Here is a 115,343-nt window from a genome sequence, read left to right as displayed (position 1 = left end):
GACCGCGCTGGCCATCCGCCTGGGCATCGAGTCAGCAGCGCGCAACGGCATCCTGGTCCGCGACGGCTCCACCTTCCGCACCCTGGAGGCCACCGACGTGGCCGTGTTCAACCGGGTGGGCACCCTGGTGGAGCCGAAGATGAAGGTGGAGACGGTCACCGCGGAGATCGGCGAGGACCCGGCTTTGGTGCTGGGGATCGCGGGCGCGCTGTCGGTGGAGTCGGATCACCCGGCGTCGCGTGCGATTGTGAAGGCGGCGCGCGAGGCCCGCGACAAGCGCGACAAGGACGCGGGCGGGCCGACCTGGTTCGAGCTGGCCAACGAGGACACGACCCCGGACGGCTCGGTGCGCGGCCGCGTCACGCTCACCTACGAGGACCAGCGGACCGAAAACCTGGACGCCATCCTGTGGCGGCCCACGAACCTGTCGCAGCTGCAAGGCCGGCTCTCCCTGGCCGCCACGGCCGGCGGCACCCCCGTCGTCGTGCGCTGGAAGGGCCGCGACCGCGGCGTCATCACCCTGTACGACCCGCCGAAGGCAGACGCCACCAGCGCGATTGACCGGCTGGAATCCATCGGCGTGGAGACCATCATGCTCACGCGCGATACGTACCCGGTGGCGCGCCGCTTCGCCGACTTCCTCGGCATGTCCCGCGTGCTCGCGGGCATCACCGCCCCCGACAAACCGCACGCGGTGCGCGCGCTGCACACCAAGGGCGCGACCGTCGCCATGGTGGGCGACCACAGTGCGGTGCGCACCCTGCGCGTCGCGGACGTGAGCATCCTGTACGCCGACGATGCCCTGCTGGGCGCGAACACGGGCAAGGTGGAGGAGAAGTGCAACGTGCTCCTCCTGCGCCGGGACGTCACGGCGGTGCCACAGCTGGTGGAGCTCGCGCGCCGGGTGTGCCGGACCATCGACTCGAACATGGTGATCGCCTGGACCTATAACGCGGCCGCGATCCTGCTGGCCATCGCCGGTGTGCTGCCCCCGGTCGGGGCCACGCTGCTCATGCTGGGCAGCTCCCTGGTCATCGAGTTGCGCTCGGTGCGCGTGCGCCATTTCCCGGCCTGATTTCTACCGCGTAGGCTGGGAAACCATGACCAGACGCGACCTTTCCTCCGCCCCGCTCATCGAGGCCGCCAATGGCCGCACCCCGTCGCGCACCCCGGTGTGGTTCATGCGCCAGGCGGGCCGTTCACTGCCCGAGTACCGGAAGGTGCGCGAGGGTATCCCGATGCTGGACTCTTGCTTCATGCCGGAGCTGCTCGCTGAGATCACGCTGCAGCCGGTGCGCCGCCACGACGTGGACGCGGCGATCCTCTTTTCCGACATTGTCGTCCCGCTCAAGGCGGCGGGCGTGGGCGTGGAGATCGTCCCGGGCCGCGGCCCGGTGATGGACGCGCCGGTGCGCTCGCTGGCGGACGTGCAGCACCTGCCGATCCTGGACCACACGGTGGACGAGGTCGCCGAGGGCATCCGCATCATCCTGGACGAGCTCACCGATACCCAGGCGCTCATCGGCTTCGTCGGCGCACCGTTCACCCTGGCCAGCTACCTCATCGAGGGCGGACCGAGCAAGAACCACGAGACCACGAAGGCGATGATGCACGCCGAGCCGGAGACGTGGCACGCGCTCATGCGCCGCCTGGTGCCCACCATCATCACGTTCCTGCGCACCCAGGTCGAGGCGGGGATCGACGCCATGCAGCTGTTCGACTCGTGGGCCGGCTTCCTCACGGAGCGCGACTACCGCAAGTTCGTCCTGCCGTACTCCACGGAGATCCTGGAATCAGTCGCGGGGGAGATCCCGCGCATCCACTTCGGCGTGTCCACCGGCGAGCTCCTCGGCGCGATGAGCGAGGCCGGCAGCGAGGTCATGGGCGTGGATTGGCGCGTCCCCCTCGACCGCGCCGCCACGCGCTTCGCCTCCCCCCGCGTCCTGCAGGGCAATTTGGACCCGGCGATGCTCTTCGCCGGCGAGGAGGTCGTCGCCCGCGAGGTCGCCCGCATTAAGGGCGAGGCGGAGCAGGCGCTTATCGACGGCCACGCCACCGGCCACATCTTCAACCTCGGCCACGGCGTCCTGCCCACCACGGACCCGGACGCCATCACCAACGCCGTACGGCTTATTCACGACACTCACAGCACGGAGGCTTAAATGCACATCGCCATCATCGGCGCCGGACTCGCCGGCCTGACCTGCGCCTACGAACTGCGCGGCAGCGGGCACGAGGTGGACGTCTACGAGGCCACCGACCGCATCGGCGGCAAGCTCTACACCGTCGCGTTTGAGGGCGGCCCCACCGACATGGGCGCTGAGGCGTTCCTGTCGCGCCGGGTCGACGCGGTCGAGTTCTTCACCGAGCTGGGGGTGGGGGACTCGCTCGTCGCGCCGTCCGGCCTCGGTTCGCTGGTGTACGTGGACGGCGAGGCGCGCCCGCTGCCGCGGGGCGGTGTGATGGGGATCCCGGCGGCGTCGGCAAGCGTTGCTCATCTTGTGAGCGAGGAGACCGCCGCGCGTATCGACGCCGAAGGCGACGCCCCCGGCTTCGACTGGGAGATCGGCGGCGACGTGAGCGTGGGCGCGCTGGTGCGCGAGCGCTATGGCGACGAGGTGGTGGACCACATCGTGACGTCGCTGCTCGGCGGGGTGTACTCGTGCAGCGCCGACGACCTGGGTGTGCGCGCGACCATCCCGCAGCTGGCCGAGGAGCTGGACCGCCTGGCCGAGGCGGGCCCGGTGCACCTGTCGGAGGCCGTGCGCAACCTGGAGCAGGCGCGCAAGGAGCTGCCGACCGGCCAGGGCCCCGTCTTCAGCGCGTTCCGCGAGGGCTACCAGGAGGCGTACGAGGCGCTGGCGGAGCAGTCCGGCGCGAAGATATACATCGACGCGTTCATCTCCGCGATCACGCGCGAGGGCGAGGGCTACCGCCTCAAGGGCGGCGAGGACGCGGTGTACGACCGCGTGGTGCTCGCCGTGCCCGCGCCGACGGCCGCGATGCTGCTGAAGCAGGTGGAGCCGGAGGTGGCGGCCACGCTCGCGCCGATCAAGCTGGCCAACTCGGCGGTGGTGGGCATGCGCTTTGCTACCGACGACGGCCTGCCCCAAAATTCGGGCGTGCTGGTTGCCGCGGGCGCGGAGGATGTGCACGCGAAGGCGTTCACGCTCTCCTCGCGCAAATGGCCGCACCTGGCCGAGCGCGGCGGGGCGCTCGTGCGTGCCAGCTTTGGTCGCTTCGGCGACGATGTGGCGATCCGGGCCTCCGAGGACGACCTGGTGGACTGGGCGCTCGACGATTTGCAGACCGTCACCGGCTTCGACGGCCGCGAGGCCGGCTTGGAGGAGATCTTTGTCCAGCGCTGGTTCGGCGGGCTGCCGTGCTTTGATGAGCACCACCTCGCCACCGTGGACAAGGCGCTGGCGCAGCTGCGCGAGTCCGGCTCCGGCATTGCCGTCACCGGCGCGTGGGTCGGCGGCGTGGGCGTGCCCGCCGTGATCGCGAACGCGCGCGAAACTGCGCGGGGTCTGGGGAAAAACTGCTAACCTGCTGGGTATGCAGAAAACTCTTGGACTTGTGCTGGCCGCGAGCTGTTCGGCGGCGTTGGTTGTTGCGCCTCCGGCGCTGGCTGAGGACGCGGCTTCGGTGTCGCAGGAGCGCTGTGTCGCGCTGCGCACCGCTGTACACGACGCGACCGACGCGCTGCGCTCCGCCGAGGCGCGCGACCGCGAGGCGCAGCAGGCGCTGGACGCGGCGCAGCGCGATGTCGACGCTGCGGAGCAGGAGCGCACGGCGAGCGCGAACCTGGTCAAGGATGCGCAGCGTGCCCTCGACAGCGCGACCCAGGACCGCGACGCCGCGCAGACCGCGGTGCCGGGAGGCGTGACGGTCGACTCCGCCGAGGCGGCACTCACGCAGGCAAAGGCGCGCGCCGAGGAGGCCCGCGCTGCGCTGGAGGCGAGCAAGGCCGAGGCGCGGGCCCAGTTCGACCGGGGCTCGCTCGGATTCTTCGAAGCGATGGGGGCCGACGACGCCGTCGCGGAGCTGCACACGGACTACCGCTACGACGACGAAGATGAGGTCACCGGGCAGACCGGGTACCGCATCGCGGACGATACGAACATCGGCGCCAAAGGTGACGCGACGCACCTGGACAACATGAAGGCGGCAATCGAGTGGCTGCCGGAGGCGAACGAGCTCCGCGAAAGCGAGGGCCGGGATGCCTTGCCCGTGTCGGATTTCTTGATGGCGCAGGCGCAGGTGAACATCAACTGGTCGCAGCAGCTGCCGCGCGGCCACTCTCACAACGGGTGGGATAACTTGTCGTGGAACGCGGAGAACCCGTTCGACGGGTGGTTCCACGAGGAGCGCCCTAAGTACTTCGAGGCGAAGGAGCAGGGGCGCGACCCCTTCGCCGCGGGCGCCGGCCACTACATGGCCTTGGTGAACCCGCAGATGCGCGCGACCGGTTTCGCGGTGAACACGGAGGAGTTCCTCTACCACGGCTTTACGTGGCGCGTCGCGCACGCGCAGACGTTCGCTCACCTCACAGTGGAGGGGCCGACGTATTCGGTAGAGGAGTACACCGAGCGCTTCAACACCTACTACGACGAGCTCGTCCGCGCCGTGAACGAGGGCGATGCGCAGAAGCAGGAGGCACTCGAGCAGCGCGAGGCTGCCGTGGCCCAAGCGGAGGACACGCTTACGGCGGCGCGGGCGCTGCGTGCCGCCGAACAGGCCGTGGCGAAGCGCGCGCAGGAACTCGAGGCAGCGAAGCAGGAGCAGTCGGCGCGCCAGGCCGCGGCCGACGAGGCCCTGGCGGCTGCGAAGCGCTCGCTGGGCGAGGCGACGCAGGCCGCCGAGGCCGCACAGGTGGCCGTGAAGGAGGCCCGGGCGAACGCCGCGGAGGCCACGGCCGAGTACGAGCCCGTGAAGGGGGAGTGCGCGCCGGTGGCCGGTGAGCCGAAGGAAGGCTCGTCGACGGGTGGCATCATCGCCGCCGTGGTGCTCGGCCTGCTGGCAGTCGTGGGAATTGCGGTGGCGTCGAACCCTGCGCTGCTGAATATGTTCTAACTCGGTAGACTTCACGTCTATGTCGAGTGAGGACGCGGACGGCGAGGGCAAAGTCCAACAGCACACCCCGGAATCGGAACCGGAGTGGTGGGATCAGCCAGGCATGCCCTGGAACGAAAAGCCCACCAAGGCGGACTACTGGTGCCTGGGCTGGTTCGGCTTCATCGGTATTTTCGGCCTCGCGCTCATTCCGTTCCGCGCCTGGCTGCTGGGCCTGGACCCGCCGATCATGCTGGCGTTGACGGGCTCGAGGATTGGCGCGGCGTCGACAGGCGCCCTGGCCTCGGTGGGCGAGGCGCAGCACTGGCTGCTGTACCTGCTCATCGGCTCGATCGTGGCGATCAAGTTCGACTGGGTGTACTGGTGGGCCGGCAAGCTGTGGGGGCGCGGCATCCTGGACGTGCAGGCGCAGAACTCCAAGCGCGCGGCGAAGAACATCGCGCGCGTGGAGCGGTGGGGGATGAAGCTGGGCTGGCTGGGCATTTTCCTGGCGTACGTGCCCATCCCGCTGCCGATCGCGTTCGTGGTTTTCGTGCTTATGGGCATGACTGAGATGCCGCTGTGGAAGTTCATGCTCCTGGACTTCGTGTCCAAGACGCTCTGGTCGCTGGGCTACGTCGCGCTCGGCTGGTGGATCGGCGAGCCCGTGGTGTACGTGCTGGAGCAGTACGCGCGCGTGGCCAATTGGATCGCGATTGGTCTGCTCGTGGTCATCTTCTTCGGGGCGATGCGCAGGAAGAGGAAGTAGGCGTGTGCCCCCATCGCCTAGGATGGGCAACTATGACAACTTCGGCCAAGTATCCAACGTCCGCACACACGTCCCGCTCCGCCGAGCTGTGGCAGCGCGCGCAGCAGGCCACGCCCGGCGGCGTGAACTCGCCGGTGCGCGCCTTCGGCTCGGTCGGCGGCCAGACGCGCTTCATCGAGAGCGCGCACGGGAGCACGCTTATCGACGTCGACGGGAACGCCTACGTCGACCTCATCAATTCCTGGGGCCCGATGATCCACGGCAACGCACACCCGGAGATCCTCGAGGCAGTGCAGAAGGCGATGCGTGACGGCCTGAGCTTCGGCGCGCCCACCGAGGCGGAGGTGCAGATCGCGGAGATGATCGTGGGCCGTACCTCGGTGGAGGAGGTGCGCATGGTCAACTCCGGCACCGAGGCGACGATGTCCGCGGTCCGCTTGGCGCGCGGCTACACCGGCCGCCCCAAGATCATCAAGTTTGACGGCTGCTACCACGGCCACGTCGACGCGCTCCTCGCCGCAGCAGGCTCCGGGCTGGCCACGTTCTCCCTGCCGGACTCGCCGGGTGTGACGGGCGCGCAGGCGGCGGACACCATCGTGGTGGCCTACAACGACATCGAGGCCGTGAAGGCCGCGTTCGCGGAAAACGAGGGCGAGATCGCCGCCGTGATCGCCGAGGCAGCCTCCGGCAACATGGGCACGGTCGCGCCGCAGGACAACTTCAACGCCAAGCTCAAGGAGGTCGCGCACGCCAACGGCGCGCTGCTGATCCTGGACGAGGTGATGACGGGCTTCCGCACCTCGTATGCGGGCTGGTACGGCGTGGACCACGTGGCGGGAGACCTGACCACTTTTGGCAAGGTCATCTCCGGCGGCCTCCCGGCCGCGGCCTTCGGTGGGCGCAAGGAGATTATGGAGCGTCTCGCGCCGACTGGGCCGGTGTACCAGGCGGGTACCCTTTCGGGCAATCCGGTCGCGATGGCGGCGGGCATGGCGTCGTTAAGCTTGGCCTCGGAGGACATCTACCCGGTGCTGGAGCGCAACGCCAGCACCCTGGCCAAGCTGGTGTCCGACGCGCTGAAGCGCGAGGGCGTGGCGCACAACGTGCAGCGCGCCGCGACGATGCTGTCGTTCCGCTTCGCCGAGGGCGAGGGCCACAACTTTGCTGACATGAAGGCGGCGGACACCTTCCGCTACGCGCCGTTCTTCCACGCGCTGCTGGACAACGGCGTGTTCGCCCCGCCGAGCCCGTTCGAGACCTGGTTCGTCTCCACCGCGCTCACCGACGAGGACTTCGGCCGGATCGAGGAGGCCCTGGTGCCCGCGGCGAAGGCTGCGGCGCAGGCGGTGGCGCCCGAGTGACGCGCACGACTGTGCACCTCGTGCGGCACGGCGAGGTCTACAACCCGAAGAAGGTGCTCTACGGGCGCATGCCCGGCTACCACCTGAGCTCCCGCGGCCGGTCGATGGCGGCGGTGACCTCGCAGTTCTTCGAGGGGCGCGACGTGACGTACCTGGCGGCGAGCCCGCTCGAGCGCGCGCAGGAAACGGCGGAGCCGATCGCGGAGGTGACCGGCTGCGAGGTGCACACCCGCACCGACATCATCGAGGCCGGCAACACCTTCGAGGGGCTGCGCACCAAGGGCTGGCGCAGCCAGCTGCTCAACCCGATCCGGTGGCGGCACATGACAAACCCGCTGGAGCCGAGCTGGGGCGAGTCCTACGAGGCGATCCGCGTGCGGATGTGCGACGCCGTGGACAGCGCCCGCGCCGAGGCGGAGGGCCACGAGGCGGTGCTGGTGAGCCACCAGCTGCCCATCGTCATGGTGCAGCGCTACGTGCAGGGCAAACGCCTCGCGCACGCGAGCCGCGAGTGCGACCTGGCCAGCGTGACGTCACTTGTGTTTGACGGCGACGTTGTTGTTGACTGGTCCTACGACACTCCGGCCGAACGCATCTAGCCCGCTCTGCTGGGCCAGCGTGCCGGAGTTTTTGAACAGATGAATTGAGAGGTGCCCATGTCCCGACGGACCGCGCTGAGCGCGATCGCAGCGCCGATGGCCGCGTTGCTCCTGCTCACCGGCTGCGCCAGCTCTGGTGAGGGAGACAACTTTGCGTTCCATTCCCCGGGCGGGCAGACCGAGATCTTCTACGAGGAATCCGAGCGCAAGCCGGTGGAGCACTTCAGCGGCGAATCGCTCACCGAGCCGGGCACCACGGTGGACCTGCACGACTTTGACGGCAAGATCGTCGTCCTCAACGCCTGGGGCCAGTGGTGCGCGCCCTGCCGTGCGGAGGTGGATGACTTGCAGGAGGTGCAGGAGCACCTGAACGCGGACGGCACCGGCACGGTCCTGGGCATCAACGTGCGCGACCCGCAGCCGGAAATCGCCCGCGACTTCGTCGCCGACAACGGCGTGACCTACCCGTCGATATACGACCCGCCGTTCAAGACCGCTTCCTTCCTCGGCGGCGTGCCCAGCTCCGTGATCCCCACGACGATCGTGCTGGATAAGCAGCACCGCCCGGCCGCGGTGTTCCTGCGCGAGGTGACCGCCCAGGACGTGCTTGAGGTGACCGACAAGCTGGCGCAGGAGGGGCAGAGCTAGCGTGGGCGAGGCGTTCTCAGAGGTTGTGGCCACCGGACCGCTCCTGCTCGGCATGTTGGCCGCCGCGCTGGCCGGCCTGGTGTCCTTCGCGTCCCCCTGTGTGGTCCCGCTCGTGCCCGGCTACATGTCGTACCTGACCAGCGTGGTCGGCGGCGAGATGACCGTGGACCAGGACGGCGTGCGCGTGAAGTCGCGCCGCTGGGCCGTCGCCGGTGCCGCCGGCCTGTTCGTGGCCGGCTTCACCGTGGTGTTCCTGCTGGCCACCGTCTCCGTGTTCGGCGCGATCAGCCTGATCACCCTCAACGCCGAGGTGCTCATGCGCGTCGGCGGCGTGATCACCATCGCGATGGGCGTGGTGTTCCTGGGCGCGGTGCCGGCGCTGCAGCAGGACCGGCGCTTGCAGCCGCGGCGCTGGGCCAACGTGCTCGGCGCCCCGCTGCTCGGCGGCGTGTTCGCGCTGGGGTGGACGCCCTGCCTCGGGCCGACGCTGGCGGCGATCATGTCGGTCTCCGTCGGCACCGAGGGGATGACCGCGGCGCGCGGCGTCCTGCTGGTAGTGGCGTACTGCCTGGGCCTCGGCCTGCCGTTTGTGGTGGTGGCGCTGGGGTCCGCACAGGCGGTGCGCAGCGTCGAGTTCCTGCGCCGCCACTCCCACACCATCAAGGTGATCGGCGGCGTGCTGATGATCCTCGTCGGCGTGCTCCTTGTCACCGGCGCGTGGAACGTGTTCGTCGGCTGGATCCGACAGTGGACCTTGCAATATGGAGCGACGGTGATCTGAGATGCAACTCGTATCGGCGGCAACGACCTGGCTGCGCAAGACGTGGCACTGGCTGACCAGTATGCGCACCGCGCTCGTCCTGCTCTTCCTCCTCTCGCTCGCCTCCATTCCGGGCGCCCTGCTCCCGCAGCGCAACGTGAGCGAGTCGCTCGTGCAGGACTACCTGGACGCCAACCCGACGATGGGTCCGATTTATGACAGGTTGCAGCTTTTCGACGTCTTCAGCTCCTCCTGGTTCGTCGCCATCGTCACCCTGCTGATGATCTCCCTGGTCGGCTGCATCATCCCGCGCTCCATCGACCACTGGCGCGCCTACCGCGCCACCCCGACGCGCGCGCCGCGCTACCTCTCGCGCATGCCCATGCACGCGCAAGCCACGGTGGACGCCGGCCAGGACGAGGTGGAGGCGAAGGTCCGCCGCCTGCTCAAGCGCTGGCACGTGGCCGCCTACTCGCCGGAGGAGGACCGCGCCGGGACATTCTCCCTGGCCGCCGAGCGCGGCTACACCCGCGAGCTGATGAACCTGCTCTTCCACGTGGGCATCGTCGGCATGATCGTCGCCTTCGCCGCCGGCCGCATGGTCTTCTACGAGGGCCAGGTCATCGTGGTGACCAACTCCGAGTCCCAGTACGCCGTGCCGGTGGAGCAGTCCACCGAGTTCTGCAATACGTCCCCCGCCAACTTTGACGTGTTCCGCGCGGGGCCGCTTTTCGACGGCACCGGGCTCACCCCCTTCTGCATCGATGCACACAACTTCCGCGCCGAATACTTAAACAGCGGCCAGGCGAACGGCTTCTGGTCCGACGTGTCCTACACCGACGACCTGACCGCGCCGAAGGACAGCTGGCAGGAGACCACCCTGGCGGTCAACCACCCGCTGCGCATCCACGGCGACCGCGTCTACCTGCAAGGCCACGGGTTCGCCCCGCAGGTCACGGTGACGTGGCCCAACGGCGAGACTCGCACCCAGATGATGCAGTTCCGCCCCACGGACACGCAGACGTTCCTGTCCTCGGGCGTGATGCGCTTCGACCCGCCCGCCGGCATGTTCCCGGACCTGGCGGACCGCCGCCAGAACCAGATCGCCCTGGAGGGAAACTTCGCGCCGACGGCCCAGTGGGGCGGCCAGGACGGGGAGACGCTGCAGTCGTCGTTCCCGTCGATGGATGACCCGGCGCTGTCCATGGACATCTACCGCGGCGACGCTGGCTTGGACTCGGGCCGCCCGCAGAACATCTTCGTGCTCGACCAGATGCTCATCGCGGAAGGCCAGCTGCAGAAGCTGGAGCGCGTCAACCTCACCCCGGGCGAGGAGATCACCGTGGACGGCGGGATCAAGGTGCGCTTCGACGGCGCGGCCGAGTACGCCAACTACCAGATCTCCCGCGACCCGACGCAGGTGTGGGCACTGGTCACCACAGTGATCATGCTCGCCGCGCTCGCCGGCTCGCTGACCATCAAGCGCCGCCGCGTCTGGGTCCGCCTCGCCCCGGTCGCCGGCGGCGGGACCGCGGTGGAGATCGCGGGCCTGGCGCGCACCGACCGCGCCGGGTGGGGCCCGGAGTTTTCCGAGCTCGTCGAGGAGATCCTGGGGGAGCACCCGGATGATGACGGGGACGATGACGAGCTGGATGACCTTGGATAATGGCCCGCTGATGGAGTAGATTGAGCACCATGCTTGTCAACACCACCATGGCGGAGCTGTCCGATCTGACCTTCCGCACCGCGTTCATCATCTACATCGTGGCGCTGCTCATGGCGTGCGTGTACTACGGCCGCGTCCTCGCGGTCGTGGACGTGCGGCGCGAGCGCCGCGCGGCGCAGCAGGAGCGCGCCGCGGAGAAGGTAGCGGTTGGGGCTGGGGGGCCGGTGGTCGTCGAAAAGCAACTGCCCCCGGAACCCGAGCTTGACGGCGTCTACGAGAAGCGGGTGGCCGCCGCCCGCAAGTGGGCGGGCATGACGCAGGCCCTGGTGTGGGTCGGCGTGGCGCTGCACATCGTCGCGTTTGTCACGCGCGGCATCGCGGCGCGGCGCTTCCCGCTGGGCAACCTGTACGAGTACATCCTGTTCATGACCGCGGTGATCATGGTGGCCGCCGCGATCGTGATCGGGCGGAAGGGCTGGCACACGGTGTGGCCGTGGCTGCTGTTCCCCATGGTCATCGCGATGTTCCTCAACTCCACGGTGTTCCACATGCAAGCCGCCCCGGTGGTGCCGGCGCTGCAGTCCTACTGGCTGCCGGTGCACGTGTCCTCGGTGTCGGTCGGCGCGTCGATTGGCATGGTTTCCGGCATCTTCGCGCTGCTGTACCTGCTGCGCATGTGGCAGCCGAAGGGCAAGGAGCACGGCTTCTTTGGCAAGATTGCCCGCCCGCTCCCGGCGGCGAAGACGCTGGACCAGATCACCTACAAGACGGCGATCATTACGCTGCCGCTGTTTGGCATCGGCATTGTGTTCGGCGCGATCTGGGCCGAGGTGGCGTGGGGCCGACCGTGGAACTGGGACGCGAAGGAAACCGTGTCCATGATCACCTGGATCCTGTACGCCGCCTACCTGCACGCCCGCGCCACCGCCGGCTGGAAGAACGCGAAGGCCGCGTGGATTAACGTGCTGGCGCTGTGCATGACCATCTTCAACATGACGTACGTGAACACGGTGATTGCGGGTCTGCACTCGTACGCGGGCCTGAACTAGCTGCGTTAGACTCACAGGTTATGAAGGTTCTTATCACTGGCGGGGCCGGCTTTATCGGCTCTACGATCGCTTCCTGCTGCGCCGACAACGGAATTACCCCGGTGATTCTGGACGATTACTCTACCGGCCTGCGCGCCTTCGCCGAGCGTTTCGACCACTACGAGGGCGACATCGCCGACGTGGCGCTGCTGCACCGCATCCTGGACGAGCACCCGGACATCGAGGCGGTCGTCCACTGCGCCGCGAAGATCGTCGTGCCGGAGTCCGTCTCGCGCCCGCTGTACTACTACGAGAACAACGTGGGCAAGGCCACGACCTGCGTGCGCACCCTGTCCGAGCGCGGCGTGAAGCGCGTCCTGCTCAGCTCCACCGCCGCCATGTACGTCCCCGGTGAGGACCTGATGGTCACCGAGCAGAGCACGGCAGACTCGTCGAGCCCCTACGCCGCCTCGAAGTGGATGCTGGAGCGAGTGCTTGCCGACGCCGCCTCGGCCGGCCTCATCCGCGCCATCTCACTGCGCTACTTCAACCCCATCGGGGCGGACCCGCAGCTGCGCACCGGCCTGCAGAACCCGGCCCCGTCCCACGCGCTGGGCAAGATGATCTCCGCCTACCAGGCCGACGAGCCGTTCACCGTCACCGGCGTGGACTGGCCCACCCGCGACGGCTCGGGCCTGCGCGACTACGTCCACGTGTGGGACCTGGCCCGCGCGCACGTCGCCGCGCTGAAGGCCGAGGCGTCAGCGCTGGCGGACTACGAGGTGATCAACCTGGGCACCGGCCAGGGCACCACCGTCTTCGAGCTGGCCGACGCCGTCGGCGAGGCCACCGGCAAGCCGCTCGAGGTGCGCACCGCCCCGCCGCGCGACGGCGATGTGGTCGGCTGCGCCACCCGCACCGAGAAGGCCGAGCAGTTGCTCGGCTGGCGCGCGGAGTACACCGTGGCGGACGGCGTGCGCCACTCGCTCGCCTGGGCGGAGAAGCTGCCCGAGGTGCTGGCGCAACGCTAGGCGCTGCTAGCTGCCCTCCCCGTCGCGGCGCTTGCGGCGCTCCGCCTCCTCGCGGGCGCGCCGCTCCTTGAAGCGGTTCTTCTCAATGTTCCAGAGGAACTCCTCATCATCGTCGGGCCCCTTGATCTGCGGCCGCTCCGGCGCCTGCTCGACCTGCTTGTTCGAGCCGGGCCCGAAGGCGCGCCACATCAGGTACACGGCGAGGACGATGAGTACGAGGAGTAGTAGCCTTCCCATGACTTCCAACATACTTGGTGGCCGTCTAGGGTTAGGCATATGCAACAACAACCGCCGGAAGTTGATCCCGCCGCCCGCTCGCGCGCCAATAAGGCCGCCGCGATCTACGGGCTGTGCAGGCTCGTGCTGTTCATCGCACTCACCGTGGTGATCCAGGGCGCGGCCATGCTCATCGGCGCCCCAGTGCCGCTGATCATCTCCGCGCTCCTCGCCCTGATCGTGGCGTTCCCGCTGTCCATGCTGGTGTTCAAACGCCAGCGGATTGAGGCCACCGAGGCCGTGGCGCACTGGCGCGAGCAGCGCAAGCTGCGCAAGGAGTGGATCTCCAGCGAGCTGAGCGAGCGCTAGCGCCTACCCGAACAGGGCGGCGATGGCGAGCATGGCGGGCAGCGAGAGGAACGTGGTGAGGAATACGGTGTCGCGCGAGACCGTCTGGCCGACCTGGTAGGTGGCGGCGTAGTTGTACACGTTTTGCGCGGTGGGCAGCGCCGCGAGGATGAGCGCCGCGTAGAGCTCGGTGCCGTCGAGGCCCAGGGCGTACCCGACGCCGAGGGCGATGGCGGGCATGCCGACGAGCTTGAGGAGGGTGGCGGTGAGCGTCGGTAAGCGATCATGCGTGAGCACGGAATCCCCTTTCAACGAGGCGCCGAAGCTCATAAGGATGAGCGGGATGGACGCGCCGCCGAGGATCTCCAGCGGCGCGAGCACGGGCTCGGGGACCTCCCAGCCGGAGGCGGAGACGGCGAAACCAGCGAAGGCGGCGAGCACGACCGGCGCCGTTATGCCCGCGACGATGGAGCCGCCGATCGAGCGCAGGCTCGCCCCGCCCGCGTTGAGGCCGGCGATGATGACGGGGGAGAGCACCGCCATTTGCAGCACGAGCGCGGGCACGACGTAGGTGGCGTCGCCGATCACGTAGGTGGCGATGGGCAGCCCGATATTGACCGAGTTGTAGTAGCTTGACGCGGCCGCGCCCGCCATCGTCTCGGCGAAGCTGCGGCGGAACAGCAGGGCGCTGAGCAGCCAGTACAGGAGCATGGTGGCTACCGACGCCGCTGCGATCACCCCCACCACCGGCGACAGGAACGCGGACGTGTCCGAGGCGGACACGCTGGAGAAGATGAGCGCCGGGGTGCACGCCCAGAACGCGATGCGGTTGAGCTGCAGGCGCGCCTCGCCCTGCCCGATCACGCCTCTGTGCGCCAGCAGGAACCCCACCGCGATGACGGTGAAGATGATGGCGAAACCAGTCAGGACGTCGAGCATCAGCGGTTCCCTCCTTCTGTAATCTTGATCCAGGTAGTGGCACCAAGTATGACACCTGGGAGGAATCGTGATGGGACTGCGGTGGCGGATGTTGGTTGGCTACGTGGTGGCGTCGACAGGCTTGCTCCTCGTCTCGTCGATCTTCGGGCCGATGGGCTGGGCTGTTCCGCTCGTGGTGCTCAACCCGCTGCTCGTCGCGGTGCTGGCGTGGCGCGACACCGCCCGCCGTGGCGTGACCTGGTGGTGGTTCGCCGTCCCCGCTCTGGCGGGAGCCCTGCAGGCGCTCGTCCTCATGAACGCATCCGCGCTCCCGTTCGTCGCGCTCCTGCTGGTTGGCGCGGGCATCGGCACCCTGGGTGGCCGCGCGCGGAATTGACGGACTTTCCCAGGCGGGCGGCCAGCGCTACGTAATAGTTGCCGCCTACGTTGGTTCGGGCAATTGCAGCCTATCGACGAAAGGCCCAACGTGAGCAGGACCGCATCCGTCATCGCAGTGGTGTGCGCTTCCGCAGTGGCGCTGACTGCCTGCGGCAACTACGTCAACGTGGACGTCATCGGCGCCGCCGGGTTTTCCCACGACGAGGAGGGCCACATCATCGCGCACGTGAACACCTGCGGCGAGGAGATGAGCGAGCTCGAGGTCGCCTCCGACCGCATCGGTCTCGCCGAAGACGAGGAAAACCGGGTGCTGGCCAAGTTCACCGCCGCCGAACCACAGACCGGCCACGTGCAGGTGCCGCTTGATGGACCGAGCTCTGGCACGTGGGCCGCGGACGCACCGCTCGACGCCTCCTATCCCGAGGATCGCACCCTCCTGCTTAACCCGGCGCCGGACGACAGGGGCGGGCAGGGGCCCTTCAGTAAGGAGACGTCCTTCACTCCCGCCAGCGCCGCCAAGCAGCAGATCCTGGAACAGCCCGCCGGCACGATTGTGTCCGTGAACCCCTACGACGGCTCGACAGACACGTGGAGCCCCGCGGATTTCGACGCCGCGTGCGGAGAGTAGCTGCCGTCTACTCTGCGGCCGCAGAGTAGAAATCGCTTCGCTCGCTGTCACAGGAGTACTGTTTTGCCTCAGTGCAAACGAAATAGACACATCCCTTACGGTAGAACAATAGTGTGGGTATAGCTGATGGCAATGAACTACTTTACTGCTCACTAGCTCCGCCCCGGCTTCGTCTGGGGTGGGATGAACCCGAACTTGAGCCAGGGCAAGCGCGCGACGGACCTCGCCGGAAATACCCGCGACCACCATAGGCAGTCCACGAGGATTCGGGCGCGCATGCTCGACGCGGTCGGCGAGTTTGATGAGGGGGGGCTGCGCCGAGTAGCTTGGCGCGAAGCATACGGCGAGCTGGTTGGAGCGGGAGTTGCGGGTGAGCGAGGCGACCGCATTCGAGTATGTATTTGTTTCCAGGGGAATTCGTAAGTATCGGTCCCTCTACGATGCATTCGAGTGCGGGGCGGTGAGCTATACGACGGTTCGCTTTCTCCTCCGCTATGCCCGGCTGTACTCATTCACGTTTTCTGCAGATGCACCATCTCAGAGACTGGGTTCGAGGCGGGAAACGAACGTGGATAACCTCTTGCCGCTGTGCTCGTCCTGCCACTTCCTTGTCCGCCATGGCTCTGCGAAGATCTGGGAACGCAACGGGCATATCCACTACCGTTTTGCTGACGGTTTCCGATATACCGCCTACAACCGCGCCCACCCCGTCCGCGAGCCGGATCCGCACCCGATTCAGCGCCACCAGGGCGCAGCACGCAATAGCGCAGACATGAAAACCGCCCCGGCCTCCCTGTAAAGCAAGGAGTTGTCGGGGCAGGTCGAGACATGGAACTGGCAAATGCAGTGCAGCTCACTCAGCAGGCGACTACTGCACTGCCGTGTACGGTACCGCTTCACCTCCACCCCAAATTGGGAACCCGAGGGCAGTAAACGCAACGGCGGTGAGCACGGACCAGATCAGCATGGCCCGACCATTGATACCCAGCACAGGGATGAGGTCTTTGCCCTTTGCCTGGTCGCGCTGCACTTTCAGAATGGAGGAAACGGCAAACGGCAAAGCAGCGAAACCGACGAGCGTGAGCGAGTTACCAAGCAGCAGGGAGACGACAAATGGCGTCAACGTCAGCACAGTAAACAGGCGACGGGCCCTCACCTCGCCGATGCGCACAGCAAGGGTGTGTTTGCCGGCCGCGGCGTCGGTGTCAATATCGCGGATATTGTTTGCCAGGTTCACGGACGCGGAAATCGCGCCCACGCCGATGGCCACCAACCACCCCTCGGCAGTCAGCCATCCTGACTGTGTGTACTGCGTACCTAGCACAGCGACCAGCCCGAAGAAGATGAACACGGCCAGCTCGCCGAATCCGTAGTAGCCGTACGGCTTCGTCCCGCCGGTGTAAAACCACGCTGCCGCGATGCAGGCCGCGCCGATCAGGATGAGCCACCACGCACTCATGACCGCCAGGATCACGCCAAGGACAGCGGCGACGAAGAAGGACGCGAACGCCGCGAGCTTCACATCCTCGGGCCGCGCCAGCCCGGAAGCGGTGATGCGGGTCGGCCCCGTCCTTTCGTCGTCAGTGCCGCGCACACCGTCGGAGTAGTCGTTGGCGAAATTCACGCCGATAATCAGGGCCCACGCAACGCCGAGTGCGAGCAGCGCCTTGCCGAGGTGCATGCCGCCGGTGTGCGCGGCGAGGCCGGTGCCGGCGATCACTGGGGCGAACGCGTTCGGCCACGTGTGGGGGCGTGCCGCCTGCCACCAGTCGTGAAACGTTGCCGAACTGCCAGTGTCGGCCCGTTCTGTAGTGTTCGCTGTCTGCTGGTTGTCAGTTCCATTATCGCTCGTGTCAGTCATGTCTCCCATCATGCCCCGATTTGGTCAAGTCGGCTAAAGTTTTGGCTCATGTGGATTGACTACGCGCTTCGGCAAGCACTCGGCGGGGTTGGTGCACTTTTGCGCGCGCCCCAGCTGCGGGTGGTGGCGCGGAAGTCTCCAGCCAGGTTTCCGCAGGAGGGCGACACCGTTATTTCGCTGACCTCACATGGACCCCGGCTGAAGTCGGCGGTGGTGGCGATTTCCTCGCTGCTCGTCGGTACGAAGCGCCTGCCGGTGTATCTGTGGCTGGATAAAGAGGATTACGAGGGGGAGTGGCCGAAAGGTCTGCACACGCTCGTGGAGCGCGGCCTGCAGGTGTGCTGTTCGGACGGCCACTATGGTCCGCACACCAAGTATTACGGCACGTTCCAACAGTGCGCAGGTACAGGCACCCGCGTCATTACCGTCGACGATGACATGATGTACCCCAAGTGGTTCGCTAAAAAACTCCTCAACGCCTCGGACGCCGATCCGAACAACGTTGTGGCGTACCGTGCCCATGAGATTGTGCTGCAGGACGGCCGCCTCGCGCCGTACAAGCAGTGGAAGTCGGTGCAGGATACCGACCCGGACCCGCGCCACTTTGCTACTGGTGTTTCCGGTGTGGCCTACCCGCCGGCGATGGTCGATGCAGTCGCGGCGCAGGGCAAGGCGTTCCAGGACTGTGCCCCGCACGCCGACGACATCTGGCTGAACCGTTGTGCGCTTCGCGCAGGCCACTTCGTGCGCCAGGTATTCCCGCACCCGCGCGAGTTCTCGATGGTGCCGGCCTCCCAAGGCGTAGCGCTTGTGCGGGGCAATTTGCGCGGCGGTAACGACGCCCAGCTTCGCGCCACCTATACGCAAGAGGACTTGGGCCTGCTTATCGACGCCGCGTTGTCCCTCAACGAACCAGCCCACTAACCCCCGGCGTGCCGGGAGTGATACACGGCCGTAGCTACCCGCCGATCTGTTTGGAACTTAAACTCAGCTGTCGGCGGGGGGATTTTGGCTTGCGCGGCAAAATATCAAGCTAGACATGCGTTTTAAGCTTCTCTAAAATGTTTGTAATGCAAGACCTTGCCATGTGGGCGAGGTGAAGTGCACATAACCAAAACTGGTAACGAGCCGCGCTTGCCAGCCCCTATTCAGCGACTTTATTGAGGAGTGCCCATGGCCGGAACATCTCGGCGTTTTCGTAAATCAACATCTACAGGCATCGCAGCCTCATCCATTATCGCGCTCGCACTCGGCGGCATCAGTGTCGTGGGACCGGGGCCGTTGGTGTCCCAGGCCACTGCCGCTGAATTCACCGGCGGCCTGTACGGCAACAACGGCAAGGGTGTCATCGCCAAAGACGAACAGCGAGCGTCCGACCTGTCGGCTGGGTCGTGCGTCGTCGAGAGTGGCGAGAGAAGTGGCAGCCAGGCTGGTGTGAGCTGGGACGTTGTAGAGCCAAGCATTAGCTCTCCTGATAAAACCCTGTGGGGCTATACCATCGCCTTTGATAATTCCCAAGACCGCACAGTGTCTGATTGGCTATTTCGCAGCCCTAATAATAATGCCGGAGACTTCGTTAACCTAGGTGAAATCCCTGCAGTAGACGCAGGAGAAAAATTTTTTGACTGGAATGTTACAGACAAAGCTGGAGAAATTGCCAGTCTAGGTAGATCAGGAAGAAGAGCACCAATCACATTCACCGTTGCGCAAGAACTCACCAAAGATAAAGTCGCACAATTCGCTCAGGCTACCGCTGATAACCCTGTGCGCTACGCATGGCAAGACCGCTACAAACAAGACAACCCACAACGAAGTAATCAAATTCTCAACAGCCCCGACACTCAATTCTCCGTCAACCCGTGGCCGAGCGAGAACAACGATTGTAAGCCCATCACGGTTTCTTGGGAAGATTTTGAAAAGCATGTGATCGTTCCTGGAGAGGAAACGAAGGTCGGTCGCATCAACGTCCCCGAGGTGCTTGAGCGCACCTGGGACGGCGAGAACTACACGGACGACTCGTTGTCCCGCATGGTCGTGCAGGCCCACGATGGCAACGGCCAGTACATCGGCGATGCTAGTGTTAAAGATAACGGCGACATCTCCTTCACCTGGCCCGAGTACCGTGGCACCGATCTGGCGACCGACAAGAACGTGAAATTCTCTGTCGTCGCTCAGCCGCGTACCACCGAGCAACTCAAGAGCGCAGCCAAGCACAACAGCGAATTTGGTGAGGCATTCGAAACCTCCAATTCTTTGGACCGCTACAGCAAGCCGAATGTCATCGATTCGAAGTCGTTCTCTCTCGATGACACGGAGTACCACGACCCGAAGTACGACAAGACCGATGCTTCGATCATCTCTGGTGTCGATAGCGCGACGGGTCCGCTCGCTACCGAGCCGCAGAAGGTCGAGTTCAAGCAGGTTCCGGACCTGATCAAGGACCTGGAGAAGAAGAAGGGCGACGGCGGCTTTGAAGCCAAGGTTTCCCTCGACGAGAAGTACGTTTACGAGGGCTGGTCCGTGGAGATGGACGAGGACTACAACGTCACCGTCACCGCTCCGGATACTCCGCTCCCAGGCACCTTCGCCCGCCCTGTCGTAACAGTGGAGTACTCCAACGGCTCGACCGATGAGCTCGAGCTGCTCGTGGTTGTTGACCCGAACAACACCCAGGTCACCGACCTTGTTCGCCCGGGCCTGGCTAAGGGTAAGGCCAATGATGAGATCACCTCTCAGATCACCACCAAGTCCATCATGAAGGGCCACAAACCGGTTCACCCGGCCAAGTTTGAGATCGACGAGTCCACGGTGCCTGAAGGATGGACCGTCTCCGTCGATGAGACCGGTAAGGTTACCGCGAAGGCAGACGACACCGTCGCTCCGGGCACCGTCATCACCCCGAAAGTGACTGCCACCTACCCGGATGGCACCGACGACGTGGTCGAGCCCCAGTTCCAGGCCATCGTGGACATCAAGGTTCCCGATTACGACACGGTGACCGACAAGCCGAACGCCAAGGTTTCTCTGAAGCCTGAGGTTCCGGAGCGTGGCCTGAGCGGCAACACGGCCGATGAAGCTCCGAAGCGCTACACCTTCAAGGACGGTAAGACCGAGTACACCCACACGGATGACAGCGGCACGTGGACCGTCAAGATTGACGAGAACACTGGCGAGATCACCACGACGATTCCGAAGAATGCCCCCGAGGGCTACGTCTTGAATGTGCCGGTGCTCGCGCACTACGACAACGTCGACAAGCCACAGGAGGTCAAGGGCACCGTCGTTGTCTTGAAGAGCGACATTGCGCCGACTTACGACGTCAAGGTCACCGGCCCGAATCAGGCAGTCGAACACCAGATCAACGATGCCCCGGAAGGGTCGAAGTACTCTCTGAACTTGGAGCCCAACGAAGAGGGCGAGTTTATTACCGAGGATGGTTGGAAGTACACCATCGATCCGGACACCGGCGTTGTGTCTTCCACCCCGCCGGCAGGCGCTAAGCCGGGAGACAAGAAGACCGTCACCGTCACTGTGACGACCCCGGACGGTTCTACCCCCGAGGTCCCCGTGACCACCGTGGTGAAGCTGACCAACAATTGGGAGGCGGAGCCGTCCGTTCCTACGGAGACGGTGTACCCGGGTGGCACGGCGACCTCGCCGATCAGTGTTGAGAAGCCGAAAGGTATCAACCTCGACAAGGACAAGCCGTACGCCATCAATCCGGAGGGCCTCGAACCCACCGACGAGAACAACGAGTTCGGCAACCCGACCTACAAGGTCAAGACCGCTAACGGTGACTGGATCGTGGGCCTGGATGACAAGGGCAACGTCATCTCCACCGCTCCGGAGACCGCGGAGCCGGGCGACAAGATCGAGGTCCCCGTCATCGTGACTTACGAAGACAAATCCACCGACACCACCACTGCTGTGGTCAACGTCGTGGACGTTCCAGAGCGCGAAGTCCCGTTCGACGTTGAGTACAAGTACGACGACACCGTCCCGGCCGGCACTTATAAGGTTGAAGCCGAGGGCGTGCCTGGCAAGGAGAAGCAGAAGGCTGACGGCACCTGGGAGCGCACCGAGGAGCCGAAGAATGAGGTCGTCGTTGTCGGCACCAAACCGGCAGAGAGCGCCAAGGATGTGACCTGGAAGGTCCCAATCCCGTACCCGACCGAGGTCCGTGAGAACCCGGAGCTGAAGCCGGGTGAGACCCGAGTTGTTCAGGAAGGTGAAAACGGCGAGAAGACCTACACCGCCAAGTTCACCGCCAAGGGCTCTGAGGCACAGGTCGCTGAGGAAGAGACCACCAAGGAACCGGTCAAGCGCATCGTCGAATACGGTCCGGGTCTGGCTCCGAGCGAGCTGGTGACCAAGACCGAGAAGCCGATTCCGTTCCCGACCAAGGTTGTATTCGACGACACGCTGGCCGCAGGCGAGCAGAAGATCGATCAGAAGGGCGAGCTCGGCACCGAGCTTGAGACCTCCACGCAGAAGCTTGTCGACGGCAAGCCCTCCGGCGACCCGACCGTCACCACGGAGCGCACCAAGGAGCCGACTGAGCAGATCATCCGCGTGGGCACCAAGACGACCGGTGAGAACACTGAACCGGTTGAATCCGAGATCCCGTTCGGTGTGAAGGTTGAGTTCGACCCGAACATGCCTGCCGGTACATCTGAGACTGTCACCGAGGGCAAGCCGGGTAAGAAGACGGTGACGATCGAACGTGACGTCACCAACTCCATGCCGGGCGAGCCGAACATCACTGAGAAGGTCGTCGAGGAGCCTGTCGATCAGGTGATCAAGGTCGGCACGAAGCCGTCCGAGGCTTCTGAGAAGGTTTCCTGGACTGCGCAGGTTCCGTTCGAGGTTGAGACCCGTCCGAACCCGGAGCTGAAGCCAGGCGAGATCAAGGTTGCCCAGAAGGGCGTGCCAGGAGAGAAGACCTACTCGGCTGACTTCTCCGCTAAGGGGGACCAGGCAACGGTGACCCCTGAGGAAAAGCAGACCAAGGACCCGGTCAAGGAGATCATCGAGTACGGTCCTGCGGCTGAGGACACCTCTGTGGTGACCAAGACTGAGAAGCCGGTTCCGTTCGAGACCGAGATTGTCTTTGATGACACCCTCGCAGAGGGCGAGCAGGTTGTCGATCAGCAGGGCGCTACTGGTACTGAGGTCGTAACCTCTACGCAGAAGATCGTGGACGGCAAGCCTTCGGGTGACCCGGAAGTGACGACTGAGCGTACCAAGGAGCCGGTCAAGCAGATCATCCGTGTGGGCACCAAGACCACCGGTCAGACCGTGAACTCTGTTGAGGCCGAGATCCCGTTCCCGACCAAGATCGTCTACGACCCGACCTTGGCGCCGGGCGAGACGAAGGTCACCCAGGAAGGCAAGCCGGGCACGAAGAAGGTCACCGTCACGCAGCCGGTTGAGAACAGCCAGCCGAACGGCGAGGCGACCTCCACCGAGGAGATCCTGGAAGAGCCGACTGAGCAGATCATCGCCGTCGGCACGAAGCCGGATGAGGCTACCGAGCAGGTGACCTGGACGGCACCGGTGCCGTTCGACACCGACGTTCGCCCGAACCCTGCGCTGAAGCCGGGCGAGATCAAGGTCGTCCAGAAGGGCGAGCCGGGTGAGAAGGCCTACACCGCTGACTTCTCTTCCAAGGGCAGCGATGCAACGGTGACCCCGAAGGAAGAGCAGACCAAGGCCCCGGTCAACGAGATCATCGAGTACGGCCCAACCTCTCCGGATCAGACGCTGACGTCGACAACGACCCGCGAGGTTGCGTTTGAGACCGAGATTATCGAGGACCCGAACCTCGAAGAGGGCAATCAGGTCATCGAGCAGGGTGAGTTCGGCGAGGAGATCGTGACCTCTACGCAGAAGCTTGTCGACGGCAAGCCTTCCGGAGAGCCTGAGGTAACGACCGAGCGCACGAAGGAACCGAAGAAGGCGATAATCCGCGTTGGCACCAAGAAGCCTGCGACCCCGACGCCGCCGACTGACCCGACCGACGAGCCGGAACAGCCGGAGGAGCCGACGCCGACACCGTCGCTGCCGCCGAAGGAAGTCGAGCTGCCGTTCACCACGAAGATCATCTACGACGAGACGCTTGAACCAGGCGAGGAGGTCGTGGACCAGGAGGGCGAAAACGGCAGGATCGAGGTGACCGTCGAAAACGGTCAACCTTCCGTGAAGACGACCAAGGAGCCGGTCCAGCGGATCGTCCGCGTCGGCACCAAGCCGGCGGAGGGCGTCGAGTGGAACGAGCGGATCCCGTTCGAGGTGAAGGTCGAACTTGATCCGACGCTTGAGGCTGGCCAGCACAAGGTTGAGCAGGAGGGTAAGCCGGGCCTGGTGCACCACAAGTCCGATGGCTCGGAAGAGACCCTGATTGAGAAGCAGGACCACGTCATCCTCATCGGCACGAAGACGCCGGCTGGTGAGCCGGAGGATCCGACGCCGGTCCCTGAGGGCGACCTCGAGATCGATGTCCGCTACACCACCAAGGTCGTTTTCGATCCGAACCTGGAGCCGGGCGAAGAGGTCGAGGACGTTGCAGGTAAGGACGGCAAGTACGTCATCAAGATTGTCGACGGCAAGCCTGTCGCCGAACTGGTGGAGCAGCCGGTCGAGCGCGTTGTCCGCGTTGGCAGCAAGCCGTCGAAGGGCACCAACTGGTCCGAAGAGCTTGCCTACGACTACGAGATCGTGGAGGATCCGAACCTGGAGTCGGGTAAGCACGAAATCGTGCAGCCCGGCAAGCCTGGTGAGCGGATTCACCGGGAGGATGGCAGCGTCGTAGAGGTTCCCGCGCAGAAGCTCATCATCAAAGTCGGCACGAAGAAGACTGAGCCGACTGAGCCGAGCGTTCCGGCTGATCCGCAGGACCCGGCCAACAGCTCATCGGAGAAGGCGAAGCGCTGTGTGGCCAACGCCTTCGCGGCAAACAGCCCGATCCTGTGGCTGCTGCCGATCGGCCTGCTGGCCGGCGTTGGCTACGGCGTGAACGAGGCATTCGGACCGCAGATCCAGCAGGCGGTTGGCCAGCTTAACCGCCGCGTGCAGGATTCCCTGCCGGATACCGACTTCGGTCGGGGCGGGTACGGCCACAACTTCGAGCAGCCCGAGTGGATGCGCGAGCTGCAGGCACAAGCCGACGCCGTCAACCGCCAGTTTGCGGGCTACAGCCAGCAGTTGCAGCCGCTAGGCATCGCGCTCGGTTCCATCGCCGCGCTCAGCCTCACCGGCGTGCTGATCGCACAGGCCTGCCGCGAGGAAGGGTTCGACAACGGGCTGACCGTGCTGGGCTCTTCGGCAGAGGGCAAGACCTCTTCTGAAAAGGAAGGCTCTTCCGAGCAGAAGTAATCCGCGCTAAGCACAAGTAAAGGGCGCTACCCGGCTACACGGGTAGCGCCCTTAACTGCATTTTTGTAGTCACCTAAAGTTCATCTGGGTTTTCCGTATTGGAAATTTGCTGAATTTATGATGTGTGGCGGTTGAACAACCACCCACTTTTCTTGGCTTTTCATGTGAAGGAACCCCACATGCGTATTCCGTTTAGAACACTGACCGCCGTGGTCAGCGCTTCCGCGCTGGCCCTGGCGAGTCTCCCCACAGCCTCCGCCGCACCGGCGGAGCAGAACTTTAACGGCAAAGAGTCCTGTGTGACCCTTGACGCCGAAGGCAACTTGGTGCAGGTCCCACAGCCGGGGGATTGTACCCAGTTTGGCAAGGGCGGGCAGGGCAACACCGACGCCCAGGCGCGCAACGTGATTTTCATCCTGGGCGATGGCATGGGCCACCAGGAGATCACCGCAGCGCGTAACTACCTCAAGGGCGCGAACGGTCGCTTCGAGGGCCTGGACGAGCTGACGGCTTCAGGTGCGTACACCACCTTCGCCGTCTCCCAGGAGGGCAAGCGCCAGTACGTGACCGACTCGGCGGCTTCTGCCACCGGCTGGTCCACCGGCACGAAGACCTACAACGGTGCGCTCTCTGTCGACGTGGCGGGCACACCGCACGAGAACCTGATCGAGATGGCGAAGAACGCCGGCATGCGCACCGGCAACGTCTCCACCGCCGAGATCCAGGACGCCACCCCGGGCGCGCTGCACTCGCACATTTCTCAGCGCGGCTACTACGCGCCGTCGGGCGACAAGAAGGTCGTGCAGGGCAAGGAGGCGCGTGAGAACGGCGGCCTGGGCTCGATCTCCGAGCAGATCATCGACACCCGCGCGGACCTCACCCTTGGTGGCGGCCGCAAGTACTTCGACACCGAGGTGCAGGCGGGCGGCGAGAACCGTAACCCCTTCCTCACCGAGAAGCACGACGGCGGCGCGGAGTGGGAAGCCGGCAAGACTGTGCGCGAGAACGCAGAGGCCAAGGGCTACACCATCGTCGATGACGAGGCTGGCCTCGACGCGGTCACCGTGGCTAACCAGGACGCGCCGGTCCTCGGCCTGTTCAACGACGGCAACATGACCCGCCGCTACGAGCAGACCGTCCCGGGCAACGCCACCGACAAGGAGCCGGAGACCTGCACCCCGCAGGACACCGGCAACGAGCCGACCGCGGCGGAGATGACGAAGAAGGCAATCGAGCTTCTCGACGACCCCTCGTCAGACAAGGGCTTCTTCCTCCAGGTGGAGTCCGCCTCTATCGACAAGGCGGACCACGCCGCTGACGCCTGCGGCATGATCGGTGAGACCGAGCAGATCGACGAGGTCATCAAGGAAGCCCTCGACTTTGCTAAGAAGGACAAGGACACCCTCATCGTGGTCACGGCTGACCACGCACACACCGCAGAGATCGTGCCGGACGGCCGTCCGTCGGTATCTGCAGTGACCCGTCTGAAGTCGCAGAAGGACGGCGGCGCGGTGATGTCCGTCGGCTTCGGCACCCAGCCGTGGTCCATCAATGAAAGCGGCGAGCTGGAAACCAAGTCGATGATGCACACCGGCACCCAGGTGCGCATCGCTGGCTTCGGCCCGGGCTCCGAGAACGTCAACGGTCAGCTCGACCAGACTGACGCTTTCTACGTCATGGCGAACGCGCTCGGCCTCAACGGCGGCACCGAGGGCGGTCAGGATCCGTGGGAGATCAACAAGGGCAACAAGGTCATGTCGCTGGCTACCCGCTCCAAGGCGAAGCCGGGCGACCAACTGTGCTACCTCGTCTCTGAAGGTGCCGCACCGAAGGTCGGCGACTGCGCCCAGTTCGGCACCGCCGGCCAGGGCATTGATAACGCGAAGGCGAAGAACGTCGTGCTGCTGATTGGCGACGGCACGGGCGACTCCGAAATCACCGCTGCCCGCAACTACCTGAAGGGCTCCGCGGGCCGCTTCGACGGCCTGGACAACCTGGACTACACCGGCTACCTGACCACCTTCTCCCTGGACAAGGAGACCGGCCTGCCGAACTACGTCCCGGATTCCGCCGCGACCGGCACCGCCTGGAACTCTGGCGTGAAGGCCTACAACGGCGCGATTGGCGTCGATAGCAAGGGCAAGCCGGTTGCCACCCTCGGCGAGCTGGCCAAGGCGAAGGGCATGAAGATCGGTAACGTCTCCACTGCGGAGATCCAGGACGCCACCCCGGCGGCCTTTGCCGCACACGCGCTCGACCGCTCCTACTACGCGCCTTCCGGCGATAAGAAGGTGGCGCAGGGCGAGCAGCTGCGCCAGAACGGCGGCCTCGGCTCCATCTCGGAGCAGATCGTCGACCTGCGCGCCGACGTCACCCTCGGCGGCGGCATGAAGTACTTCAACACCGAGGTCGTTCAGGGCGGTCAGTGGGGCGAGAACGGCAATACCTGGACCGCAGGCAAGACGGTGCTGGAGAACGCGAAGGACAACGGCTACCAGGTCGCGACCAATCTTTCCGAGCTCAACGCCGTTGACAAGGCGGACGCAGAAAAGCCGGTGCTGGGCCTGTTCTCCGAGGGCAACATGCCGCGTACGCTGAACCAGTCCATCCCCACCACCGACGGTGGCGATATGGATCCGGCGACGTGTGTGGCAAACCCGGAGTTCACCGCGGAGACCCCGCGTCTGGCGGACATGACCACCAAGGCGCTTGAGCTGCTGCAAAACGACAAGGGCTTCCTTCTCCAGGTCGAGTCCGCCTCCCCGGATAAGGCCGACCACGCCGCTGACGCCTGCGGCCTGATCGGCGAGGTCGGCCAGCTCGACGAGGCCGTCCAGGCCGTGCAGCAGTGGGCGGACAAGACCGGTGAGGAAACCCTCATCGTCGCTACTGCGGACCACGCGCACACCGCGCAGATCATCTACGAGGACAGCAACACCGCTGGCCGCGTGACCCAGCTGACCACGGCCGAAGGCTCCACCATGGCGGTCAACTTCGCCACCTCTAAGACCAACGAGGACGAGGACGCCCTCGGCGGCCAGCAGCACACCGGTGCCCAGCTGCGCGTCGCAGCTTCCGGCCCGGGTGCGGCCAACCTGACCGGCCAGATCGACCAGACTGACCTCTTCTTCGCCAGCCTTAACGCGCTCGGCATCGACCCGATCAACCACGACCTCACCTTCGAGAACAAGATGAAGCAGGTCGACGAGCAGCCGGGTACCACCACTGGCTCCTCTGCAGAGTCTCCGTGGCTGATCGCCGTGCTGACCATCGCGGGCCTGGCGGGCCTGCTGTCCCTGATCGCCCTGCTGCTGCCGCAGCAGGTAGATAAGGCGCTCGGCCCGATCTCCAAGCTCTAAGCGCTACTTACTTGCCCACCATCGGCAGCTTCGGCAGCTTCAGTCCGAGCTGTGGCAGGGCAAGCAGCCCGAGCAGCGCCAACAGCGCTGCGACGACCCCACCGATGATGGCTGGAACGTTCAGATCTGGCTTCGCGGTGGGGTAATCCACATTCGCCTGGGTGCCCTTGGCGCAGGCTGCGGCAGCGGCCACGTCGGCGTCGCTAAGCTGCATTTGCTTCACAGCGACCCTCCCGGCAGGCGTGGTGGACCAGGCGTCGTACAGTGCGGCGTCGCTCTTTGCGACTGCGAACGGCAGCTCGACGGGCTTCGTGTCGGAGCCGACGTGCCAGGAGTCCGTGTTGATGTCCTCGAGCGTGCGCTCTGTCGTCGGCTGGGTCTCCTTCAGCGTCTTCTGCGCGGTCGCGTACTTCTCAGCGAGCTGGGCAGGCAGCACCTTGGTCAGGTCCGCCTCCTCGCCCTTGAGCGCCTTCTCGTTCTCCGCGATGACGCCGGGGTACACCGACTCGATCGCGGCGATGAGGTCGCGGGCTTGTTCGTGCTCGCCGATGGCCTTGGACTCGTCGAAAAGCGAGGAGATGAACTGCTTCTCTCCGGCCTTGAGCGTGACGGCGCAGGTGCCTTCCTTGTCCTTCGAGGCGACGGTTGCGGCGTGGGCGGGTGCGGCGAACGCGGAAAGCGCGATTGCCGACGCCGCGACGCAAGCGGTGAGACGATTCATGGTGTCCTCCTTGTTTGAAGGATGGGTATGTACAACCCAAAGTGTGAAGGACACCGTGTTGCGAGAGCGTAAACGTTGAAGGCTGAAGGCTAGTTCCCGCCAAACATTTCCCCCACCGCAGCGCGGTCGACTTTGCCGGGGCCGAGTTGGGGGAGGGCGGGCACGGGGCGTAGTTCCTTCGGCACCTGCCAGCGGGGCAAGTCCTCAAATGCATCCATGAGCTCGGCGACCTCGGCGGAGCCGGTGTAGGCGGCGCAGATGCGCTGGCCGAAGCGCTCGTCGGCAACGCCCACGACGCAGGCGGCGGTCACGCCCGGTTGGGCGAGCAGGAAACGCTCGAGTACTTCGGGTTGCAGCTTGAAGCCGCCGGAGGAGATCACGTTGTCGAGGCGACCCTGCACGGTGAGTACGCCTGAGTCGATGTGGCCCGCGTCCGAGGTAGTGAACCAGCGCTGCCCGGAGTCGTCGGTGGAAAACGGGTCGGGCTCCACAGGCCCCCGGTAGCCCTTGGCCACCATCGGGCCTCCGAGGACGACGCGGCCCCCATCAATGCGTACTCGCGCCCCTGCGATGGGCACGCCGTCGTAGACGCAGCCGCCCGCGGTTTCCGAGGAGCCGTAGGTGGTGACCACGTTGATACGGAGTTTCTTCGCGGAGTCGAGGAGGCGTGGGTTGGTGGCGGCACCGCCGACGAGGACGGCGGTGAAGCGTTGTAAAGCATCGATGCCCTGCAGACTCGAGGTGGCCTTGGCCAGCTGATGGGGCGACAGCGCGGTGTAGCAGCGCTCGCCGGTGGCTGCGAGCTCCTCGGCGCGCTCGGCGAACTCCGCGATGCTGAAGCCGCGCGAAAGGTCCAGGTAGGCGGGCTCGACGCCGGCGACCATGCTGCGCACCAGCACCTGGATGCCCGCGATGTAGGCCGCAGGCATGGCGAGCAACCACTGGCCCTGGCCGCCGAGCGCCTGGTGGGTCGCGTCCGCGCTGGAAATCAGGTTCGCGGGCGTGAGCATCGCGCCCTTGGGGCGACCCGTGGACCCGGAGGTGGCGACGACGAGCGCCACATCGTCGTCGATGGGGCGGCCGACGCCCTGCGTGTTCCGCAGCAGGTCCGTGCGCGTCGGGTCGTCGGCGGGCACCGGCAGGAGCGCGCGCTGGCCGGTCAGCGCCTCCTCGAGTGCGGGCATGATGGCCAGCGGGTTCGCGGGGTCGACGGGGAGGATCTCAAGGCGGTTGGTCACGGATTTAGCCTAGCAGTGCTTATGTTGCTTTATGATTCCGCGATTCATAAAGAGGTATAAAGGAAGCATGCAGCCCAGCCCCTATACCCCAGGCGAGATCGCCCCCGAAGTCTTCGGCCGCGAGCAGATCCTCGAGGACATCCGCCGTGACCTCGCCTTCATTATCGTCGAGCCCCGCTTTGTCGGCCGCATCCAAGTCTTCGCAGGCCCGCGCGGCGTCGGCAAAACCAGCCTCTTGCGCGCCGCGCAGGCCGACGCCGCGGCAAAGGGCTTTGACACCCTGTGGGTCACCGCGGGCGACGGGCCGCTGCTCGCCTCGCTCGTCGAGGCGCTCGAAGAGGTCTCCAGCACGTGGCAAGGCTCGCTTGTCGACGCCCTGCGATCCCTCATCTCCTCCGCAAAAGTCGAGGTCGCAGGTGTGTCCGTGAGCGGGACCGCTCCGCACAGAAGCTCGGAGACGGGCAGCCACGGCCGCCGGCTGCAAAAGCTGCTCGCCGCAGCGGGGCGCGCGGCACGCTCCCGGTCACGCGGCCTCGTGCTGTTTATTGATGAGATCCAAAGCGCCGACGCAGACGGAATCAAGGCGCTCGCCTACGCCTGGCAGCACATGCAGTCAGAGCAGCGAGACCTGCCCATGGCCGCGTACACCGCCGGGCTGAGCCACACCCAGGACGTGGTCACCGACGCGGTAAGTTTCGCCGAGCGGTTCGCGTACCAGCACCTGCACAACCTCACACGCGAGCAGGCCGCGGACGCGCTGCGCAGCCTCGCCGCCGCCAAGGGGGTGCGCTGGTCCGACGACGCGCTCGAGGCCGCGCTCGGATTCGCGGGCGGCTACCCCTATTTCATGCAGGTAATCGGCGACGAGACATGGCGCGCTGCCGGCTTCCCCGGGCCCGGCACCGTGCTGGAAGTACCCCAAGTAGAGGCGGCTGGGCGAGGGTTCGACCAGATGCGCCAGACCTTCTTCCGCGCCCGCTGGAAGAAGGCCACCCCCGCTGAGGCGCGGATGCTGCGCGCCATGGCCACCGCGAGCGAGGGCAGCGCGGATGGGCCCGTGAAGCGCAGCGCGATCGCCGAGGCGATGGGGCGCGACTCCAACGACCTGAGCATGGCGCGACGCTCCCTGCTGGACAAGGGGCTTATCGACACCTCCAGCCACGGCTACCTGGAGTTCACCGCGCCGGGCTTCGCCGAGTTCGTCCGGGGGTTGTAAACGGTGAGGATGCGTACGGTCGACCTGGTCCTCGCCGGCCTTGCTGCGATGCTGGCGCTGGTGTACACCGCCGGCGCGTGCGCGGAGCCGAGCGACGCATCCGGGTGGGTGCAGGCCCTGCTGTCCTGGGGGTTCGTGGCGGCGTTCGGGGTGGTGACTTTGCGGGCGAAGTGGGCGTCGATAAGCATGATTGCCCTGAATGTGGCCTGGTCTGCGGTGTGGATCCTTGCGCCGGTCAACCTGGGCTACACCCTCTGGGTGCTGGCAGTGCCCGTTGCGGTGTTTGTGTCGCGCAGGTTCGCGGGCGGGCGCTTCGGCGCGGGTGTGCTTGCCGCGGCGATGGTGTGGGCGCTGGCCTCGCCGTTTATGTGGGCGTGGGACGAGCGCTTCGTTCTGTTCTACCGCTCAGGGGTGGACGCGGTACTCGCGCTCGCTGCGCACTGGGCGGTGCTCGCCGTGGCGTACCTGCTGGGCGCGAACCTGGCGCGGGAGGAGGCAGGAAGGCGCGAGCGGCTGCGCGTGGCGCGCGAGCAGGAGCGACTGGCCATCGCCGGCGACATCCACGACCTCCTCGGGCACACGCTCACGCTGATCCGGGTGCAGGCGAACGCGGGGCTCGCGGCCGGCGACGAGCGCGCGGCGCTGAAACAGATCAGCGCGGAGGCGGGCGAGGCGCTCACGGACATCCGCCGGCTTGTGCGCGGCCTGCGCGACGGTGGCAGCGGGGTGGAGCCAACCGCCGGTGTGGAGGAGCTGCCTGAGCTGGTGCAACGCTTTCGGGACGCGGGGGTGCGCGTCAGGTACGAGGGCGGCGCGCTGCCGCAGGTGCCCGCCGTGAGCAGCCTGGCCGCCCACCGCATCGTCGCCGAGGCCGTGGCCAACGCCGCGCGCCACCAGGAGGACCCGGACGTGCGCGTGCGGGTGGAGGCGGCAGACCGGCTCGCCGTGACCGTCGCGTCGACCGGGCCGATCCGCCCCCGCCCCGGCGCGGGCACCGGACTGGAGGGCTGTCGCGAGCGCGCCGCCAGCGCGGGCGGCACGCTGTCGACCGAGCAGCGCGGGGACACCTTTATCGTGCGCGCGGAGCTGGGCCGATGATTCGCATTTTGCTTGCCGACGACCAACCGCTCCTCCTTTCCGCCCTGTCCACCATCCTCGCGGCGCAGCCGGACTTGGAGGTCGTGGCCACCGCGAAGGACGGGGCGCAGGCGGTGGAGCGGGCGCGGGCGCACCGCATCGACGTGGCGGTGCTGGACATCCGCATGCCGGTGCTCGACGGCATCGCCGCCGCCGCGCAGATCCTCCCGCTCGGCGCGCGGGTGATCATGCTCACCACGTTTGACGACGACGCCTTAATCCAGTCCGCCATCGACGCCGGCGTCCACGGCTTCCTGCTCAAGGACGCGGACCCGGACGTGCTCGCGGACGCGGTGCGCACCGTCGCGCGCGGCGAGTCCGTCCTGGCCAGCGGGGTGACGGGGCGCGTCATGGAGTGGGTGCGTGGCGGCACCCCGCAGGACCGGTCGGTGCTCGAGGGGCTCACGGCGCGCGAGCTGGACGTGCTCGCCGAGGTCGGCCGCGGGGCCACCAACGCCGAGATCGCGCAGCGGCTCTTCATCGCCGAAACCACCGTGAAAACGCACGTGTCCAGCCTGCTGTCCAAGCTGGGCGCGCGCGACCGGATCGCGCTCGTGCTCATCGCGCAGCGCGCCGGGATCTCCTGATCTCCTCCCACGGGAGGAGCGCAGTTCCGCCCGCGGGGCGATGTGGCGCGCCGGGCTGGTGGCGAGGATTGGGGTATGACTTCACCACAGCTGGCCTGCGAGGGCGTGACCGTGTCCTACGGCGCCCACCGCGTGCTCACCGACGTCTCCCTGCACACCACCCCCGGCCGCGTCCACGCGCTGCTCGGGCCCAACGGGGCTGGCAAGTCCACGCTCATGAAGGTCCTGCTCGGGCTCCTCGCGCCTGAGGACGGCGAGGTCACGCTCATGGGCCAGCCTTTTGCACGGGCAAACCTGCGCCACGTGGGCGCCTCCATCAACGACCCCGCCTTCTACGGCCACTTAAGTGCCCGCAACAACTTGCGCGTGCACACCACGCTGCTCGGCCTGCCGGATTCCGAGGCGGATCGCGTCCTCCAACTCGTGGGGCTACAGGACGCGGGCAAGAAGAAAGCGGGCGCGTTTTCCACCGGCATGAAGGGCCGGTTGGCGCTCGCGCAGGCCCTGCTCGGCGAGCCCGAGGTGCTCATTCTCGACGAACCCCAGAACGGACTCGACCCCGAGGGCATCGCCCACCTGCGCGCCTACCTGCGCGAATATGCCGCCGCGGGGCGCACCGTGCTGGTCAGCTCCCACCAGCTTGGCGAGGTCGTGCATATGGCTGACGACGCCACCGTCATCGCCGGCGGCAGCGTGCGCTTCGCCGGTCAGCTTGCGCAGCTGGGGCCGAACCTGGAGGAGTCCTTCTTCCGGCTCACCACCGGCGGGAACGGGGGAGCGCAGTGAATTACCTGCACGCTGAATGGATCCGCTCGCGCGGCTCGACCCTGTGGTGGCTTGCCGGGGCGGGCCTGCTGCTCGGGGGCGTGTTCGCGGCGTTCTCGCTCGTCGGCCGGGTGGAGACGGCACGCGACCTGATGAACTGGCAGGGGCTCCTCGTCACCGCCCTCGCCGCACCCATTGCGGCCCTGTTCGCCGGCGTAGTTGAGACCCGCGAGCGTTCGTCGCGCTCGGGCGGGACCGACTGGCGGCCGGTGGACCCCCGCTGCGTGCGGGCGGCACGCCTCGCCGTGGTGTGGGCCGCACTCGGTGCGTTCTGCCTCGCGGACTTCGGCGTGAACTGGCTGGCCGCAGTCGTTTTTAGGCTCGACGGCGCGGGGGCGGTGCTCGCTGCCGGCGCTGCCGCCTGGGTGGGCATGTGCGGCGTGGCGGGCGTGGCCGCCGCGCTGGTGCGCCGGGGCGGGATGCTACCCACATTGGTGGCGGCGATGGCGTACCAGGTCGAGCTCGGCTACTTCTGCGACCGCGTCTGGTGGTGGGCCAACCCCGCCGCCTGGCCGCTGCGTCTCGAGCTTCCGCTCATGGGGCTGCAATTCAACCTGCTGCCGTTGGAACCCGGATCGGCCCTGGACCGGCAGTCGCCCTGGGCGCCACTCGCGCTGTGCCTCCTGCTTGCCGCCTTCGGTGCGGCGTGCGCGGTGTGGACGGAGCCGCGCCGGGAGCGCCGGCGTCGCACGACCGCACACGTCGTGGCCGCACCGCGCCCGGCGGGGGCTGCGGTGCCACGCCCGGCGCGGGTGGGATTCGTTGCAGCGCTCCGGGGTGTGTACGGGGCGGGGCGGGTGGCGTCGCTAAGCGTGCTGCTCCTGCTCACCGCGCTGGTGATGCTGGTGGCGATGCGATACCCCGTCGATGTGCGGCGCGCGCTGGAGACCTACCTCATCCTGCCGGTCGGCGCGGGGGTGCTGCCCACCCTGGTGTGGCCGAGGCTGCGGCCCGCGTGGCAGCTCATGCGCGTCGAGCACCCGGGCGTGGGCGCCGCGCTGCGGGTGTGGACGTGCGGCGTGGTCGCGCTCGTGGTGGTGTTCGGGGCGCTGACCAGCGGGGTTGGGGGAGTTGGGTGTGCTATCGCACTGCTGACGACGAGTACGCTCGCGCTGACCGCGCTGCATATTACTGTGCGGTTCGGCGTCGCGTGGACGCTTGCGGCGACGCTGGTGTGGACCGTGTTGTCCGTGACGATTGGTGGCGACGTACTAGCGGGCAGCTGGCTGTGGGTGCTCGCCGTGCCGGCCTGGGCGGAGACCGCGACGACCCCGCTGCGCGCGGCGGTGGCGCTGGGCGGCGGGGTGCTGCTGGCGGCGGGGGCGTGGGCTGCGGCGGGGAGGGCGTTGGCGGGTCAGCGGGCTTTTTTGGCTCGGTGATACAAAAAGACGGGTTGCGTTGGGGGGTAAGGGAGAGCTCAGGCTAGCAGGGGAAATAGCGATAGTTTACCCCGTTGGAACGGGGAATGTGACGTGCGACTACTTAGCGTCAATGACGATCAATCGAAAGTATCAATATGACAGCACCGCCAAAACCGGTGACGCTGGACCCTGCGGAGGCACCGGAGGCTCCGAGCGTGCAGCACTCACCGAGAAGCGGGCTCCCCGTCTTCGTCCGCCGTATCCACTACGCAGAGCTCTTCGTCGCTCCCTTCATCCTCGTCGCTGCTATCAGCGTCGGCCTCTACGCGCTCGCTCACACAATGGAGAACGTTTTCTAGCGTGACGTGCTCACCGTCGAGGCGCAAGAAACTTTCAAGCCCCTTGCCGGCCAGGTTGCCGTCACGCAGGCTTCACATTCCGAGATGGAGGTCGCGCAGGTCTGGCCGTCTTCGACCCCAATGGAGCCGCCGCGCGTGCTGCTTATCGACGATTCGATTGCGGACAACGACGAGCCGAGCTACTCGAGCTTGGGTGAGCTGCCCATGTGCCTCTGGATTTCCGCGCTGCACAAGAATCTCCACCTGGGTGCGCCCAGTGAGCTGTACTCGGAGCTGGCGGCTAGCTGGCTGTCGATCGTTGCGCTTGGTGGGTGTTACCTGTGGTGGCGCACCGTCAGCAAGAAGGTGTTCACTGGTCTGGGCAAGACTGCGGGCAAGCGTCGCTGTGTGCTGAACCTGCACGGCGTCGTTGGCATCTGGTTGCTTGTCGGAATGCTCGCCCTTTCCGCAACCGGTATCTCCTGGTCTCTGTTCGCGGGGCATAACGCGGACAGAGACCGTCGAATGGCTTGGCGGCGACGCGGAGCCAATCGAGACCACGATTAGCATCTCTCCGGGGTGACCAGCAAGTTGCCGAGCAATTCGCTGTTGTCCTGGACACTGCCCGTGCCGAAGAGCTGACCGGCCAGCTGCGTCTGCTCATCCCGGCGGACACCTCGTAGGCGCGGCAGGCCAGCGAGTGCTGGACCCCGGCCACATTACCTCGGACGCGGTGAGTGTCAACGGGGCAAATGGCGAAGTGGTGGACAGACTGCCGTTGTCTGAGCTCCCGCTGTTCTCTAAGCTCTCGTCGTGGTGTGATGTTCGGCCTGCCATTCCGGCTCGTGCTCTTCGCCCTGGACATGGGGATCTGCGCCATGATTGGCATGGCTACATGCTGCGGTGGTGTCGCCGCCCAACGAAAGGTGCGATCGCAGGCGTGCCCGACCGGGCAGACCGACCGGTACCGACTGGGCTGTGCTTACAGTGTTCACCGTTCCCCGCCGGGGCGTTCCTGCCGCTGTTCGGGTGAGGTTCGGGGCATGTTGGTGGCAGATCGCCTGCTGACAAAGGGCTGGGGCGCGTCGTAGTCTTCCACGCCTAATTGTCCGATTCTTGAAGGCCGATTCCACTATGCTTTTAACGGAAATAGCCTGAAGGAAAGGAGACTGGACGTTGAGTGCAGATGCGGCGCATCTCAGTGAGCTACGTTTAGGCGCTTTCAAGTCGTTCCATGATGCTGTGGTGCCTATCCGGCATGTGACATTTCTGACGGGTCTGAACAGTTCCGGTAAATCGAACGTCTTGGACGGGCTTGAAGTGCTCGCCCGACTTGCAACAGGCCTAGACATGGTTGAGGCACTGGATGGGGCTGGATCCATTCGAGGGCCAGTGCGCGGAGGATCCCGGGGGTGTGCGCCCCATGGGGCAAAGAGTTTCTCTATTGGCTGCACAGTTGTGAATCCGGCGACTAACGATCAGTACGTTTACGACGTTGAGGTCCAGGTGGAGCCCGAACTTCGGCTGGTATCTGAGAAGCTGACGGGGCCGGGCCTAAGCGTAAAAAGCGGCACGAAATCACCGAGTGCAAGCTTGTTTCAGACGAAAAAACAAGAGAATACCGCTGCGTTTATTACCGCAGAGGTTTTCAATGGCAAACGAGGCGCAGATCCGAGCATCCATTTCCGCGATACCAGGTTGATCCTCGCGCAAATCCTGCAAACTCTGCCTGGTTCCAACCGAGCTGAGAAATCGGTCATTGAAGCAGCAGAGACTGTGCGGGGGGTGCTGCAGTCTGTGTACCACCTCGACCCAGTTCCTTCTCTGATGCGAAACTACGTCCCCAAGGGGAACGATGAGTTGAGACGGACCGGCGAAAATCTTTCAGCCACGCTTTGGCAAGTCAAACAGAATACGCCCGAGAGCTTTGCGGAAATCGAGCAGCTCGTGAGCGACGTCGCCGGAAAGAATATTCAGGGATTGAAATTCTCCAGTTCTGATCTGGGTGACGTGATGCTCGCCTTGGATGAAAAAGCTTCGGGGCCGACACCCGCCAGAGAAATGAGCGACGGATTGTTGCGTTTTCTCGCAATTGCAACAGCGCTGAAGTCTCCGACGGACAACCTGGATGTGAACTTGCCGGTAGCTGCAGTCGGAAACGGGCCCAGTCCTGCAGTACAGCTGGTTATCGAGGAGATTGAGAATGGCCTACACCCATCGCAGGCGCAGCGTATCATCTCGCTACTCGCGGCAGCGGTGGCAGAGAAGGGGACGCAGTGCCTCGTGACAACTCACAGTACAGCGATCCTCGACGGTATCGAGGGCCGATTTAATGACAGTGTGCTCGTCTGCTTCCGCGATGAACAGACGGGACAAAGTCACGTGAGCCAGTTGCAAGATCTGCCCGACTACACCCGAGAGCTGTCGAAGCAGTCTCTTGGCAAGGCGGTTTCGGATGGCAAGCTCATCGATGATTCATCGACTGAAACACGCTTCGCGGATCTGAATGCATTATTCGGCATAAAAGGCGGGGCGTGAGATGTCCCGACGTGCGATTTTTATTGATACCAGTGTGCTGAGCAACCTCTTGCGCATACCGGGTAAGAACCAGGATATGGAGAAAGCGCAACGGGATTTTCTTGCCTTCCAGGAGGATAATGCGGTTCAGTTTGTGCTACCGGTGACGACTGTCATCGAGACAGGGAACCACATTGCCCAGATCAAAAATGGCGATATTCGGCGTGAAGTTGCTCAGCGATTCGGCAAAATGCTCGAGAGTATTTGTGAACGTGAAGCGCCATGGGTTCTGCACGACTTCGAGTGGGGAGAGTCGTTTCTTCGCTCTTTCCTCGACGGTGCCAATTCCCAAAGAACCTGGTACGACCTTGCTCAAGAGCAAGTCAGTGGGGGCGATCTGTCGATCCTGGTTGAAGCGAATATGTACCATAGTCGGTTGCAGATTGACTGTGAGATCTGGACTTATGACGCAAGGCTGAGGGCATACGCCCCCACCACAACTCCTTAAACACCTAATAGTAAAACGGGAACTCGTCCCAACGCGGCGGGCGCTTCTCCAGGAAGGAGTCGCGGCCCTCGACGGCCTCGTCGGTCATGTACGCCAGGCGAGTCGCCTCGCCGGCGAAGACCTGCTGTCCCATGAGCCCGTCGTCGGTGAGGTTGAACGCGAATTTGAGCATGCGCTGCGCGGTGGGGGACTTGCCGTTGATCTCGCGCGCGGCCTGGATAGCCTCATCTTCCAGGGCTTCATGCGAAGCCACGATGTTCACCGCGCCCATGCGCTGCATGTCCTCGGCGGAGTAGGTACGGCCGAGGAAGAAGATCTCACGGGCAAACTTCTGCCCCACCATCTTGGCCAGGTACGCCGAGCCGTAGCCGGCGTCGAAGGAGCCGACGTCGGCGTCGGTCTGCTTGAAGCGCGCCTCCTCGCGCGAGGCGATCGTCAAATCGCACACCACGTGCAGCGAGTGCCCGCCGCCGGCCGCCCAGCCGTTGACCACCGCGATGACCACCTTGGGCATTGTGCGGATCAGGCGCTGCACCTCCAGGATGTGCAGGCGCCCGCCCTCTGCCTTCACTCGCGCGGTGTCGACGGTCTCGGCCGTATCGCCGCCGGCGTACTGGTATCCGGAGCGGCCGCGGATGCGCTGGTCGCCGCCCGAGCAGAACGCCCAGCCGCCGTCCTTTTCGGAGGGGCCGTTGCCGGTGAGCAGCACCACACCGACGTCAGGTGAGCGGCGGGCGTGGTCGAGTGCTTGGTAGAGCTCGTCAACTGTGTGCGGCCGGAACGCGTTGCGCACTTCCGGGCGGTCAAACGCGATGCGCACGATTCCGTCGGCGCGGGACTCGCCGACGTGGCGGTGGTAGGTGATGTCGGTGAAGTCGAAGCCCTCGACGCTGCGCCACTGGGTGGGGTCGAACGGCTGGGAGGTGGAGTAACTCATGGGACTGCATCCTACCTACCTGCGCGTGCACTCCCGCAGGCAAATTACAGTAGCAAGAACATGACGATGTACGGAAGGGAAAACAGTTTGCTGCCCACCGCCGACGAGATCCTGCAGCGCGCGCACGTCGTGACGCTGCCCATGGCCGTGCGATTCCGCGGTATCACCACCCGCGAGGCCCTGCTCATTGACGGGCCCGCTGGCTGGGGCGAGTTCGCGCCCTTCCTCGAGTACGGGCCGGAGGAGTCCGCAGCGTGGCTGAGCGCCGGGATCGAAGCCGCCTTCGAAGGCCTCCCCGCAGCTGAGGGCGAGGTCGAGGTCAACGGCACCGTTCCCGCCGTGCCCGCCGACCAGGTCGAGCGCGTGTTCGACCGTTACCCGGAGGGGATCAACACGTTCAAGGTCAAGGTCGCAGAGAAGGGGCAGTCGCTTGCCGACGACACCGCCCGCCTCGCCCGCGTCCACACCCTCCGCCCCGACGCGCGCCTGCGCGTGGACGCCAACCGGGCCTGGACCGTCGACGAGGCCTGCGAAGCGATCGACGCGCTCGAGCGCGTGGCCGAGCTCGAGTACGTGGAGCAGCCCTGCGCCACCGCCGAGGAGCTCGCGGAGGTGCGCCGCCGCGTCGCCTCTCCGATCGCCGCGGACGAGTCCATCCGCAAGGCGAGCGACCCGTACCGCGTCGCCGAGCTGGACGCGGCGGACGTCGCCGTGTGCAAGGTCGCCCCGTTAGGTGGGGTGCGCCCGCTGGTGCGGATCTCGCGCGAGCTGGGCCTGGGCGTGACCGTGGCCAGCGCGCTGGACACCGCGGTGGGCATGGACGCCGGGCTGGTCGCCGCGCAGCTCACGGGCTCACGCGCGGCGGGCCTGGCCACCCAAAGCCTGTTCGCGGAGGACGTGGCGGCGCCGCGCGAGATTGTGGGCGGCCGCCTCCGCATCAGCCGCACCGTGCCCGATCCGGAGCGGCTCCACGGCCTGCGTGCGGGCGTCGAACGCGAAAACTGGTGGTTCCAACGGGTGCGCGACTGCCTCCCCTACATACGGGGGTAGTGTGCCCGGGAGGGCCCTACGGAAGGCCAACGGAATGTCCGGTTTTCCACCCGGTGCACTAAACTTTTTTACAGGTGATTGTGAAAAAGAATACCAATCATGCTGTGGAAACAGTACTGAACACGTTGGAAAGTAGGTGGGGCAATGTCTACCCCCGTTGTGCATGACTCATCCGCGCTGTCGGATGGCGATCTCGCCAAAGCCCCAGAACCAGGCGAGTGGCGCCGCCAGCTGATCGGCCTGATCCTCGGCGTCGCACTCGCGGCGCTCATCTGGTTCATTTTCCCCGCGAGTGCCCCGGACACGGTGTCGCAATCCGCGGGCGCGAAGCCGGACGTGGAGTACACCGCGCAGGCGATGCGCGTCGTCGCCGCCACCACGGTGCTCATGGCGGTGTGGTGGATGACGGAGGCCATCCCGTTGGCCGCGACCGCGCTGCTGCCCATCGCCATCTTCCCCGTCATGGGGGTGGCCGAGTTTTCCAAGGTGTCGTCCCCGTACGCCTCCGCCACCATCTTCCTGTTCATGGGCGGCTTCCTCATGGCGCTGGGCCTGCAGCGCTGGAACCTGCACCGGCGCCTCGCGCTCGTGGTGGTCAAGCTGGTGGGGACGAGCCCGAAGCGCATCATCCTGGGCTTCATGATCGCCACGGGCTTCATGTCCATGTGGGTTTCCAACACCGCGACCGCCGTGGTCATGCTGCCCATCGGCACCTCCGTGCTCATGCTCACCGCGGACACCGTGGGCGGCATGCAGAACCAGAAGAAGTTCGGGACCGCGCTGATGCTGGCGATCGCGTACTCGGCGTCGATAGGCTCACTCGGCACGCTCATCGGCACCCCGCCGAACGCGCTGCTGCAGGGCTACATGAAGGAGGCACACGGCATCACCATCGGCTTCGGTCAGTGGATGCTGGTTGGCATGCCGGTGGCCATCGCGTTCACCTTCATCGCTTGGTGGGTGCTCATCACCGTGTTCAAGCCGGAGATTGACCACATTCCGGGCGGCAAGGAGCTCATCGAGGCGGAGATCCGCAAGCTCGGTCCGTGGACCTTCCCGCAGATTGCCGCGGGCATCATCTTCCTCCTCGCGGCGCTGGCCTGGATCTTCATCCCGCTGGGCATCAAGCAGTTCGGCTGGGACTTCCCGTACGACGACGCCATCGTGGGCATCATCGCCGGCCTGCTCATGTTCATCATCCCGGGCAAGAAAAACGGCAAGCGCCTGCTTGACTGGGAGACGGCGAACGAGATGCCGTGGGACGTCCTCCTCCTCTTCGGCGGCGGGCTGTCGCTCTCCGCAATGTTCACCGCCACGGGCCTGTCGCTCTGGATCGGCGAGGCCGCCAAGGGCCTGGCCGTCCTGCCGGTCTTCCTGCTCATCTTCGCCATCGCCGCCCTCGTGCTCGGTCTGACGGAGCTGACCTCCAACACCGCAACAGCAGCGACGTTCCTGCCCATCATGGGTGGTGTGGCAGTGGGCATCGGGCTTACCGACGCCAGCGAGATGAACGTCCTCATCCTCGCCATCCCCGTGGCGCTGTCCGCCACCTGCGCGTTCATGCTCCCGGTGGCCACCCCGCCGAACGCCATCGCGTACTCCTCGGGCTACGTCACCATGGGCGAGATGATCAAGGGCGGCATCTGGCTCAACGCGATCGCGCTGGTCCTTATCGCCCTGGCCACCTACTTCCTCGCCGTCCCCGTGTTCGGGTTAGTGCTCTAGATACCGCCCTGCTGTCACTGGCGCGTTAGGCTATCCGCATGGATAACCAGACGCGCCAGTTTGGCGTTCCGGAGGAACCACCGCACCGTCCCCGCCCCAAGCAGTACTTCCCCGACCCTGCTGAACAGGAACGCCCGCGCTACCAGGAGCCCCCGCGCTACGAGCAACCCCGTTACGAGCAGCAGCAGTACACCCAGCCGGCGCCGCCGGAGCCCGAGCCGCGCTACTACGAGGAGCCAGAGGAGCGCTCCAACACACTCGCCATGGTGCTGGGCGTGCTGCTCGCCATCGCGCTGGCGGCGGGCGTGGTGTTCTTCTTCCTTTGGCGCGGCGCGTCCGCCGAGGCCTCGAAGCCGCCGGTGACCGTGACCAACACCCAGACCGAGACCGTCACGTCGACGGAGACGACCACGAAGCGCCCGTCGCTGTTCGGCGACCGCGACAGGGATTCCCGTGAGCCGGAGCCGACAGCGCAGACAGCGCCGACGGAGTCCGAGCTGCCCGACCTCCCGGAGGCGCCCGACGTGCAGGTCCCCGACGAGGTGCGCACCGGTGCAGAGGACCTCCTGGACGAGCTGCGCCGCGGCGCGGACGACATTCTTCAGAACCAGTAGCCACCGCTAGACTGGGCACTCATGGAAACGCTCCCTGAATCGCTTGCCGTTGCCCGCGTGATTGCCCAGCGCCTGGCTGACAACGTCACCGACGTGGTCATGAGCCCGGGTTCGCGCAATTCGCCCCTGGCCTACGCGCTCATGGCCCGCAGGGACCTCCGCGTGCACATGCGTATTGACGAGCGCTCGGCCGCCTTCACCGCGCTCGGCCTCGCGCGCGTTCAACGCCGGCACGTGGGCGTCGTCATGACCTCGGGCACCGCGGTGGCGAACGCGCTGCCCGCGATGGTGGAGGCGCACATGTCGCACACCCCGCTGGCCGTCGTGAGTGCGGACCGCCCGGCCCGGCTGGTGGGCACGGGGGCATCGCAAACAATTTGGCAAGACGGCATCTTCGGCCGCTACGCCGCCACCCAGCAGGTGGCCACGGAGGCGGACGCCGCCGCCGTGTCCTTCGCGGCGGACCAGGTCCACATCAATGTCGCCCTGGACACCCCGCTCGTGCCCGACACGCTCCCGGCGCCGGAGGGCGAGCCGCGCCGGGTCGGCCCGGGCCGCCTGAGCACGCCGCCGACCTGGGTGGACCACGGCGCCGTGGACGTGGACCTGACCCGCAACACCCTCGTCATCGCGGGCGACGAGGCCTGGGACGTCCCCGGCCTCGAGCACGTGCCCACCATCGCGGAGCCGACCGCGCCCGCCCCCTTCCACCAGGTGCACCCGCTGGCGGCGCGCTTCTTTGCCAAGAGCGAGGTCGCCATCTCCCACGACGGCGGCGACTTCTCCGCGGAAACCAAGCCGGACCAGCTCATCGTGGTGGGGCACCCCACCCTGCACCGCGACGTCATGGCGCTCATGGCGGACCCGGACATCGAGGTCATCGGCATCTCGCGCACCGACACGTTCACCGGCCACCCGGACCGGCGCGGCTCCCGCGTCAACGCCACCGGACAGTCCACGGACGCCTGGATCAAGATCTGCGAGGCCGCGGGCGAGGTCGGCGCCCAGACCGTGCGCGACGCACTCACTGAGGACGAGTTCGGGCTGACCGGCATGCACGTCGCCGCCGCCGTGTGCGACACCCTCGGCGTCGGCGACACGCTCGTCGTCGGCTCCTCCAACCCGGTGCGCGACGTGAGCATGGTGGGCATGCCTTTCGACGGCGTGACCACCATCTCCGCGCGCGGGGCCGCGGGTATCGACGGCACCGTCTCCCAGGCCGTCGGCGTGGCCCTGGCGACGCAGGCCCTGCACCCCGACGAGATCCGGGCCCCGCGCACCGTCGCCCTCATGGGCGACCTGACCTTCCTGCACGACGTAAACGGCCTGCTCATCGGCCCCGACGAGCCGCGCCCCGGGAACCTCACCATCGTGGTGGCCAACGACGACGGCGGCGGGATCTTCCACACGCTCGAGGCCGGGGCGGAGAGCGTGGAGCGCGACTTTGAGCGGGCGTTCGGGACGGGGCATCACGTGGGCGTCGAGAAGCTTGCCCAGGCATATGGCGCCGACTACGAGCACGCCGGCAGCCTGCAGGAACTCCTGCAGACCCTGATCCGGCTCGAGGCGGAGCCAAACCCGATCACCGTGATCGAGGTCGACACGACGCGGGCGACCCGGCGGGCACTGGCGCAGAGGCTCGCCCGGTGATCAATTGGTGGCGGCGCGGGCAGCAGGCGCTGCTGGCGCTCTACCTGGCCGCGCTGCTGGGGGCGGTGGCGATGGTCGGGGGAGCAGCGATGAACGACGCCCGCATCATGGCCGACCCCGGACGCGGCATGGCCACGGTGACCGGGGTGAGCGCGGTGCGCACCTCCGTGGAATACCAAGACGAGGAGGGGCGGCACTTCTCGCCGCCGAGCGGGCTGCTTTACCCCTCCGGGCTGGGGGAAGGGCAGCAGGTCTGGGTGACCTACGCCAAGAGCGACCCGGACCTGGTGAAGGTTGAGGGGCGCGGGTGGGTGCTCTCGCTCATCCCCGCGGGCTCGGTGGTGCTCGTGGCCACCGGTGTGTTCGCGCTGGCGTGGACGTGGGTGCGTCGATCAGCGCCTAAACGTTCACGTTGAGTTAGAACAAAGTTTGATCACTCGTAGAGTCTCGTTTGCATGCACATGGGAAGGTTCGAAAGTATGCGAGTCGGAATTGTCGCGGAATCATTCCTCCCGAACATCAACGGAGTCACCAACTCGGTGCTCCGCGTCTTGGAGTACCTGAAGGCGGAAGGCCACGAGGCGCTCGTCGTCGCGCCGGGTGCTCGCGACTTCCAGGAAGAGGTCGCGGACTACCTGGGTTTTCCCATCGTGCGCGTACCCACGATGCGCGTGCCGCTGGTGGATTCGCTGCCCATCGGCGTGCCCACCACCACCGTGACCGCGGCGCTGGCGGAGTTCGAGCCGGACATCATTCATCTGGCCAGCCCGTTCGTGCTCGGCGGCGCGGGCGTGTTCTCCGCGATGCAGCTCGGCGTACCGGCCGTGGGCCTGTACCAGACCGACGTGGCCGGCTTTGCCACCAAATACCAGCTCTCCGCCGTGGCCGCGCTGGCCTGGGACTGGACCCGCAACATCCACAACCGCTGCCAGCTCAACCTCGCCCCGTCGTCGGAGGCGATCCGGGAGTTGGAGTCGCACGGCATCAAGAACGTGAAGCGCTGGGGGCGCGGCGTGAACGCGGAGCTGTTTAACCCGTCGAAGCGCTCCGACATGCTGCGCTACCAGTGGGATCCTACCGGCACGAAGAAGGTCGTCGGCTTTGTCGGCCGACTGGCCAGCGAGAAGAGCGTGTGCCGCCTGGCCGTGCTCGAGCAGGACCCGGACATCCAGCTCGTGATCGTGGGCGACGGCCCGGAGCGCGACGCGCTCCAGGAGCTCATGACCTCCGCCGTGTTTACCGGCGCGCTGTCCGGCGAGCAGCTGGCCCGCGCCTACGCGTCGCTGGACCTGTTCGTGCACACCGGCGAGTTCGAGACCTTCTGCCAGGCCATCCAGGAGGCGCAGGCCTCCGGTGTGCCCACCATCGGCCCGAAGGCCGGCGGCCCGATCGACCTGATCCAGGACGGTGAGAACGGCCTGCTGCTGGAGGTAGAGACCTTCAGCGAGGAGCTTCCTGACGCGGCGCGCTATCTGCTCGACGACGCCCGGCTGGACGAACTCAAGCACAACGCGCGCGAATCCGTAGCGGATAAGACCTGGGTCGCGCTGTGCGAGCAGCTCCTCGGCTACTACGAGGAGGCACGCGCGGGCTACCGAAGCAACGTGGTCAATCTCTTCGGGCGCGATATCACCCTGCCGAAGTGGGCGGGGAGGCGTCGGAAATCGCGCGGGGCTTAGGGCCGGGTAGACTGGCGCACTATGTCAGTCTCGGACCTGTCTGCAAGCACCCAGGATTACCTCAAGGCGATCTGGGAGCTTGAAGAGTGGTCGGACCAGCCCGCTACCACCTCGATGATCGCGAAGGCGCTGGGTGTGAAGCAGTCGACGGTGTCTGACACCGTGCGCAAGCTGGCTGACCAAGAGCTGGTCTCGCACAAGCGTTACGGCTCCGTGCAGCTGACGGAGCAGGGGAGGGCATACGCAGTGCAGATGGTGCGCCGCCACCGGCTGATCGAGACTTTCCTGGTGCAAGTACTCGACTATTCCTGGGACGAGGTTCACGATGAAGCCGAACAGCTCGAGCACGCCGTCTCCGACCTTTTAGTGGAGCGGGTGGCGGCGCTGCTGCACCACCCGACGCGTGACCCCCACGGCGACCCGATCCCCGCCGCCGATGGCTCGATACACGCCCCCGACGCAGTCACCCTGAGCACGGTGGAACCGGGCAGCGACGTAGTCATCGAGCGAATTTCCGACGAAGACCCGGAGCTGCTGCGCTTCCTGCACGCCCACGGACTGAACGTCGGCTCGCACCTCCACGTGGCCGAGGGCGCGCCCTTTTCCGGGGCAGTGGAAGTGCAAAACGCGGCCGACGGCGTGACTATCCCGCTGGGGCGTGCTGCGACTGACGCGGTGTACGTGAGCGCGCCCCGGGATACACAAGTCCCCGGGGGCCAAAAAGGTACACGAGCGTAAACACGCACGCCTGCGCGAGCACCATCATCGCTCCCGTGGCGGTGTCCAGGTAGTAGCTACAGTACAGGCCAATGACCGCGCAGGCCGCGGCCATGGCAGGTGCGATAAGCAGCATCTTCCCAAAGGAATCGGTGAGCAGGTACGCCGTCGCGCCGGGAATGATCAGCATGGCAACAACCAGGATCACCCCCACGACCTGCAGCGCTACCACAGTCGTCAGTGCGAGCAGGGCGAGCAACCCGGCACCGATCGCGCGCGGGCTGAGCCCGATCGCGTGCGCGTGGATGGGGTCGAAGGCGTAGAGCGTCAGATCCCGCCGCTTGATGAGCAGCGCGCCAAACACGAGCACGGCAAGACCGATTACTTGCAGCATCTCCGCGCGGGACACGCCCAAAAGGTTGCCAAAGATGATGTGGTTTAGATCCGTGTGCGAGGGTGTGACCGAGATGAGCACCAGCCCGAAGGAGAAGAGCGAAGTAAACACGATGCCGATCGCGGCGTCCTCTTTGACCCGCGAGGTATTGCGCACCAGGCCGATCAAGGCGACCGCGAGGAAGCCGAAGAGTACGGCGCCCACGGCGAAAGGCGCGCCGATGATGTAGGAGAGCACCACGCCTGGCAGGACCGCGTGGGAGACCGCATCGCCCATCAGCGACCAGCCCACCAGCACGAGCCAGCAGGAAAGCATCGCGCAGACGATGGAAGCAGTCAGCGCGGTGGCCAGCGCCCGGCTCATGAAGCCGTAGGTGAGTGGGTCTAGTAGCAGCGAAATCATGCGCTCTCCCCCGTCTTGGTAGGGGTCATGCCGAAGGCGCGTGCGAGGTTCTCCGGCCGCAGCACATCCTCGGTTGGGGCGTGCATGAGCACGCGCTTTTGCAGCAGGACGGATTCGTCCGCGAGCGCGGGTAGCGCGGCGAAGTCGTGCGTGGAGACGAACAGCGTGGCACCGTCGGCGACGAGTTCGCGCAGCAGTGCGGTGATCGTCGCTTCGGATTGCTTGTCGACGCCCGCGAACGGCTCGTCGAGAAGCATAATGCTCGCGCCCTGCGCAATGCCGCGGGCGACGAAGGCGCGTTTCTTCTGTCCTCCTGAAAGCTGGCCGATCTGGCGGTCGGCGAAGCGGGTCAGGTGCGTGCGCTCGAGGGCCTCATCGACGGCCGCCTCGTCGCGGCGGCGCGGGCGACGCGTCAACCTCATGTGGCCGTAGCGTCCGGTCATGACGACCTCGCGCACGGTGATCGGGAACTGCCAATCCACCTCTTCGCTTTGCGGGACGTAAGCGACTACCTGGGCCTTGCGTGCGGCGGCGAGGTGCGTGCCGTTAATGGTCACCGTGCCCGTGGCAGGTTTGACCAGCCCCATGATCGCCTTGAACAGGGTGGATTTGCCAGAGCCATTCATGCCGACGAGCCCGCAGGCTCGGCCCGGGGCGATGGCGACGCTGGCCTCGCGCAGGGCCTCGACGTCGCCGTAGCGTACGGTCACGCCTTCGACGCTGATCGCGGGCGTCATGATGCCTGCCCCGTAAGGCCCTCGATGATGGCGGAAGAGTCGTGCTTGATCAGGTCCAGGTAGGTGGGCACGGGGCCGTCCTCGGGTGAAAGGGAGTCGACGTAGAGGGTGTCGCCGAGCTGGGAACCCGTGGCGTCGACAACCTGCTGCATGGCCGCGTTGGAGACAGTCGACTCGCAGAAGACGGCGGGTACCTCGTTGTGCTTGACAAACTCGATGGTGCGGGCGATCTGCTGCGGGGTCGCCTCGTTTTCTGCGTTGACCGGCCAGATGTACTGCTCCTGCAGCCCGGCGTCGCGGGCGAGGTAGGAAAACGCGCCCTCGCAGGTCACCAGCGCGCGCTGCTGCTCGGGGAGCGCCGAAAGTTCGCGCGTCATCTCGTCCTGGATTTCCTGCAGCTGCGCCTTGTAGCTCGCCCCGTTTTCCGCGTACTGCTCGGCGTGCTCCGGGTCGAGCTCACTGAAGGCGTCGACGATGTTGTCCACGTAGGTCTGCACATTTTTCGGGCTCATCCAGGCGTGCGGGTTGGGTTTGCCGGCGTAGGCGTCCTCGGTGATGTCGATCGGGTCGATGCCTTCGGAAACGACCGTGTGCGGCACATCGGTCTCTTCCACGAACTGGGCGAACCAGTTTTCCAGGTTGAGACCGTTATCCAGGATGAGATCCGCCTCTGAGGCCTTGGCGATGTCACCCGGGGTGGGCTCGTACCCGTGGATCTCGGCACCAGGTTTGGTGATGGATTCCACCCGCAGGTGTTCGCCGGCGACGTTGGCGGCGATGTCTTGGATGACGGTGAAAGTGGTCAAAACGACCGGTTCATCGCCGGAGGAGGGGGTGTTTGCGCAGCTTGTCGTGCTGCAGGCGAGGAGGAGGGTGGCGCAGACGCCGAGTGCCCGTCGGATCATGGTGTGCCTTTCTCTTTCGATGTGTCTTGGCGAAGAGAAGTTTAAACTTCGATGGAGCGAAGTTACAAGAGGGGCTCCGGCGAATGCCCACTGAAGAGGGGTGGAGCCGTACAATGCATTCCTATGGCCAAGGCAGATCTGGAGAAAAAGCCCTTCGACGTCGCCGGCATGTTTGACGGCGTGGGCGAAAAATACGACCTCACCAACACCATCCTGTCTTTTGGGCTGGATAAGTACTGGCGGCGTCGTACGCGCAAGCGCCTCCACCTGCAGCCGGGGGAGAAGGTCCTCGACCTCGCCGCCGGCACTGCGGTTTCTACCGTTGAGCTGGCCAAGTCGGGTGCCTGGGTGGTGGCCTGTGACTTCTCCCAAGGCATGCTCGCCGCGGGCCGCGATCGCGACGTGCCCAAGGCGGTGGGCGATGCGATGCACCTGCCTTTTGCCGACGCCACCTTCGACGCCGTCACCATCTCCTACGGCCTGCGCAACGTCTACGACTTCGAAGCAGGCTTGCGCGAGATGGCGCGCGTGACCAAGCCAGGCGGGCGCCTTGTAGTCAACGAATTTTCCACCCCTGTCGTGCCCGGTTTCCGTACCTTCTACAAGGAGTACCTGCCGGTCGCGCTGCCGCTTTTGGCCAAGGTCTTTTCCTCCAATGCGGAGGCCTACGAGTACCTGGCAGAGTCCATCCGCGCCTGGCCGGATCAGGAGGCACTTGCCGCAGCGATCAACCGTAATGGCTGGCAGGACGCAGGCTGGCAGGATTTAAGCGCGGGCATTGTGGCGCTGCACAGCGCGACGAAGCCTGCTTAGCCCCGCGCACGCGTTAGCGTGGGTCCCACAGCGCCTCACCACGCGGGGCGAGGTGCCCGGCGGCGCGCCACGCGCGTGCGATGAGGTCCGTGTCTTCCTCGGTGACCAGGTTGCCCATCAGTCGTGCCGCCGCCGGCATGAGGTAGCGCCCGCCGACACCTCGCAGCGCGAGCGGGCCCGCCGCGGGGAGGAACTGCGGGTAGGTGAGCAGGCGCGCCGCGGTGCGCGCGAGCGCGAACGCGTCGCCGTAGGCGCGGCGCAGCGCGTAGGGCCAGGCGAGCGTGAGGTCCTTGCCCTCGCCGAGGAGTTCCACGGCCATTACGGCCGTTTCCATGCCGTAGTCGATGCCCTCGCCGTTGAGGGGGTTGACGCAGGCGGCGGCGTCGCCAATCAGCGCCCAGTTCGGGCCCGCCACGTTGGACACCGCGCCGCCCATCGGCAGCAGCGCCGAGGTCACGTGTTGCGGCTCGCCCAGGTCCCAGGCGTCGCGCTGTTGGCGAGCGTAGTGCGCGAGCAGCTTCTTCGTGTTCACCTTCGCAGGGCGCGCCTGGGTGGACAGGGCGCCGCAGCCGAGGTTCACGGTGCCGTCGCCAAGCGGGAAGATCCAGCCGTAGCCGGGCGGGATCTCGCCCGCGTCGTCGCGCAGCTCTACGTGCGAGTGCATCCAGGGCTCGGCGCTTAACGACGTCGCGCAGTAGGACCTCGCTGCAATCCCGTACACCTGGTCCTTGTGCCAGGTCCGCCCGAGCGACTTGCCAAAGGGGGAGCGCACCCCGTCGGCAACGATCACCCAGCGGGTGCGCACCGGGCCGCGGTCCGTGTGGACGGCGGTGATGGCGCCGTGGGCGCCGAAGTCCGCCCCGGTCGCCGCGCAGCCGTGCCAGACGGTGGCTCCGGAGGCGGCGGCCTGGTCGGCGAGGGTGGCGTCGAAAAGCGAGCGGGGGCTCGCGGAGCCTTGCGTGCCGTAGCGGCCGGCGGGCCAAGGCGCGGTGACGCTGCCGCCGTAGCCGTGGAGCTTAAGGCCGCGGTTGCGGTAGGCGGGGAGTTCTGATTCGAGGCCGAGCGTGCGCAGCGTGTGGACGGCGCGCGGGGTGAGGCCGTCGCCGCAGGTTTTGTCGCGGCGGTGCGGTTGGGCGTCGAGAAGCAGGGTGCTCAGGCCCGCGCGCTGGGCGGCGATCGCCGCGATCGAGCCGGAGGGGCCAGCGCCAACAACAACGCAATCAACAACATCCATCACGGACAACATTGTGCCAGAGGCGTTGACAGCCCCCGCTGGTACACCCGGTGGCCAGCTTGCACTACGGTTGAGTGCGATAATTGTGCGCCGCAAAGCGCTGTCCGGGAACCGGGTGGCGCCGCGGCCGTCTCGCCCAACCTGCAAGGATGGTACCGATGGCCAACATCAACCACCCGTCGCCGCGCCATGGATACGACATGGGCCTCGGCGACGACGCCCTGAACACCCGCATTGCGCAGGGGATGGGCGAGGTTGAACGCGTGCTGCTCGAGCGGCTCTCGCAGGGCGAGGAGTTCATCACGGACAAGGTCACGCACCTGGCCGTGGCCGGGGGCAAGCGCTTCCGCCCGCTGATGGCGCTGTTGTGCAGCGAGTTCGGGCCCGACACCGCGTCGGAGAACGTGGTGAAGTCCGCCGTCATTACAGAGATGGTCCACCTGGCCACCCTCTACCACGACGACGTGATGGATGAGGCGGAGCGGCGCCGCGGCGTCGACTCGGCCAACTCGCGCTGGGACAACACCGTGGCCATCCTGGCCGGCGACGTACTGTTCGCCCACGCGTCGCGCATCATGAGCGAGATCGACACCGCCACGGTCGCGCACTTCGCCGACACCTTCCAGGAACTGGTCACGGGGCAGATGCTGGAGTCACTCGGCGCGCGCGGCGGCGACCCTGTCGAGCATTACATGAAGGTGATCGAGGGCAAGACGGGCGTGCTTATCGCGTCCGCCGCGTACCTGGGCGCCACCCACGCCGGCGCGAGCCAGGAGGTGGTGGCGAGCTGCCAGCGCCTCGGCGCCGCCGTCGGCATGGTCTTCCAGATCGTGGACGACATCATCGACATCTTCTCCGACCCCGCGCAGTCCGGCAAGACCCCCGGCACGGACCTTCGCGAGGGCGTGTTCACCCTCCCGGTCCTCTACGCCATGCAGGAGGACTCGGAGGCGGGCCGCGAGCTGCGCGCGATGCTCACGGGCCCGCTGCAGACGGATGAGGAGGTGCAGCGGGCGCTCCAGTTGATCGGCCAGACCAACGGGCGGGAGCGAGCGCTTGACGACGTCAACGCCTACCTCGCCGCCGTCAACCGCGAACTCGAGACGCTCCCGGCCGGGCCCGCCAGCGACGCGCTGCGCCAGCTGTCCCGCTACACCGTCGACCGCGTAGGATAGCGCCTTTCACCCTGATGACCAGCCGATTTGCAAAGGGCTGGCGGTAGTGTTGTAAAGTATTCAACGCACTTAAGGTGCACGCCAGGTTGCCCGAGCGGCCAAAGGGAGCGGACTGTAAATCCGCCGGCATTGCCTTCAGAAGTTCGAATCTTCTACCTGGCACACTCACCCACCACCACGTACGCGAGTACGAGGCGGTGGGTTTTCTCGTGCGTGGGGGCGGGGCTTGGGCGGGCTTGCCTGGATGACGAGAATGGCCTGTTTGACGAGATCAGGATGACGAGGGTGCGGGGATTTTGTCGCATCCTCGTCACGGGGTTCTCGTCTAGTAGGCGGCAGCCTGAACTATCCCTCGCCACAGCGACCCGCGGCAGCGACATTGGCGCCTGCAGCGCCGGAGGCACGGTACCGCCGCCGCGTGGAGGGGCGCACGGTCGCGCCTCCAATGCGCAGGGCCCAGATGGCGTTCATAAGTGCGTGAAAAACGGCCTAAAAACCCGCCCTGTAGTGGCGATTTGTGTTCTTTAATGCTATCGGGTTAATCTTCTTAAGGCTTCAACGGAGCGGGTCACACCGAAAGGTGAGACTCACAACAAAGAGGCTGTGCCCCCTTAGCTCAGTCGGCAGAGCGTTTCCATGGTAAGGAAAAGGTCGACAGTTCGATTCTGTCAGGGGGCTCTGTTGTTTGCGTAAGGCAAACACATGGCGGTGTAGCTCAGTGGTAGAGCAAACGACTCATAATCGTTGTGTCGAGAGTTCAATTCTCTCCATCGCTACTCACCTCAAGCGGATGCTCCGGCGTTCGTGGTAGGGTTAGGCCCCTGTAATTGTTTACAACGCAGGGACCTAGGGGCGTGGCGCAATTGGTAGCGCAACGGTCTCCAAAACCGTAGGTTGCAGGTTCGAGTCCTGTCGCCCCTGCCAAAGCATGAATGTGGAGGAGTTTTCTTGACTAACCCCAACGGTCAGAACCCGGCACGGCCAACCGGTAAGCGTCAGCTGGGCGGGGCGTCTCCGATCTCCACCGACTCCTACGAAGAGAAGCGCACCCCCGCGAAGCGCGATGGCGATGACGCCGAGAAGAAGAACGGCGCCGCAGCATTCCCGGGCGAGGTTGTCTCCGAAATGCGCAAGGTTATCTGGCCGACCGGCAAGGAGATGCTCAACTACACACTCATCGTGTTTGCCTTCCTGATCGTGCTGACCGTCATGGTGTGGGGCACCGACAGCCTGGCTAGCCTGCTGGTTGAATGGATCTTCATTCGTTAGCTATAATGCGAACGGTTACTTAATATCCCGCTTCCTCGGACTCCGAGGGGCGGGATAAGTTTTTGTCCCACCGCGCGCGAACCACCAACGTGAGTACGCTAGGGCGGGGAATTTACGGAGATAAAGGAGACGGACCATGGCAGTGGAAAACAACGACGCCCTGAACACGGTCGAGGAAAACGAGCTGGAAATGATCGACGAGGGCGCGCCCGTCACCGATCAGACCGACCCTGAGGAGGAGCTGGCTGAGCAGCAGGCCGACTCTGCCGAGCCGGAAGCGCCCTCCGAGCAAGAGGAGGAGCTCGAGATGGTCGACGAGGGTGCCCCGGTCACCGAGGAAACTGACCCGGAGACGGAAAGCACCGAGGATGCGGAGACCACCGAGGGAGATGCCGAGGCAGCTGCCGCCGCGGCGCTTGGCGACGATTCCGCGGCCGAAGCGGACAGCGAGTACCGCGCCCGCCTGCGCGCTTACGTCCGCGAGCTGAAGAAGCTGCCGGGCGAGTGGTACATCATCCAGTCCTACTCGGGCTACGAGAACAAGGTGAAGACCAACCTGGAGATGCGTATCCAGACGCTCGAGGTGGAGGACTCCATCTACGACGTGGTCGTGCCGATCGAGCAGGTGCTGGAGAAGAAGGACGACAAGCGCAAGCTGGTGAAGCGCAAGCTGCTGCCGGGCTACGTCCTGGTGCGCATGGAGATGAACGACGCTGCCTGGTCCGTTGTTCGCGAGACCCCGGGCGTGACCAGCTTCGTGGGCAACGAGGGCAACGCGACGCCGGTGAAGCACCGCGATGTGGCGAAGTTCCTCATGCCGAAGGCGGAGCCGGTTGAGGGAAAGAGCGTCGCGAATGCGGAGGGCGAGACCGTCATCGCGATGCCGGAGGAGGAAGAGAAGCCGAAGGTCACCCACGACTACAAGGTGGGCGAGGCCGTCACCATCCTGTCGGGCGCGTTCGCGTCCGTTGCGGGTACGATCTCCGAGATCGACGAGGAGACAGGCAAGATCCAGGCGCTGGTGTCCATCTTCGGCCGCGAAACTCCGGTCGAGCTCACGGCTGACCAGATCGAGCGGATTATGTAGGCGTGGCGTCGAGAAGCGTTTTGCTTCTTGCGCCCCACCTGCCGTAAGGTAAAACGTCGCGCGTGCCCGCACAAGGGCTGCGCGACGTTTTCTATTCGTCTCCCCGGTGGCTCTGCGAATATCAGGGCATCCGGAGGTGCACTGCCGTCATCGTGGGTGGTGCGCCGTACCAAGGAATTGAGGTTTAACGATGGCTAAGAAGAAGGTCACTGGCCTGATCAAGCTGCACATCGAGGCAGGCATGGCGAACCCGGCACCGCCGGTTGGCCCGGCGCTCGGTGCGCACGGCGTGAACATCGTCGAGTTCACCAAGGCCTACAACGCCGCCACCGAGTCCATGCGCGGCAACATCATCCCGGTGGAAATCACCGTCTACGAGGACCGCTCCTTCGACTTCATCCTGAAGTCCCCGCCGGCAGCTTCCCTGCTGCTCAAGGCTGCGGGCATCAAGAAGGGCTCCGGCGTCCCGCACACCCAGAAGGTCGGTTCCGTGACCTGGGATCAGTGCAAGGAGATCGCTGAGACCAAGAAGAAGGACCTCAACGCCCGCGACATCGAGGCTGGCGCCGCGATTATCGCTGGTACCGCCCGTTCCATGGGCATCACCGTCGAGAAGTAAACCCGCTCGACGCAGGTGGGAGGGCCGGCCAGGCCCGTACCACCACTCCTGACATCACATACGAAGAAAGGAACGCAACATGGCTAAGAAGTCCAAGCGTTACAACGAGACCCTCGCACAGGTCGACCGCGACGCCCTGTACCACCCGCTCGACGCGGTGAAGCTGGCGCAGGAGACCTCCTCCAAGAACTACGACGCCACCATCGACGTCGCCATGCGCCTGTCCGTCGACCCGCGCAAGGCTGACCAGCTGGTCCGCGGCACCGTCAACCTGCCGCACGGCACCGGTAAGACCGTCCGCGTCGCAGTCTTCGCTGAGGGCGAGAACGCCACCAAGGCACAGGAAGCTGGCGCCGACATCGTTGGCACCGACGAGCTCATCGAGCAGATCAACAACGGCCAGCTCGACTTCGACGTTGCCATCGCAACGCCGGACCAGATGGCCAAGGTCGGCCGCGTCGCTCGTGTCCTCGGCCCGCGTGGTCTCATGCCGAACCCGAAGACCGGCACGGTTACCCCGGACGTCGCAAAGGCTGTCCAGGAGTCCAAGGGTGGCAAGATTGCCTTCCGCGTGGACAAGGCAGCGAACCTGCACGCGCTGATTGGTAAGGCATCCTTCACCGCTGAGCAGCTCGCCGAGAACTACGGCGCGCTCCTCGACGAGGTGCTGCGCCTGAAGCCGGCATCCGCCAAGGGCATCTACCTGAAGAAGATCGTGGTTTCCGCGACCCAGGGCCCGGGCGTCCCGGTTGACGCCTCCGTGCAGAAGGATTACGCCACCAAGGCTTAAGCCTCGCGCACACTGAGCGCCCCGGCGCCGGACTTTTTCAAGTCTGGCCCGGGGCGTTTTTTGTTTGCTCACCTGGGCGACTTGCCATGCGCGATTAATGAAAATAATGTTCATTAAGTGAAAATCTTCGGAGTGACTTGTGGGCGGCGCAAGGTGGCGTCGATAATCTCTGCGCTGTTGCTGGTGCTCCTCGCGCCGATCGCGCACGCGGCGGAGCTCAGCCTGGATACCGGGCACATCGACGCGTTCGCGGTGCACCCCGACGGCGACGGGATTGCGCTGAGCCTGCAGGAGGACGTGACGGGGTCGCATGTGCAGCACGCCCCCGAGGACGTCACCCTTGTTGTCGGCGAGCAGGCATATACCGAGGACACCGAGAGTGTCGAAGGGATTGGCGCGCCAGGCTACCTGCTCCCGCAGACGCAGCAGTCGGACCTCATCTGGCCGGGCTGGGACACGCAGGCGCTCGCCGGCGCGGGGATCAGCGACATTGACATCGAATTCCTCGAGATCTCCGGCCCAGGCGAGGTGTACCTTTTCCAGGCGCAGGGGCTCGGCGGCGTTGGGCCAGTGCTTGACGACGCCACCCTCGCCCTCAACGCAGGCGCGACCATCCACCAGGACACGCCTGCGCACGCGCACGCAAACTGGTTGTTCACCGAGCCCGGCACTTACACGATGCGGGTCGTGGCGCACGCGGGCGGCGCGACGTCGAACGAGGCGACCTACACCTGGATGGTGGGGGAGGCTGACTCGGCCGAAACAACACCGACCCCGGCGGACTCTGCGACGCAGAGTGATGACGCTTCGGTGCTCGGCGGCTTGGCTGGCACGGACGAGCCGGAGGCGTCGCACCGGGTGGAGACCTACGCCGGCGAGCCTGCCGAGCCCGCCGAGGGCGGGCCCGCCGCGTCCAGCGAGTCCTGCAAGCCGGCCTTGAGCCCGCAGGTGAAGGACGACCGGCAGGTGCCCGCGACGTGGAACGACCCCGCCACGATGGTCTTCGGGCTGGGCGACGCCGCAGCGACCACCCTGCCCGAGGATGTCGGACCGATCCCGGCCGGAGAGGCCTGGATGATCGGCGCGACCCAGCAGGCCGGTGTGCCGTGGCTGGGCGCGAACACCCAGCACGAGTCCCTGCTGGAGCACACCACCGGCGAGGTGACGTGGGAGGTCACCGACTTCGACGGGCCCGGCAACATGTTCGTGTTCACCCAAGGTGGCTTGGGCAAGATCGTGGGCGAGGAGTGGTTCCGCGCCGAGCACGGCACCGCGCAGGGCGCCCACACCATTCCGGCGAACTCGCACGTGCACCCCAACTGGGTCTTTAGCGCCCCAGGCACCTACCACGTGACCGTGCGCCACACCGCCACTGCGAAGGACGGCACTGAACTCAGCGGTACCGCGACGCTCACCTTCGAGGTGGGCGGTTCCGGCAACGCCGATGACGGCCACTTCGACTTCGGCTCCGTCTACGACGCGGAGGGGGACTGCGGTGGCGCGGGCGCAGCCGGCACCGGCTCCGCAGGCCCCGCAGGCTCCGCGGGCCCCGCAGACTCCGTAGATTCCGGCAGCGAAAGCGCGGCCGCCGGGGTGACGGGGAGTTCGGCGTCCGGGTCCCGCAGCGGCGGACTCGCCGAGACCGGCCCAACCGTGATGACGCTGCCCATCGCCGTGCTGGGGATTGGCGTGCTCGTCTTCGGCGGCGGCATGCTCTGCCTGGACACGGCGCTGCGGCGCCGCCTGCTCGCCGCGCTTGGGGCCACCAAGTGAGGCGCGCGACCATCCGTGCCGTCGGCGCGTGCGCCGTCGTTGCGTTGGCCGCGTCGCTGGGCGGCTGCGGCAGCGCGAGTGGCGACCAGGGCGACGACGGCACCCTCAACGTCGTCGCGTCCACCTCGATCCTCGCGGACGTGGTGAGCAACGTCGCGGGCGACGATGCGACCGTGACCTCGCTGATGGGCCGCGGGGTCGACCCGCACACCTACGAACCGAGCCTGCACGCCACCCGCGACATCGCCTACGCCGACGCCGTATTCACCAACGGCCTGCTCCTCGAGCCGCAATCGCTGTCCCACACCATCGACTCCACCGTCCGCGAGACGGTGCCCGTCGTGCCGGTCGCGGAGCAGGCGCAGCGCTACGGGTTCTCGCCAATCCCGCTCGTCGAAGATGCCAGCCTGGACACCGTGTGGCTCGGCCTCCGTGTGGACACCGGCAACTCCCTGCCACCAACCGGGGTGACGGAGCTTTCGCTTATCGACGCCCACGGCCCCGGCAATGCGTACGCCTTCATCCTCGGCACCTTCGGCACCCCCGAGGTGGTGTTCGATTCCCACGACGGCATTGACACCAACGACTCGACGGTGCTGCCTGTCGACGCGCACACCCACGTCAGCTGGGCGTTCTCCGAGCCAGGAGTGTACGAGCTGACCATGCGCGGTGAGGTCCGTGACTCCGTGGAAGATGCGGCAACCCGCGGCGAGGCCGAGGACACGTTCACGGTGGTCGTCGGCCAGGACCCGGCCCAAGTGACGCCCGGAAAAACGGTGCTGGACCAGGGGCACGTGGACATCACCACCACGCTCCGCGACGGCGAGACCCGCCTCACCCTGCGTGATGACGACCTGGGCGACCTCGACCCGGCCGACGCCGTGATCGCGGTGCCGACGACCACGCTGCAGCCCGTCCCGCCGGAGCGTGCCTTCCGTTTCCTGGGCAACCCCGGGGAGGAGACCTACCTGCTGCCGCAGGCGGTGCTGGGCAACCACGTCCACGGCGAGCTGGACCCGCACTTCTGGCACGACGTTGCCGCGGTGAAAGCCGTGGTCAAGGTGGTGCGCGACGAGCTCAGCACCGCCGACCCCGCCAACGCGGAGGACTACGCCCGCAATGCCACCGCGTACCTCGCGCAGCTGGACACTGCGGACCAGACGATGCGGCAGGCGGTGGAGCGCATCCCGGAGGCGAACCGCAACCTGGTGACCACCCACCACGGCTACTCCTACCTGGGCGCGGCCTACGGGCTGCGCATCGCCGGGTTTGTCACGCCGAACCCCAGTATCGAGCCGAGCCCCCGCGACGTCATCGCCTTTACCCGCACGCTGGAAAACCTGCACGTCCCCGCGGTCTTTCTGGAACCACAGCTGGAAGGCAGCAGCAGCGTGCTCACGGAGACGGCGGCGCACCTGGGAATCCAGGTTTGCCCGATCTGGGGCGACACCCTCGACCCGCCGGGGGAGGGGCCCGCGGATACGTATGTGCACTTTGTGGAGGAAAACGCGGCGTCGATAAGCACTTGCCTTGCGCCATAAGAAAGGAACCCTGACATGAAACTTCAACTTGCAGCCCTCACCCTCGCCGCGGCGACCGCGCTCGCGCCCGTTGCTGGCGCGCAGGGATTGGACAATGACCCCGCACTGCAGCAGACGGTGCGCAGCGACGAGACGATTGCGCCCGCCGGCGAGCAGGCCGTGATCTCCGCGGGCCACGTCGACCTCGGCGCGACCTTCGACGGCGACGAGCTCATCTTCCTCGCGCGCGACGATTCGCAGGACCCGCCCGTGTGGCGCAGGCTTAACGACGTCGTCTTTCAGGTCTCCGACGACGCCAAGCAGACCCTGCCCGACACTGGGGCCTTCGACTTCACCGGCGCGGGCGCGGGCGATGACGTGTGGGTGATCCCGCAGACCGAGGTGCAGGGCGTGCCCTGGCTGGGGTGGAATACGCAGTCGCCGTCGCTGCTGGAGCGCTCCTCAAACGGCGTGAGCCTGGAGTTCGGCGGGCACGAGGGTGACGGCGACTTCTCGCTCTTCCTGCAGCCGGGCGGGTTCCACGAGCCGCAGCTGCTGTGGTCTTCGCGCGAGGACGGCACGCAGCCGATGTGGGTGGAGCCGAACACGCACACCCACGCCAACTGGGTGTTTACCCAGCCGGGCGTGCAGCTGGTGGGCGTTCGCGCCGTGGTGAAGGACAACGAGGGCAACACCCACACCGACGAGGAAGTCGTGCGCATCGCTGTGGGCAGCGATACCGACCCCGCCGAGGCGCAGGCGGCCGAGTTCTCTGGCCCGTGGCGCGGGGCCGAAAATGGCGCCGAGAACGAGGCCACGGACGGCGCTGCGGATGCTGCCGCGGGCTCATCTGCTGGCAGCAACGCCGGGCTCCTCGTCGCCCTGGGGATTGGCGTGCTCGTCGTCGCGCTGGTGGCCCTGTTGGTCGTGCGTTCGCGGAAGGGGCGCGCGTAATGGCCGCGAGCAGTCAAGATGCGCTGATTCGGGTCTCGGGACTTAGCGCCGGGTACCCGGGGCGCGCAGTATTCGACGGCGTTGACCTGGACATTCTGGGCGGACAGTTTGTCGGACTGCTCGGGCCGAACGGGGCGGGCAAAACGACGCTGCTGCGCGCCATGCTCGGCCTGATCCCTGGCGCGCGCGGCACGGTGCGCGTCGCCGGGCGCACCGGCGCGCAGGTGCGCAAGGCAGTGGGGTATGTCCCGCAGCGTCACGACGTGGCCTGGGATTTTCCCATCGACGTCGCGTCCGCGGTGCTCAACGCCACGCTGGATCTGCGGCCCTGGTACAAGCGCGCGGGCGCCGCGGAGCGCGACGCCGTCGCGGACGCCCTGGACAGCGTCAACCTCACCGAGCTGTCCGCGCGCCCCATCGCGGACCTCTCGGGCGGGCAGCGCCAGCGCGTTCTGGTCGCCCGCGCGCTCGTGCGCAAACCCCGGGCCCTCTTCCTCGACGAGCCGTTCACCGGCCTGGACATCCCGTCCACCGAGCAGCTGCTCGCCCTGTTCCGCGAGTTGGCGGGCCACGGCATCGCCATCGTCATGTCCACGCACAACATCGTCGAGGCCGTCGATTCCTGCGACCGCCTCATCCTCTTCCGCGGCGGGGTCGTGGCTGACGCGCCCCCCGGGCAGCTGTGCGACACCCAACCGTGGATGGACACGTTTGGGGTTGGGCCGGAATCGCCCTGGCTGGCCGCCCTGCAGACCCACGTGCAACGAGCTCAACCACACCGCGCCGAGGAGGCCACGCATGCTTGAGATCGGTTTCCTGCAGTTCCTCGCTGACGTGGCCAACCCGCAGCTCGCGTTCCTGCCCCGCGCGCTCGTGGCGGCGGTGCTGGCCTCGGTGCTGTGCGCCGTGGTGGGCTGCTTCGTGGTACTGCGCGGGATGGCGTTCATCGGCGACGCCGTCGCCCACGCGGTCTTTCCGGGGGTGGCCATCGCGTTCGCGCTCCACGCCTCGGTGCTGCTCGGCGGGGCTGTGGCCGGGGCGGTCGTCGCCGTCGTGATCGCCGTGCTGTCGCAGCGCAGGACGATCAAGGAGGACGCGATCATCGGCATCGTGTTCGCCGCGGCGTTCGCGTTTGGGTTGGTGATTATTTCGCGGGTCGAGGGCTACACGGCGTCGTTAAGCGCATTTCTTTTTGGCTCCCTGACTGGCGTAAGCGTGCGCGACCTGTGGGTGAGCGGCGTGACCGGCGCGGTGATCATTGCGCTGGTTGCGGCGCTGCGGCCGTGGCTTACCGCGGTGGCGCTGGACCGCGAGACCGCACGCGCGATGAACCTGCCCGTGGCCGTGCTCGACCTGGTGCTCTACCTGTGCGTGACCGCTGCCGTGGTGATTTCGGTGCAGACCATTGGCAACATTCTGGTCATCGCGCTGCTGGTCACGCCCGCGTCCGCCGCGCGCCTGTTCACGGACAACCTGGAGACGATGATGTTGCTGGCCGCGCTGATCGGCATCGTCGGCAGCGTCCTCGGCGTGTGGCTGGCCTGGTCCTTCGACTCGCCGACCGGTGCGACCATCGTCCTGTGCGTCACCGCGATCTTCGGGTTGAGCTGGCTGTTCGCGCCGCGCCGCGGGGTGCTGCGCGCGCCGGGCCGGACGCCGCGGAAGGAGACCGTCTAGATGCGACTGCTCAGACTCGTCGCCGCGACGGCGCTCGTTGTTGCCAGCTTTCCGGTGGCTGCCGCCGCCGAGCTGACCGACACCGGGCACGTGCCCGGCGATGCCGGCTTCGGCGTCGACCTGCCGGCCGATACCCCGTGGGCAGGCCGCGACGGCACGACGCACCCCTGCGCAGGCCGCAAGCTGCTCTATCACTCCCACAACGACGCGCTCTACGGCACCCGCGTCGGCGGGGACCTCACCGTCATGGCAGTGGACGGGCAGCAGGTCGTAGACCAGGACGATGTCTGCTTCCGCCTGCCGCGAGACGCCGATCCGGACGGCAACGAGGTCTCCCGCATCCAGATCCCGGACGACGGCTCGCTCGACTTCCTTGGTCAGCCCGGCGATACCGTGTGGCTCGCACCGCAGTCCGTGGACTGGGCCGACAACTGGCGCCCCATCTGGTCGGGTCTCGGCGCCTTCGATCCCGCCCACGAGGGCGACCCGTCCGCCATCCCCAGCAACTTCGAGGACGACCTCATGCACTTCGACCTCACAGACATCGAGGGCCCCGGCGACGTGCACATCTTCTTCAAAAATGCCATCTCGCCCGCGGAAATCGTCTTCAATAGTGCTGACCCGCAGGCCCGCACGGTCGACTACGAAGTTGGCGCGCACGGCCACTTCAACTGGGCCTTTTCCAAGCCCGGCATCTACGCCTTGACGTGGCAGGGCAGGGCCTCGCTTATCGACGGCACGTCGCAGCACACCGAACCCATCACCCAATACTGGCTCGTCGGCGATGACGGCGATGTGGGCCTGGCCGACGGCACCACCACCGAACTGCGCAAGGTGACCAACTATGTCGGTGGCGACCCGGGGCCGGGCATTGAGGACGGCGGTGCTGGCGCGGGTGCTGGCACCGGTGGCACCGGCGAGAGCGCGCCGCTGACCACAGTGCAGCTGCTTCCGCAGGAAGGCGAACCCAGCCAAGAACCCAGCAGAGAACCTGATGATGGCTCCGCGCCGGGCGGGGGCGCGGTGGCGTCGACAAGCGAGCAGCCCAGCGCGACGCGACCGGACGAGGGGCGCTGCGAGGCGGCGCGCGCACTGCGCACCAAGCCGGAGGCGCTGATCAGCGCTGGCCACATGGATATGGGACTGGTGGATGACGGCGGCATTGAGGCGAAGCTCATCGATGACAGCGATCCGCGCTCGCCGACCCCGCGCGACTCCGGCACGTTCCTGTTCGAGGTGCCCGACGCGGCGAGAACTCAGATCCCGGCGAACTTCCGCGCAAGCTTCCCCGGCGAACCCGAATCCATGTGGGTGCTGCCACAGGCGCAGGTGAAGGGCCTGCCGTGGCTCGGGTTTTCCACGACGCGGCTGACGCAGGACAGCTTGGCACCAGGCAGCAACGTGAAGGTGACCATGAAGGATGTGGAAGGCCCCGGGCGGATCTTCTCCTGGCACGAGTCGCTCGGTGGCACGACACTGGAGCTCGATTCCGGTGACGCTGCGACCGCGCTGGAGTACGGGGTCAACGACCACGACCACCAGGCGTTCGGCTTTACCAAGGACGGCCTCTACTCCGCGACGTTCCGCTTCGAGGGCACCGCCAGCTCGGGCGAGGCGTTCTCGAAGGAGCTGACGGCGGCGTTTGCCGTGGGTGACTCCGCAGTGGCGCAGGCGAAGGAGTACTCGTCGAGCGGGTACGCATCGCTTGACGGCACCGACTGTGCCAATACCAGCGACGAGCCCGGCGCCGATTCTGGTGCCGGCAGCTCGGACACGTGGGTGGGGGCCCTGGCCAAGGGGATCCGCTCCGTGGACAAGGAATTTGGCGCCTTCGGGGAGAAAGCGGGGCCGTTCTTCGCGCACCTGCGTGGTGGGGGCAAGGATGCCGTCGCGACGACGTCGCCGAAGCCGCCGGCGTCACAGCTGACGTCGCCGAAGCCGCCGGCACCGGCTCAGAGTGCTCCCAGCAGGCGGGGAAGTGGCGCGGCCGCCCCGACACGCGAGCATCGGGTCAGCGCCTCCGCCGGCGGCAGCGGCTCGGAGAGACCGGGCAGTGCTCCGGGTAGCCGGGGAGGTGCCCGGACGCACACACCGGCGAAGACGAGCAGTGCCCAGGGTAAGTCTGTGCCGAAGAAGCAGGCAACGAGGAAGCAGACAACGAAGAAGCAGACAACGACGACCGCGAAGTCGGACCACGGCTCCAGCGAAAAGGCCGGCAGCGGTACCGGTGGGATCGTGTCCTCCTTCGATGGCACGAAACCGAAGCGCGGAAGCGACAGCGGTGGTGACAACGGTGAGGATGCAGCGCAGGCGCAGGTCGCGACCTCGCAGGGCATGACCGCCAGCGGCTTCTGGGGAGGACTCATTCTCGGCGTGGGCCTGATGGCGCTGCTCGGCGGCATCGTGCTCTTCACGGCGGCGGCGAAGATGCTGCGGCACGCGCCGAAACCGGGGAGCTCCAGCAAGGACGCGGCGGAATCGTCGGGAGTGTAGGCGCGATTTGGTGTTTTGGCAGGGGACCGACTAAGGTACGACGCGAAGTTTGAACGGGTGAAAACCCGTGCTCAAGTTTCACCGAAGACCGTCGGTCACTCTGCTACCGCAGAGTCGAAGGAATCCCACTCCAGGGATCGGCCCACGCAGGAGAAACGTGGCTTGCCTTTCAGGGTGCCTCGTGCTTCTGCACGGGGCATTTTTCTTTGAGACGTGTGAGCGTCGAGAAGCGAAATGCTCCGGGCGGATTGAAGGACATGAAGAATTGGAAGGAGGCGTGTGTACATGGCTAACCCGAAGAACGAGCAGGAGCTCAAGGTTCTGAAGGAGAAGTTCGAGGCGGCTAGCTCGATCGTGCTGACTGAGTACCGTGGCCTGACCGTTGGTCAGCTGCAGGAACTGCGCGGTGAGCTCGGCTTCGACGTCGATTACCACGTCGCCAAGAACACCCTCATCAAGATCGTTGCTAACGAGCAGGGCATTGAGGGTCTCGACGATCTTCTTGTCGGCCCGACCGCTATCGCCTTTATCAAGGGCGAGGCTGTCGACGCTGCGAAGGTCATGAAGAAGTTCAACAAGGATCACGACGCATTCGTGATCAAGGGCGGCTACATGGATGGCAACGCCATCGATGCCGCTCAGGTTGACGCCATCGCCGAGATGGACAACCGCGAGACCACTCTTGCAAAGCTCGCTGGTGCCTTCGAGGGCTCCTTGGCAAAGGCCGCCGGCCTGTTCCAGGCTCCGGCGTCCAAGACGGCCCGCCTTGTCGCTGCACTGCAGGACAAGCAGGACGACGCTGCGTAACGCGAACTAACTACACACACCAAACATTCGGGCCAAAGCGCCCACAAACAGAAAGGATGCCATTATGGCTAAGCTGTCTAAGGACGAGCTCATTGAGCAGTTCAAGGAAATGACCCTCATCGAGCTTTCCGAGTTCCTGAAGGAATTCGAGGAGGTCTTCGACGTCACCGCTGCTGCACCGGTTGCTGCTGTTGCTGCCGCTCCGGGCGCTGCTGGCGACGCTGCTGCTGAGGAAGAGAAGGACGAGTTCGACGTCGTGCTCGAGGACGCGGGCGCCAAGAAGATCGGTGTCATTAAGGCTGTCCGCGAGATCGTCTCCGGCCTGGGTCTGAAGGACGCTAAGGAAATGGTCGAGGGTGCTCCGAAGGCCATCCTCGAGGGCGCTTCCAAGGACGACGCTGAGGCTGCAAAGGCCAAGCTCGAGGAGGCTGGCGCAAAGGTCACCCTCAAGTAAGAGCCTTTCGCTTCTCGACGACACCCCCTCCACCGGTATTGACACCGGGGAGCGGGGGTTTCGCGTGTTTTGGGGGGAGAGAGGGGCTGGGTTCTTTCACGCAAGTATTCGCAACAGGGGCGATTAGCTTTAAACCAGTGCAGCAACACTTTGCCTTGTATTGTGCCTAGCGAGTGGCAGCCGCGTCGCGGAGGTAGGGAGTGAGGCAATGATTAATCGACAACTTGCAATGCAGGTCCGCGAAGCAAGCAATATAGCGCAAGAACATGAGCAGTACCTTTCTCGCTGGGCTGCCTTGAAATCCCAGTTGAGGCGCCCCAGGAGCCTGCCTCAAATCACATCCGACGTGCTGAAATGGGCATTTGTTGTATCACTGTTGTTGTGGGCCGTCCACGCGTATAAAAGTTGGGCAAGGCTGCGGACCTATAAGCGCACCATGGCAGAGTGGGAAGAATACGCCGAGTCTGAAGCCAGTTTCGTTGCAACGCTCAATGACATCTCCGAAGAGGAAGCGCGAGAAATCGTCGACAACTACAGCACTCGGCCTGGGGATCCGCCATTCTATTTTCCCGAATCAGTGTTAGAAATGCTGTTCTTTATAGTTATTGGCGGGATCTTCATTTTCGGCCTCATCTTCGGTGCGTTGTACCTCTACAACAAAAATCTCAACACATTGAACCGCGCGCTTTTTGGAAGAGAGAATGCTTCACGCCGCGCGAAGAATCGGGCGACTGAAGCGCAGATGCAACAGTACGCCCAACAGCTGGGAGAACTGCGTCAGCGCTATAACAGCCTTGGATTTCCTGATGTCTACTTTTCCTCCGCGGTACTTCGCAGAATAGGGGAGTACGTTGCAGCAGGCCGGGCTCAGAATTTTAGCCAGGCAGCTAATCTGTACGAGCAGGATGAAAAGCACAACAGGCAGTTGGCCGAAGCCCGTCGCGCGCAGAATCAGCTTGCCGAGCAGCTCGAACGACACCATCATGCGCAAATGATGAGTGATATGTGGCTGCAGGCCTCCATCGATGACCTCAAACGCCGGTAAAGAAAAGTGACGCAGCGCAAAAGCAGTGCAGCGGAGGCGCTTGAAGCGTGATCGCCGACGTTTGCGCTGCATGACAAACCCCTGCCTGATCCTCTAGAAGCCTATCTAGACGATCGTGCAGGGGGTTTGATGCTGGCGGCCGCGGCCGACTAGGTGGAACTAGTTTTCATCAGCCTCGTTCTTCTTCGCGTTTTCCTTGCTGGAAGACCCCTTGGCGCCTTCGCCGCCGCCAATCTTGGAGCTCAGGCCGTCGTACTCAGGCGCGCAGGCCTGGGCAATCTGGTCAGCGATGAGCAGACCGAGTGCGGTGAGCGCCAGAGCCGCGGCTGCGGTGCCGAGCTCGCGGGCCGGGAAGTTCGGTCCAAGCACGGACTGTGCCGCCTGGGCAAACTGTTCGTCGAAGATACCCAGCTGCTGCTGGATCTGCGTGTTCACCTGCTCGATAGCCTTGCCAGCCTCGGCGCGGAACTCCTCGAGACCCGGGATAGCCACCTGGGTAGCCACACCCAGCGGGATCAGGAGCAGGAGCGGGATGCCGACGCCCGCGAGACCGGCGATGCAGCGATCGCTCAGTTCCGAGGAACCAGTGGTCGTGCCCTGCGACTCCGAGGAAACCTTGATGACCACGACGCGGTCGCCATCCTTGGTCTCGACGACGTAGGTGCCTTCGGCCCAGTCCTTCGGGACAGTGATGGTGATGTTGCCATCAGCGTCCTTGCCCGGGTTGAGCTCGGAGATGTCCTTGATGGTGCCATCCGGGTAGCGGATCTGCAGATCCTTCGGATCGATGTCGCCACCAACGGTGACGGTATCGCCCGGCTTGACCTCAACGGTCGCACCGTTGGACACCTGCGGCGGAACCTGCACAGGGACGGTGATCGTTTCGTTCGAACCATCCGGGTAGGTCACCACGACGGGGATGTCGTAGCTTCCGCCCTTGGCGTCCTTGTCCGGGTTTACCGTCACCTTGCCGGTGCCCGGGTGGACGGTCACCTTGCCCGGGAAGGTGTGCTTACCGGGTGCGAAGGTGGTGTCCTTCGGAAGATCGGAGCCGTCCTCGTTCTTCGGGCCCTCAATAACAGTGTCCTGTTCGCGAGGCGTCGTGGTGCGGTCGCCACCGTAAGTGGGATCGTGCGCGTCGCTATCCTGCGGGTCCTTGCCATCGGTGTCGTTGCCGCCGGTGTTTCCGCCGGGGGTCGTGCCGGTATTGCCGCCGTCGCCGGGCTTATCGGAACCGCCCGAGGTGGTACCGACGGTGAAGATCGGAGACAGCGTCTCACTGGAACCATCCGGGTAGGAAACGATGACCGGGATGGTCACCTCGGTGCCGTTCGGAGTGTTCGCAGGCGCCTTAATGGTGAAGTCACCGGTGTCAGCGTCACCATCCAGGGTCCAGCCGGACGGGAACTTCGGGAAGACGAACGTCGTGCCTTCCGGCAGCTCGCGGTCGCCGTTCTGCTCGAACTTGACCGGGGTTTCGGCCGGACCGCGCTGGTTCTCGTAGCCAGGGTTGTTGTTGTCAGCCTGGGAAGTCGAGTCCTCGCTGCCCTTACCGTTGTCGCCGCCCTTACCGTCGTCCTTGTCCTCGTCTCCGCTGTCAGCCGGGATGACCTCGACGGGGACTTCAACGGTGTCGGTGGTGCCGTCCGGGTAGGTCACCTCCACGACGACAGCGTGCTTGCCGGGTTTTGCGTCCTCGTCCGGAGTGACAGTGATCTCGCCGGTGCCCGGATCGACCTCGACCTTGCCAGGGAAATCGTCGTCCTTGTGCTCGAACTTGGTGTCATCCGGAAGCGCAGAACCGTCCGGGTTACGCGGTGCGTCGACGGTCTCGGTGTCACCGGGTTCGACCTTGGTGTCGCCGTCGTACACCGGCTCGTTGTCCGTTGCGTCATCGGAAGTGCCAACAACCTCGAACGGTGCGTTGACGGTCTCGCGGGAGCCATCCGGGTAGACCACGCTGACCGGAATAGACACTGCCGTACCCGGCAGAGCGGACTCGGGCGGGGTGACCGTGAAGTCGCCGTTCTCGTTCGGCTCACCGAAGGTCCAGCCAGCCGGTGCCTTCGGCAGGACGAACTTGGTGCCCTCTGGGAGCTCAGGGTCGCCATCCTGCTTCAGCTCGGTCGCGGTGCCCGCCGGACCGGACCCGGGGGAGTACGCCGGATCGTTGTCTACAGCGTCGGTAGAGCCGTTGTCCTTACCATCATCCGAACCGTCGCCAGAGCCATCATCGGAACCGTCATCCGAACCGTCGCCGGAGCCATCATCGGAACCGTCATCCGAACCGTCGCCGGAGCCATCATCGGAACCGTCATCCGAACCGTCGCCGGAGCCATCGTCCGAACCGTCACCGGAACCGTTGTCGCTGCCGCCGTTGTCCGGCGGGGTGATGGTGGTGTCATCCGGGATGCGGACCGGAAGGTCGATGGTTTCCTCGGTGCCGTCCGGGTAGGTGATGTCAACCGGGATGGTGTAGTCGCCCGGGGTGGCGTCCTCGTCAGGCGTGAGCGTGACCTCACCGGTGCCCGGGTCGACGGTGACCTTGCCCGGGAAGTCCGAATCGTCAGAGTCGCCCTGCTCGAAGGTCGTGTCCTCCGGCAGCGAGGAGCCGTCCGGGTTCGTGGGGGCGTCGACAAGCGTCTCCTCGCCTCGCGGAGCCTCGGTGTCCTCGTAGGAGGGGTCGTTGCCGCTTGCGTCGTTGGTCACCACGAAGACAGCCTCGGTGTCGTCGATGGTGCCGTCCGGGTAGGTGAAGCGGACCGGGATGGTCACGCGGGTGCCATCGAGCGCGTCGGGGTCCGGGGCGACGGTGAAGTCGCCAGCCTCGTTGGGCTCTCCGAAGGTCCAGCCCTCAGGAGCATCCGCGACCGTGATCTTGGTGCCCTTAGGCAGCTCGCGGTCGCCGTTCTGGGAAACCTTGGTCTCCTTGCCAGCCGCGCCCTCGGTGGTGCCGTAGCTCGGGTCGTTGTCAGCAGCCTGGTCGGAGGAGCCGGTATCGCCGCCGTCGCCGTTGTCCTTGGGGTCTTCGGGGACGGTGACGGTGACGGTGGTGGTCTCCTCGGAGTCATCCGGGTAGGTGACCTCGACCGGGATCTCGTAGTCGCCCGGGGTGGCATCGTCGTCAGGCGTGACGGTGACCTTACCGGTGCCCGGGTCGACCTCGACCTTGCCCGGGAAGTCGTTCTCGCCCGGCTTGAACGTGGTGTCCTCCGGAAGCTCGGAGCCGTCCGGGTTCTTCGGCGAATCGATCTCGGTGGGCTCGCCCTTCGGGGTCTCCGTGTCTTCATAACGCGGGTCGTTCGTGTCCTTATCCAGCGGCAGGACGGTGAACGGCGCGGTGACGGTGTCCTGTGAGCCGTCCGGGTAGGTCACCAGGACGGGGATGTCGACCTTGCCCGGGCGAGCGTTCTTCGCCGGGGTGACGGTGAAGTCGCCGTTTTCATCCGGCTCGGACGCGGTCCAGCCGTTCGGCAGGGTCGGGGTAAAGGTGCTGCCCTTCGGCAGGTCCTGGGTTTGGTTAACCTTCGTGCCCACGCCCGGCTTGCCCTGTGCGGGCTGGTAGTACGGGTCGAAGTTCTCCGCATCGGACTTGTCCGGATCCTCGGTCGCGTTGTCGCGCGCCGGGACAGTGACCTCAACGTCGACCGTATCGGTGGTGCCGTCCGGGTAGGTGACCTTGACCGGAATGTCGTAGTCGCCCTCGCGAGCGCCGTTGTCCGGGTTGACCGTGACCTTGCCGGTACCCGGGTCGACCGTTACCTTGCCCGGGAAGCCCGGGAGCTGCTCACCGTTCGGGCCGGTGACCGGCTTAGTCGGGTGCTGCTCGAAGGTGGTGTCGCCAGGAAGGTCGGAGCCGTCCGTGTTCTTCGGGCCGTCGATGACGGTGTCGGTCCCGCGCGGCGTTTCGACGCGGCCGCCATAGGTCGGATCGTTCGCGTCGTTATCAGCCTCGCGATCGGGCTGGCCCGGGGTGACCGTGTGGCTGGAGCCGTCAGCGTTTGTAGCCAACGCGAAGTTCACGTTGGTCCAGTTGCCGCCACCGTCGCGGTGCGGGGCAGTGGCAACGTTCGCATTGTTGCCCAGGTGCTTCTGGCCAGGCACGTGGCCGTTATGCGCCCAGTCGGTGTCGGCAAGGGAGCGCTGTGCGTGGCCCGACTCGGTGTAGACGTCATTGCCCACCGGTGCGCGGAACTCAGAGGTGTTCCAGGACGACAGGTTGGTCTTGATGTTGTGGTCTGCGTCCTCGACCCACATGTAGACGTAGTCCGCGTGACGGGCCTGGTCGAAGGAAGAGCGCAGCATGTAGGTGCCATCCGCCTTCACCGGTGCGGAGTAGACGGTGAAGTTCTCGGGATGCGCACGGACGTAGTCAGCCGTTCGCTTGATACGGCCCTGGATGTCGGCTCTCGTGCGGTTACCGGTGGTGTTTGTATCGCGACGGATCGCATCAAGCGCCTGGTACGCCTCGTCGTTCGGCACGGCCTGGTAGACAGTGTGTCCCTCGGCCGGAGTGTCCGTGCCGTCGAAAAGCACACCATTGTCCACGTTGATGTTGTACTGGTCCTTGGCCCACACGTTCTCCGTGTTGGTGCCCTTCATAGAGTCGTTCCATACCCGGCCGGAGTACGTACGCTTGACGGCCTTATCCGGGGTTTCGGAGAGCTGGCTCTTCAGGGTATTCGACGCGGGGGAGACCTGGTAGACCTTGACCACCGTCTCACCCCACGTGGGGCCGCGACGGTCGTTGACTGCCACTGGGTGGATGGACCAGTTGAGGTTGCGGGAATCTTCGACGCTGCCGCTGTACCATGCGCCACCCGGGGTCGCGCGTACGACGGAGAACGGCTCGTTGATGTGCGGGTTGATCGCCGAGTTGTTCTCGCCGATCAGCAGCTGGACGTCAGCGGAGCCATCCTTCCAGGTGCCTGCAGCCAGCTTCGGGGAGCCGTCCTTGAACTCGAAGGCGTAGACCGTGTTGCCAAAGTCATCCGTGTGTGTCGTCGCCTTGTGGATGCGAGACATCTTCCCGCCACCGGTGTCGTAGCGCATGTACATGTCCGCGCCCTCCGGAACCGGGGTGTCGCTCCATGGGTTGCGCATATCGTCGACCTCCATGGTGCCACGGTCAGCGTAGGAGAGGTAGCCCCACACCACGTTGCGTTTTCCGTCGAGGACGCCCTTGTTCACGCGGTCAGTCGGCGTGATGGCATCCGCTTCGACGATGTTGGCGGGGTCCCAGTCGCTCGCGCTCGGTGCCTCGGCGGCGTGAGCCACGTTGGCAATTGCTGCGTGAGGGCCAACTACTGGAAGCGCTTGCGATCCGACGGCGATGGCCATCGAGGCTGCAAGCATTGTCATGCCGCGGCGACGGCCTCTCTTATGGGGTTGGGCAGGTGGGTAAGCCATCATATTCTCCTTAGCGTTTTCTGACGGTTTGGCACGATATTCTAAGTGAGTCTCAGGAATCTGGAAATGGCTTTGGGGTGCCTGGGGGTGATTCGGCGACGCCAGTACGCGAAAAGGCGGCATAAATGTGTCCCTACTCACTATGTATGCGTCCAAGCTTATATCCGGTCCGCGGGTAGTGCGGGGGTGATTGGGGCAGTTTCAATAGTTTTCGAACACTAACTGGTAGGCCGGAAAGGGTAGTTTACCTGCCGCAAAAGGTATAGAGGTACGTGTTTGTATCCGTGCAGAAGGGGGGTGGGCGTGAAGCGTTGCAAAGCGGGTGCGAAACGCGCGAATGTCCTTACATATGCTGAGCCGAAGCTGTGTGCAAAAATCTTGCATTCTGAGATACCGGGGGCGCAACGCCTCGTTTGCTGAGGATGTTACGTGGTCATGCCCGCCCGCAGGGGAGCCCGAGCTGTGTCCACTACACTTTGGCCCATGCTGCCTAAATCCAGGATTCTCTCCGCGCTCCTCGTGGGTCTCGGCATCGCGCTCGTGGTTGCCGGCCTGCTCGCGCCGCGCTTCCTGCTTGGCGACGCCCGCCTGCCCCTCGACCTCGCGCACACCACCTGGACGCTTCGCGACGACGACGGCACACGCGAAGGCGAGCCTGCCCCGGTGACCCGCCAGCTCCATATGGAGGTACAGGACCCCTCGAATGACGACGTGGCGAGCGTGCGCATCGGCGATACCTTGCGTGCCGGCACGGCCGGTTCGGACTTTGACAACCTCGTTACCGCGTCCACCTGGTCGATGGTGCTGGACCGTGCCACCGGCCAGGTGGCCTTGCCTGCGCAGGTGTCCAGTCAGATGGCGATGCCTGCGACGGAGGTGCCCGTGGACGGGCCCTGGCTGAAGCTGCCGTCCGACGTGCAGCAGCAGGACTACAACGTGTTCGACCCGCAGCTGCGGGGGAGTGTGCCCGCGCAGTTTGCCGGCGAGGAAGAGATCGGCGGCCGCACTGTGTATACCTTTACCCAGCGCATCGAGCCGACGAACTTAGCGCTGCGCTACGCCGACGCCTTGAATACCAGCACCGCCGAGGTCGGCGAAGGCGAGGATGCTGACAGCGTGCGCACCTTCCGCAATTACGCTGCGGACCGCGAAATTCACGTCGACCAGGTCACCGGTCTTGTGGTTGGCATGAGAGAAAAGGTCGACATCTTCTACGTCGACGACAACGGCGAGCACCCCACCAACGTCATTACCTACGACGCCGCGATGTCGCCGGAGGATACCGAGGCGATGGTGGCCCAGCTCTCCCGCGTGGTGCCGCAATCCGTATCGCAAAAGGTTACGTGGGGTACCATCGCGCTCGGCGCGCTCGTCGCCCTGTTTGGCCTGGTCGGCGCGTTCCGTCCCGGCCGCGCCCGCTAGCCGGGTGTCGCGGGGTTGCCGAGTTAGCAACCTCTGGTGGTAGGCTTCCCCGCAGCGACGTCACCGGTGAGGTTTCCGGTGCAGGAGCAAGCTTATCGACGGCACCGCTTTCGCTCCGACGGCGCGCAGGCGACACGGGGGTGTGTCTGCTCTTTACAAAGCGTGCACTGTGCTATAGGCTAAGTCGTTGCGCTGGAAGCCGTCTCCAGTGAAGTGCGCGAGCCTTGCATGAGGCGCCCGTCGGAAAGCCTGTGTGAGCAGGGGGTATGTCGAAGGGTGCTGATTTGACAAGGTGATTTTGTCATCTCTGGGGGCGGGTCTTCCGAAGCAGACCGAAATGCTAACTTACCCAGCGGAAATGCCGGTTGTTTACAGAGCCAGAGTAAATAGCGTGGCGTCCGCCCTAGGTGCTGGAAGGACCCAACTTGGCAGTCTCAAACCAGACCATGTCAATGGCTGATATTCCCGGGGCCCCCGAACGTTACTCGTTCGCCAAGATCGCTGAGCCGATCACCGTCCCGGGTCTTCTTGATGTACAGCTTGAATCTTTTGCGTGGCTTGTCGGTACGCCTGAGTGGCGCACCCGCGAGCAGGAGCTGCGCGGCGAGGACGCCCGCGTGGCCAGCGGCCTGGAGGACATCCTGGAGGAGATTTCTCCGATCCAGGACTACTCCGGCAACATGAGCCTGACGCTGTCCGAGCCGCGCTTCGAAGATGCGAAGTACACCATCGAGGAAGCAAAAGAGAAGGACATTAACTACTCCGCGCCGCTCTACGTGACGGCGGAGTTTATTAATAACGATACGCAGGAGATTAAGTCCCAGACCGTCTTTATTGGCGACTTCCCGCTGATGACGGACAAGGGCACCTTTATTGTCAACGGCACCGAGCGTGTCGTTGTCTCCCAGCTCGTGCGCTCCCCGGGCGTCTACTTTGACGAGACGATTGATAAGTCCACCGAGCGTCCGCTGCACGCCGTGAAGGTGATCCCTTCCCGTGGTGCGTGGCTGGAGTTCGACGTGGACAAGCGCGACACCGTCGGTGTGCGCATTGACCGTAAGCGTCGTCAGCCGGTGACCGTCCTGCTGAAGGCGCTCGGCTGGACCGAGGAGCAGATCAAGGAGCGCTTCGGCTTCTCCGAGCTCATGATGTCCACGCTGGAGAACGACGGCGTGGCCAACATGGACGAGGCCTTACTGGAGATCTACCGCAAGCAGCGCCCGGGCGAGCAGCCGACCCGCGACCTCGCGCAGTCCCTGCTGGAGAACTCCTTCTTCCGCCCCAAGCGCTACGACCTGGCCCGCGTTGGCCGCTACAAGGTCAACCGCAAGCTGGGTCTCGGCGGCGATCACGACGGCCTGATGACGCTGACCGAGGAAGACATCGCCACCACGCTCGAGTACCTCGTGCGCCTGCACGCTGGCGAGACCGAGATGACCTCCCCGTCCGGCGAGCTCATCCCGATCAACACCGACGACATCGACCACTTTGGTAACCGTCGCCTGCGCACCGTTGGCGAGCTGATCCAGAACCAGGTCCGCGTCGGTCTCTCCCGCATGGAGCGCGTCGTGCGCGAGCGCATGACCACACAGGACGCGGAGTCCATCACGCCGACCTCACTGATTAACGTGCGTCCGGTCTCCGCCGCGATCCGCGAGTTCTTCGGTACCTCGCAGCTCTCGCAGTTCATGGACCAGAACAACTCCCTGTCCGGCCTGACGCACAAGCGTCGTCTGTCCGCGCTGGGTCCGGGCGGCCTGTCGCGTGAGCGCGCCGGCATCGAGGTCCGAGACGTACACCCGTCCCACTACGGCCGCATGTGCCCGATTGAGACCCCTGAGGGCCCGAACATTGGCCTGATCGGCGCGCTCGCGTCCTACGCGCGCGTCAACCCGTTCGGCTTCATCGAGACCCCGTACCGCAAGGTCAACGACGGCAAGCTCACGGACCAGATCGACTACCTCACGGCCGACGAGGAGGACCGCTACGCGATTGCGCAGGCGGCCACCCCGATGACCAAGGACGGCGAGCTGACCGGCGAGCGCATCGAGGTCCGCCTCAAGGACGGCGACATCGGCGTCGTCGGCCCGCAGGGCGTTGACTACCTCGACATCTCGCCGCGCCAGATGGTCTCCGTGGCAACGGCGATGATTCCGTTCCTCGAGCACGACGACGCGAACCGCGCCCTCATGGGTGCGAACATGCAGAAGCAGGCTGTGCCGCTGCTGCGCTCCGAGGCTGCGTACGTGGCCACCGGCATGGAGCAGCGCGCTGCTTACGACGCTGGCGATACCGTCATCTCCCCGCTCTCCGGTGTCATCGAGACCGTGACCGGTGACTACATCACCGTGCTGGGCGACGACGGCACTCGCGACACCCAGCAGCTGCGTACCTTCCACCGCACCAACCAGGGCACCTGCTACAACCAGACCCCGATCGTGTCTGCTGGTCAGCGCGTCGAGGCTGGCCAGGTGATCGCGGACGGCCCGGGCACGAAGAACGGCGAGATGGCGCTCGGCCGCAACCTGCTCGTCGCCTTCATGCCGTGGGAAGGCCACAACTACGAGGACGCAATCATCCTCAACCAGCGCGTGGTGGAGGAGGACATCCTCACCTCCGTGCACATCGAGGAGCACGAGATTGACGCCCGCGACACCAAGCTCGGTGCCGAGGAAATCACCCGCGAGATCCCGAACGTGTCCGAGGACGTGCTCAAGGACCTCGACGAGCGCGGCGTGATCCGCATCGGTGCTGACGTGCGCGACGGCGACATCCTCGTGGGTAAGGTCACCCCGAAGGGCGAGACCGAGCTGACCCCGGAGGAGCGCCTGCTGCGCGCCATCTTCGGCGAGAAGGCCCGCGAGGTCCGCGACACTTCCCTGAAGGTGCCGCACGGTGAGACCGGCAAGGTCATCGCGGTCCGCCGCTTCTCCCGCGAGGACGACGACGATCTGTCCGCAGGCGTGAACGAGATGATCCGCGTCTACGTCGCGCAGAAGCGCAAGATCCAGGACGGCGACAAGATGGCAGGCCGCCACGGCAACAAGGGCGTTGTGGGCAAGATCCTGCCGACGGAGGACATGCCGTTCATGGAGGACGGCACCCCGGTGGACATCATCCTGAACACGCACGGCGTGCCGCGTCGTATGAACATCGGTCAGGTCCTCGAGGTGCACCTGGGCTGGCTGGCCAAGGCCGGCTGGACCGTGAACCCGGACGACCCGAAGAACGCCGCGCTGCTGGAGACCCTGCCGGAGCACCTTTACGACGTCCCGCCGGAGTCGCTGACCGCAACGCCGGTGTTCGACGGCGCGTCCAACGAGGAGATCGCAGGCCTGCTGGCAAACACCAAGCCGAACCGCGACGGTGACGTGATGGTCGACGGCCAGGGCAAGACCCGCCTCTACGACGGTCGCTCCGGTGAGCCGTACAAGTACCCGATCTCCGTCGGCTACATGTACATGCTCAAGCTGCACCACCTTGTGGACGAGAAGATCCACGCCCGTTCCACCGGTCCGTACTCCATGATTACGCAGCAGCCGCTGGGCGGTAAGGCCCAGTTCGGTGGCCAGCGCTTCGGCGAGATGGAGGTGTGGGCAATGCAGGCGTACGGCGCTGCCTACACCCTGCAGGAGCTGTTGACCATCAAGTCGGACGACGTGGTCGGCCGCGTGAAGGTCTACGAGGCGATTGTGAAGGGCGACAACATCCCGGATCCGGGTATCCCGGAGTCCTTCAAGGTGTTGCTCAAGGAGCTGCAGTCCCTGTGCCTCAACGTTGAGGTTCTCTCCACGGACGGCAGCGCCATGGAGCTCGACGGCGACGACGATGAGTTTGACCAGGCCGGTTCCTCGCTGGGCATCAACCTCTCGCGCGACGAGGGGTCAGCGGCGGATACCGTCTAGGCGCCAGGTGGGCGTCGATAAGCACTTGTGCTTGCGGCGCCCTGAATGAAACGAGAAGAAACTATCCACACGCAATCCTCCCCAGCTGGGGGAGGTGAAAGGGAATTTACGTGTTTGACGTAAACCTCTTCAACGAGCTTCGCATCGGCCTGGCCACTGCAGAAGACATTCGTAAGTGGTCCCACGGCGAAGTGAAGAAGCCGGAGACCATCAACTACCGCACCCTCAAGCCCGAGAAGGACGGCCTGTTCTGCGAGCGCATCTTCGGCCCCACCCGCGACTGGGAGTGCGCCTGCGGTAAGTACAAGCGCGTCCGTTACAAGGGCATCATCTGCGAGCGCTGCGGCGTCGAGGTGACCAAGTCCAAGGTGCGCCGCGAGCGCATGGGCCACATCGAGCTCGCCGCTCCCGTGACCCACATTTGGTACTTCAAGGGCGTCCCGTCTCGCCTGGGCTACCTGCTTGACCTCGCTCCGAAGGACCTGGAGCGCATCATCTACTTCGCCGCCAACATCATCACCAGCGTCGACGAGGAAGCACGTCACAACGACATGTCCACCCTTGAGGCGGAGATGCTGCTGGAGAAGAAGGAAGTCGAGGAGGACGCCAACTCCGAGATCGCCGAGCGCGCACACAAGCTGGAGGAAGACCTCGCCGAGCTCGAGGCTTCCGGCGCGACCGCCGCTGCCCGCAAGAAGGTGCAGCAGGCAGCCGACAAGGAAATGACGCACATCCGCGAGGCCGGCGAGCGCGAGGTCGAGCGCCTCGACGACATCTGGCAGACCTTCCAGAAGCTCGCCCCGAAGCAGATGATTATCGACGAGGTGCTCTACGAGGAGCTCGTCGACCGCTACGAGGACTACTTCACCGGCGGCATGGGCGCTGAGGCAATCCAGACGCTGATCCGCAACTTCGACCTCGAGTCCGAGGCCGAGGAGCTGCGCACCATCATCGCTGAGGGCAAGGGCCAGAAGAAAGTCCGCGCGCTCAAGCGCCTGAAGGTTGTCGCTGCGTTCCAGCGCTCCGGCAACGACCCGGCCGGCATGATCCTGGACGCGATCCCGGTGATCCCGCCGGAGCTGCGCCCGATGGTGCAGCTGGACGGTGGCCGCTTCGCCACCTCTGACCTGAACGACCTGTACCGTCGCGTGATCAACCGCAACAACCGCCTCAAGCGCATGATTGACCTCGGCGCGCCCGAGATCATCGTGAACAACGAGAAGCGCATGCTGCAGGAGTCCGTGGACGCGCTGTTTGACAACGGCCGCCGCGGCCGTCCGGTCACCGGACCGGGCTCCCGCCCGCTGAAGTCCCTGTCCGACCTGCTCAAGGGCAAGCAGGGCCGCTTCCGCCAGAACCTGCTGGGTAAGCGCGTCGACTACTCCGGTCGTTCCGTGATTATCGTCGGCCCGCAGCTCAAGCTGCACGAGTGCGGTCTGCCCAAGCTGATGGCGCTCGAGCTGTTCAAGCCGTTCGTGATGAAGCGCCTGGTGGACAACCAGTACGCGCAGAACATCAAGAGCGCGAAGCGCATGGTGGAGCGCCAGCGCCCCGAGGTGTGGGACGTGCTCGAAGAGGCCATCTCCGAGCACCCGGTGCTGCTCAACCGCGCACCGACCCTGCACCGCCTGGGCATCCAGGCCTTCGAGCCGAAGCTGGTCGAGGGCAAGGCCATCCAGCTGCACCCGCTGGCGTGCGAGGCGTTCAACGCTGACTTCGACGGCGACCAGATGGCAGTCCACCTGCCGCTGTCCGCAGAGGCGCAGGCGGAGGCCCGCGTGCTGATGCTGTCCTCCAACAACATCCTGTCCCCGGCGTCCGGCAAGCCGCTGGCAATGCCGCGCCTGGACATGGTGACCGGCCTGTACTTCCTCACCATGCTGAAGTCCACCGATGAGATCGGCGGCGAGGGCGCCTACGCGCCTGCCGACGAGAACGGCCCGGCACAAGGCGTCTACTCCTCCTACCGCGAGGCGATCATGGCGTACGACCGCGGCGTGCTCGGCCTGCAGGCCCCGATCAAGGTCCGCATCGACCACCTGCGCCCGACCGTTGAGGTCGAGGAGGAGCAGTTCCCGGACGGCTGGACCAAGGGCCAGGCATGGATGACCGAGACGACGCTCGGCCGCATCATGTTCAACGAGCTTCTGCCGTTCAACTTCCCCTTCCAGGAAGGCGCCATGGTGCGCAAGGGCGGCGGCGCCGGCAAGGTGCTGCTGGGTGACATCATCCAGGACATGGTGGAGAAGTACCCCATGATCACCGTCGCGCAGACGCTGGACAAGATGAAGGACGCCGGCTTCTACTGGGCAACCCGTTCCGGCGTGACCATCACCATGTCTGACGTGCTGGTGCTCCCGAACAAGACGCAGTTCCTCGAGCGCTACGAGAAGGAAGCCGAGGAGATCGAGCGCAAGTTCTGGGAGAAGGGTGCGCTCACCGAGGAGAACCGCTACGACCGACTGGTTGAGCTGTGGCAGGACGCCACCAACAAGGTCGGCCAGGCCGTGGAGGACCTCTACCCGGACGACAACCCGATTCCGATGATCGTGAAGTCCGGTGCTGCCGGTAACATGCGCCAGATCTGGACCCTGGCCGGCATGAAGGGCATGGTCGTGAACTCGCGCGGTGAGTACATCACCCGCCCGATCAAGACCTCCTTCCGCGAGGGCCTGTCCGTGATGGAGTACTTCAACAACTCCCACGGTTCCCGTAAGGGCCTGGCCGATACCGCACTGCGTACCGCGGACTCCGGCTACCTCACCCGTCGTCTGGTGGACGTGGCGCAGGACGTCATTGTCCGCGAGCTGGACTGTGGCACCCACCAGGGCGTCAAGGTCCCGGTGGCAGAGGCCGCTGGTGACGCCTTCGTCCGCCATGACCTGGTGGAGACCTCCGTGTCCGGCCGAGTCCTGGCCTCCGACGCGAAGGACTCCGAGGGCAACGTCGTCTTCGAGGCCGGCACCGAGCTGTCCGAGGAGCGTATCGACGTGCTCGTGCAGAAGGGCGTCGCCGAGGTCAAGGTCCGCTCCGTGCTGACCTGCCAGACCCCGACTGGCGTCTGCGCCAAGTGCTACGGCAAGTCCATGGCGTCCGGCCAGCTGGTGGACATCGGCGAGGCCGTCGGCATCGTCGCTGCACAGTCCATTGGTGAGCCGGGTACCCAGCTGACCATGCGTACCTTCCACCAGGGTGGTGTCGGCGGCGACATTACCGGTGGTCTGCCGCGTGTCCAGGAGCTGTTCGAGGCCCGCGTGCCCAAGAACTGCGCGCCGATCGCGTCGGTCGCCGGTACGGTCTCCCTGGAGGACGAGGGCAACTTCTGGACCCTCACCATCCACCCGGACGATGACTCCGACGACGTGGTGTACGAGAAGCTGTCCAAGCGCCAGGGCCTGGCCCAGGTGCGCCGCCCGATGGAGTCCAACCCGGACGCCATGATCGAGCGCTCCCTGCGCGAGGGCGACCACGTCGAGGTGGGCGAGCGCCTGCTCCGCGGTGCCGCAGACCCGCACGACGTGCTCGAGGTCCTCGGCCGTCGCGGCGTGGAGAAGCACCTCATCGACGAGGTGCAGGCCGTGTACCGCACCCAGGGTGTGTCCATCCACGACAAGCACATCGAGATCATCATCCGCCAGATGCTGCGCCGCGGCACGGTCATCGACTCCGGCTCGACCGAGTTCCTGCCGGGCACGCTGATCGACCTCTCCGAGGCACGCCAGGTCAACGCCGCCACCGTGGCGGACGAGGGCCAGCCGGCGGAGATGCGCTCCGAGATCATGGGTATCACCAAGGCCTCCCTGGCTACCGAGTCCTGGCTGTCGGCTGCCTCCTTCCAGGAGACGACCCGCGTGCTCACGGACGCCGCGATCAACAAGCGCTCCGATCAGCTCATCGGTCTGAAGGAGAACGTGATCATCGGTAAGCTGATCCCGGCCGGTACGGGCATTTCCCGCTACCGCAACATCCAGGTCAAGCCGACCGAGGCCGCGCGCTCCGCGGCGTACTCCATCCCGAGCTTCGGCGAGGGCATCTACGGCGACGAGGGCTACGGCGAGTACACCGGCGCCTCCGTCCCGCTCGACGAGTACGGCATCGACCAGATCTAGCCTTCTGGCTGTTAGCTAGGTCTGCTCACCAACCGGCCCGGCTCCTCCGCAACTGTGCGGTAGGGGCCGGGCCGTTGGCGTCGATAAGCACGCGTGCCGAGCGCGCCTGCGGAAACTCTGCTTAGATTCCAGGTGTGAGCGAAGTATCGTCGACACCAGCGGCGAAAGGCCCCCGGCCATTTGCTGGATTGGCCAAATCGGTCGCGGCCGACCTTGGCACCCGGACCAACGCGACCCTCGCGGCGTTGCTCGCGGTTGTGGGTATCACCGGTGTCAGCGGCGGACTGGAAGCGGCCCCGCCCGAGGGCCTCACCGTGGCCGCGGCGCCGAGGGGCACCGGTGCGCTCGCGCAGCCTGCCGAGTTCACGGCCGCACCGTTCGAGATCTCGGTGCGGCGCACCTATACGCTTGGCGACGCACGCGTGGTGGAAATGCGACTCACCAACACCGCCTCGCGGCCTGTCCCTGCGCCGCAGTTCCTCATGGCGTTCGCCCTAGAGGACTCGCATCTTGGCCCAGAGGAGCAACCGGACATGAGAGCCGCGGTCGTACGCAAGCACAGCGCGGAGGCGCTCACCGAGGTTGCGCCATCCGAGGCGATCTCGCCCAACCCTGGCGTGCCGCTGGATGTCGCGCTCATTTTCCAAGGCCCGAGCGGCACGAATGCCGCGGAGGCGGACACGCTGGTGATCACGTCGCTGGAGTACCGTACCTCCTTCCTGGACGGGGTGAAGGCCTGGCTGACCAAGGACCGTGCTGCGGAGGTGAGCCTGCGGTGACGACGGTACCGCGCCGAATAGTGGCGACCGCGGCGGCGCTGGCCCTGCTCAGCCTGGGCGGCCTCATCCGCGAGCAGCTTCCCGACGCGCAGGACCGGGCATTCGCGCCGTTTGACTACGGCGCCGAGGCACCGAAGATCGGGCGGGTTGATGGAGTCCACACCATTACCGCCGATGCGATCAACGGCGTGCCAACGCACGCCCGCTGGCTGGTCGTGGATTTTACCCACACACCCGATACTGGCCAGGTACTCGAAGGGCAGATCAAGGCTACCGACGGCACGCTCTACGGACCCGCGAACCACCTCGCGTCGTCGTGTGGCACCCTGTACCCGCAACTTCCTACGCAGTGCACCCTCGTCTTCGAAATGCCGGCAGAGCAGATTGCGGGGGCGAGGCTGTTCTTGCACCCGTCCGCCACGCAGATGGCGCCGCGGGTGGTGCTGGAGCTCGGCGCACCAGTCGAAGCCGGAAACATCAGCAGGGAGGGGCTCACGCTATGAAACTTGCCTGGTGGGCTGCCGCCCCGGTGGCGATCGGGTGCATGCTGGCGGCATCGTCGCAGCCGTACTTCGGGATCTATCGGCCGTGGTCCTGGACCCAGGAGCAACGCATCGCGGCCGGCACCCCGGGCTCGTTTGACCTGCCCATCGATGGCCTCGTGGAGGGGGAGGGGAGCGCGCCGCCGCGCCGCACCGCTGAGGTGGAGGTGATCGGGTTCCAACGGGTCGAACACGAGGAAGAGATCGGGCTCGATGCGCCCGACGGGTTTGCCATCTGGGCGCTACTCACCCAGTGGCGCGCACCGGAAGACTCGGTGCTGTCCCACTGCCGCATGTGGGCGACAGGCTCGGACGGGCGTGACTACCAGCGCACGGATCAAATCTTCGGCGAAGTGGTGAGTGACATGAGCGCCCTGCACAGCTGCACCCCGCCGGGCGAGGGCGGGCCGGCGACGGAGTCGGTGGACCTCCGCACCGCTACGGTCCGCGTTGTCCAGGGTGACCCGCGCCCGGAGGAGTGGCGCAAACTCATCCCCATCGCGATGCCGGAGGGCGTGCAGCCGGAGCAGCTCCACTTCGGGTGGAACGAGCCCGACTACGTCACCCTCGACCTGCCGGAGCCGAAAAACTACGTGGACGACCCGGAGTCCAAGGCGAGAGACGCATCGGGATCTGCGGCGGGCGAGTAGGAGCGGCGCAGGAAGAAGTCGAGCCCCGAGGCGATCAGGCACACCACGAGCAGCAGGTACGCGGCGCGCGCGACGATGAGGATGTACGCAGCGATGACTTCGCTGACAAGCGCGTCCTGTGGTCCCACGATGGCGCGACCCACCTCGACCACGCCCAACTCGACTCCGGCGGCGAGCATGAACACGATGCAAAACATCACCATTGGCACGATGCCTGCCTTGGCCAGCGTGCGAAGGCCGCTCCACGTGGTCTTCAGCGGCCCGGCGATAGGCTGCATCGCCTGGTTAGCAACGTACTTGGCCTCCTTTTCAACCACGTGGCGCGCCCGCCTCCTGAAGCGCTGCGAGCTGTCCGCAGCTTCGGCGTCCGGCGCCGCTTCCTTCTCCCGGCTGGCAACCAGCGACGTGCCGAAGACCACTGCGCCGAGGGTGAGCCACGCGACCGGAATGGTCACCAGCTGGTTGATCACCGGTAACGCCTCCGCCAGCCAATCCCAGGCGCTGGCGAGGATGCCTGTGTGCCCGGCAATGCCGTCCCTCAGGTCCACGTAGCGGTCGTACGCGGGCGCAATTCCCCGCCTGCTCAGCGCCCAATCCTGTACGTCTGCGAGCTTGTTGGTCACAAATATCGATACGGTGGACATCCACAGCACGTCGAGGTAGGCGGCAAGATAGGTGAGGCCGAGACCGCGCTCTGCCAGCGCGAAGTAACCAATAATCTTGCGCAGCACGATCGTCACCATAATAAGGGCGAGCAGGGATGCGGTGCCGTCGACGAACACCCGGCTAAAGTCCGCGGCAAAGCCCTGGTTCATGAATTCGTCGTTCGTGGCGGCGCGGCGGAACGCGGCGAGGTCCTCCTTAAGCATGCCGTGCGTGGCGTACACAGTGAGAAACGAAATCAGCATCCCGCCCGCCGAAAACAGGCGCGTGCGTGACGACGTCTCCTCCCGCCCCGGAATCGCCCGGGAGAGGAAGGGGAGCGACGGGCGGAGGTACCAAAGGGCGTAGATCAGTGCGACCATGACGGAGAGCGGAGCAAGCGGCATCACCAGGCTGGCCCCGACCTTGCTGAAGTTGGAAATCCACACCGCGAGCCAGATCACGGCTTGGCGTCCCGTCAGGCCCAGGCAGACACACGTGATGAGCTGCGGGAGGTGCCGGAGGAGGAGACCGGCGGCGCGTACGGGAATGATGACGGACTCGGCTGCGATCTCGCGCGCAGACTGGGAGAACTCACCCGGCGGTGAGGTCGTGGTCGACATGCTTGCAGTGTAAATGAGGAGGCGTCGGGTGGCTCGTCGATAAGCGATTTGCTCTTGTGACGCGGGGTGATGTAGCTTGTATGAGGTTTCGCTCGCGATAATTCGCGTGGCGGAAAGATACGAACTCCATGCGGCTGCGCACTCGCGGTCAGGTAGTTCATGCACACGGCAGGGCCCCGAAAAGAGCCCCCATTTTTGCATGTACGGCCACCTTAGCGCGCACCGCTTAACAGAAAGAGCGTGAATGCCTACTATTCAGCAGCTGGTCCGCAAGGGCCGCCACGATAAGAGCAAGAAGGTGGCTACCGCTGCGCTGAAGGGCTCGCCCCAGCGTCGCGGCGTGTGCACCCGCGTGTACACCACCACTCCGAAGAAGCCGAACTCGGCACTGCGTAAGGTCGCCCGTGTGCGCCTGACCTCCGGCATCGAGGTTTCCGCATACATCCCGGGTGAGGGCCACAACCTGCAGGAGCACTCCATGGTGCTCGTGCGCGGTGGTCGTGTGAAGGACCTCCCGGGCGTCCGCTACAAGATCATCCGCGGCGCACTGGATACCCAGGGCGTCAAGGACCGTAAGCAGGCTCGTTCCCGTTACGGCGCAAAGAAGGGACAGTAATCAGAAATGCGTAAACAGCAAGCTCCGAAGCGTCCCGTAGTCAAGGACCCGGTTTACCAGTCCGAACTTGTTACCCAGCTGGTGAACAAGGTGCTGCAGGACGGCAAGAAGTCCACCGCCGAGCGCATCGTCTACGGCGCACTCGAGGCGTGCCGCGAGAAGACCGGCACCGACCCGGTTGGCACCCTGGAGAAGGCCCTGGGCAACATCCGCCCGGACCTCGAGGTTCGTTCCCGCCGTGTTGGTGGCGCGACCTACCAGGTCCCGGTTGAGGTCAAGCCCGGCCGTTCCAACACCCTCGCACTGCGCTGGATGGTGACCTTCACCCGCCAGCGTCGTGAGAACACGATGGTCGAGCGCCTTGCTAACGAGATCCTGGATGCATCCAACGGTCTCGGTGCTTCGGTGAAGCGTCGCGAGGACATGCACAAGATGGCCGAGGCCAACCGCGCCTTCGCCCACTACCGCTGGTAATGACCGGCGCGCACGGTTTTCTATGACACCCGGATGTCAGCTGCCGCAACTGCGTAGAAGCAAATTGAATATCTGCTTCGTGCATCGTTGTTGTGCAGTTGCGTCCGGGTGTTTTTTGGAATGACCGACGCGACTCACCCTGCCATTTGATGAAAAAGGTGGCAGAATTGACAAAGGAAATTATTCGCCATAGGCGCACGCTGGAGATTCCCTCGAGTCTGCAGAGCGTCGACGACTTTTAAGTTGGGGTAATAACGTGGCACAAGAAGTGCTTAAGGACCTGCACAAGGTTCGCAACATCGGCATCATGGCTCACATCGATGCTGGTAAGACCACCACGACCGAGCGCATCCTCTTCTACACCGGCATCAACCGTAAGGTCGGCGAGACCCACGACGGTGCTTCCACCACCGACTGGATGGAGCAGGAGAAGGAGCGCGGCATCACCATTACGTCCGCTGCCGTGACCTGTTTCTGGGACTCCAACCAGATCAACATCATCGACACCCCGGGCCACGTGGACTTCACCGTTGAGGTGGAGCGCTCCCTGCGCGTGCTCGACGGCGCTGTTGCCGTGTTCGACGGCAAGGAGGGCGTTGAGCCGCAGTCCGAGCAGGTCTGGCGCCAGGCTGCTAAGTACGACGTGCCGCGTATCTGCTTCGTCAACAAGATGGACAAGCTGGGCGCTGACTTCTACTTCACCGTGCAGACCATCATCGACCGACTCGGCGCGAAGCCGTTGGTCATGCAGCTGCCGATCGGCGCTGAGGACGATTTCGACGGCATCGTCGACCTGATTGACATGCAGGCCATCACCTGGCGCGGCAAGGTCGAGACCGGTGCAGAGCCGACCATCGAGGAGATCCCGGCCGACCTCAAGGACAAGGCTGAGGAGTACCGCGAGAAGCTGCTCGAGGCAGTTGCTGAGTCCGACGAGGCGCTCATGGAGAAGTACTTCGGCGGCGAGGAGCTGACCAAGGCCGAGATCAAGGCTGCCATCCGCAAGATGACGGTCAACTCCGAGATCTACCCGGTCCTGTGCGGCACCGCTTACCGCAACAAGGGTGTCCAGCCGCTGCTCGACGCTGTCGTCGACTACCTGCCGAGCCCGCTCGACGTGGGCGAGGTGCACGGCACTGCCCTCGACGGCGAGACCCCGATGACCCGTAAGCCGTCCGTGGAGGAGCCGTTCTCCGCACTGGCCTTCAAGGTCGCCGTCCACCCGTTCTTTGGCAAGCTCACCTACGTGCGCGTGTACTCCGGCCAGGCTATCCCGGGCGAGAACATGCTCAACTCCACCAAGCAGAACAAGGAGCGCGTGGGCAAGCTCTTCCAGATGCACGCGAACAAGGAGAACCCGGTCGAGCACGCCGACGCCGGTAACATCTACGCGTTCATCGGCCTGAAGCAGACCACCACGGGTGACACCCTCTGCAACCCGGACCACCCGATCATCCTGGAGTCCATGGACTTCCCGGATCCGGTTATCCAGGTGGCAATTGAGCCGAAGACCAAGGCCGACCAGGAGAAGCTGGGTACCGCTATCCAGAAGCTGGCGGAAGAGGACCCGACCTTCACCGTCAAGCTCGACGAGGAGACCGGCCAGACCGTCATCGGCGGCATGGGCGAGCTGCACCTCGACGTCCTGGTTGACCGCATGAAGCGCGAGTTCAAGGTCGAGGCAAACATTGGTAACCCGCAGGTTGCCTACCGCGAGACCATCCGCAAGAAGGTCGAGTCCCTGGACTACACCCACAAGAAGCAGACCGGTGGTTCCGGCCAGTTTGCAAAGGTCATCGTCACCATCGAGCCGTACGATCCGGATCCGGAGACCCTGGAGGAGGGCGAGTCCGCGACCTACAAGTTCGAGAACGCCGTCACCGGTGGCCGCGTTCCGAAGGAGTACATCCCGTCCGTCGACGCTGGTATCCAGGACGCGATGCAGTACGGCTACCTGGCTGGCTTCCCGCTGGTGAACATCAAGGCCACCCTGGAAGACGGTGCCTACCACGAGGTCGACTCCTCCGAGATGGCCTTCAAGATGGCCGGCTCCCAGGTGCTGAAGGAAGCAGTTGCGAAGGCAAAGCCGGTGCTGCTCGAGCCGCTCATGGCCGTCGAGGTCGTGACCCCGGAGGAGTTCATGGGCACCGTCAACGGTGACATCAGCTCCCGTCGTGGCCAGGTCTACGCAATGGAGGACCGCTCCGGCGCGAAGGTCGTCAAGGCAAAGGTGCCGCTGTCCGAGATGTTCGGCTACATCGGCGACCTGCGCTCCTCCACCGCCGGCCGCGCGAACTTCACCATGGTGTTCGACTCCTACGCTGAGGTTCCGCAGTCCGTCGCACAGGAGATCATCGACGAGCGCAACGGCAACTAGTCGATCGCCCCGGCACCTTCCTCGGACGGTAGCTCCGCGTGCCAGCGGAGGTACCGGCTGATGGGGGAGGCGCTCCCGCCAAAGGGGTAACGGCTGGGCTGAGTCACCGCACAGCTCGGAAGGATCCGTCGAGGGTCGTCCGCAGACTGTGGGTGTCTGAGCCGGCCGTTACTCACTTGGTAGATCCGGGTTTTTCGGGTCGACCGGTTTGAAAAACGGTCACCAAATATCTAGGATCATGTAACTGGCACATTGTGAAATGGTCATTGCCCTCGGCATCGTGTGAACGGGGCCGGGGCAGGGCAAATGTAAACTACGTGGCTGCGAAGGTCGTAGCCACCATGAAGTCCAGGAGGACATACAGTGGCAAAGGAAAAGTTCGAGCGCAGCAAGCCGCACGTGAACATCGGCACCATCGGTCACGTCGACCACGGCAAGACCACCACCACCGCCGCAATCACCAAGGTGCTCGCTGACGCTTACCCGGAGGAGAACAAGGCCTTCGCGTTCGACGCGATTGACAAGGCTCCGGAGGAGCGCGAGCGCGGCATCACCATCAACATCTCCCACGTGGAGTACAACACCCCGAAGCGTCACTACGCACACGTTGACGCTCCGGGCCACGCCGACTACATCAAGAACATGATTACCGGCGCTGCTCAGATGGATGGCGCTATCCTCGTCGTCGCTGCTACCGACGGCCCGATGCCGCAGACCCGTGAGCACGTGCTGCTCGCTCGCCAGGTTGGCGTCCCGTACATCCTCGTTGCACTGAACAAGTGCGACATGGTTGACGACGAAGAGATCATCGAGCTCGTCGAGATGGAGGTCCGCGAGCTGCTGGCCGAGCAGGAGTTCGACGAGGAAGCTCCGATCGTCCAGATCTCCGCTCTGAAGGCTCTCGAGGGCGACGAGAAGTGGGTCCAGTCCGTCATCGACCTGATGGAAGCCTGCGACAGCTCCATCCCGGATCCGGAGCGCGAGACCGACAAGCCGTTCCTGATGCCGGTTGAGGACATCTTCACCATCTCCGGCCGCGGTACCGTTGTGACCGGCCGTGTTGAGCGTGGCGTCCTGAACATCAACGACGAGGTCGAGATCATCGGCATCCGTGACAAGGCCACCAAGACCACCGTCACCTCCATCGAGATGTTCAACAAGCTCCTCGACACCGCTGAGGCTGGCGACAACGCAGCACTGCTGCTCCGTGGCCTGAAGCGCGAGGACGTTGAGCGTGGCCAGGTTGTCATCGCACCGGGCGCTTACACCCCGCACTCCAAGTTCGAGGGTTCCGTCTACGTCCTGTCCAAGGACGAGGGCGGCCGCCACACCCCGTTCTTCGACAACTACCGTCCGCAGTTCTACTTCCGCACCACCGACGTCACCGGTGTTGTGAAGCTGCCGGAGGGCACCGAGATGGTCATGCCGGGCGACAACGTCGACATGTCCGTCGAGCTCATCCAGCCGGTCGCTATGGACGAGGGCCTGCGCTTCGCTATCCGCGAGGGCTCTCGCACCGTCGGCGCTGGCCGCGTTACCAAGATCCTCGACTAATTCAGTCGCTGATCTGGTAAACATCAGAGCATAAGCAAAGGGCCACCACCCCGCGAGGGGAGGTGGCCCTTTTCGCGCGCCCGAATTCAGCGCCTGATTAGACTCTGCAACTGTGCACAACGACCCAACCCGCATCCCCACCCTCCTCGACGCGCTCCGAGACACGTGGGAGGGCCAACCCGACTTGTCGCTCTCCGCCCTGATCGGCGTGCTGCAAAACCGAGGAGCCTCCTACGGCACCACGGACGAGGAACTCCTGGGGCTGCTCCGCGAACTCGAAGCCGAACACCCCGCGCTGCTGCGCGAGCTCCCGGAACAACCCGTGCTGATCACCACCGAGGGACCCGCACACGAAGTGAGCATGGACGGCAGCACCGTGGTGGTGCGCTCAAGCGCGAACCCGGATCAGATGCCCAGCGTGTGGAAGTACGCGGCGTTTCGGCCCGTGGGGCCGGGCAGGCCGCTCGTCGTCGAGGACACGGAAGGGTTCCAGCACCGTCTTGGCGTGGTGAGGCTCGTGACGGTACTGGACGCGCAGGACGCGCCGGAACTTGCGGGGCTGGAGCGCGGGGACATTGGCGGTACCCGGTGGCTTGTTGCGCTCGAGGACGGCGCACGTGCCGTGCTGGGTCAGCGTCTGCGTGTGTGGCGGCCCGAGGGGCGCCGCGCGACGGCTCGCGAGGAGCTGCGGTGGTCGCGGATCCTGCAGTGCGCCGTGGGGGAGGACATGCAAATCGCCCCAGGAGGCGGCGCGGGGCCGGCCTCGCTGGGGCGAGTGACGCAGATCGTGCTGCTGGAGGTGTAGGAGCCGGTCCAGCGGCACGGGGCGCTACGCGACGATCCTATCCAGGTGCAGCTGCCACACCGTGTCAATCTCCATGGTGTGGTTGGCCAGACGGAAGTCCTCGTCGGCGGCTTCGAGGAACCGCGTGACGTCGTCAAGCGAATAGCTCGGGGACGCAGTGACGGTGAAGCGCGCCGTGGGGCGGTTGCCCACAACGGAGACCTTGCTGCGGGCCTCGGTAACCATCTCGGACTTTTCCAGGAACGCGCAGGCGGCGTCGGCGACACGGGCAACGTTGATTGTGCTGTCGCCGTGCTGCGAGTCCGCGGACATGATCTCGCGGGTGCTGAACGCGCGGCTGCGGATGTTGGCCAGGACGAACCATGCGCCAAGAATCAGCAGAGCGACGAACGCGATGATCAGCGCCGTGCGGTACCAGGACTCGTCGGGCGTTGTGCCCAGCGATTCGCGGTCGAAGCGGTTGAGGTACTCGCTCACGTAGGGGATTTCCCAGTAGTAGGCCACGGGGATGAGCCCCGCGACCAGCAGGAGCAGGCCGACGAGGAACACAACGAGTCGGTCGAAGAAGGACAGTGTCTTGCTCATCGCTGAACCCCCTGGGTCTGCTGGGAAATCTCTGCGGCTGATTCCGGCGTGGCGTACGCGTCGGCAGCGCTGCCGGTCTGGTTGCCCGCACTCGCCGTGCTGGTCGAGGCGCTCTGCTGCTTCGGCGTGACCTTGACGCTGATGGCGGGCGGGGTGGTGAGCCGCTGGAATTCGCCGGACAGCACCGAGGTCAGGCGCTCCTGGAGCGCGGAACCGGAGCCGTCGTCCTCGACCTGCACGCGCAGCTTCTTGCGGTCCGCGCGGGACTGGATGCGCGCGTTGCCGACCTCGGCGCGCGTGGTGTGGGTCGCCTTGCGCGCGATGTCCACCGGGCGGGTCCAGATGGACGCCGGCGAATCAACACGCACGTGCGTGCGTCCCCTGGGCACGAAGGCGTAGACGATGAGCACGAGACCGATGATGGCGATGATGATGCCCACCGTCACGGCGGTGACGTCCATGGTGGCGCGGCCGACAAACTCGAAGACCGGGCGCAGCCACGAATCGTCGGAATTGCTGTTTTGGAAGAAGTACCACAGGTCGCGGCCGACCACCGCGGCGAGCGCAAGCAGGATCAAACCGATCAGCAGGGTGAGCCAGCGGACAGCGGGGTTTGCCCGCGGCTCGTCGCCCGGGTGCGGGCCCGCCGGGTGTGCGGTGGGCTGCACGGTCTGGGTGTGCGGCTGGTCGACCGGTGCTGTGGCGTCGTATGCCGGCGCGGAGGTGCTATCGGGTGCGGTCATACTTATTCACCACCGGTGTAATAGAGATCTGTTTCAGCGGTTGCGGGCGCGGCGCTCGCGGGCGGACGACGCGCTGCGGCGTCGGGACCTGAGGCTCGCGCAGCGGCGTGGCGTTGACCGTGACCTTGCGCAGCGGGCGCGCCGGCCGCGTCTCCACCTTCCGCAGGCGCAGCGGGGCGGCGGTGACTTCGGTGAGCCTGCGGCGAGGCGGCACCTCGGTGCGGCGCACCGGCGCGGGCTCCGGCACCCGCACGCGCTTGAGCTGCGTGGAGTTCACGGTGAACGGCGCTGGCACGCGCGGCTCCGGGGTGCGCGGGGACCACGGCTGCGCAGGAGCAGGCTTATCGACGACCCTGAGCCTCGGCCCTGCGGCCACAAAGCCCTTCGTTTGTACGCTCATCGGTTTCGGCGCGCGGATGGACCTCGCGGTGGGTGCGGCTGGCGCGTGCACCGACGCGACCTTCGTCGGGTGCGGCGTGTTGAACTCCCACATGTCGTCCACGAGGGAACGCGCGTGGATGGCCTTCAGCGGCTGGCGCTCCCGCGTCACAGGAGAGGTCACCTTGAGCTGGTTGACTTTGATCGGCGTCGGGATGGCAAACGCGGAGTGGCTTGCCACGTCGTCCCACGTCACGCGCGAGTTCAGGTCCTGCGCCTCCACGCTGGAAACGGACACGTTGACGCGCGAGACGTCCAGACCGGTGAGGGTGCGCACGTGGGAGATCACGGTGGCGCGCACGGCGTCCGTGATGGCGGCGATCGGCGCGGGGTAGGCGGTAGCGATCTCGGCTTCGATTGCCGCGACACCCGATTGTCGGTCGAGGTGGACATCAATTCTGGGGAAGCTGCGGCCGGCCAGTCCGGCGAGCTTCGCATCCACCGCGAGGGTGCCGGGCACCGACGAAGCCGCCACCTCGGCGATGCGCTCAACTGAGCGCTCGCTGATGTGGTAGAACGTCGTACCCATTAGCTGCGGCCTTTACCGGAGCTCGTGCTCAGGATCTCGGCGATGTCGAGGCGGCCGTCGAGCTGCGCGCCGATGACGCCACCGACGATGGTGAATAGCAGCAGCCAAAGCAGGCCCAGCCATCCGCCGAACATGACGAAGAATGCGATGACCACGCCGATGATCACGCCGGCCAGCGTTTTATTGGAAGAAAGATTCATATCAATACCACTTTTCGGGGATTGGTGGCCGTGCGCCCCCGCGGGTGGCGGGGCGGCGCTCAGCCGCATGAGACGAGATCCGGGTGCCTACCGTGCGTCGGCCACGACGACGTCAACGAACGGGAGGTCCGTCGCGCCGAGTACGGCGGAGCGGACATCCTCGGCTACTGACTGAATGTCGCGCCCCGACGCCGTGTCGAAGACGATGTGCACTTCGATGCCGCGGTCGTCGTTGCGGGCGACCTGGCGCAAGCCGTCGATGCGGGCCTTTGGCAGCAGGAGCGCTACCTCGCCGACGCGGCCATTGTCCAGGGCAGCGACACCGGGAACACCGAGCGCACTGTCGCGGACGGCTTCCCCGACCTCAAGGGTGATGGGGGTCCGCGCCATAACTACTGACCCAGCGCCTGGTTATTGGACTGGAATGCAGCGTCCTCGTTGTCGGACTCGTCCTCCTGCTCCGGCAGGTGCACGTCGTGCACGGTGACGTCGACGCGGTCAACGATCAGGCCGGTCATGCGGGTCAGCGCGACGGTAACGTTCTCGCGGATCGCGTTCGCCAGCTCGTGGATAGCCACGCCGTACTCAGCGATGATCGCCACGGCGACGGAGGTGTGGCCGTCCTCGACAGCGACGTTGACGCCCTGCTGGACGTTGGTGGAGGAGGTCAGAGATTCGCGGACCGCGCCCCACATACGGGCAGCGCCGCCGCCCAGGTTGTACACGCCGGAGACCTCGCGTGCAGCGATGCCGGCGATCTTGCCCACGACGTTGTCATCGATGACGGTGGAGCCGGAGTCGGACTCCAGGTTCTCGTTGCGCGGACGGGTCTGCTCGGCGTCCACGGCGGTCGAGGTGGAGTCGGTGGGGGCAGGGGTGTTCTCGTTCAGAGTGTGATCGGCCATGACTGGTCCTTCCTTCACTGCGTTTTGTAGCTGTAGAAAAATCGGCCCGTTCCACCTGCGTACAAGCGATGAACTGATGGATGAGCGGGCTCAGCAAACAAGGGTACACATTTTCCGCGCCGAGGCTCCGGGCGTTGAGGAGACCCGGCACGAATTGGTATCAAGTTGCAATCTTTGGGGTGGCGGGATGAGGGGAAGGTGGTGGCGTCGAGAAGCGAAAAAGCTCGGGCTTGCGTAAATGAGGAGGACGTGCTTTAATACTCGGGTTGCCGAAACATGGCGCGCAAGCGCGATGGTCCGGTAAACATGACACCTTCGGTTGAAGGGCCTGCCATGAGACACGGGCAGGACCGGAGAAGGCGCCATGGCAAATAAACAGCGGCAGTACGCAAGGGTCACGCACCCTTCCGAGTCTTGCACCCCGGCACGCGCCGAGGCGGAAGCACTGACTTGCAGCGCGCAGTTATTTGCTAGCGCCTTGTCACCTTCCGGAAGTGTCAAGAAGTCAATGAAACGACACTGGCGTTGAGCCATGGGCCCAGCCCGGACAACGTTATAGAGAAACTAGAAGCTACAAACCCCACCGCTTCGTCTTTGCCTCGTTCAACTACGAGCGAGGCGGGAATTGAAAGTGGGGATGCGAGGAAGAGGTAAGCGTGGCGGGACAGAAGATCCGCATCAGGCTCAAGGCCTACGACCACGAGGCGATCGACGCATCTGCGAAGAAGATCGTTGCTACGGTCACCCGCACGGGTGCCCGCGTCGTTGGACCGGTGCCGTTGCCCACCGAAAAGAACGTGTACGCCGTTATTCGTTCTCCCCACAAGTACAAGGACTCTCGCGAGCACTTCGAGATGCGCACTCACAAGCGCCTCATCGACATTCTCGATCCGACGCCGAAGACCGTTGACGCGCTCATGCGCATCGACCTTCCGGCAAGCGTCGACGTGAACATCCAGTAAGCAAGAGATCCCCAAAACGTTCAGTAGTGGAGAACTAATACATGTCTGAGAACCAGATCAAGGGCATTCTGGGTAAGAAGCTCGGCATGACCCAGGTCTTCGACGATGAGAACCGCGTAATCCCGGTGACCGTCGTCGAGGCTGGGCCGTGTGTGGTCACCCAGATCCGTACCAAAGAGACCGATGGCTACGACGCCATCCAGATTGCTTACGGCGACATTGACCCCCGTAAGTCCAAGAAGCCGCAGGCTGGCCACTTCAAGAAGGCTGGCGTGACGCCGCGTCGCGTTGTTGCGGAGATCCGCATGGACGATACCTCCGAGTACGAGGTCGGCCAGGAATACAACGCCACCATCTTCGACGGCGACGTGTTCGTCGACGTCGTCGGCACCACCAAGGGCAAGGGCTTTGCCGGCGCGATGAAGCGCCACGGCTTTGCCGGCCAGGGTGCCGCACACGGTAACCAGGCCTCCCACCGCCGCGTCGGCGGCATCGGTGGCTGTGCTACCCCGGGCCGTGTCTTCAAGGGCAAGCGCATGGCTGGCCGCATGGGCGGTAACCGCGTTACCACCCAGAACCTGAAGATCCAACGCATCGACGGCGACAACAATCTGATCCTGGTCAAGGGTGCAATCCCGGGCGCCAAGGGCAGCGTTGTTACCGTCAAGACCGCAGTGAAGGGCGGTGCTCACGCATGACGAACCTGACGCTTGACGTCCACACCGCTGACGGAAAGACCAACGGTTCCGTAGAGCTTCCGGCAGAACTTTTTGACCGCGAAGCTTCCATCCCGCTGCTGCACCAGGTTGTCACCGCACAGCTCGCAGCAGCTCGTCAGGGAACCCACGCCACCAAGACCCGCGCCGACGTGCGCGGCGGTGGTAAGAAGCCGTTCCGCCAGAAGGGCACCGGCCGTGCCCGCCAGGGTTCCATCCGCGCTCCGCAGTTCACCGGCGGCGGCACCGTTCACGGTCCGCAGCCGCGTTCCTACGCGCAGCGCACCCCCAAGAAAATGATTAAGGCAGCTCTCGTAGGTGCCCTCACCGACCGCGCGCGTAACGCACGCATCCACGTCGTTGAGGACCTGGTCCCGGGCCAGAAGCCCTCGACCAAGTCTGCACGCACCTTCCTGGAGCGCCTGACCGACCGTAAGTCCGTTCTGCTGGTGATCGGCCGCGATGACAACAACTCCCGTCTTTCCGCAAGGAACCTGCCGGGCGTCCACATCATCGAGCCGGGTCAGCTGAACACCTACGACGTGCTCAACGCAGACGACGTGGTCTTCTCGGTCGAGGCACTGCACACCTTCATCAACCGCGACGCGGCACAGGCTACCGCCACCGCTGCGGAGGAGGAGAAGTAAATGGCTAAGACTGTTAACCCGCGCGACATCATCATCGCCCCGGTCCTCTCCGAGAAGACCTACGCGCTGATGGAGCAGAACACCTACACGTTCTATGTCAGCCCGTCTGCTAACAAGACCCAGATCAAGATCGCCGTGGAAGAGATCTTCGGCGTCGACGTCGCTTCGGTGAACACCGCCAACCGTGAGGGCAAGCGCAAGCGCACCCGCACCGGCTACGGCAAGCGCAAGGACACCAAGCGCGCCTACGTCACTCTCCGCGAGGGCAGCGACTCCATCGACATCTTCGGCGGTGCAACCGCCTAACAGCGGCTGCTGCAGAAGACACCGATAGAAAAGGACACACTATGGCTATTCGTAAATACAAGCCGACAACTCCGGGTCGCCGTGCCAGCTCCGTTTCCGAGTTCGACGAGATCACTCGCTCGACCCCGGAAAAGTCGCTGCTGCGCCCGCTCCCGAAGAAGGGTGGCCGTAACACCCACGGCCACATCACCACTCGTCACCGCGGCGGCGGCCACAAGCGTCGCTACCGCGTCATCGACTTCCGCCGTTCCGACAAGGACGGCGTGCTGGCAAAGGTCGCTCACATCGAGTACGACCCGAACCGCACCGCAAACATTGCACTGCTCCACTACTACGACGGTGAGAAGCGCTACATCATTGCGCCGAAGGGCCTGAAGCAGGGCACCGTGATCGAGTCGGGCGCTAACGCGGACATCAAGGTTGGCAACAACCTTCCGCTGCGCAACATCCCGACCGGTACCACCATCCACGCTGTGGAGCTCAAGCCCGGTGCTGGCGCCAAGCTTGCCCGTTCCGCTGGTTCTTCGATCCAGCTGCTGGGTAAGGAAGGCTCCTACGCCGTGCTGCGCATGCCGTCCTCCGAGATCCGTCGCGTGGACATCCGCTGCCGCGCAACGGTGGGCGAGGTTGGCAACGCTGACCAGATCAACATCCGTTGGGGCAAGGCCGGCCGTATGCGCTGGAAGGGCTGGAGGCCCACTGTCCGCGGTGTTGTCATGAACCCGGTCGACCACCCGCACGGTGGTGGTGAGGGTAAGACTTCCGGTGGCCGTCACCCGGTTTCCCCGTGGGGCCAGAAGGAAGGCCGTACCCGCAACCCGAACCGTTACTCCAACAACATGATCGTGCGTCGTCGTCGCTCGAAGAACAAGAAGCGCTAAGAGGAGGTAAACAGACATGCCACGCAGCCTGAAGAAGGGCCCGTTCGTCGATGAGCACCTCCTCAACAAGGTGGATGCTCAGAACGAGGCCGGCACCAAGCAGGTCATCAAGACCTGGTCCCGCCGCTCGACCATTCTCCCCGATTTCATCGGACACACTTTCGCCGTCCACGACGGCCGTAAGCACGTCCCGGTGTTCGTCGACGAGTCCATGGTCGGTCACAAGCTCGGCGAGTTTGCACCAACCAAGACCTTCAAGGGTCACGTCAAGGTAGAGAAGGGACGTCGATAAGCAATGGCTGACACAATCACCACTGCATCCGCGACGGCCAAGTTCGTCCGCACTTCCCCGATGAAGGCCCGCCGCGTGCTGGCCCTCGTCCGCGGTAAGTCCGTATCTGAGGCACTCGCCATCCTGAAGTACGCGCCGCAGGCAGCGTCCAAGGATGTTGCGAAGGTTGTTGCTTCCGCAGCCGCCAACGCCGAGAACAACTTCGGTCTGGACCCGCGCACGCTCGTCGTGTCCGAGTGCTGGGCCAACGAAGGCCCCACCATGCGTCGCTACCAGCCGCGCGCCCAGGGCCGCGCCTTCCAGATCCGGAAGCGCACGTCCCACATCACCGTCGTTGTCGAGTCCAAGGAAGGGGCTAAGTAATGGGCCAGAAAATTCACCCACACGGCCTGCGCCTGGGTATCACCGCTGACTACAAGTCCCACTGGTACGCCGACAAGAACTACGCAGACTACGTCCACGAGGACATCAAGATCCGCGAATTCCTGTCCAAGGGTCTCGAGCGCGCCGGCATCGCCGACGTCAACATCGAGCGCACCCGTGACCGCGTCCGCGTCGACATTCACACCGCCCGCCCGGGCATCGTGATTGGCCGCCGCGGTGCTGAGGCTGACCGCATCCGCCGCGAGCTGGAGAAGCTCACCGGCAAGATGGTCGCCCTCAACATCCTCGAGGTCAAGAACGTTGACGCCAACGCGACCCTCGTTGCACAGTCCATCGCTGAGCAGCTGGTCAACCGCGTTGCGTTCCGTCGCGCAATGCGCAAGGCTATCCAGTCCGCAATGCGCAACCCGCAGGTCAAGGGCATCAAGGTGATGACCTCTGGCCGTCTGGGTGGCGCTGAAATGTCCCGCGTCGAGCGCTACCACGAAGGCCGTGTGCCGCTGCACACCCTGCGTGCGGAGATCGACTACGGCACCGCAGAAGCCCACACCACCTTCGGCGTCATCGGCGTCAAGGTCTGGATCTACAAGGGCGACGTTGTTGGCGGTGTCCGCGAGTCCGAGCTCAACGCTCCGTCCAACGAGCGCCGTGGCCGCGGCGACCGTCGCCCGCGTCGCGGCGGCCAGCGCCGCCAGCGCGCCGAGAAGAAGCAGGAGGGCTAAACACATGCTTATCCCTAAGCGCGTGAAGTACCGCCGCCAGCACCGCCCGAACCGTCGTGGCGTGTCCAAGGGCGGGAACACCATTAACTTCGGTGACTGGGGCCTGCAGGCACTCGAGCCGGCCTACATCACCAACCGTCAGATTGAGGCATCCCGTATTGCCATCAACCGCCACGTCAAGCGTGGCGGCAAGGTCTGGATCAACATCTTCCCGGACCGCCCGCTGACCCAGAAGCCGCTCGGCGTGCGTATGGGTTCCGGTAAGGGCCCGGTGGAGAAGTGGGTTGCCAACGTGAAGCCGGGTCGCATCCTTTTCGAGATGTCCTACCCGAATGACGAGGTTGCCATCGAGGCTCTGCGCCGTGCGGCTGCGAAGCTTCCGTGCAAGACTCGCATCATCAAGAAGGAGGACCAGTACTAATGGCGAACGGTACCCCCGCATCTGAGTTCCGCGAACTCACCGATGAAGAGCTGAAGAGCCGCCTGTCCGACGCGAAGGAAGAGCTGTTCAACCTGCGCTTCCAGCTCGCGACCGGCCAGCTGACCAACAACCGCCGCATCTCCACCGTGAAGCGCGACATCGCACGCATCTACACCGTGCTGCGCGAGCGAGAGCTCGGCCTGTCCGTCGTCCCGGGAGCTGAGGCTTAATCATGAGTGAGGCAAACGTGACTGAACAGAACACCCAGAAGGCAGTGCAGAAGCGCCGCCGCGGCTACGTCGTGTCCGACAAGATGGACAAGACCATCGTTGTTGAGGTCGAGGACCGCAAGTCCCACGGCCTGTACAGCAAGATTGTCCGCACGACCAACCGCGTCAAGGCTCACGACGAGGACAACACCGCCGGCGTCGGCGACCTGGTCCTCATCGAGGAGACCCGCCCGCTGTCCAAGGACAAGCACTTCCGTCTCGTCGAGATCGTCGAGAAGGCTCGCTAGTCCCTAGCGGACCCCGCACCAGCCGCACCCTCTCCAAGGGGGTGCGGTTTTTGCATGCTTATCGACGCCACCGTGGCGGGCAAGTAGGCGTCGATAGGCATCTGCCCGGGCGCGGTACTACAGTGTGAACGTCGCTGACCCCGAGACCCGGAGGACCTGATGCCTGTGGAAACGCTGACCGCCCAGACCGGCGAGCGCTACGCGCCCCGGCCAACAGTGTGGGAGGCGCTGCGAACGCCGCGGATCCTGAGCAAGGAGGTGCTGGCCGGGCTCGTCGTGGGCCTGGCGCTGATTCCGGAGGCGATCAGCTTCTCCGTGATCGCGGGCGTGGACCCCAAGGTGGGGCTGTACTCGTCGTTCATCATGGCGACGGTCACGGCGATAGTTGGCGGGAGGCCGGCCATGATCTCGGCGTCGACCGGCGCGGTCGCACTCGTGGTCGCGCCGCTCGTGCGCGCGCACGGCTACGACTACTTGCTGGCCACGATCATGCTCGCCGGCGTGTTCCAGATTGTGCTGGCGCTGCTCGGGGTGGCCAAACTGATGCGGTTCATCCCGCGCAGCGTCATGGTGGGCTTTGTGAACTCACTGGCCATCATGGTCTTTTCGGCGCAGCTGCCCGAGCTGTTTGGCGTCCCCGCCGCCGTCTACCCGCTCGTCGCACTCGGCCTGGTCATTGTGATTGCCATGCCGCGCATCACGGAAGCGGTGCCGCCGCCGCTCGTGGCCATCGTGGTGGTCAGCGCGGTAGTGATCGGGTTTGGCATCGACGTGCCAACCGTGGGGGATCGCGGCGAACTGCCGCGCTCCCTGCCGCACATGGTGGTGCCGCAGATCCCGTGGGAGCTGGACACGCTCAAGGTGGTGGCCCCGTATGCGCTGGCGGTGGCGCTGGTGGGGCTCATGGAGTCGCTGCTGACGGCGAAACTCATCGATGAGATCACGGATACCCACTCCAACAAGACCCGCGAGGGGATCGGGCAGGGGGCCGCGAACATGGTCTCCAGCCTCTTCGGCGGCATGGGCGGCTGCGCGGTGATTGGGCAGTCCATGATCAACGTCAAGGCGTCGGGCGCGCGCACCCGCGTGTCCACCTTCCTTGCCGGCACGTTCCTGCTTGGGCTGATGCTGCTGCTCAATGAGCTGGTCGGCCAGATCCCCATGGCAGCGCTCGTGGCCGTGATGATCATGGTGGCCATCGGCAGTTTTGACTGGCACTCGGTGCGCCCGTCCACGCTGCGCAAGCTCCCGCTGTCTGAGACGGTCATCATGGCGCTTACCGTGGTCGTGGTGATCCTGACGGGCAACCTGGCCATCGGCGTGGTGGTCGGCGTGCTCGCGGCGTCCGTGGTGTTCGTGCGTAACGTGGCGCACCTGGTGGAGGTCACCCGCGAGGAGGTCGACGGTGAGGCGCGCTACGCGGTGCGCGGCCAGCTCCTGTTCGCGTCTTCGAACGACTTGACCACGCTGTTTCGGTACTCCGCCGACCCGGAACGGGTGGTGGTGGACCTCAGCGAGGCCACCCTGTGGGATGCGTCCACGATCGCTGCGCTGGATTCCATCGAGCAGCGCTACGCCCAGTACGGGAAGACGGTGACCTTCGTGGGGATGGGCGAACGTTCGAGCGCGTTCCACGGGAAATTGACTGGCGTGATGGGGTAGGGGCGCGGGGATATCGGCGAACGGGCTGGTGGGGGTGAAGCCACCGCGCACCGCTTTTTAGCCGGTACGATCGGGGGTAATTGGCGCAGCCGCGCCGCCCCTACTGCAAAGGACGGTTTTATGAGTACGCAGACCACCCATGCCGAGATTCTGGTCGTGGGCTTCGGCATGGTTGGGCACCGTTTTGCCCAAGAGCTTTCGGCGCGGCGTCCGGACGCGCAGATCACGGTGATCAACCGTGAGACCGAGGATTACGCCTACGACCGCGTGCAGCTGTCCAGCTACGTGGGCAACTGGGATCGCGAGGCGCTCTACCTCGACCGTCTCCCGGAAAATGTCACGGTGGTGACGGGGCGCGCGGTGTCGATTAAGCCAGAAGCCAAGGAGCTCGTGCTTGACGACGGTCGCGTGTTCACCTACGAAGAACTCGTCCTTGCCACCGGCTCGCGCGCTTTCGTGCCGCGCCTCCCGGGCAATGAGCTGCCACAGGTGCACGTCTACCGCACGCTCGACGACATGGACGGTATCCGCGCGGCGATCGAGGGCGTGGTGGGCACGCACGGCGAAGCGACCGCCGTGGTGATTGGCGGTGGCCTCCTTGGGCTTGAGGCGGCAGGCGCTGCTCAGCACATGGGCGCGAAAACACACGTTGTAGAAATGGCCCCGCGGCTCATGCCGTTGCAGGTGGATGACGCAGGCGGCGAGATGCTCTCGCAGGCGATCCGCCAGATGGGCGTGGACGTCCACGTCGGGGTGACCAGTCGCGCCATCGAGCCGTCGACGCAGCGCGAGGGGGCCGTCGTGTTGGACCTGGGTGACGACGGGCAGATCGAGACCGACCTGGTGATCTTCTCCGCCGGCATCCGCCCGCGCGACACGATGGGCCCGGACGCTGGCCTGGAACTGGGGCCGCGCGGCGGCTTCCTCACCGACCGCCAGTGCCGAACCTCCATCGAGCACATCTCCGCCATCGGCGAGTGCGCAGCGGTGGATGGCAAGACGTACGGACTGGTCGCGCCCGGCAACACCATGGCGGAGATTGTGGCCGCACGCCTGGCGGGGGAAGAAGGTCCTGATTTCGAGGACCCGGATATGTCCACCAAGCTCAAGCTCATGGGCGTGGACGTCGCCTCCTTCGGCGACGCGTTCAATGCCGACGAGGGCCACAAGGAGCTGCATATCCAGGACCCGGTCTCGGGCGTGTACAAGAAGCTCATCCTGGATGCGGAAGGCAAGCGCCTCATCGGCGGAATTTTGGTCGGCGAGGCCTCGAACTACTCGATGCTGCGCCCGATGGTTGGCTCCGAGCTGCCGGGCGACCCTGTCAGCCTGATTGCCCCCGAGTCTGGGGCGGGGACCACCGCCATTGGTGCAGGCGACCTCCCGGACGCAGCGCAAATCTGCTCCTGTAACAACGTATCCAAAGGCGACGTACGCGCGGCAATTGGCCAGGGGTGCCATTCTGTAGAAACGCTCATGAGTGCAACCCGCGCCGGTACTTCGTGCGGGTCCTGTATCCCGCTGCTCAAGGGCATTTTGGAAGCCGAAGGCATTGAGCAATCGAAGGCCGTGTGCCCCCACTTCCAGCAATCGCGCGCCGAGCTGTTCGAGATTGCCCGCTCCACCGGTATTACGGATTTCCCCACCTTCATCGAGCGCTTCGGCACCGGCGGTGGCTGCGAAGTGTGCAAGCCAACCTTTGCCAACATCGTGGCCTCCATGCATACCGAGGACCACGTGCTCGACGGCGCGACCGCAGGCCTGCAGGACACGAACGACCGCATGCTGGGCAACATGCAGAAGAACGGTACCTACTCCGTGATCCCGCGTCAGCCGGCGGGCAACGTCACCCCGGAGCAGCTGCAGGAGATGGGCAGCATCGCCGAGGACTTCGGTTTGTACCTGAAGATCACTGGCGCGCAGCGTATCGCGATGTTCGGTGCACGCACCGAGGACCTTCCGGAGATCTGGCGCCGCCTGATCAACGTGGGCATGGAGTCTGGCCAGGCTTACGGCAAGTCGCTGCGCGCGGTGAAATCGTGCGTGGGTACGGACTGGTGCCGCTACGGCCAGCAGGATTCGGTGGCCATGGCGATTAACCTGGAGCTGCGCTACCGCGGTTTGCGTTCGCCGCACAAGCTGAAGATGGGCGTTTCGGGCTGCGCCCGCGAGTGCGCGGAGGCACGCGGCAAGGATATCGGCGTGATTGCTACCGAGCAGGGTTGGAACCTGTACGTGGGTGGTAATGGCGGCGCGACGCCGCGCCAGGCCGAGCTGCTGGCCAAGGACCTCACCGAAGAAACCCTGATCCGCTACATCGACCGCTACCTGGCCTTCTACATCCGCAATGCCGACCGTCTGCAGCGCACCGCCGCCTGGCAGGCCGAGGTTGAGGGCGGATTGGACCACATCCGCGATGTGGTGGTGGATGACTCGCTGGGTATCGCCGATGACCTGGAGGCGTTCATGGACCACCACGTGGCCAACTACTCCGACGAGTGGCAGGACGTGCTCAACGACCCGGAGAAACTCAAGCGCTTCGTGTCCTTTATCAACGCGCCGGATATGCCGGACCCGACGGTGCAGTTCGAGGAGCACCCGCAAGGTGGCCGCAAGGTCCCGCTGATGACCCCGACCATCGGCGCGGCGAACTAGCCCGCGCGTATCACCTGAGAGAGGGAGAAAACCAATGGCAGACACAGTGATTTGTGCACTGAAGGACCTTTCGGTGGGCGTGGGCGCTGCGGCGCTGCTGCCCGGTGAGGTGCAGGTGGCGGTCTTCCGCCTCCACGCCGCCGATGGCGAGCAGCTGTACGCGGTGGACAATATCGATCCGTACACCGGCGCCGGCGTGCTCTCGCGCGGTATCGTGGGGGAGGTCGATGGGCGCCCCACGATTGCTTCGCCGTTGCTCAAGCAGAGGTTCTATCTTGACGACGGTGCATCGTTGCAGGGAGACAACCACACCATCACCACGTACGCGGTCCGGGTGGACGGCGAGGGCGACAACGCAAAGGTTGTCGTATCCAATTAAGCGCGCGCGAACTCGGAGCAATGGTGTACCCCGTGTATTCTGGTCGCTATGTGTGGAATCGTTGGATATATTGGTGACCCCGCGTCGGGCGAGCACGACGCCCTGGGCGTGATTATTGAAGGTTTGCGCAGGCTGGAGTACCGAGGGTACGACTCAGCTGGCGTCGCCGTGATGAGCGGCAACGCTATCGAGCACCGCAAGAAGGCGGGCAAGGTCGCAGACCTGGAGGCGGAGATTGAAAAGGCCCCGCTCCCGGGCTCCAACTTGGGCATTGGCCACACCCGCTGGGCCACGCACGGCGGCCCGACCGACGCGAACGCGCACCCGCACGTAGTGGGCAACGGCCGCCTCGCGGTGGTGCACAACGGCATCATTGAGAACTTCGCCTCCCTGCGCCACGAGCTGGAGGAGAAGGGCCACACCTTTATTTCCGAGACCGATACTGAGGTCGCCGCGACCGTCCTGCTCGATGTCTACGACAACGAGGCTGACGGCGACCTGACCAAGGCGATGCAGATCACCGCGAACCGCCTCGAGGGTGCCTTCACCCTGCTGGCCATCCACGCGGATCACCCGGACCGCATCGTCGCTGCGCGCCTGAACTCCCCGCTGGTCATCGGCCTGGGCGAGGACCGCAACTTCCTCGGTTCCGATGTTTCCGGCTTCATCGAGTTCACCCGCGACGCGGTGGAGATGGACAACGGCCAGATTGTCACCCTGACGGCGCACGATTACGAGATCACCTCCTTCGACGGCGAGCAGGCCGAGGGCAAGCCGTTCCGCGTTGAGTGGGACGTCACCGCAGCGGAAAAGGGCGGCTACAACTCCTTCATGGAGAAGGAGATCCACGACCAGCCGTCGGCAGTCCGCGACACGCTCTACGGTCGTTTCAACGAGGAGGGTGCCCTGACGCTGGACGAGCTGCGTATCGACGAATCGCTGCTCCGCTCCATCAACAAGATCATCATCGTCGCCTGCGGCACCGCCTCCTACGCGGGCCAGGTCGCGCGCTACGCCATCGAGCACTGGTGCCGCATCCCCACGGAGGTGGAACTCGCGCACGAGTTCCGCTACCGCGACCCGATCGTCAACGAGCAGACCCTTGTGGTCGCCGTGTCCCAGTCCGGCGAGACCATGGACACCCTGATGGCCGTGCGCCACGCCCGTGAGCAGGGCGCGAAGGTCATCGCGATCTGCAACACCGTCGGTTCCTCCATCCCGCGCGAGTCCGACGCGGTCCTGTACACCTACGCCGGCCCGGAGATCGCCGTGGCGTCCACCAAGGCGTTCATCTCCCAGATCGTGGCGTCCTACCTGCTCGCCCTGTACCTGTCCCAGGTGCGCGGCGACAAGTACGCGGACGAGATCCGCGGCGTGGTGGATGAGCTGCAGGCCATGCCGGACAAGCTGCAGAAGGTCCTGGACAACGAGGACCAGGTCAAGCAGCTGGGCAAGGACCTGGCAAGCGCCAAGTCGGTGCTGTTCCTGGGTCGCCACGTGGGCTTCCCGGTCGCGCTCGAGGGCGCGCTGAAGCTCAAGGAGGTCGCGTACCTGCACTCGGAGGGCTTCGCCGCCGGCGAGCTCAAGCACGGCCCGATCGCGCTCGTGGAGGAGGGGCAGCCGGTGTTCATCATCGTGCCCTCCAAGCACTCGCGCAATAACCTCCATGCCAAGGTCGTCTCCAACATCCAGGAGGTCCGCGCCCGCGGCGCCGTGACCATCGTGATCGCGGAGGAAGGCGACGAGGACGTCAACCAGTACGCCAACGAGGTCATCCGCATTCCGGCGTCCGCCGGCCTCATGCAGCCGATCCTGTCCACGGTGCCGCTGCAGATCTTCGCCTGCGCCGTTGCGGAGGCCCGCGGCCTGAACGTGGATCAGCCGCGCAACCTGGCCAAGTCTGTGACTGTGGAGTAGCAGCCGAAGCTAGCGCAGCGCACGCCCGCCCTGGAAGGCAAGAAAGTCTTCCAGGGCGGGCGTTTCTGCTCCCGTGCGCGAGACAGTGAGCTCAGCCGCGTGGGCGGCGAAGGACAAGATGTCCGCCCACTCGTCCTCCCGGAGCGCGAGGAGGCCCTCACGGCCGAGCGCGCGGGCGACGTTGAACGGGCCGCCACCAAGCGCAGGCTGGAGCGGCCCGAGCGCGTCGGTGGCGGTGGGCACGAGGTCAACGCGGGCTCCGCCACACACGGTAATCATGCCCCTCACCCTAAACTATGCACCATGACGTACCGCCCGAAGTTTCACCTCACCCCGCCCCAGGGCCGCCTCAACGACCCGAACGGGCTCACGCTGATCGGCGACGAGCTCCACGTGTTTTACCAGCACGACCCGGCCTTCCCGCACGGGCGGCGCCGCACTGGTTGGGGCCACGCGGTGACCAGGCTTGGCAGCGGCGAGTTCTACCACCTGCCCGACGCGCTCTACCCGGATTTTCCGTACGACGCGGACGGCTGCTTTTCGGGGTCTTCGATGGTGCACGACGGGCGCATGCGCCTGTTCTATACCGGAAACCTGGACGCCGACGCCGAGCACGAGCACCGCACGAGCCAGAACGTCGTGGAGGTGGAGGACATCCAGGGGCCGCTGGGCGGGACCTACCGGCGGCGCGCCGACAATCCGATCATCAACGGCTTCCCGGAGGGATTCACCTCGGACTTCCGTGACCCCCACGTGACCCAGGCCCCGGACGGCTCGTGGCGGATGCTTATCGGCGCGCGCAGCGAGTCCAACACGGGCGCGGTCGTGGTGTACACCTCCGACGATTTGGAGTCGTGGGAGTACGCCGGCCCCATCGAGTTCGTTGGCTTGGACTACAACACCGCGTCCGCACACATGTGGGAGTGCCCGAACCTGGTGCGCATGACGGATCAGTCCACCGGCGAGGAGCTCGATGTGCTCGTCTTCTGCCCGCAGTTCGCGGACTCTGACGAGTGCGGCTACGTCGTGGGCCGTCTCGAAGGCCTGCGCTTCGAGGTCATCACGGGCTTTACCCCGCTGGACTACGGCCACCAGTTTTACGCCCCGCAGCTCATCAACTTCGGCCCCGGCGCACTCATGCTGGGCTGGATGGGCCTGCCCGCCCGCGACGACACGCCCACGCTCGCCGCGGAGGGGTGGGTGCACCAGCTCACGCTTCCCCGGGAGCTTTCGCTTATCGACGCCACCGTCCACACCACCCTCCGCCTCCCCCACAACGAAGACGAGATGGTCGTGTGGCGCAGCGAGCTCGGCGCCGAGCCGCGCGCGGCCGAGCTCGTCGACGTGGACGACAACGTCGGCGCGACCATCGCCTGGGCGCCGCACCCGGCCGCGACCACTGGTGCGGTCCGCGGCACGCTGTCCGTCACCGTCGACGGTTTCATGCGCTGGGCGGACTGCGCCGCAGGTGAGCTGGTGTGCACCGCGGACGGGGCGGCGCTTGAGGTCACCGGCGGTGGCGGGGAGGTAGCGTTCTCCTCGGCTGTGTTCGCACCTGACGCGAACGAGTGGGCCGGCTTCCGGGCCGGAGAATCAGCGATGTAGATCAACAGAGGAGGACGAAATGGAGCCGCTGAGCGCGCTGCTGTTATTTGTGATGGCGATGATGGCGGGAGCGATTAATTCCGCGGTGGGCTCCGGCTCGCTGCTCACGCTTCCGGTGCTCATGGCGCTGGGGTTGCCGCCCGGGGTGGCGGTGCGCACGAATACGACGGGCATGGTGTTCGCGTCGTTCGGCTCGGTGCTGGGGTACCGGAAGGAAATCAAAGGGGAACTCCCGTACCTGGGGCCGATGATCGTGGTGACCATTTTGGCGTCCGGCACGGGCTCGTTGCTGTTGTTGTCGTCGCCGTCGAGCACGCTGGACTTTGTCGTGCCGGTGCTCATCGTGGTGGCGCTGCTCATGGTGATTTTCCAGCCGAAGCTCACCGCGTGGCTCGGGCAGCGAGCTGCGGCGGGGGCGCCGGGGGAGCCGGGCGGTGCTGTTGGCCAGGCGTGGAAGCGCCCCCAGCTGATCGCGCCGATGGGGGCCGCCGCGGTCTACGGGGGCTACTTCACCGCCGCGCAGGGGATCTTGTACATGGCCATTATGTCCGTGGCGACGGGGCGTTCGCTCAAGGATGTCAACCCGGTGAAGAACTTCTTGTCCCTGTTTGTCAACATCACCGCGGCGCTGGTGTACCTCGTTGCGTGGGCGTTCTTCGGGGCGGAGATTGTGTGGCTCGGGGTGCTCATCGTTGCCGCGGGCGGCCTGATTGGCGGCGTGGGCGGATCGCAAATAGCAAAGCGCCTTCCAAACTCCGTACTGCGCGGCATCATCGTCGTGGTGGCGTTGGTGGCGCTTGTGCGGCAGTTTGTGTAGGCGCTTGGGAAAAGGGACGCATCCGCGCCCCGGGGGAGAGTACTTAGACCGTCTTGTGGCCGATTGGGAAGCTGCGCAGCGGGGAGACGCCGCGGTTCAGCCAGGCGTAGACGCCGCCCATGATGAGGCCGCCGCCGACGTAGTTGCCCAGCCAGACGAACAGCCAGTTGGACAGGCCGTTGGCCAGGGTGAAGCCCTCGAAGTGCTCCGGGCCGATGCCGTAGCCGGAGAGGGAGAAGATGACGAAGGACGCGATGGAGTGCTCGTAGCCCATCGCCGCGAAGGACGGGATGACCAGCACGATGGCGATGAGCTTCGCGCTAAAGTCCTTTCCGGCCTGGACTGCCATGAGGATGCCGATGTTCACCACGGCGTTCGCGAAGATGCCCTCCAGGAAGAGGTGCGCCGGGTCCTTGGCCAGCTTGCCCGCGGTGGCGCCGTAGAGGAAGTTCTCTGCGGTGACGGTGTCGAACGCGGTCGTCTTGGTGATGAAGTACGCGGTTATCAGGACGCCGAGCAGGTTGAACAGCGTGCACACGACGACGGCGAAGAACGCTTTGAACCCGGGGACGCGACCGGTGATGGTGCCGTAGGTGGCGTACATCATGTTGCCGGTGGCCAGCTCGGCACCGAGGACGATGATGATGTAGAGGGCGGTTGCGAAGATTGGGGCGAAGACGTACTTACCGAAGCCGGGGAGCTGGGCCTCGACCGAGGTCGCTGCGACAGCGGCGAACGCGGTGATGATAGTGAGGAACATGCCAGCGAGCATGGAACGTACGGCGAACTTGGGGAGTTCGTGGGTGAAAAGGTACGCCTTAAAGCCGATTGATTCGGCCAACGTGCTGTCGAAGTTCATAGGTAACACCATACGTGGTTTAAGCTGCGCAATGCTAATTCTGCGCAGGTGATCCTCGCCACCATGCCCCCGTTATTGCCCCCGTTGTGGGCATTGCCACGAACCGGGACGATCGGCGCCGCGACAATGGTATCGGATTTGGGTTTCGGGCGCATATCGTGCTTTAATACTGCAGTTGTCTCTCGCTGGTCGGGTTGTAAGCGCGTTTCCGAGCTGAAAATCCGAGACCCTTCGACACCAGCTTGCGGCTGAAGGGCCGGGGCGGTGTTCGTCGATAAGCGAAGGCATGCAAGTAAGCACATGACCACGTGCGTACAGGACGGAAATCTGACGCACATCGATCCAGGTCAGGAGACCAACTGTGATTCAGCAAGAATCGCGTCTGAAGGTCGCCGACAACACTGGTGCACGCGAGCTGCTGTGCATCCGCGTTCTTGGCGGTTCTGTTCGACGCTTCGCCGGTATCGGCGACACGATCGTCGCCTCTGTGAAGGAAGCTACCCCGGGTGGCAACGTCAAGGAGGGTGAGGTTGTCAAGGCCGTCATCGTCCGCGCCACCAAGGAGACCCGTCGTCCGGACGGCTCCTACATCTCCTTCGACGAGAACGCTGCCGTTCTGATCAAGAACGACACCGAGCCGCGCGGTACCCGTATCTTCGGCCCCGTTGCTCGCGAGCTGCGCGACAAGAAGTTCATGAAGATTGTTTCTCTCGCACCGGAGGTGATCTAACTTATGAAGATCAAGAAGGGCGATATGGTCCAGGTCATCTCTGGCAAGGACAAGGGCGCGCAGGGCAAGGTCATCGAGGCCTACCCGAAGCGTGACAAGGTCCTCGTCGAGGGCGTGAACCGTGTGAAGAAGCACGTTGCAAACTCGTACAACGAGCGCGGCGCCGAGTCCGGCGGCATCGTCACCCAGGAAGCACCGATCCACGTGTCCAACGTGATGGTTCTGGATTCCGACGGCAACCCGACTCGCGTCGGCTACCGTTTTGACGAGGACGGCAACAAGGTCCGCGTAGCCAAGTCGAACGGGAAGGACATCTAGCATGAGCGAGAACTACACCCCGCGTCTGAAGACCCGCTACCAGGACGAGATCCGCAACCAGTTGAACGAGAAGTTCAGCTACGACAATGTCATGCAGATCCCGGGCCTGACCAAGATTGTTGTCAACATGGGTGTTGGCGACGCCGCACGAGACTCCAAGGTCATCAACGGCGCACTCGAGGACCTCACCGCGATCACCGGCCAGAAGCCGCAGATTCGTCGCGCGAAGAAGTCCATCGCTAACTTCAAGCTCCGTGAAGGCATGCCGATCGGCGCGAAGGTCACCCTCCGCGGCGACCGCATGTGGGAGTTCCTGGACCGTCTCCTGACGGTCGCTCTCCCGCGTATCCGCGACTTCCGTGGCCTGAACGACAAGCAGTTCGACGGTGCAGGTAACTACACCTTCGGCCTGACCGAGCAGACCATGTTCTACGAGATCGACATTGACAAGATCGATCGCGTCCGCGGCATGGACATCACCGTCGTCACCACCGCGACGAACGACGACGAGGGTCGCGCGCTGCTGACGCACCTCGGCTTCCCGTTCGCCGACAAGGACGGCAAGATGAAGCGCGCATAAGCGCTTGCTTGATCGCTTGACGACGATGCCCCCGGCTTGGAGCCGGGGGCATTTTCGCGTTTGCGGCCTAGAAGAGCCGGGCTGAGAGATTGGCGCGTTGAGGGCGTGGTCAACTATTTTGGAAATCGATCTCGAGCATCGAGTCGCACGTGAAAGCCTGGAAAAGCTTGCCACCTGTACCTTATGTGATCGTCTGGAGGCATGGAGGGCGCGACAGAAACTTCGACAGCAAAAAGCCTCTTCAGATCCGGGCAGAATGAGTCGTGTATATTCGGAAACCGAGCACTTCCCCTATTGGCCCTCTGGAGCAGGTCGATGGTCGATTTTTCAGAACCCTTGCGCGACTCCTTAGTTGCACGACTGCTTGGATCTAGTGAACTGCAAACCAGTAACAGCGCGGTCCAGGATCGCGCTTATTCTCGGTTTGCTGACGACACCGTTGGTCTCGTTGATGGCTATCTTTCCTCGGATGGTCTGAACATCGATTGTCTGGAATTCTTCAGGACTTCGGAGCCCCACGTGGAACATTACCGTAAGTCGATGTCAGAATTTTTCGGTGCAAGATTTCCTAATCAACGATTGTCCCGCAGCCTCCTGGATTTGTGGGCGGATGCGTTGTCTCTGCCTCTGACGCTTGCTTCTTTCGGTTCGAAGATTGATCGAGAAGTAGTCAATCTCCAATTGGTGAATTTCGCTAGAGCGAGGGGCCTCAAAGTAGCGGTAGTTACATCCCTTCTCGGTTCGGATGGAACGCGGTACGCCACTTCTAATCGACTTCGTGATCACGAATGGTTGGGCTCAGACCGAAATTTTATCTCCCCGGACGACCCCGTTGGTGCAACGCACCCTAACGACAACAATCAGCGATTTATAGCTGCGGAAAATGCAACGTATTTTTCCAACCCTGCCACGCCAAACAATTGCGGAAGAGTGGATTTTGGGAGCCTCGAAGAATTTTTAACAAGGTTGGAGGATCCGTTTGAGAACTATGACCTGTTAATCTTCCAGGCTTCTGCCGGAGCTGCAGTTTTTGACGTATTGGTTTGTACCTTAATCGCACACCACACCGTCGTCGAAACGCTTGACACTTCTGAAAACACTAGTGAGGCTGCCCTAGATCCTAAAGAACCGAAAATTGAAAGATCGGCGTTGCCGCAGCATTTGCAATGCATGGGTGGGGGGATGCGCTTGGTAAGACAAGTTTCGGACCGAATGTCGGAAATTGTAGGACGGCAATACAGCGAGGTATATAAGGTCTCTGGGGAGGATCTCGCCTTTGGTGCGTCTTCTATGGATCTAGGTGTGCATAGCGGAGTGCCCGAGGGTCCTTCGAATTTGGCAGATCGGACAGCGGGTGAACGTCGCAGCAGGAATGGTTCGATTGCGGAGCTACCGGTCTGTTCTACGATTCGTCTTAATTCAGGGAACGAGGAAAATGTCTCGACCGTCGATAGGCACGCTAGGCAAGGCGTGAGAGATTTTCTGCTAAAAGACCGTGGAATTAAATACTTTGTGCATTTCACTACGCTTCGGAACTTGAAATCCATAAGTGCTAAAGGAATTTTACCCAGAAGTGAAGTTGGCACTTTTCCGGAGGCGCAACGTGGGGGCCTTGATTTTCCAGACCCAGTCAGACTGGACGGTGCGCCTTTTAGAACGTGCTTGTCAATTTCTTACCCAAACCTGTCGTATGTCTACCACCTTATCTATTCAGATCGAATTTCTCGTGACCAAATTGTGTACCTTATCGTTAGCGCTGAGAAGTTGCTTTCAGGTGGCGAGACGAATATCTTATTCTTTCCTGAAAACGCGGCTTCGAAATCACAGACCGAGGATCGCAGGCCCAAGACAGGGCTTTCGGCGGCCCAAGGCCTTTTCGAAAATGAACTTCGCTTGGGAGAATGGGTGACGACAAGAACTAGAGAAAAAATACCGAGGTGGTGTCCGACCCATCCTCAAGCGGAGGTTCAATTCCGTGGAAGGATACCAGCTGAGTGGATAGAGTATGTCGTAGTGCATGAGCCGTCCATGCTGGAGCATGCGCGAAACTGCTCGAAATTACTTGGCGTTCCCGTCTACAGGAAGTTTCAAATTGACTTTGAGGGGCCCTCTATAAACAAGTTGCCAGCGTGGTGGGATAGCTACCGCAATGAGAAGAAGCAGCAAAGTAGTGCTTAAGGAGTCCAAGCTATGGCAAAAAGACCTGTTTTTGTGCCTAACGGGGATCGACCGTTTGTGACAGCGGTCGAAACAGAGTTTGAGTTTTTTTCTGGCTTCGCCTCATCTCAAAAAAAGAAGTCAATAAGGAGTCTTCATGAAGCGTTTTCCGCTCAAAATGGTCCAGCGAAGCTTCTTGAGGTGTCATCGAAATCAAGCGAAGAATTGGGCGTTCGTCTTAGCGCTTTCAACTTGAGTTTGCGGAAAAGTGCTAATTTCTCTGTGGAATCTCTTTTTCAAGGATCGAAAGTATTCGCTTCTGGTGGCCCATATACTGATTTGTACGGTCGGCCCGCACATGAAGCAAAACGTGATGTCAGACTTAAAAACAGTGGAGAGCTAACGTCATTTTCCTATTTCGGTAGAAATTTCCCGTTGCGACCTACTACGTTCTTTTACAATTGGCTTTATATTAATACTCTTGCGCTGCAGCCTGATTTGGTTGCATCGCTGGTTGATTTTAATGCGTTTACGGATATCGAGTTTAACCCAAAGCGGTCTATAAACTGCCAGGCTGCAGCGGTAGCAACGTGTGTTGGTCTCCGTGGTGTGGGTCTTTTAGACGACGCGCTGGAGTCTTCGGAAGCATTCCTGGAAGTCGTATATGGCGATTCTCTTGATGAGCATGTAGAAACTTCTTCTGGAACGGCTTCAGAGCAAACAACTCTATTTTAATCAAAGTGTGTGCATCTTCACTGTCTGTTGGGCAGTTTCGAAAAGAATAACGGTTGGGACTCGCGCAGTGCGATGAAACGCCCGCGCCTGAATGGAGCTTTTGGCGGGAGTGGGGCCGGAGAATCTGCTGTGGGTTGGATAGTAGCGATTCATGACTTCCCGCCACAGCCCATATCAACCCAAAACGCCACCAGGATCTTGCCCTTGACGTGGCGCGACTCCGCGCGCGAAGGCGTTGCGGAATGGATTGGTTAGCCCACGCCTTTCTATCAGGCTGACAAACTGGACGCGTCCGGTGCCGTCGGGGCGAACGGGGGAACTAAAAGCTCGCCTCAAACTCCGCTGTGCAGTGGCGCACGCAGGGGCTGGCAACCTGAGTGATTACCGCCGGCAGGCCGCGACGGCCTGTCTCCGCGTCCTGATCGAGAGCGTGGCCCGAGCACTTTGACCATCCGGCTGCCGCGCTCCACGGAGCGGAACAGGCCCAGCAGCTTATCGCTGCTGATCACGTGTCCAGGACCTTATTGAATCGCACGCTCGCCACCGTCGGCAAGAAAGTGCTCCTGCTAGTTGCTCGTCGCGTCGGTGCCGGCAGGGGTGACCGGGGATTCGCAGTACCCGGAGAAAGTAGTGGTGACGTGCGTGCTGGCGAGCTTGGTTGTTGCGCGCGTGCATTTAGTAACACCGTGGTGAGTATCGAGTAACGCGATGGTGAGTATCGAGTAACACTGCAGTTTTCGGGGGAAACTCTTTGGTGACCGCGTGACTTCGGGGCACGCGGCATTG

103 protein-coding genes, 4 tRNA genes and 1 pseudogene (1 of these 108 running past the window's edge) are annotated in these 115,343 nt (G+C 64.8%); 88 read left to right on the top strand and 20 right to left on the bottom strand.

All coding sequences use genetic code 11. From position 1 onward, the window contains the following. The 12 genes in view from CKJ82_RS07270 to galE are tightly spaced (at most 57 nt apart) and all read left to right on the top strand, a layout consistent with a single transcriptional unit that may run on beyond the window. A protein-coding gene (locus CKJ82_RS07270) for a heavy metal translocating P-type ATPase (protein WP_095537617.1) crosses the window boundary here: on the top strand, positions 1-1,075 show its 3' end. 1,493 nt of this gene lie to the left of the window's left edge; the window shows 1,075 of its 2,568 coding nt (coding positions 1,494-2,568); its start codon lies off the left edge, out of view; its stop codon occupies positions 1,073-1,075. Between the two features lie 25 nt (positions 1,076-1,100). Further along, entirely contained in the window at positions 1,101-2,162 is a 1,062-nt protein-coding gene (gene hemE / locus CKJ82_RS07265; RefSeq protein ID WP_095537616.1) for a uroporphyrinogen decarboxylase, read from the top strand. Then, positions 2,163-3,548 carry a protoporphyrinogen oxidase gene (locus CKJ82_RS07260; RefSeq protein ID WP_095537615.1) on the top strand — a complete coding sequence of 462 codons (1,386 nt, stop codon included), beginning with the start codon at positions 2,163-2,165 and terminating at the stop codon, positions 3,546-3,548. A 10-nt stretch (positions 3,549-3,558) separates the two neighbouring features. Next, positions 3,559-5,076, top strand: coding sequence for a CAP domain-containing protein (locus CKJ82_RS07255; protein WP_133064042.1), 1,518 nt, complete (start codon positions 3,559-3,561; stop codon positions 5,074-5,076). Positions 5,077-5,095: 19 nt separating this feature from the next. Continuing rightward, entirely contained in the window at positions 5,096-5,824 is a 729-nt protein-coding gene (locus CKJ82_RS07250; RefSeq protein ID WP_095537613.1) for a DedA family protein, read from the top strand. A gap of 32 nt (positions 5,825-5,856) precedes the next feature. Next, on the top strand, positions 5,857-7,185 hold the full coding sequence (hemL, locus tag CKJ82_RS07245; protein WP_095537612.1) for a glutamate-1-semialdehyde 2,1-aminomutase: 1,329 nt from the start codon (positions 5,857-5,859) through the stop codon (positions 7,183-7,185). Beyond that, entirely contained in the window at positions 7,182-7,784 is a 603-nt protein-coding gene (locus CKJ82_RS07240) for a histidine phosphatase family protein (protein ID WP_095537611.1), read from the top strand. Before hemL ends, CKJ82_RS07240 begins: the two co-directional genes overlap by 4 nt. Before the next feature lie 57 nt (positions 7,785-7,841). After that, a complete protein-coding gene (locus CKJ82_RS07235; protein WP_095535237.1) occupies positions 7,842-8,432 on the top strand; it encodes a TlpA disulfide reductase family protein in 591 nt (196 codons plus the stop codon). A gap of 52 nt (positions 8,433-8,484) precedes the next feature. Then, positions 8,485-9,213, top strand: coding sequence for a cytochrome c biogenesis CcdA family protein (locus tag CKJ82_RS07230; RefSeq protein WP_095275326.1), 729 nt, complete (start codon positions 8,485-8,487; stop codon positions 9,211-9,213). A gap of 1 nt (position 9,214) precedes the next feature. Continuing rightward, positions 9,215-10,858 carry a cytochrome c biogenesis protein ResB gene (locus CKJ82_RS07225; RefSeq protein ID WP_095537610.1) on the top strand — a complete coding sequence of 548 codons (1,644 nt, stop codon included), beginning with the start codon at positions 9,215-9,217 and terminating at the stop codon, positions 10,856-10,858. A gap of 29 nt (positions 10,859-10,887) precedes the next feature. Next, positions 10,888-11,907 carry a c-type cytochrome biogenesis protein CcsB gene (gene ccsB, locus CKJ82_RS07220; protein ID WP_095537609.1) on the top strand — a complete coding sequence of 340 codons (1,020 nt, stop codon included), beginning with the start codon at positions 10,888-10,890 and terminating at the stop codon, positions 11,905-11,907. A gap of 20 nt (positions 11,908-11,927) precedes the next feature. Beyond that, positions 11,928-12,917, top strand: coding sequence for a UDP-glucose 4-epimerase GalE (gene galE, locus CKJ82_RS07215; protein ID WP_095537608.1), 990 nt, complete (start codon positions 11,928-11,930; stop codon positions 12,915-12,917). 6 nt (positions 12,918-12,923) lie between these two features. On the opposite strand, the gene CKJ82_RS07210 is transcribed toward galE, so the two are convergent. After that, entirely contained in the window at positions 12,924-13,154 is a 231-nt protein-coding gene (locus tag CKJ82_RS07210) for a hypothetical protein (RefSeq protein ID WP_095537607.1), read from the bottom strand. 39 nt (positions 13,155-13,193) lie between these two features. Here CKJ82_RS07210 and CKJ82_RS07205 point away from each other — a divergent pair, with 39 nt between their 5' ends. Then, positions 13,194-13,502 (top strand): DUF4229 domain-containing protein, encoded by a 309-nt coding sequence (locus CKJ82_RS07205; protein ID WP_095535242.1) that lies wholly within the window; start codon positions 13,194-13,196, stop codon positions 13,500-13,502. A 3-nt stretch (positions 13,503-13,505) separates the two neighbouring features. Here CKJ82_RS07205 and CKJ82_RS07200 read toward each other — a convergent pair whose 3' ends face one another. Continuing rightward, a complete protein-coding gene (locus CKJ82_RS07200; RefSeq protein WP_095537606.1) occupies positions 13,506-14,420 on the bottom strand; it encodes an AEC family transporter in 915 nt (304 codons plus the stop codon). Between the two features lie 67 nt (positions 14,421-14,487). Here CKJ82_RS07200 and CKJ82_RS07195 point away from each other — a divergent pair, with 67 nt between their 5' ends. The 3 genes from CKJ82_RS07195 (at position 14,488) to CKJ82_RS11655 (ending at position 16,225) form a co-directional block, all read left to right on the top strand. Beyond that, positions 14,488-14,796, top strand: a complete 309-nt coding sequence (locus CKJ82_RS07195; RefSeq protein ID WP_133064041.1) for a hypothetical protein — start codon at positions 14,488-14,490, stop codon at positions 14,794-14,796. A gap of 90 nt (positions 14,797-14,886) precedes the next feature. Then, positions 14,887-15,426, top strand: a complete 540-nt coding sequence (locus CKJ82_RS07190) for a hypothetical protein (RefSeq protein WP_095537604.1) — start codon at positions 14,887-14,889, stop codon at positions 15,424-15,426. Positions 15,427-15,994: 568 nt separating this feature from the next. Continuing rightward, on the top strand, positions 15,995-16,225 hold the full coding sequence (locus tag CKJ82_RS11655) for a hypothetical protein (RefSeq protein WP_133064040.1): 231 nt from the start codon (positions 15,995-15,997) through the stop codon (positions 16,223-16,225). 69 nt (positions 16,226-16,294) lie between these two features. Here CKJ82_RS11655 and CKJ82_RS07180 read toward each other — a convergent pair whose 3' ends face one another. Beyond that, a complete protein-coding gene (locus tag CKJ82_RS07180) occupies positions 16,295-17,287 on the bottom strand; it encodes a 1,4-dihydroxy-2-naphthoate polyprenyltransferase (RefSeq protein WP_095537656.1) in 993 nt (330 codons plus the stop codon). Positions 17,288-17,335: 48 nt separating this feature from the next. Between CKJ82_RS07180 and CKJ82_RS07175 the strand changes: the two genes are divergently transcribed. The 4 genes and pseudogenes from CKJ82_RS07175 to CKJ82_RS07165 all read left to right on the top strand — a co-directional run bounded on the left by CKJ82_RS07175 (position 17,336) and on the right by CKJ82_RS07165 (position 28,020). Continuing rightward, positions 17,336-18,211 (top strand): glycosyltransferase, encoded by an 876-nt coding sequence (locus CKJ82_RS07175; RefSeq protein ID WP_095537602.1) that lies wholly within the window; start codon positions 17,336-17,338, stop codon positions 18,209-18,211. Between the two features lie 249 nt (positions 18,212-18,460). Continuing rightward, positions 18,461-19,147 (top strand): annotated as a pseudogene (locus CKJ82_RS12120) (adhesin domain containing protein); the annotation flags it as partial. A gap of 63 nt (positions 19,148-19,210) precedes the next feature. Then, positions 19,211-24,661 (top strand): G5 domain-containing protein, encoded by a 5,451-nt coding sequence (locus tag CKJ82_RS07170; RefSeq protein ID WP_240510720.1) that lies wholly within the window; start codon positions 19,211-19,213, stop codon positions 24,659-24,661. Positions 24,662-24,840: 179 nt separating this feature from the next. After that, the gene (locus tag CKJ82_RS07165; RefSeq protein WP_095537600.1) at positions 24,841-28,020 is read left to right on the top strand and encodes an alkaline phosphatase; all 3,180 of its coding nucleotides are present in this window, start codon (positions 24,841-24,843) and stop codon (positions 28,018-28,020) included. Between the two features lie 7 nt (positions 28,021-28,027). Here CKJ82_RS07165 and CKJ82_RS07160 read toward each other — a convergent pair whose 3' ends face one another. Beyond that, positions 28,028-28,741, bottom strand: a complete 714-nt coding sequence (locus CKJ82_RS07160) for a hypothetical protein (RefSeq protein ID WP_095537599.1) — start codon at positions 28,739-28,741, stop codon at positions 28,028-28,030. A gap of 89 nt (positions 28,742-28,830) precedes the next feature. After that, positions 28,831-29,979 carry an o-succinylbenzoate--CoA ligase gene (gene menE / locus CKJ82_RS07155; RefSeq protein WP_095537598.1) on the bottom strand — a complete coding sequence of 383 codons (1,149 nt, stop codon included), beginning with the start codon at positions 29,977-29,979 and terminating at the stop codon, positions 28,831-28,833. Positions 29,980-30,046: 67 nt separating this feature from the next. Here menE and CKJ82_RS07150 point away from each other — a divergent pair, with 67 nt between their 5' ends. The 9 genes from CKJ82_RS07150 to CKJ82_RS07110 all read left to right on the top strand — a co-directional run bounded on the left by CKJ82_RS07150 (position 30,047) and on the right by CKJ82_RS07110 (position 38,468). Next, the gene (locus CKJ82_RS07150) at positions 30,047-31,195 is read left to right on the top strand and encodes an ATP-binding protein (RefSeq protein WP_165765404.1); all 1,149 of its coding nucleotides are present in this window, start codon (positions 30,047-30,049) and stop codon (positions 31,193-31,195) included. A gap of 9 nt (positions 31,196-31,204) precedes the next feature. Further along, positions 31,205-32,293 (top strand): sensor histidine kinase, encoded by a 1,089-nt coding sequence (locus CKJ82_RS07145; RefSeq protein ID WP_095537596.1) that lies wholly within the window; start codon positions 31,205-31,207, stop codon positions 32,291-32,293. Continuing rightward, on the top strand, positions 32,290-32,919 hold the full coding sequence (locus tag CKJ82_RS07140) for a response regulator (RefSeq protein ID WP_095275108.1): 630 nt from the start codon (positions 32,290-32,292) through the stop codon (positions 32,917-32,919). The genes CKJ82_RS07145 and CKJ82_RS07140 overlap by 4 nt, the downstream gene beginning before the upstream one ends. A gap of 75 nt (positions 32,920-32,994) precedes the next feature. Then, positions 32,995-33,705, top strand: coding sequence for an ATP-binding cassette domain-containing protein (locus CKJ82_RS07135; RefSeq protein WP_095537595.1), 711 nt, complete (start codon positions 32,995-32,997; stop codon positions 33,703-33,705). After that, complete coding sequence (locus CKJ82_RS07130) at positions 33,702-35,123, top strand: ABC-2 family transporter permease (RefSeq protein WP_095537594.1); 1,422 nt, start codon at positions 33,702-33,704, stop codon at positions 35,121-35,123. Before CKJ82_RS07135 ends, CKJ82_RS07130 begins: the two co-directional genes overlap by 4 nt. Before the next feature lie 137 nt (positions 35,124-35,260). Then, positions 35,261-35,464: a hypothetical protein gene (locus tag CKJ82_RS07125; protein ID WP_133064039.1), complete on the top strand. Its 204-nt coding sequence runs from the start codon at positions 35,261-35,263 to the stop codon at positions 35,462-35,464. A gap of 6 nt (positions 35,465-35,470) precedes the next feature. Beyond that, positions 35,471-36,010 (top strand): PepSY domain-containing protein, encoded by a 540-nt coding sequence (locus CKJ82_RS07120; RefSeq protein ID WP_095537592.1) that lies wholly within the window; start codon positions 35,471-35,473, stop codon positions 36,008-36,010. A gap of 609 nt (positions 36,011-36,619) precedes the next feature. Next, a complete protein-coding gene (locus tag CKJ82_RS07115; RefSeq protein WP_095537591.1) occupies positions 36,620-37,981 on the top strand; it encodes an AAA family ATPase in 1,362 nt (453 codons plus the stop codon). 1 nt (position 37,982) lies between these two features. Beyond that, the gene (locus CKJ82_RS07110) at positions 37,983-38,468 is read left to right on the top strand and encodes a hypothetical protein (RefSeq protein WP_095537590.1); all 486 of its coding nucleotides are present in this window, start codon (positions 37,983-37,985) and stop codon (positions 38,466-38,468) included. Positions 38,469-38,472: 4 nt separating this feature from the next. Here CKJ82_RS07110 and CKJ82_RS07105 read toward each other — a convergent pair whose 3' ends face one another. Further along, positions 38,473-39,405: a 1,4-dihydroxy-2-naphthoyl-CoA synthase gene (locus CKJ82_RS07105; protein WP_095537589.1), complete on the bottom strand. Its 933-nt coding sequence runs from the start codon at positions 39,403-39,405 to the stop codon at positions 38,473-38,475. Positions 39,406-39,465: 60 nt separating this feature from the next. Between CKJ82_RS07105 and CKJ82_RS07100 the strand changes: the two genes are divergently transcribed. From CKJ82_RS07100 to CKJ82_RS07070, 7 genes are all read left to right on the top strand, one after another. Further along, positions 39,466-40,455: an o-succinylbenzoate synthase gene (locus tag CKJ82_RS07100; protein ID WP_240510719.1), complete on the top strand. Its 990-nt coding sequence runs from the start codon at positions 39,466-39,468 to the stop codon at positions 40,453-40,455. 144 nt (positions 40,456-40,599) lie between these two features. Beyond that, complete coding sequence (locus CKJ82_RS07095; protein WP_095537587.1) at positions 40,600-42,180, top strand: SLC13 family permease; 1,581 nt, start codon at positions 40,600-40,602, stop codon at positions 42,178-42,180. A 38-nt stretch (positions 42,181-42,218) separates the two neighbouring features. Next, on the top strand, positions 42,219-42,794 hold the full coding sequence (locus CKJ82_RS07090) for a hypothetical protein (RefSeq protein ID WP_095537586.1): 576 nt from the start codon (positions 42,219-42,221) through the stop codon (positions 42,792-42,794). Positions 42,795-42,815: 21 nt separating this feature from the next. Next, positions 42,816-44,444 carry a 2-succinyl-5-enolpyruvyl-6-hydroxy-3-cyclohexene-1-carboxylic-acid synthase gene (menD, locus tag CKJ82_RS07085; RefSeq protein ID WP_095537585.1) on the top strand — a complete coding sequence of 543 codons (1,629 nt, stop codon included), beginning with the start codon at positions 42,816-42,818 and terminating at the stop codon, positions 44,442-44,444. Then, positions 44,444-44,860 (top strand): DUF3592 domain-containing protein, encoded by a 417-nt coding sequence (locus CKJ82_RS07080; protein WP_420838556.1) that lies wholly within the window; start codon positions 44,444-44,446, stop codon positions 44,858-44,860. Before menD ends, CKJ82_RS07080 begins: the two co-directional genes overlap by 1 nt. 63 nt (positions 44,861-44,923) lie before the next feature. Further along, complete coding sequence (locus CKJ82_RS07075) at positions 44,924-46,123, top strand: glycosyltransferase family 4 protein (protein ID WP_095537583.1); 1,200 nt, start codon at positions 44,924-44,926, stop codon at positions 46,121-46,123. 21 nt (positions 46,124-46,144) lie between these two features. Further along, the gene (locus CKJ82_RS07070; protein ID WP_095537582.1) at positions 46,145-46,861 is read left to right on the top strand and encodes a metal-dependent transcriptional regulator; all 717 of its coding nucleotides are present in this window, start codon (positions 46,145-46,147) and stop codon (positions 46,859-46,861) included. Here CKJ82_RS07070 and CKJ82_RS07065 read toward each other — a convergent pair. The 3 genes from CKJ82_RS07065 to CKJ82_RS07055 are packed head-to-tail and all read right to left on the bottom strand — an operon-like array spanning position 46,767 to position 49,278. Then, positions 46,767-47,636: a metal ABC transporter permease gene (locus CKJ82_RS07065; protein WP_095537581.1), complete on the bottom strand. Its 870-nt coding sequence runs from the start codon at positions 47,634-47,636 to the stop codon at positions 46,767-46,769. The two genes, CKJ82_RS07070 and CKJ82_RS07065, sit on opposite strands and share 95 nt — an antisense overlap. Next, positions 47,633-48,373 carry a metal ABC transporter ATP-binding protein gene (locus tag CKJ82_RS07060; RefSeq protein ID WP_095537580.1) on the bottom strand — a complete coding sequence of 247 codons (741 nt, stop codon included), beginning with the start codon at positions 48,371-48,373 and terminating at the stop codon, positions 47,633-47,635. Before CKJ82_RS07060 ends, CKJ82_RS07065 begins: the two co-directional genes overlap by 4 nt. Then, a complete protein-coding gene (locus CKJ82_RS07055) occupies positions 48,370-49,278 on the bottom strand; it encodes a metal ABC transporter substrate-binding protein (protein ID WP_095537579.1) in 909 nt (302 codons plus the stop codon). The genes CKJ82_RS07060 and CKJ82_RS07055 overlap by 4 nt, the downstream gene beginning before the upstream one ends. Positions 49,279-49,401: 123 nt before the next feature. Between CKJ82_RS07055 and CKJ82_RS07050 the strand changes: the two genes are divergently transcribed. After that, on the top strand, positions 49,402-50,091 hold the full coding sequence (locus CKJ82_RS07050) for a demethylmenaquinone methyltransferase (protein WP_095537578.1): 690 nt from the start codon (positions 49,402-49,404) through the stop codon (positions 50,089-50,091). A gap of 13 nt (positions 50,092-50,104) precedes the next feature. Here the strand turns inward: CKJ82_RS07050 and CKJ82_RS07045 are convergent, their stop codons facing one another. Further along, positions 50,105-51,325, bottom strand: a complete 1,221-nt coding sequence (locus tag CKJ82_RS07045) for a geranylgeranyl reductase family protein (RefSeq protein ID WP_095537577.1) — start codon at positions 51,323-51,325, stop codon at positions 50,105-50,107. 158 nt (positions 51,326-51,483) lie between these two features. Between CKJ82_RS07045 and CKJ82_RS07040 the strand changes: the two genes are divergently transcribed. The 18 genes from CKJ82_RS07040 (at position 51,484) to CKJ82_RS06955 (ending at position 66,988) form a co-directional block, all read left to right on the top strand. Further along, positions 51,484-52,500: a polyprenyl synthetase family protein gene (locus tag CKJ82_RS07040; RefSeq protein WP_095537576.1), complete on the top strand. Its 1,017-nt coding sequence runs from the start codon at positions 51,484-51,486 to the stop codon at positions 52,498-52,500. A gap of 80 nt (positions 52,501-52,580) precedes the next feature. Next, positions 52,581-52,662: transfer RNA gene (locus tag CKJ82_RS07035), tRNA-Tyr, on the top strand. 443 nt (positions 52,663-53,105) lie between these two features. Then, positions 53,106-53,178, top strand: a tRNA-Thr gene (locus tag CKJ82_RS07030). A gap of 26 nt (positions 53,179-53,204) precedes the next feature. Continuing rightward, positions 53,205-53,276, top strand: a tRNA-Met gene (locus CKJ82_RS07025). Between the two features lie 72 nt (positions 53,277-53,348). Further along, a tRNA-Trp gene (locus CKJ82_RS07020) sits at positions 53,349-53,424 on the top strand. 24 nt (positions 53,425-53,448) lie between these two features. Beyond that, positions 53,449-53,769: a preprotein translocase subunit SecE gene (gene secE, locus CKJ82_RS07015; RefSeq protein ID WP_095275092.1), complete on the top strand. Its 321-nt coding sequence runs from the start codon at positions 53,449-53,451 to the stop codon at positions 53,767-53,769. A gap of 136 nt (positions 53,770-53,905) precedes the next feature. Next, entirely contained in the window at positions 53,906-54,856 is a 951-nt protein-coding gene (gene nusG / locus CKJ82_RS07010) for a transcription termination/antitermination protein NusG (RefSeq protein ID WP_165765403.1), read from the top strand. Between the two features lie 190 nt (positions 54,857-55,046). Next, entirely contained in the window at positions 55,047-55,475 is a 429-nt protein-coding gene (rplK, locus tag CKJ82_RS07005) for a 50S ribosomal protein L11 (protein WP_095275090.1), read from the top strand. 79 nt (positions 55,476-55,554) lie between these two features. Further along, positions 55,555-56,265, top strand: a complete 711-nt coding sequence (rplA, locus tag CKJ82_RS07000) for a 50S ribosomal protein L1 (protein ID WP_095537575.1) — start codon at positions 55,555-55,557, stop codon at positions 56,263-56,265. Between the two features lie 117 nt (positions 56,266-56,382). Continuing rightward, positions 56,383-58,038 (top strand): TIGR03773 family transporter-associated surface protein, encoded by a 1,656-nt coding sequence (locus CKJ82_RS06995; protein WP_095537574.1) that lies wholly within the window; start codon positions 56,383-56,385, stop codon positions 58,036-58,038. Beyond that, the gene (locus tag CKJ82_RS06990) at positions 58,035-59,579 is read left to right on the top strand and encodes an anchored repeat ABC transporter, substrate-binding protein (protein ID WP_240510718.1); all 1,545 of its coding nucleotides are present in this window, start codon (positions 58,035-58,037) and stop codon (positions 59,577-59,579) included. The genes CKJ82_RS06995 and CKJ82_RS06990 overlap by 4 nt, the downstream gene beginning before the upstream one ends. A 15-nt stretch (positions 59,580-59,594) precedes the next feature. Then, the gene (locus CKJ82_RS06985) at positions 59,595-60,512 is read left to right on the top strand and encodes a choice-of-anchor M domain-containing protein (RefSeq protein ID WP_095537573.1); all 918 of its coding nucleotides are present in this window, start codon (positions 59,595-59,597) and stop codon (positions 60,510-60,512) included. After that, a complete protein-coding gene (locus tag CKJ82_RS06980; protein ID WP_095537572.1) occupies positions 60,512-61,318 on the top strand; it encodes an anchored repeat-type ABC transporter ATP-binding subunit in 807 nt (268 codons plus the stop codon). The genes CKJ82_RS06985 and CKJ82_RS06980 overlap by 1 nt, the downstream gene beginning before the upstream one ends. Then, complete coding sequence (locus CKJ82_RS06975; RefSeq protein WP_095537571.1) at positions 61,311-62,189, top strand: anchored repeat-type ABC transporter permease subunit; 879 nt, start codon at positions 61,311-61,313, stop codon at positions 62,187-62,189. Before CKJ82_RS06980 ends, CKJ82_RS06975 begins: the two co-directional genes overlap by 8 nt. Continuing rightward, positions 62,190-64,682 carry a choice-of-anchor M domain-containing protein gene (locus CKJ82_RS06970; protein WP_095537570.1) on the top strand — a complete coding sequence of 831 codons (2,493 nt, stop codon included), beginning with the start codon at positions 62,190-62,192 and terminating at the stop codon, positions 64,680-64,682. 285 nt (positions 64,683-64,967) lie between these two features. Then, a complete protein-coding gene (rplJ, locus tag CKJ82_RS06965) occupies positions 64,968-65,489 on the top strand; it encodes a 50S ribosomal protein L10 (protein ID WP_095537569.1) in 522 nt (173 codons plus the stop codon). A 64-nt stretch (positions 65,490-65,553) separates the two neighbouring features. Then, positions 65,554-65,943, top strand: coding sequence for a 50S ribosomal protein L7/L12 (gene rplL / locus CKJ82_RS06960; protein WP_095537568.1), 390 nt, complete (start codon positions 65,554-65,556; stop codon positions 65,941-65,943). 208 nt (positions 65,944-66,151) lie between these two features. Further along, positions 66,152-66,988 (top strand): hypothetical protein, encoded by an 837-nt coding sequence (locus tag CKJ82_RS06955; protein ID WP_133064038.1) that lies wholly within the window; start codon positions 66,152-66,154, stop codon positions 66,986-66,988. Positions 66,989-67,147: 159 nt separating this feature from the next. Here the strand turns inward: CKJ82_RS06955 and CKJ82_RS06950 are convergent, their stop codons facing one another. Continuing rightward, positions 67,148-72,349, bottom strand: coding sequence for a Rib/alpha-like domain-containing protein (locus tag CKJ82_RS06950; RefSeq protein ID WP_165765402.1), 5,202 nt, complete (start codon positions 72,347-72,349; stop codon positions 67,148-67,150). 531 nt (positions 72,350-72,880) lie between these two features. Here CKJ82_RS06950 and pgfA point away from each other — a divergent pair. From pgfA to CKJ82_RS06920, 6 genes are all read left to right on the top strand, one after another. Further along, complete coding sequence (gene pgfA / locus CKJ82_RS06945) at positions 72,881-73,819, top strand: cell envelope lipid trafficking protein PgfA (RefSeq protein ID WP_095537565.1); 939 nt, start codon at positions 72,881-72,883, stop codon at positions 73,817-73,819. Positions 73,820-74,226: 407 nt separating this feature from the next. Continuing rightward, positions 74,227-77,724 (top strand): DNA-directed RNA polymerase subunit beta, encoded by a 3,498-nt coding sequence (gene rpoB, locus CKJ82_RS06940; RefSeq protein ID WP_095535276.1) that lies wholly within the window; start codon positions 74,227-74,229, stop codon positions 77,722-77,724. 110 nt (positions 77,725-77,834) lie between these two features. Next, the gene (locus CKJ82_RS06935) at positions 77,835-81,833 is read left to right on the top strand and encodes a DNA-directed RNA polymerase subunit beta' (protein ID WP_095277994.1); all 3,999 of its coding nucleotides are present in this window, start codon (positions 77,835-77,837) and stop codon (positions 81,831-81,833) included. 134 nt (positions 81,834-81,967) lie between these two features. Continuing rightward, positions 81,968-82,612: a hypothetical protein gene (locus CKJ82_RS06930; RefSeq protein WP_133064037.1), complete on the top strand. Its 645-nt coding sequence runs from the start codon at positions 81,968-81,970 to the stop codon at positions 82,610-82,612. After that, positions 82,609-83,115, top strand: a complete 507-nt coding sequence (locus CKJ82_RS06925; protein ID WP_133064036.1) for a hypothetical protein — start codon at positions 82,609-82,611, stop codon at positions 83,113-83,115. The genes CKJ82_RS06930 and CKJ82_RS06925 overlap by 4 nt, the downstream gene beginning before the upstream one ends. Then, positions 83,112-83,804 carry a hypothetical protein gene (locus CKJ82_RS06920; RefSeq protein ID WP_095537562.1) on the top strand — a complete coding sequence of 231 codons (693 nt, stop codon included), beginning with the start codon at positions 83,112-83,114 and terminating at the stop codon, positions 83,802-83,804. The genes CKJ82_RS06925 and CKJ82_RS06920 overlap by 4 nt, the downstream gene beginning before the upstream one ends. Here CKJ82_RS06920 and CKJ82_RS06915 read toward each other — a convergent pair. Next, complete coding sequence (locus tag CKJ82_RS06915) at positions 83,744-85,069, bottom strand: hypothetical protein (RefSeq protein ID WP_095537561.1); 1,326 nt, start codon at positions 85,067-85,069, stop codon at positions 83,744-83,746. The genes CKJ82_RS06920 and CKJ82_RS06915 overlap by 61 nt on opposite strands. 244 nt (positions 85,070-85,313) lie before the next feature. Between CKJ82_RS06915 and rpsL the strand changes: the two genes are divergently transcribed. From rpsL to CKJ82_RS06890, 5 genes are all read left to right on the top strand, one after another. After that, positions 85,314-85,685 carry a 30S ribosomal protein S12 gene (gene rpsL / locus CKJ82_RS06910; protein ID WP_076598032.1) on the top strand — a complete coding sequence of 124 codons (372 nt, stop codon included), beginning with the start codon at positions 85,314-85,316 and terminating at the stop codon, positions 85,683-85,685. Between the two features lie 6 nt (positions 85,686-85,691). Continuing rightward, entirely contained in the window at positions 85,692-86,159 is a 468-nt protein-coding gene (rpsG, locus tag CKJ82_RS06905) for a 30S ribosomal protein S7 (protein WP_095277982.1), read from the top strand. Between the two features lie 256 nt (positions 86,160-86,415). After that, positions 86,416-88,536: an elongation factor G gene (gene fusA, locus CKJ82_RS06900; RefSeq protein WP_095537560.1), complete on the top strand. Its 2,121-nt coding sequence runs from the start codon at positions 86,416-86,418 to the stop codon at positions 88,534-88,536. A 363-nt stretch (positions 88,537-88,899) separates the two neighbouring features. Continuing rightward, positions 88,900-90,090: an elongation factor Tu gene (gene tuf, locus CKJ82_RS06895; protein WP_095537559.1), complete on the top strand. Its 1,191-nt coding sequence runs from the start codon at positions 88,900-88,902 to the stop codon at positions 90,088-90,090. Between the two features lie 112 nt (positions 90,091-90,202). Continuing rightward, positions 90,203-90,895, top strand: coding sequence for a hypothetical protein (locus CKJ82_RS06890; RefSeq protein WP_095537558.1), 693 nt, complete (start codon positions 90,203-90,205; stop codon positions 90,893-90,895). A gap of 24 nt (positions 90,896-90,919) precedes the next feature. Here CKJ82_RS06890 and CKJ82_RS06885 read toward each other — a convergent pair whose 3' ends face one another. The 6 genes from CKJ82_RS06885 to CKJ82_RS06860 form a co-directional block, all read right to left on the bottom strand. Beyond that, positions 90,920-91,480, bottom strand: coding sequence for an Asp23/Gls24 family envelope stress response protein (locus CKJ82_RS06885; protein WP_095535283.1), 561 nt, complete (start codon positions 91,478-91,480; stop codon positions 90,920-90,922). Next, entirely contained in the window at positions 91,477-92,223 is a 747-nt protein-coding gene (locus CKJ82_RS06880) for an Asp23/Gls24 family envelope stress response protein (protein WP_205691395.1), read from the bottom strand. Before CKJ82_RS06880 ends, CKJ82_RS06885 begins: the two co-directional genes overlap by 4 nt. Continuing rightward, positions 92,207-93,190, bottom strand: coding sequence for an Asp23/Gls24 family envelope stress response protein (locus CKJ82_RS06875; RefSeq protein ID WP_095537557.1), 984 nt, complete (start codon positions 93,188-93,190; stop codon positions 92,207-92,209). Before CKJ82_RS06875 ends, CKJ82_RS06880 begins: the two co-directional genes overlap by 17 nt. Further along, a complete protein-coding gene (locus tag CKJ82_RS06870) occupies positions 93,190-93,390 on the bottom strand; it encodes a hypothetical protein (protein WP_095277968.1) in 201 nt (66 codons plus the stop codon). Before CKJ82_RS06870 ends, CKJ82_RS06875 begins: the two co-directional genes overlap by 1 nt. 87 nt (positions 93,391-93,477) lie before the next feature. Next, entirely contained in the window at positions 93,478-93,780 is a 303-nt protein-coding gene (locus CKJ82_RS06865) for a hypothetical protein (RefSeq protein WP_095537556.1), read from the bottom strand. 2 nt (positions 93,781-93,782) lie between these two features. Beyond that, positions 93,783-94,295, bottom strand: a complete 513-nt coding sequence (locus CKJ82_RS06860) for an Asp23/Gls24 family envelope stress response protein (RefSeq protein ID WP_095535286.1) — start codon at positions 94,293-94,295, stop codon at positions 93,783-93,785. A gap of 656 nt (positions 94,296-94,951) precedes the next feature. Here CKJ82_RS06860 and rpsJ point away from each other — a divergent pair. The 15 genes from rpsJ (at position 94,952) to glmS (ending at position 106,756) form a co-directional block, all read left to right on the top strand. Then, entirely contained in the window at positions 94,952-95,257 is a 306-nt protein-coding gene (gene rpsJ, locus CKJ82_RS06855; protein ID WP_038588232.1) for a 30S ribosomal protein S10, read from the top strand. A gap of 41 nt (positions 95,258-95,298) precedes the next feature. Continuing rightward, positions 95,299-95,955, top strand: a complete 657-nt coding sequence (rplC, locus tag CKJ82_RS06850) for a 50S ribosomal protein L3 (RefSeq protein WP_095277962.1) — start codon at positions 95,299-95,301, stop codon at positions 95,953-95,955. Continuing rightward, complete coding sequence (gene rplD / locus CKJ82_RS06845) at positions 95,952-96,620, top strand: 50S ribosomal protein L4 (RefSeq protein ID WP_095277960.1); 669 nt, start codon at positions 95,952-95,954, stop codon at positions 96,618-96,620. The genes rplC and rplD overlap by 4 nt, the downstream gene beginning before the upstream one ends. Then, positions 96,621-96,926 carry a 50S ribosomal protein L23 gene (gene rplW / locus CKJ82_RS06840; protein WP_095277958.1) on the top strand — a complete coding sequence of 102 codons (306 nt, stop codon included), beginning with the start codon at positions 96,621-96,623 and terminating at the stop codon, positions 96,924-96,926. A 41-nt stretch (positions 96,927-96,967) separates the two neighbouring features. Continuing rightward, entirely contained in the window at positions 96,968-97,807 is an 840-nt protein-coding gene (gene rplB / locus CKJ82_RS06835; protein ID WP_095277956.1) for a 50S ribosomal protein L2, read from the top strand. 16 nt (positions 97,808-97,823) lie between these two features. After that, positions 97,824-98,099 (top strand): 30S ribosomal protein S19, encoded by a 276-nt coding sequence (gene rpsS, locus CKJ82_RS06830; RefSeq protein ID WP_095277954.1) that lies wholly within the window; start codon positions 97,824-97,826, stop codon positions 98,097-98,099. A 3-nt stretch (positions 98,100-98,102) separates the two neighbouring features. Beyond that, the gene (rplV, locus tag CKJ82_RS06825) at positions 98,103-98,462 is read left to right on the top strand and encodes a 50S ribosomal protein L22 (protein WP_095277951.1); all 360 of its coding nucleotides are present in this window, start codon (positions 98,103-98,105) and stop codon (positions 98,460-98,462) included. Beyond that, positions 98,462-99,205, top strand: coding sequence for a 30S ribosomal protein S3 (gene rpsC / locus CKJ82_RS06820; protein WP_095277949.1), 744 nt, complete (start codon positions 98,462-98,464; stop codon positions 99,203-99,205). Before rplV ends, rpsC begins: the two co-directional genes overlap by 1 nt. A 4-nt stretch (positions 99,206-99,209) precedes the next feature. Beyond that, on the top strand, positions 99,210-99,626 hold the full coding sequence (rplP, locus tag CKJ82_RS06815; protein ID WP_095277947.1) for a 50S ribosomal protein L16: 417 nt from the start codon (positions 99,210-99,212) through the stop codon (positions 99,624-99,626). Continuing rightward, on the top strand, positions 99,626-99,856 hold the full coding sequence (gene rpmC, locus CKJ82_RS06810; RefSeq protein WP_038588270.1) for a 50S ribosomal protein L29: 231 nt from the start codon (positions 99,626-99,628) through the stop codon (positions 99,854-99,856). Before rplP ends, rpmC begins: the two co-directional genes overlap by 1 nt. A gap of 2 nt (positions 99,857-99,858) precedes the next feature. Further along, positions 99,859-100,143, top strand: a complete 285-nt coding sequence (gene rpsQ / locus CKJ82_RS06805) for a 30S ribosomal protein S17 (protein WP_095277945.1) — start codon at positions 99,859-99,861, stop codon at positions 100,141-100,143. 159 nt (positions 100,144-100,302) lie between these two features. Then, positions 100,303-101,805, top strand: a complete 1,503-nt coding sequence (locus CKJ82_RS06800) for a SulP family inorganic anion transporter (RefSeq protein ID WP_095537555.1) — start codon at positions 100,303-100,305, stop codon at positions 101,803-101,805. A gap of 120 nt (positions 101,806-101,925) precedes the next feature. After that, positions 101,926-104,460: a nitrite reductase large subunit NirB gene (nirB, locus tag CKJ82_RS06795; RefSeq protein WP_095537554.1), complete on the top strand. Its 2,535-nt coding sequence runs from the start codon at positions 101,926-101,928 to the stop codon at positions 104,458-104,460. A gap of 34 nt (positions 104,461-104,494) precedes the next feature. After that, entirely contained in the window at positions 104,495-104,839 is a 345-nt protein-coding gene (nirD, locus tag CKJ82_RS06790) for a nitrite reductase small subunit NirD (RefSeq protein ID WP_095537553.1), read from the top strand. Positions 104,840-104,887: 48 nt separating this feature from the next. Further along, positions 104,888-106,756 carry a glutamine--fructose-6-phosphate transaminase (isomerizing) gene (gene glmS, locus CKJ82_RS06785; protein ID WP_095537552.1) on the top strand — a complete coding sequence of 623 codons (1,869 nt, stop codon included), beginning with the start codon at positions 104,888-104,890 and terminating at the stop codon, positions 106,754-106,756. 9 nt (positions 106,757-106,765) lie between these two features. On the opposite strand, the gene CKJ82_RS12160 is transcribed toward glmS, so the two are convergent. Further along, a complete protein-coding gene (locus CKJ82_RS12160) occupies positions 106,766-107,035 on the bottom strand; it encodes a hypothetical protein (protein ID WP_420838553.1) in 270 nt (89 codons plus the stop codon). A 24-nt stretch (positions 107,036-107,059) separates the two neighbouring features. Between CKJ82_RS12160 and CKJ82_RS06775 the strand changes: the two genes are divergently transcribed. Together CKJ82_RS06775 and CKJ82_RS06770 are read left to right on the top strand one after the other, a co-directional pair. Next, positions 107,060-108,361 carry a glycoside hydrolase family 32 protein gene (locus CKJ82_RS06775; RefSeq protein ID WP_095537551.1) on the top strand — a complete coding sequence of 434 codons (1,302 nt, stop codon included), beginning with the start codon at positions 107,060-107,062 and terminating at the stop codon, positions 108,359-108,361. Positions 108,362-108,380: 19 nt separating this feature from the next. After that, on the top strand, positions 108,381-109,178 hold the full coding sequence (locus CKJ82_RS06770; RefSeq protein ID WP_095537550.1) for a sulfite exporter TauE/SafE family protein: 798 nt from the start codon (positions 108,381-108,383) through the stop codon (positions 109,176-109,178). A 43-nt stretch (positions 109,179-109,221) separates the two neighbouring features. Here the strand turns inward: CKJ82_RS06770 and CKJ82_RS06765 are convergent, their stop codons facing one another. Beyond that, on the bottom strand, positions 109,222-110,037 hold the full coding sequence (locus CKJ82_RS06765) for a formate/nitrite transporter family protein (protein ID WP_158221603.1): 816 nt from the start codon (positions 110,035-110,037) through the stop codon (positions 109,222-109,224). Positions 110,038-110,398: 361 nt separating this feature from the next. On the opposite strand from CKJ82_RS06765, the gene rplN reads away from it, so the two are divergent. The 5 genes from rplN (at position 110,399) to CKJ82_RS06740 (ending at position 114,557) form a co-directional block, all read left to right on the top strand. Beyond that, the gene (gene rplN / locus CKJ82_RS06760; RefSeq protein WP_095277925.1) at positions 110,399-110,767 is read left to right on the top strand and encodes a 50S ribosomal protein L14; all 369 of its coding nucleotides are present in this window, start codon (positions 110,399-110,401) and stop codon (positions 110,765-110,767) included. A gap of 3 nt (positions 110,768-110,770) precedes the next feature. Then, positions 110,771-111,085 (top strand): 50S ribosomal protein L24, encoded by a 315-nt coding sequence (gene rplX / locus CKJ82_RS06755; protein ID WP_095277923.1) that lies wholly within the window; start codon positions 110,771-110,773, stop codon positions 111,083-111,085. Between the two features lies 1 nt (position 111,086). After that, positions 111,087-111,665: a 50S ribosomal protein L5 gene (rplE, locus tag CKJ82_RS06750; protein WP_095537549.1), complete on the top strand. Its 579-nt coding sequence runs from the start codon at positions 111,087-111,089 to the stop codon at positions 111,663-111,665. 315 nt (positions 111,666-111,980) lie between these two features. Further along, positions 111,981-113,843 carry a DarT ssDNA thymidine ADP-ribosyltransferase family protein gene (locus CKJ82_RS06745; RefSeq protein WP_165765401.1) on the top strand — a complete coding sequence of 621 codons (1,863 nt, stop codon included), beginning with the start codon at positions 111,981-111,983 and terminating at the stop codon, positions 113,841-113,843. A gap of 12 nt (positions 113,844-113,855) precedes the next feature. Next, positions 113,856-114,557: a DarT1-associated NADAR antitoxin family protein gene (locus tag CKJ82_RS06740; protein WP_205691394.1), complete on the top strand. Its 702-nt coding sequence runs from the start codon at positions 113,856-113,858 to the stop codon at positions 114,555-114,557. The last annotated feature ends 786 nt before the right edge of the window (positions 114,558-115,343 follow it).

The sequence above is a fragment of the Corynebacterium gottingense genome (assembly GCF_002285125.1).
GTDB classification, from domain to species: domain Bacteria; phylum Actinomycetota; class Actinomycetes; order Mycobacteriales; family Mycobacteriaceae; genus Corynebacterium; species Corynebacterium gottingense.
The sequence above is the reverse complement of the archived record's forward strand: the minus strand, read 5'-3'. Positions and strand labels throughout refer to the sequence as shown.

Coding starts and splice junctions, on each gene's coding strand:
- hemE (WP_095537616.1), top strand. CDS start 1,101: ATGACCAGACGCGACCTTTCCTCCGCCCCGCTCATCGAGGCCGCCAAT.
- CKJ82_RS07260 (WP_095537615.1), top strand. CDS start 2,163: ATGCACATCGCCATCATCGGCGCCGGACTCGCCGGCCTGACCTGCGCC.
- CKJ82_RS07255 (WP_133064042.1), top strand. CDS start 3,559: ATGCAGAAAACTCTTGGACTTGTGCTGGCCGCGAGCTGTTCGGCGGCG.
- CKJ82_RS07250 (WP_095537613.1), top strand. CDS start 5,096: ATGTCGAGTGAGGACGCGGACGGCGAGGGCAAAGTCCAACAGCACACC.
- hemL (WP_095537612.1), top strand. CDS start 5,857: ATGACAACTTCGGCCAAGTATCCAACGTCCGCACACACGTCCCGCTCC.
- CKJ82_RS07235 (WP_095535237.1), top strand. CDS start 7,842: ATGTCCCGACGGACCGCGCTGAGCGCGATCGCAGCGCCGATGGCCGCG.
- CKJ82_RS07230 (WP_095275326.1), top strand. CDS start 8,485: ATGTTGGCCGCCGCGCTGGCCGGCCTGGTGTCCTTCGCGTCCCCCTGT.
- CKJ82_RS07225 (WP_095537610.1), top strand. CDS start 9,215: ATGCAACTCGTATCGGCGGCAACGACCTGGCTGCGCAAGACGTGGCAC.
- ccsB (WP_095537609.1), top strand. CDS start 10,888: ATGCTTGTCAACACCACCATGGCGGAGCTGTCCGATCTGACCTTCCGC.
- galE (WP_095537608.1), top strand. CDS start 11,928: ATGAAGGTTCTTATCACTGGCGGGGCCGGCTTTATCGGCTCTACGATC.
- CKJ82_RS07210 (WP_095537607.1), bottom strand. CDS start 13,154: ATGGGAAGGCTACTACTCCTCGTACTCATCGTCCTCGCCGTGTACCTG.
- CKJ82_RS07205 (WP_095535242.1), top strand. CDS start 13,194: ATGCAACAACAACCGCCGGAAGTTGATCCCGCCGCCCGCTCGCGCGCC.
- CKJ82_RS07200 (WP_095537606.1), bottom strand. CDS start 14,420: ATGCTCGACGTCCTGACTGGTTTCGCCATCATCTTCACCGTCATCGCG.
- CKJ82_RS07180 (WP_095537656.1), bottom strand. CDS start 17,287: ATGACTGACACGAGCGATAATGGAACTGACAACCAGCAGACAGCGAAC.
- CKJ82_RS07175 (WP_095537602.1), top strand. CDS start 17,336: ATGTGGATTGACTACGCGCTTCGGCAAGCACTCGGCGGGGTTGGTGCA.
- CKJ82_RS07165 (WP_095537600.1), top strand. CDS start 24,841: ATGCGTATTCCGTTTAGAACACTGACCGCCGTGGTCAGCGCTTCCGCG.
- CKJ82_RS07160 (WP_095537599.1), bottom strand. CDS start 28,741: ATGAATCGTCTCACCGCTTGCGTCGCGGCGTCGGCAATCGCGCTTTCC.
- CKJ82_RS07150 (WP_165765404.1), top strand. CDS start 30,047: ATGCAGCCCAGCCCCTATACCCCAGGCGAGATCGCCCCCGAAGTCTTC.
- CKJ82_RS07145 (WP_095537596.1), top strand. CDS start 31,205: ATGCGTACGGTCGACCTGGTCCTCGCCGGCCTTGCTGCGATGCTGGCG.
- CKJ82_RS07140 (WP_095275108.1), top strand. CDS start 32,290: ATGATTCGCATTTTGCTTGCCGACGACCAACCGCTCCTCCTTTCCGCC.
- CKJ82_RS07135 (WP_095537595.1), top strand. CDS start 32,995: ATGACTTCACCACAGCTGGCCTGCGAGGGCGTGACCGTGTCCTACGGC.
- CKJ82_RS07125 (WP_133064039.1), top strand. CDS start 35,261: ATGACAGCACCGCCAAAACCGGTGACGCTGGACCCTGCGGAGGCACCG.
- CKJ82_RS07110 (WP_095537590.1), top strand. CDS start 37,983: ATGTCCCGACGTGCGATTTTTATTGATACCAGTGTGCTGAGCAACCTC.
- CKJ82_RS07105 (WP_095537589.1), bottom strand. CDS start 39,405: ATGAGTTACTCCACCTCCCAGCCGTTCGACCCCACCCAGTGGCGCAGC.
- CKJ82_RS07100 (WP_240510719.1), top strand. CDS start 39,466: ATGACGATGTACGGAAGGGAAAACAGTTTGCTGCCCACCGCCGACGAG.
- CKJ82_RS07095 (WP_095537587.1), top strand. CDS start 40,600: ATGTCTACCCCCGTTGTGCATGACTCATCCGCGCTGTCGGATGGCGAT.
- CKJ82_RS07090 (WP_095537586.1), top strand. CDS start 42,219: ATGGATAACCAGACGCGCCAGTTTGGCGTTCCGGAGGAACCACCGCAC.
- menD (WP_095537585.1), top strand. CDS start 42,816: ATGGAAACGCTCCCTGAATCGCTTGCCGTTGCCCGCGTGATTGCCCAG.
- CKJ82_RS07075 (WP_095537583.1), top strand. CDS start 44,924: ATGCGAGTCGGAATTGTCGCGGAATCATTCCTCCCGAACATCAACGGA.
- CKJ82_RS07070 (WP_095537582.1), top strand. CDS start 46,145: ATGTCAGTCTCGGACCTGTCTGCAAGCACCCAGGATTACCTCAAGGCG.
- CKJ82_RS07065 (WP_095537581.1), bottom strand. CDS start 47,636: ATGATTTCGCTGCTACTAGACCCACTCACCTACGGCTTCATGAGCCGG.
- CKJ82_RS07060 (WP_095537580.1), bottom strand. CDS start 48,373: ATGACGCCCGCGATCAGCGTCGAAGGCGTGACCGTACGCTACGGCGAC.
- CKJ82_RS07055 (WP_095537579.1), bottom strand. CDS start 49,278: ATGATCCGACGGGCACTCGGCGTCTGCGCCACCCTCCTCCTCGCCTGC.
- CKJ82_RS07050 (WP_095537578.1), top strand. CDS start 49,402: ATGGCCAAGGCAGATCTGGAGAAAAAGCCCTTCGACGTCGCCGGCATG.
- CKJ82_RS07045 (WP_095537577.1), bottom strand. CDS start 51,325: ATGGATGTTGTTGATTGCGTTGTTGTTGGCGCTGGCCCCTCCGGCTCG.
- CKJ82_RS07040 (WP_095537576.1), top strand. CDS start 51,484: ATGGCCAACATCAACCACCCGTCGCCGCGCCATGGATACGACATGGGC.
- nusG (WP_165765403.1), top strand. CDS start 53,906: ATGGCAGTGGAAAACAACGACGCCCTGAACACGGTCGAGGAAAACGAG.
- rplK (WP_095275090.1), top strand. CDS start 55,047: ATGGCTAAGAAGAAGGTCACTGGCCTGATCAAGCTGCACATCGAGGCA.
- rplA (WP_095537575.1), top strand. CDS start 55,555: ATGGCTAAGAAGTCCAAGCGTTACAACGAGACCCTCGCACAGGTCGAC.
- CKJ82_RS06985 (WP_095537573.1), top strand. CDS start 59,595: ATGAAACTTCAACTTGCAGCCCTCACCCTCGCCGCGGCGACCGCGCTC.
- CKJ82_RS06980 (WP_095537572.1), top strand. CDS start 60,512: ATGGCCGCGAGCAGTCAAGATGCGCTGATTCGGGTCTCGGGACTTAGC.
- CKJ82_RS06975 (WP_095537571.1), top strand. CDS start 61,311: ATGCTTGAGATCGGTTTCCTGCAGTTCCTCGCTGACGTGGCCAACCCG.
- CKJ82_RS06970 (WP_095537570.1), top strand. CDS start 62,190: ATGCGACTGCTCAGACTCGTCGCCGCGACGGCGCTCGTTGTTGCCAGC.
- rplJ (WP_095537569.1), top strand. CDS start 64,968: ATGGCTAACCCGAAGAACGAGCAGGAGCTCAAGGTTCTGAAGGAGAAG.
- rplL (WP_095537568.1), top strand. CDS start 65,554: ATGGCTAAGCTGTCTAAGGACGAGCTCATTGAGCAGTTCAAGGAAATG.
- CKJ82_RS06955 (WP_133064038.1), top strand. CDS start 66,152: ATGATTAATCGACAACTTGCAATGCAGGTCCGCGAAGCAAGCAATATA.
- CKJ82_RS06950 (WP_165765402.1), bottom strand. CDS start 72,349: ATGACAATGCTTGCAGCCTCGATGGCCATCGCCGTCGGATCGCAAGCG.
- pgfA (WP_095537565.1), top strand. CDS start 72,881: ATGCTGCCTAAATCCAGGATTCTCTCCGCGCTCCTCGTGGGTCTCGGC.
- CKJ82_RS06920 (WP_095537562.1), top strand. CDS start 83,112: ATGAAACTTGCCTGGTGGGCTGCCGCCCCGGTGGCGATCGGGTGCATG.
- CKJ82_RS06915 (WP_095537561.1), bottom strand. CDS start 85,069: ATGTCGACCACGACCTCACCGCCGGGTGAGTTCTCCCAGTCTGCGCGC.
- rpsL (WP_076598032.1), top strand. CDS start 85,314: ATGCCTACTATTCAGCAGCTGGTCCGCAAGGGCCGCCACGATAAGAGC.
- rpsG (WP_095277982.1), top strand. CDS start 85,692: ATGCGTAAACAGCAAGCTCCGAAGCGTCCCGTAGTCAAGGACCCGGTT.
- CKJ82_RS06885 (WP_095535283.1), bottom strand. CDS start 91,480: ATGAGCAAGACACTGTCCTTCTTCGACCGACTCGTTGTGTTCCTCGTC.
- CKJ82_RS06880 (WP_205691395.1), bottom strand. CDS start 92,223: ATGACCGCACCCGATAGCACCTCCGCGCCGGCATACGACGCCACAGCA.
- CKJ82_RS06875 (WP_095537557.1), bottom strand. CDS start 93,190: ATGGGTACGACGTTCTACCACATCAGCGAGCGCTCAGTTGAGCGCATC.
- CKJ82_RS06870 (WP_095277968.1), bottom strand. CDS start 93,390: ATGAATCTTTCTTCCAATAAAACGCTGGCCGGCGTGATCATCGGCGTG.
- CKJ82_RS06865 (WP_095537556.1), bottom strand. CDS start 93,780: ATGGCGCGGACCCCCATCACCCTTGAGGTCGGGGAAGCCGTCCGCGAC.
- CKJ82_RS06860 (WP_095535286.1), bottom strand. CDS start 94,295: ATGGCCGATCACACTCTGAACGAGAACACCCCTGCCCCCACCGACTCC.
- rplC (WP_095277962.1), top strand. CDS start 95,299: ATGTCTGAGAACCAGATCAAGGGCATTCTGGGTAAGAAGCTCGGCATG.
- rplD (WP_095277960.1), top strand. CDS start 95,952: ATGACGAACCTGACGCTTGACGTCCACACCGCTGACGGAAAGACCAAC.
- rplW (WP_095277958.1), top strand. CDS start 96,621: ATGGCTAAGACTGTTAACCCGCGCGACATCATCATCGCCCCGGTCCTC.
- rplB (WP_095277956.1), top strand. CDS start 96,968: ATGGCTATTCGTAAATACAAGCCGACAACTCCGGGTCGCCGTGCCAGC.
- rpsS (WP_095277954.1), top strand. CDS start 97,824: ATGCCACGCAGCCTGAAGAAGGGCCCGTTCGTCGATGAGCACCTCCTC.
- rplV (WP_095277951.1), top strand. CDS start 98,103: ATGGCTGACACAATCACCACTGCATCCGCGACGGCCAAGTTCGTCCGC.
- rpsC (WP_095277949.1), top strand. CDS start 98,462: ATGGGCCAGAAAATTCACCCACACGGCCTGCGCCTGGGTATCACCGCT.
- rplP (WP_095277947.1), top strand. CDS start 99,210: ATGCTTATCCCTAAGCGCGTGAAGTACCGCCGCCAGCACCGCCCGAAC.
- rpmC (WP_038588270.1), top strand. CDS start 99,626: ATGGCGAACGGTACCCCCGCATCTGAGTTCCGCGAACTCACCGATGAA.
- rpsQ (WP_095277945.1), top strand. CDS start 99,859: ATGAGTGAGGCAAACGTGACTGAACAGAACACCCAGAAGGCAGTGCAG.
- CKJ82_RS06800 (WP_095537555.1), top strand. CDS start 100,303: ATGCCTGTGGAAACGCTGACCGCCCAGACCGGCGAGCGCTACGCGCCC.
- nirB (WP_095537554.1), top strand. CDS start 101,926: ATGAGTACGCAGACCACCCATGCCGAGATTCTGGTCGTGGGCTTCGGC.
- nirD (WP_095537553.1), top strand. CDS start 104,495: ATGGCAGACACAGTGATTTGTGCACTGAAGGACCTTTCGGTGGGCGTG.
- glmS (WP_095537552.1), top strand. CDS start 104,888: ATGTGTGGAATCGTTGGATATATTGGTGACCCCGCGTCGGGCGAGCAC.
- CKJ82_RS12160 (WP_420838553.1), bottom strand. CDS start 107,035: ATGATTACCGTGTGTGGCGGAGCCCGCGTTGACCTCGTGCCCACCGCC.
- CKJ82_RS06775 (WP_095537551.1), top strand. CDS start 107,060: ATGACGTACCGCCCGAAGTTTCACCTCACCCCGCCCCAGGGCCGCCTC.
- CKJ82_RS06770 (WP_095537550.1), top strand. CDS start 108,381: ATGGAGCCGCTGAGCGCGCTGCTGTTATTTGTGATGGCGATGATGGCG.
- CKJ82_RS06765 (WP_158221603.1), bottom strand. CDS start 110,037: ATGAACTTCGACAGCACGTTGGCCGAATCAATCGGCTTTAAGGCGTAC.
- rplX (WP_095277923.1), top strand. CDS start 110,771: ATGAAGATCAAGAAGGGCGATATGGTCCAGGTCATCTCTGGCAAGGAC.
- rplE (WP_095537549.1), top strand. CDS start 111,087: ATGAGCGAGAACTACACCCCGCGTCTGAAGACCCGCTACCAGGACGAG.
- CKJ82_RS06745 (WP_165765401.1), top strand. CDS start 111,981: ATGGTCGATTTTTCAGAACCCTTGCGCGACTCCTTAGTTGCACGACTG.
- CKJ82_RS06740 (WP_205691394.1), top strand. CDS start 113,856: ATGGCAAAAAGACCTGTTTTTGTGCCTAACGGGGATCGACCGTTTGTG.